The organism is Arthrobacter sp. efr-133-R2A-120, assembly GCF_030209835.1.
Lineage (GTDB): Bacteria > Actinomycetota > Actinomycetes > Actinomycetales > Micrococcaceae > Arthrobacter.
Window position 1 is genome coordinate 1 of record NZ_JARVRF010000010.1, and the last position, 84,026, is coordinate 84,026.

General features: G+C 63.6%; 74 protein-coding genes, 6 tRNA genes, 1 other RNA gene and 1 riboswitch. Of the genes, 24 read left to right on the forward strand and 57 right to left on the reverse strand.

Annotated features, from left to right (window positions below; genetic code table 11):
• From QRN52_RS06395 to QRN52_RS06460, 14 genes are all read right to left on the reverse strand, one after another.
• Positions 1 to 326 (reverse strand): DUF3417 domain-containing protein (locus QRN52_RS06395; protein ID WP_284751922.1); only part of this gene is annotated, 326 nt, incomplete at its 3' end.
• Positions 327 to 934: 608 nt separating this feature from the next.
• The gene (locus tag QRN52_RS06400; RefSeq protein ID WP_284751983.1) at positions 935 to 1,951 is read right to left on the reverse strand and encodes a LacI family DNA-binding transcriptional regulator; all 1,017 of its coding nucleotides are present in this window, start codon (positions 1,949 to 1,951) and stop codon (positions 935 to 937) included.
• 399 nt (positions 1,952 to 2,350) lie between these two features.
• Positions 2,351 to 2,426 (reverse strand) — tRNA-Ala (locus QRN52_RS06405).
• A 143-nt stretch (positions 2,427 to 2,569) separates the two neighbouring features.
• Positions 2,570 to 2,968 carry a ribosome silencing factor gene (rsfS, locus tag QRN52_RS06410; protein WP_059389355.1) on the reverse strand — a complete coding sequence of 133 codons (399 nt, stop codon included), beginning with the start codon at positions 2,966 to 2,968 and terminating at the stop codon, positions 2,570 to 2,572.
• Positions 2,969 to 3,031: 63 nt separating this feature from the next.
• The gene (locus QRN52_RS06415; RefSeq protein ID WP_284751923.1) at positions 3,032 to 4,276 is read right to left on the reverse strand and encodes a hypothetical protein; all 1,245 of its coding nucleotides are present in this window, start codon (positions 4,274 to 4,276) and stop codon (positions 3,032 to 3,034) included.
• A gap of 7 nt (positions 4,277 to 4,283) precedes the next feature.
• Positions 4,284 to 4,904, reverse strand: a complete 621-nt coding sequence (nadD, locus tag QRN52_RS06420; RefSeq protein ID WP_390277809.1) for a nicotinate-nucleotide adenylyltransferase — start codon at positions 4,902 to 4,904, stop codon at positions 4,284 to 4,286.
• Between the two features lie 55 nt (positions 4,905 to 4,959).
• A complete protein-coding gene (locus QRN52_RS06425; protein ID WP_284751925.1) occupies positions 4,960 to 5,193 on the reverse strand; it encodes a hypothetical protein in 234 nt (77 codons plus the stop codon).
• Positions 5,194 to 5,272: 79 nt separating this feature from the next.
• The gene (locus QRN52_RS06430; RefSeq protein WP_284751926.1) at positions 5,273 to 6,643 is read right to left on the reverse strand and encodes a glutamate-5-semialdehyde dehydrogenase; all 1,371 of its coding nucleotides are present in this window, start codon (positions 6,641 to 6,643) and stop codon (positions 5,273 to 5,275) included.
• Entirely contained in the window at positions 6,640 to 7,830 is a 1,191-nt protein-coding gene (gene proB, locus QRN52_RS06435; protein ID WP_284751927.1) for a glutamate 5-kinase, read from the reverse strand. The genes QRN52_RS06430 and proB overlap by 4 nt, the downstream gene beginning before the upstream one ends.
• On the reverse strand, positions 7,820 to 9,409 hold the full coding sequence (gene obgE, locus QRN52_RS06440) for a GTPase ObgE (protein ID WP_284751928.1): 1,590 nt from the start codon (positions 9,407 to 9,409) through the stop codon (positions 7,820 to 7,822). The genes proB and obgE overlap by 11 nt, the downstream gene beginning before the upstream one ends.
• 143 nt (positions 9,410 to 9,552) lie before the next feature.
• Positions 9,553 to 9,816, reverse strand: coding sequence for a 50S ribosomal protein L27 (gene rpmA, locus QRN52_RS06445; protein WP_003803426.1), 264 nt, complete (start codon positions 9,814 to 9,816; stop codon positions 9,553 to 9,555).
• Between the two features lie 60 nt (positions 9,817 to 9,876).
• Entirely contained in the window at positions 9,877 to 10,185 is a 309-nt protein-coding gene (rplU, locus tag QRN52_RS06450) for a 50S ribosomal protein L21 (protein WP_028267456.1), read from the reverse strand.
• Between the two features lie 420 nt (positions 10,186 to 10,605).
• Entirely contained in the window at positions 10,606 to 12,126 is a 1,521-nt protein-coding gene (thiD, locus tag QRN52_RS06455; protein WP_284751929.1) for a bifunctional hydroxymethylpyrimidine kinase/phosphomethylpyrimidine kinase, read from the reverse strand.
• Positions 12,118 to 12,214, reverse strand: a riboswitch (TPP riboswitch). (Overlaps the previous gene by 9 nt.)
• A 160-nt stretch (positions 12,215 to 12,374) precedes the next feature.
• The gene (locus QRN52_RS06460; protein WP_284751930.1) at positions 12,375 to 15,533 is read right to left on the reverse strand and encodes an Rne/Rng family ribonuclease; all 3,159 of its coding nucleotides are present in this window, start codon (positions 15,531 to 15,533) and stop codon (positions 12,375 to 12,377) included.
• A gap of 470 nt (positions 15,534 to 16,003) precedes the next feature.
• Here QRN52_RS06460 and QRN52_RS06465 point away from each other — a divergent pair, with 470 nt between their 5' ends.
• Positions 16,004 to 16,699 (forward strand): vitamin K epoxide reductase family protein, encoded by a 696-nt coding sequence (locus QRN52_RS06465; RefSeq protein ID WP_284751931.1) that lies wholly within the window; start codon positions 16,004 to 16,006, stop codon positions 16,697 to 16,699.
• Positions 16,700 to 16,789: 90 nt separating this feature from the next.
• Here the strand turns inward: QRN52_RS06465 and ndk are convergent, their stop codons facing one another.
• From ndk to QRN52_RS06500, 7 genes are all read right to left on the reverse strand, one after another.
• Entirely contained in the window at positions 16,790 to 17,209 is a 420-nt protein-coding gene (gene ndk, locus QRN52_RS06470; protein ID WP_184741677.1) for a nucleoside-diphosphate kinase, read from the reverse strand.
• Between the two features lie 53 nt (positions 17,210 to 17,262).
• Positions 17,263 to 17,715 (reverse strand): DUF4233 domain-containing protein, encoded by a 453-nt coding sequence (locus QRN52_RS06475; RefSeq protein ID WP_284751932.1) that lies wholly within the window; start codon positions 17,713 to 17,715, stop codon positions 17,263 to 17,265.
• 2 nt (positions 17,716 to 17,717) lie between these two features.
• Entirely contained in the window at positions 17,718 to 19,079 is a 1,362-nt protein-coding gene (locus tag QRN52_RS06480; protein WP_284751933.1) for a bifunctional folylpolyglutamate synthase/dihydrofolate synthase, read from the reverse strand.
• Positions 19,080 to 19,082: 3 nt separating this feature from the next.
• Positions 19,083 to 22,412: an isoleucine--tRNA ligase gene (ileS, locus tag QRN52_RS06485; protein ID WP_284751934.1), complete on the reverse strand. Its 3,330-nt coding sequence runs from the start codon at positions 22,410 to 22,412 to the stop codon at positions 19,083 to 19,085.
• A 330-nt stretch (positions 22,413 to 22,742) separates the two neighbouring features.
• Complete coding sequence (locus tag QRN52_RS06490; protein WP_284751935.1) at positions 22,743 to 23,501, reverse strand: SDR family oxidoreductase; 759 nt, start codon at positions 23,499 to 23,501, stop codon at positions 22,743 to 22,745.
• Between the two features lie 9 nt (positions 23,502 to 23,510).
• On the reverse strand, positions 23,511 to 24,149 hold the full coding sequence (locus tag QRN52_RS06495) for a class I SAM-dependent methyltransferase (RefSeq protein WP_284751936.1): 639 nt from the start codon (positions 24,147 to 24,149) through the stop codon (positions 23,511 to 23,513).
• Positions 24,146 to 24,523: a DUF488 domain-containing protein gene (locus QRN52_RS06500; RefSeq protein ID WP_284751937.1), complete on the reverse strand. Its 378-nt coding sequence runs from the start codon at positions 24,521 to 24,523 to the stop codon at positions 24,146 to 24,148. Before QRN52_RS06500 ends, QRN52_RS06495 begins: the two co-directional genes overlap by 4 nt.
• 63 nt (positions 24,524 to 24,586) lie before the next feature.
• Between QRN52_RS06500 and valS the strand changes: the two genes are divergently transcribed.
• The gene (valS, locus tag QRN52_RS06505; RefSeq protein ID WP_284751938.1) at positions 24,587 to 27,208 is read left to right on the forward strand and encodes a valine--tRNA ligase; all 2,622 of its coding nucleotides are present in this window, start codon (positions 24,587 to 24,589) and stop codon (positions 27,206 to 27,208) included.
• A gap of 380 nt (positions 27,209 to 27,588) precedes the next feature.
• Positions 27,589 to 28,464: a DNA-formamidopyrimidine glycosylase family protein gene (locus QRN52_RS06510; protein ID WP_284751939.1), complete on the forward strand. Its 876-nt coding sequence runs from the start codon at positions 27,589 to 27,591 to the stop codon at positions 28,462 to 28,464.
• Between the two features lie 52 nt (positions 28,465 to 28,516).
• Here QRN52_RS06510 and QRN52_RS06515 read toward each other — a convergent pair whose 3' ends face one another.
• The 6 genes from QRN52_RS06515 to QRN52_RS06540 all read right to left on the reverse strand — a co-directional run bounded on the left by QRN52_RS06515 (position 28,517) and on the right by QRN52_RS06540 (position 33,762).
• Positions 28,517 to 29,131, reverse strand: coding sequence for a mycothiol-dependent nitroreductase Rv2466c family protein (locus QRN52_RS06515; protein WP_284751940.1), 615 nt, complete (start codon positions 29,129 to 29,131; stop codon positions 28,517 to 28,519).
• A gap of 80 nt (positions 29,132 to 29,211) precedes the next feature.
• Positions 29,212 to 30,498: an ATP-dependent Clp protease ATP-binding subunit ClpX gene (gene clpX / locus QRN52_RS06520; RefSeq protein WP_284751941.1), complete on the reverse strand. Its 1,287-nt coding sequence runs from the start codon at positions 30,496 to 30,498 to the stop codon at positions 29,212 to 29,214.
• A gap of 184 nt (positions 30,499 to 30,682) precedes the next feature.
• Positions 30,683 to 31,342 carry an ATP-dependent Clp protease proteolytic subunit gene (locus QRN52_RS06525; RefSeq protein ID WP_078108671.1) on the reverse strand — a complete coding sequence of 220 codons (660 nt, stop codon included), beginning with the start codon at positions 31,340 to 31,342 and terminating at the stop codon, positions 30,683 to 30,685.
• Between the two features lie 37 nt (positions 31,343 to 31,379).
• Positions 31,380 to 32,009: an ATP-dependent Clp protease proteolytic subunit gene (locus QRN52_RS06530; RefSeq protein ID WP_284751984.1), complete on the reverse strand. Its 630-nt coding sequence runs from the start codon at positions 32,007 to 32,009 to the stop codon at positions 31,380 to 31,382.
• A gap of 242 nt (positions 32,010 to 32,251) precedes the next feature.
• A complete protein-coding gene (gene tig / locus QRN52_RS06535) occupies positions 32,252 to 33,619 on the reverse strand; it encodes a trigger factor (RefSeq protein ID WP_284751942.1) in 1,368 nt (455 codons plus the stop codon).
• A 68-nt stretch (positions 33,620 to 33,687) separates the two neighbouring features.
• Positions 33,688 to 33,762 (reverse strand) — tRNA-Pro (locus QRN52_RS06540).
• 154 nt (positions 33,763 to 33,916) lie between these two features.
• On the opposite strand from QRN52_RS06540, the gene QRN52_RS06545 reads away from it, so the two are divergent.
• Positions 33,917 to 33,990, forward strand: a tRNA-Gly gene (locus tag QRN52_RS06545).
• Positions 33,991 to 34,076: 86 nt separating this feature from the next.
• Here QRN52_RS06545 and QRN52_RS06550 read toward each other — a convergent pair.
• The 3 genes from QRN52_RS06550 to QRN52_RS06560 all read right to left on the reverse strand — a co-directional run bounded on the left by QRN52_RS06550 (position 34,077) and on the right by QRN52_RS06560 (position 36,599).
• Positions 34,077 to 34,979 (reverse strand): Fpg/Nei family DNA glycosylase, encoded by a 903-nt coding sequence (locus QRN52_RS06550; protein WP_284751943.1) that lies wholly within the window; start codon positions 34,977 to 34,979, stop codon positions 34,077 to 34,079.
• Positions 34,979 to 35,461 carry a ribose-5-phosphate isomerase gene (locus tag QRN52_RS06555; protein WP_284751944.1) on the reverse strand — a complete coding sequence of 161 codons (483 nt, stop codon included), beginning with the start codon at positions 35,459 to 35,461 and terminating at the stop codon, positions 34,979 to 34,981. Before QRN52_RS06555 ends, QRN52_RS06550 begins: the two co-directional genes overlap by 1 nt.
• A gap of 136 nt (positions 35,462 to 35,597) precedes the next feature.
• On the reverse strand, positions 35,598 to 36,599 hold the full coding sequence (locus QRN52_RS06560) for a hypothetical protein (RefSeq protein WP_284751945.1): 1,002 nt from the start codon (positions 36,597 to 36,599) through the stop codon (positions 35,598 to 35,600).
• A 136-nt stretch (positions 36,600 to 36,735) separates the two neighbouring features.
• On the opposite strand from QRN52_RS06560, the gene pepN reads away from it, so the two are divergent.
• The 4 genes from pepN (at position 36,736) to QRN52_RS06580 (ending at position 41,227) form a co-directional block, all read left to right on the forward strand.
• Positions 36,736 to 39,297: an aminopeptidase N gene (gene pepN, locus QRN52_RS06565; RefSeq protein ID WP_284751946.1), complete on the forward strand. Its 2,562-nt coding sequence runs from the start codon at positions 36,736 to 36,738 to the stop codon at positions 39,295 to 39,297.
• Between the two features lie 100 nt (positions 39,298 to 39,397).
• Positions 39,398 to 39,877, forward strand: coding sequence for an OsmC family protein (locus tag QRN52_RS06570; RefSeq protein WP_284751947.1), 480 nt, complete (start codon positions 39,398 to 39,400; stop codon positions 39,875 to 39,877).
• A 146-nt stretch (positions 39,878 to 40,023) separates the two neighbouring features.
• Complete coding sequence (locus QRN52_RS06575; protein WP_284751948.1) at positions 40,024 to 40,752, forward strand: mechanosensitive ion channel family protein; 729 nt, start codon at positions 40,024 to 40,026, stop codon at positions 40,750 to 40,752.
• Between the two features lies 1 nt (position 40,753).
• Positions 40,754 to 41,227: a globin gene (locus tag QRN52_RS06580; RefSeq protein WP_284751949.1), complete on the forward strand. Its 474-nt coding sequence runs from the start codon at positions 40,754 to 40,756 to the stop codon at positions 41,225 to 41,227.
• Between the two features lie 66 nt (positions 41,228 to 41,293).
• On the opposite strand, the gene QRN52_RS06585 is transcribed toward QRN52_RS06580, so the two are convergent.
• Entirely contained in the window at positions 41,294 to 41,968 is a 675-nt protein-coding gene (locus tag QRN52_RS06585; protein ID WP_284751950.1) for a DUF8185 domain-containing protein, read from the reverse strand.
• Positions 41,969 to 42,031: 63 nt separating this feature from the next.
• Between QRN52_RS06585 and tesB the strand changes: the two genes are divergently transcribed.
• Entirely contained in the window at positions 42,032 to 42,937 is a 906-nt protein-coding gene (gene tesB / locus QRN52_RS06590) for an acyl-CoA thioesterase II (RefSeq protein WP_284751951.1), read from the forward strand.
• 106 nt (positions 42,938 to 43,043) lie between these two features.
• Here tesB and ettA read toward each other — a convergent pair whose 3' ends face one another.
• The 3 genes from ettA to QRN52_RS06605 form a co-directional block, all read right to left on the reverse strand.
• Positions 43,044 to 44,726: an energy-dependent translational throttle protein EttA gene (gene ettA / locus QRN52_RS06595; RefSeq protein WP_284751952.1), complete on the reverse strand. Its 1,683-nt coding sequence runs from the start codon at positions 44,724 to 44,726 to the stop codon at positions 43,044 to 43,046.
• A 47-nt stretch (positions 44,727 to 44,773) separates the two neighbouring features.
• A complete protein-coding gene (locus tag QRN52_RS06600) occupies positions 44,774 to 45,232 on the reverse strand; it encodes a DUF6993 domain-containing protein (protein ID WP_284751953.1) in 459 nt (152 codons plus the stop codon).
• Positions 45,233 to 45,434: 202 nt separating this feature from the next.
• Complete coding sequence (locus tag QRN52_RS06605) at positions 45,435 to 46,001, reverse strand: single-stranded DNA-binding protein (protein ID WP_284751954.1); 567 nt, start codon at positions 45,999 to 46,001, stop codon at positions 45,435 to 45,437.
• A gap of 218 nt (positions 46,002 to 46,219) precedes the next feature.
• Here QRN52_RS06605 and QRN52_RS06610 point away from each other — a divergent pair.
• Both QRN52_RS06610 and QRN52_RS06615 read left to right on the forward strand, forming a co-directional pair.
• A tRNA-Arg gene (locus QRN52_RS06610) sits at positions 46,220 to 46,292 on the forward strand.
• Between the two features lie 758 nt (positions 46,293 to 47,050).
• Positions 47,051 to 47,641, forward strand: coding sequence for a GNAT family N-acetyltransferase (locus QRN52_RS06615; protein ID WP_284751955.1), 591 nt, complete (start codon positions 47,051 to 47,053; stop codon positions 47,639 to 47,641).
• A 32-nt stretch (positions 47,642 to 47,673) separates the two neighbouring features.
• On the opposite strand, the gene map is transcribed toward QRN52_RS06615, so the two are convergent.
• The gene (gene map, locus QRN52_RS06620; protein ID WP_284751956.1) at positions 47,674 to 48,441 is read right to left on the reverse strand and encodes a type I methionyl aminopeptidase; all 768 of its coding nucleotides are present in this window, start codon (positions 48,439 to 48,441) and stop codon (positions 47,674 to 47,676) included.
• 135 nt (positions 48,442 to 48,576) lie between these two features.
• Between map and QRN52_RS06625 the strand changes: the two genes are divergently transcribed.
• The gene (locus QRN52_RS06625; RefSeq protein ID WP_284751957.1) at positions 48,577 to 49,254 is read left to right on the forward strand and encodes a DNA alkylation repair protein; all 678 of its coding nucleotides are present in this window, start codon (positions 48,577 to 48,579) and stop codon (positions 49,252 to 49,254) included.
• An 8-nt stretch (positions 49,255 to 49,262) separates the two neighbouring features.
• Here the strand turns inward: QRN52_RS06625 and mptB (QRN52_RS06630) are convergent, their stop codons facing one another.
• The gene (mptB, locus tag QRN52_RS06630; protein WP_284751958.1) at positions 49,263 to 50,882 is read right to left on the reverse strand and encodes a polyprenol phosphomannose-dependent alpha 1,6 mannosyltransferase MptB; all 1,620 of its coding nucleotides are present in this window, start codon (positions 50,880 to 50,882) and stop codon (positions 49,263 to 49,265) included.
• Between the two features lie 295 nt (positions 50,883 to 51,177).
• Between mptB (QRN52_RS06630) and QRN52_RS06635 the strand changes: the two genes are divergently transcribed.
• Positions 51,178 to 52,491, forward strand: a complete 1,314-nt coding sequence (locus QRN52_RS06635; protein ID WP_284751985.1) for a glycosyltransferase 87 family protein — start codon at positions 51,178 to 51,180, stop codon at positions 52,489 to 52,491.
• Between the two features lie 34 nt (positions 52,492 to 52,525).
• On the forward strand, positions 52,526 to 53,779 hold the full coding sequence (locus tag QRN52_RS06640; RefSeq protein ID WP_284751959.1) for a glycosyltransferase 87 family protein: 1,254 nt from the start codon (positions 52,526 to 52,528) through the stop codon (positions 53,777 to 53,779).
• On the opposite strand, the gene mptB (QRN52_RS06645) is transcribed toward QRN52_RS06640, so the two are convergent.
• Positions 53,763 to 55,388, reverse strand: a complete 1,626-nt coding sequence (gene mptB / locus QRN52_RS06645) for a polyprenol phosphomannose-dependent alpha 1,6 mannosyltransferase MptB (protein WP_284751986.1) — start codon at positions 55,386 to 55,388, stop codon at positions 53,763 to 53,765. The two genes, QRN52_RS06640 and mptB (QRN52_RS06645), sit on opposite strands and share 17 nt — an antisense overlap.
• A gap of 151 nt (positions 55,389 to 55,539) precedes the next feature.
• On the opposite strand from mptB (QRN52_RS06645), the gene orn reads away from it, so the two are divergent.
• From orn to QRN52_RS06665, 4 genes are all read left to right on the forward strand, one after another.
• Entirely contained in the window at positions 55,540 to 56,166 is a 627-nt protein-coding gene (orn, locus tag QRN52_RS06650; protein ID WP_284751960.1) for an oligoribonuclease, read from the forward strand.
• A gap of 130 nt (positions 56,167 to 56,296) precedes the next feature.
• Positions 56,297 to 56,369, forward strand: a tRNA-His gene (locus QRN52_RS06655).
• A gap of 123 nt (positions 56,370 to 56,492) precedes the next feature.
• Positions 56,493 to 57,065: a peptide deformylase gene (def, locus tag QRN52_RS06660; RefSeq protein WP_284751961.1), complete on the forward strand. Its 573-nt coding sequence runs from the start codon at positions 56,493 to 56,495 to the stop codon at positions 57,063 to 57,065.
• A gap of 3 nt (positions 57,066 to 57,068) precedes the next feature.
• Positions 57,069 to 57,917 carry an acyltransferase domain-containing protein gene (locus tag QRN52_RS06665; protein ID WP_284751962.1) on the forward strand — a complete coding sequence of 283 codons (849 nt, stop codon included), beginning with the start codon at positions 57,069 to 57,071 and terminating at the stop codon, positions 57,915 to 57,917.
• Positions 57,918 to 57,943: 26 nt separating this feature from the next.
• Here QRN52_RS06665 and QRN52_RS06670 read toward each other — a convergent pair whose 3' ends face one another.
• The 4 genes from QRN52_RS06670 to rnpB form a co-directional block, all read right to left on the reverse strand.
• The gene (locus QRN52_RS06670) at positions 57,944 to 58,741 is read right to left on the reverse strand and encodes an HNH endonuclease family protein (protein ID WP_284751963.1); all 798 of its coding nucleotides are present in this window, start codon (positions 58,739 to 58,741) and stop codon (positions 57,944 to 57,946) included.
• Positions 58,742 to 58,896: 155 nt separating this feature from the next.
• Positions 58,897 to 59,106, reverse strand: a complete 210-nt coding sequence (locus tag QRN52_RS06675) for a hypothetical protein (RefSeq protein WP_284751964.1) — start codon at positions 59,104 to 59,106, stop codon at positions 58,897 to 58,899.
• Between the two features lie 86 nt (positions 59,107 to 59,192).
• Positions 59,193 to 60,689, reverse strand: coding sequence for a glyceraldehyde-3-phosphate dehydrogenase (locus QRN52_RS06680; protein ID WP_284751965.1), 1,497 nt, complete (start codon positions 60,687 to 60,689; stop codon positions 59,193 to 59,195).
• Positions 60,690 to 60,934: 245 nt separating this feature from the next.
• Positions 60,935 to 61,326, reverse strand: an RNA gene (gene rnpB / locus QRN52_RS06685) — RNase P RNA component class A.
• Between the two features lie 104 nt (positions 61,327 to 61,430).
• Between rnpB and QRN52_RS06690 the strand changes: the two genes are divergently transcribed.
• Positions 61,431 to 62,195: a YaaA family protein gene (locus tag QRN52_RS06690; RefSeq protein ID WP_284751966.1), complete on the forward strand. Its 765-nt coding sequence runs from the start codon at positions 61,431 to 61,433 to the stop codon at positions 62,193 to 62,195.
• A gap of 19 nt (positions 62,196 to 62,214) precedes the next feature.
• Here QRN52_RS06690 and QRN52_RS06695 read toward each other — a convergent pair whose 3' ends face one another.
• Together QRN52_RS06695 and QRN52_RS06700 are read right to left on the reverse strand one after the other, a co-directional pair.
• Positions 62,215 to 62,952 (reverse strand): zinc ribbon domain-containing protein, encoded by a 738-nt coding sequence (locus QRN52_RS06695; protein WP_284751967.1) that lies wholly within the window; start codon positions 62,950 to 62,952, stop codon positions 62,215 to 62,217.
• Positions 62,953 to 63,062: 110 nt separating this feature from the next.
• Positions 63,063 to 63,980: a Nif3-like dinuclear metal center hexameric protein gene (locus QRN52_RS06700; protein ID WP_284751968.1), complete on the reverse strand. Its 918-nt coding sequence runs from the start codon at positions 63,978 to 63,980 to the stop codon at positions 63,063 to 63,065.
• Positions 63,981 to 64,126: 146 nt separating this feature from the next.
• Here QRN52_RS06700 and msrA point away from each other — a divergent pair, with 146 nt between their 5' ends.
• The 3 genes from msrA to epsC all read left to right on the forward strand — a co-directional run bounded on the left by msrA (position 64,127) and on the right by epsC (position 66,297).
• On the forward strand, positions 64,127 to 64,651 hold the full coding sequence (gene msrA, locus QRN52_RS06705; RefSeq protein ID WP_284751969.1) for a peptide-methionine (S)-S-oxide reductase MsrA: 525 nt from the start codon (positions 64,127 to 64,129) through the stop codon (positions 64,649 to 64,651).
• Between the two features lie 75 nt (positions 64,652 to 64,726).
• The gene (gene cysK / locus QRN52_RS06710; RefSeq protein WP_059387764.1) at positions 64,727 to 65,662 is read left to right on the forward strand and encodes a cysteine synthase A; all 936 of its coding nucleotides are present in this window, start codon (positions 64,727 to 64,729) and stop codon (positions 65,660 to 65,662) included.
• Positions 65,663 to 65,712: 50 nt separating this feature from the next.
• On the forward strand, positions 65,713 to 66,297 hold the full coding sequence (gene epsC, locus QRN52_RS06715) for a serine O-acetyltransferase EpsC (RefSeq protein ID WP_284751970.1): 585 nt from the start codon (positions 65,713 to 65,715) through the stop codon (positions 66,295 to 66,297).
• Here epsC and QRN52_RS06720 read toward each other — a convergent pair.
• Complete coding sequence (locus QRN52_RS06720) at positions 66,294 to 67,127, reverse strand: oxidoreductase (protein ID WP_284751971.1); 834 nt, start codon at positions 67,125 to 67,127, stop codon at positions 66,294 to 66,296. The genes epsC and QRN52_RS06720 overlap by 4 nt on opposite strands.
• A gap of 200 nt (positions 67,128 to 67,327) precedes the next feature.
• Complete coding sequence (gene gnd, locus QRN52_RS06725; RefSeq protein WP_284751972.1) at positions 67,328 to 68,764, reverse strand: NADP-dependent phosphogluconate dehydrogenase; 1,437 nt, start codon at positions 68,762 to 68,764, stop codon at positions 67,328 to 67,330.
• 233 nt (positions 68,765 to 68,997) lie between these two features.
• Between gnd and QRN52_RS06730 the strand changes: the two genes are divergently transcribed.
• A complete protein-coding gene (locus tag QRN52_RS06730; RefSeq protein WP_284751973.1) occupies positions 68,998 to 69,726 on the forward strand; it encodes a FadR/GntR family transcriptional regulator in 729 nt (242 codons plus the stop codon).
• Positions 69,727 to 69,774: 48 nt separating this feature from the next.
• Here the strand turns inward: QRN52_RS06730 and QRN52_RS06735 are convergent, their stop codons facing one another.
• From QRN52_RS06735 to QRN52_RS06745, 3 genes are read right to left on the reverse strand one after another with little or no spacing between them, the layout of a single operon-like run.
• Positions 69,775 to 70,833, reverse strand: a complete 1,059-nt coding sequence (locus tag QRN52_RS06735) for an L-idonate 5-dehydrogenase (protein WP_284751974.1) — start codon at positions 70,831 to 70,833, stop codon at positions 69,775 to 69,777.
• The gene (locus tag QRN52_RS06740; protein WP_284751975.1) at positions 70,833 to 71,603 is read right to left on the reverse strand and encodes an SDR family oxidoreductase; all 771 of its coding nucleotides are present in this window, start codon (positions 71,601 to 71,603) and stop codon (positions 70,833 to 70,835) included. Before QRN52_RS06740 ends, QRN52_RS06735 begins: the two co-directional genes overlap by 1 nt.
• 14 nt (positions 71,604 to 71,617) lie before the next feature.
• Positions 71,618 to 72,529, reverse strand: a complete 912-nt coding sequence (locus QRN52_RS06745; protein WP_284751987.1) for an NAD(P)-dependent oxidoreductase — start codon at positions 72,527 to 72,529, stop codon at positions 71,618 to 71,620.
• 71 nt (positions 72,530 to 72,600) lie between these two features.
• Between QRN52_RS06745 and QRN52_RS06750 the strand changes: the two genes are divergently transcribed.
• Entirely contained in the window at positions 72,601 to 73,668 is a 1,068-nt protein-coding gene (locus tag QRN52_RS06750; RefSeq protein ID WP_284751976.1) for a D-2-hydroxyacid dehydrogenase, read from the forward strand.
• Between the two features lie 178 nt (positions 73,669 to 73,846).
• Here the strand turns inward: QRN52_RS06750 and QRN52_RS06755 are convergent, their stop codons facing one another.
• The 9 genes from QRN52_RS06755 to QRN52_RS06795 form a co-directional block, all read right to left on the reverse strand.
• Positions 73,847 to 75,202: an MFS transporter gene (locus QRN52_RS06755; protein ID WP_284751977.1), complete on the reverse strand. Its 1,356-nt coding sequence runs from the start codon at positions 75,200 to 75,202 to the stop codon at positions 73,847 to 73,849.
• Between the two features lie 177 nt (positions 75,203 to 75,379).
• Positions 75,380 to 76,177: an IclR family transcriptional regulator gene (locus tag QRN52_RS06760; protein WP_284751978.1), complete on the reverse strand. Its 798-nt coding sequence runs from the start codon at positions 76,175 to 76,177 to the stop codon at positions 75,380 to 75,382.
• A gap of 288 nt (positions 76,178 to 76,465) precedes the next feature.
• Positions 76,466 to 76,990: a methyltransferase family protein gene (locus QRN52_RS06765; RefSeq protein ID WP_284751979.1), complete on the reverse strand. Its 525-nt coding sequence runs from the start codon at positions 76,988 to 76,990 to the stop codon at positions 76,466 to 76,468.
• Between the two features lie 117 nt (positions 76,991 to 77,107).
• Positions 77,108 to 80,002 (reverse strand): GH92 family glycosyl hydrolase, encoded by a 2,895-nt coding sequence (locus tag QRN52_RS06770; RefSeq protein ID WP_284751980.1) that lies wholly within the window; start codon positions 80,000 to 80,002, stop codon positions 77,108 to 77,110.
• 293 nt (positions 80,003 to 80,295) lie between these two features.
• A complete protein-coding gene (locus tag QRN52_RS06775; RefSeq protein ID WP_284751981.1) occupies positions 80,296 to 81,369 on the reverse strand; it encodes a LacI family DNA-binding transcriptional regulator in 1,074 nt (357 codons plus the stop codon).
• A gap of 173 nt (positions 81,370 to 81,542) precedes the next feature.
• Positions 81,543 to 81,618, reverse strand: a tRNA-Val gene (locus QRN52_RS06780).
• 56 nt (positions 81,619 to 81,674) lie between these two features.
• The gene (locus tag QRN52_RS06785; RefSeq protein ID WP_284751982.1) at positions 81,675 to 82,631 is read right to left on the reverse strand and encodes an NAD-dependent protein deacetylase; all 957 of its coding nucleotides are present in this window, start codon (positions 82,629 to 82,631) and stop codon (positions 81,675 to 81,677) included.
• A 5-nt stretch (positions 82,632 to 82,636) separates the two neighbouring features.
• Entirely contained in the window at positions 82,637 to 83,140 is a 504-nt protein-coding gene (locus QRN52_RS06790; RefSeq protein ID WP_502869696.1) for a peroxiredoxin, read from the reverse strand.
• On the reverse strand, positions 83,137 to 83,559 hold the full coding sequence (locus tag QRN52_RS06795) for a DUF3052 domain-containing protein (protein WP_059387755.1): 423 nt from the start codon (positions 83,557 to 83,559) through the stop codon (positions 83,137 to 83,139). The genes QRN52_RS06790 and QRN52_RS06795 overlap by 4 nt, the downstream gene beginning before the upstream one ends.
• Positions 83,560 to 84,026: the final 467 nt, after the last annotated feature.

Sequence of the window (84,026 nt, forward strand, 5' to 3'; positions counted from 1 at the left end):
TACGCGATGCACGCCGGAGCGTCCGGACCCAGGCCCTGGTACCAGCGCGGCTCGCACAGGTACCGGTCCAGGTCCGCAGCCGCGTGCTGCACACGCTCTACGACTGCGGCGTCCGCTGCGAGCTCATGCAGTTCCTCGCGGCTGACCAAGCCCAGGAAGGTCATCGGGTCATATTTGCTTTGTTCCCAGGCCTCGGCGTTCAGCGCGGAGAACAATTCACGTGTCGGCAAATGCCACGACCAGCGCAGGTTCTTCGCCAATCGTGCCAACGGGGCGATTGCTTCCGGCAGAACCGTTCGTACAGTGAACCGTCGAATCGCTTTCACTTCCGGCCACCTTCGAACGCGGACAGAGCCGGTGTGGTCAACGTTTCCATGCGGGTACCTCCAAGAGGTTGTTGTGATGATTGGGGGATGTTGGCTAAGGGGTGGGCGCTCGGTGAGGAGGCTTCTACGGGCACCACCAGCGCAGGGCAAGCGCTTACATATTTAGAGCGGGCAACATTGGCCCCTCCGGCGCCCGGTCCTGAAACTCAGACGCAGATGGTGGTCGCCGACTTCCGTCCTCGCACTATTCCGGGCCTTGTCGGCCCTGTAATAAGGGGACGCGGTTGCTCGTGGACCCGTTGCGAAAGCTTAGGAATTCCCGTTCAGGGCGGGCTGACATCGACCGCATTTTCAACTCGGGGTATTGGTACCGAATGATTCCAAGCACGACTTACTTCCTTAGTCTCCGGGAACACTGATCGGTGACCATCCGCCATGTTGTATCAGGAGGAATCCCATCGCCGTTCGTCGACGCGCCTTGTCGACGCGGGTCGATGGCTCGACAGTAGTTGGCGGCGCAACGGTGTGTCAAATGTCACAATCACGTGTGATGGAACCGCGTAATGAATGCCTCGAATTCGCGGATTGCACCCGGCGGCGCGGTGATTCTATGGCTGGGTGGCGCGTGCCACGGCGGTGCTCCCGCGCAACGTCAGCACCGGTTCAGCGAGCCATTGCAGGGCATCTGCGCCCTCGCTCCTGAGGCGCCGGGTGAGGAATTGTGCTGCCTCGCGCCCCATGACGCCGGGTTCGGCGGACGCCGTCGTCAGGGCTGGCATGAAGCGCTCCGCTGAGCCGGCACTGGTGTTGATCGCGACAATGGAGAGAGACTCGGGGACTCGCCAACCGTGGGCCGCCGCCGCACCCAGAAGGCCTGCAGTAGCCGCTTCGTTGATCATCACGAGTCCGGTTGTTTCCGGGGACGCCTCAAGAATCCGTGCGAACACCTCGCGGCCGCCGGCAAGCGAGCTCGTTGCCGGGAACAGCCGTGCAGTGATCCCGTGCCGCGATGCGGCAGCTGCCACGGCATCCCAGGATCGGACCATCGGGCCGTATCCGCTCTCCAAGGACTCACGCGAATGCGTCACGAGGCCGATTTCCGTGTGCCCCAGGCTGGCGAGGTGCGACACTGCGAGCTCGCCCATGGCTTCAAAATCCGCGTCCACGAATGTCAAGCCCGCGGCATCCGCGGGCCGTCCGATCGTGACGAATGGAACCCCCGTTTCCAAAAGGACTGGAATCCGTTCGTCGAATGACCTGACTTCCATAAGGAGGATTCCATCCACCAGGCCTTGGGCCACGATCCGCTGCATCTCGCCCAGGTCGTCGGGGTCCATTGGCCACAGAAGAAGATGGTATCCGTCAACGCGCGCTTGTTCGGCAGCACCTTGGACGTATTCGAATTCCGTGGTGTTCATGCCTTGCTCCCCGACCGGGAAAATCAAGGAGACAATTCCGGTCCGTTTGCCGGCCAGACCCTGGGCGAGCAGGTTCGGCGTATAGCCAAGGTCGGACATGGCCTGCAGGATGCGCTCACGCGTTTCGGGCGCAATCGGCCGGACACCGCTGAGGGCATAGGACACGGTGCTCCTGGAAACGCCGGCTACCCGCGCAACATCGGCCATAGTTACCAAGGACTATCCCCCTGTATTGTCGGTGGCTGGTCAGCGATGGGCCCGCGAATCGCCGCAGTCCGCCAGGCGGCGATGCCCACCAATAGTAAACCGTAATCGGTTGGTAAAGTGACGCAGACATGCTGAACCCACTGTTGCATACACTCGGCGGCTACGCGAGGGTGCGCTCGGCCACTCTCGAGTACCGCGTGCTTAGAGCAACGCGGGGTCACTTACGGCCCATAAAGTCCGCTGGGACGGGCCGTAAGTGACCCCGCGTTGCGCTAGCCCCAGGCGCACCTCGCGGCCCGGCAACACACAAAAGGGAACCACCAGATCTGGTGGTTCCCTTTTGGTAAAAGCAGAGGCCCCGCCCGGAACTTTGAACCAAAGTCTCAGGCAGGGCCTCTATGGTGGAGCTGAGGGGACTCGAACCCCTGACCCCCTGCATGCCATGCAGGTGCGCTACCAGCTGCGCCACAGCCCCATATTTTCGCCGCTTCAGAGACCGTGAACTGGCTTGAAAACCTCATCCAGCTTTCGGATTCCTCCGAAGCAACTCAAATATCTTAGAACAGCATTTCCGAAAATTCCAAATCGGGCATATTCAGTTGGTTTGCGGCTTGGCGCCTAGGATTCCTCGACGGCAGGAGCCTTCGCCGAGGCGTCGTCACCGAGTTCCAGGTCCACAACCGGGCAGTCTTTCCACAGGCGTTCCAGCGCGTAGAAGACCCTGTCCTCGGAGTGCTGGACGTGCACCACGATGTCGGCGTAGTCCAACAGGACCCAGCGGCCTTCGGAACGCCCTTCGCGGCGTACCGGGCGGAGGTCCTGCTTGAGCAGTTCTTCCTCGATGCCGTCGACGATTGCGTTGACCTGGCGTTCGGTCGGGGCCGAGGCGATCAGGAAGACGTCAGTCAGGGCCAGACGTTCGCTGACGTCCAAGGCGATGATGTCCTCGGCCAGCTTGTCCGCTGCCGCCCGGGCGGCGTGGCGGGCCAAGAGGACGGATTGTTCATGTGCAGTCACGGGACTCCTTGTATGCGGCTTCGAGAATGAACGAAGCCTGTTCGGTGGCAAAAGCCGTTATGGTCAGCGGGAAAGTCCGCTGGTGATCATGATGATGCCCGCGATCAGGGCGATGGCTCCGATGCCAACGAGTCCAAGGACCAGAAGCCGGGTACGCTTGGCGCGCCCAAGTCCCGCCGTCGCGGCGTCGAGCGGTTCAAGTCCGTAAGCCGAACTTGCCGAAACGGGCGGATGTTCGGCCGCTTCCGCGAGTGCCCCACCGTCCGATGCGGAGCCCGACGCCGGGCGTCGACCAGCCGCTTTCGCAGCGGCCTCGGCGCGCGCCAGCACTCCTGCCCGGCCGCGCAGGCTCCGTGGCTTGCCCGACGCCGACTGCCCAGGCTTCAGTTTCGGAGCGGGGGACGTCACAAGGGGAACAAAGGTGGTGCCGGGCGGCTTCATGACGGGACGTTCGAGTCCCGGAACCTTGACGAATTCCAGGGGCGTCACCATGGCCAGGTTGCTGGCCACAGAAGGTTCAGCACGGACCGGACCAGCAGGACGGCTGTTCTGCTCAGCGAGCTTCTGCTTGGCCATCGCCCTCTTGTTGAGGATCGCCTCGCGTTCAGCCTGGGCGATTTGTTCAGCCAAAGCAACCGGATCGGCCGGCTCAGGGTCGGTTCCGGACACCTCGGATTCAGCCGCCGGGACTTTCTGCACGGCTGATTCCATTGCCGCGATGTGCTCAAGCTTGTTGGACTGATTGTTCGCCTGGGCAGCCAAGAGCTCGCGGGCCATCAAGGCCTGTTCCACCGTCATTTCCGGTGCACCGGGAGGGGGGCCTGCCGTAACGCGGACACCGCCGCCAGGCAACACGCCCGGGCGTTCAGGGCCGGGCTGCTGCTTGCCGGGAGTCTGCGCCAGGCTGCTGGATGTCCTCGGCCCGGATCCTGGTGCGGCCACCACGGGGATCGCCGAGGTGCCGGGGGCAACCTCCTCCTGCAATTGCTGCAGGCGCAACTGACGGCGCGTGGGTGGACCGCCGCGGGAAAGCTGCTGCTCCTTGTCCGCGAGTTCCTTGATGGCGCGGAGAGCTGCACGGTCGCGTGCACGCGCCTGGGAAGAACGTTCCGCGGAGGGTTTGGCGTCCAGCGGAGCATCGGCCACCCGGCGCACCCGATTGGCCGAAGCTCCACCGGACGCGTGGTTGGCGTCGTCGGTGGTAACGGCCTCGGCTACTCCGGGACTTGCGCCGGTTTCTTCCAGGCGTGCGTCCCGGGCTCGTCGAAGCTCGCGCCGGCTAGGGATGGGGGGCTGTTCCTGGCTCATTCAAAACTCACTCGGTACGGGCTTGGTGTTCTGATCCGGTCATAGCATGCAGGGGCTCCCCCATGCCGGGTTTGCCCGAGTACAGCTTGTATTTGGCGATGTACTGGACCACACCATCAGGAACGAGGTACCAGACCGGATTGCCTGCACCGACGCGGGCGCGGCAATCCGTCGAGGAGATCGCCATGGCGGGCACTTCCAGCAGGCTGACGTCCTCCCTGCCCATGCCATCAAGGACATGACCAGGCCGGGTGACACCGACAAAGTGCGCCAAGGACCAAAGCTCGTCGACGTCTTTCCAGGACAGGATCTGCGCCAGGGCGTCCGCGCCCGTGATGAAGAACAGGTCCGCATCCGGCCTCTGGGTCCGCAGATCCCTGAGGGTGTCGATGGTGAACGTGGGACCGGGGCGGTCCACGTCCACGCGGCTCACCGTGAAATTGGGGTTGGAAGCCGTGGCAATGACCGTCATCAAGTACCGGTGCTCAGCTTCGCTGACCTGCTTGTGCGACTTCTGCCAGGGCTGTCCGGTGGGCACGAAGACCACCTCGTCCAAGCGGAACTTGGCAGCAACCTCACTGGCAGCAACCAAGTGGCCGTGGTGGATGGGATCGAAGGTCCCACCCATCACGCCCAAGCGAAGTCGGCGCCCCGTTTCCTCGAAGGGTTTTGCGGCGGAAATGTTAGTGACCCAGCCCTGGGTGCTTGGCCGGGTGCTGCCGGTGCGGGTCTGAGTGCTCGTCGACTGCGTCGTGACGGTTGCCGAGGTTCGTGTAGGAGACTGCCACGAACATCAGGACCAGCAGGATGCAGAACATGGAGATGCCGAAGACGAAAGGAGGAACCCACAACGGCGCCGGCGCCTCGCTTTCGCCCCCTTGAGCGAGAATGGAAATGGCGATCTGCTGAAACTGCATTTTCTCCCCTAGCGGTTCAAAGGATTTCGACGGCGGATCCTCCCACCGTTCAGGACTTCTGTTCTATGTTACAGCGTCGCTAGCCCCGGACTTGGCCTTCACCTTGGACGATCCACTTCGTGGTGGTCAGCTCGGTGAGGCCCATGGGACCGCGTGCGTGCAGCTTCTGGGTAGAGATTCCCACCTCGGCACCGAGTCCGAGCTCGCCTCCGTCGGTGAAACGCGTGGAAGCGTTCACGATGACCGCCGCGGAGTCGATGTCCGCAATGAACTTCTCGGCGTTCGCCAGGTTGTTCGTCAGGATGGCTTCCGTGTGGCCGGTCGACCACTTGCGGATGTGCGCGACTGCCTCGTCGAGGTTGTCCACCATCGCAACCGCGAGGTCAAGGTCCATGTATTCCGTGGCCCAATCGACGTCGTCGGCCGGGACTGTTTCCACGGAACCGGACAGCGCCGCTTGAATCCGCGGATCGACATGCAAGGTGACCCCGGCGGCGCGCAAAGCGGTGGCAACGGCGGGCAGCACAGTGGATTTCGAGTGCACCAGGAGAGTCTCCACGGTGTTGCACACGCTTGGACGCTGGGTCTTGGCGTTAAGCAGGATATCGACGGCCATCTCTTCACTCGCGGATTCGTCGATGAAGATGTGCACATTGCCTTCGCCGGTCTCAATGACGGGCACGGAAGAGTTGTTCACCACAGTCTGAATCAGGTCCCGTCCACCACGGGGAATCAGCACGTCCACCCGGCCGCGGGCACGCATGAGGACGTTGGCGCCCTCGCGTCCGAATTGGTCCACGCTCTGGACGGCATCGGCCGGCAACCCAACGGATTCCAGCGCATCGCGGAGGATGGTCACAAGGGCTGCGTTGGTGTGCGCGGCAGCCGATCCGCCGCGCAGGATCACGGCATTGCCGCTCTTCAAGGCGAGCCCGGCGATGTCGACCGTGACGTTGGGGCGGGCCTCGTAGATCGCTGCGACTACTCCCATGGGCACGTTGATCTGGCGCAAGCGCAGTCCGTTGGGGAGGGTTTGGCCCCGGACGACGTTGCCGACAGGATCCGGCAAGCCTGCCAGGTTTTCAAGGGCAGCCACGAGGCCGTCGATGCGGGCAGGAGTCAAGGTCAGTCGGTCCAGCATGGCAGCGGAGGTGCCGTTGTTGCGGCCAGACTCAACATCCTTCGCGTTGGCGGCGAGGATTGACTCCTGCTGTTCCCCGAGGGCGGCGCAGATAGCGTGAAGGGCGCGGTCCTTCCAGGCACGGTTCGCCTGGGCCATACGACGCGCGGCCTGCCGCGAGCGGTCCGCGATCGAGTGCACGGCCGCCTCCACCTGCTCAGGGGTGAGCGGCGCGGTTCCCAGCTCCGGAGTTTCCGGCACCTGGGCGGCATTGCCGGAAGTCAGGGCGTCGGTCATCACAGGAGAATCAGGGGTAAGGGCCTCAGTCATTCTCCAAGTTTAGTGGAGCGGGAGGGCTGAACCAGTACGAGGTCGTCAACATGAACAACTACGCGGTCATATCCGCGGCCAAGGTCCTTGGCGAGTTCCTTGGTTGAACGGCCAAGCATGCGGGGAAGCTCTTCGGCGGAGTAGTTGACCAGCCCCCTGGCAATGACGGTGCCCTCGGCAGAAACCATCTCCACGGGATCGCCCGGCTCGAAGTCTCCCTGCACCGACGATATTCCGGCGGGCAGCAGCGATGTGTGGCGGTCGCGCACGGCTTTGACTGCGCCGTCGTCGAGCACTAAACGGCCCCGGACGGAAGCGAGGTGGGCCAGCCACAGCAGGCGCACGGGCTTGCGGTTGCCGTTGATGGCGAACCACGTGCCCACGTCCTCGCCGGCCAGTGCGGCGGCGGCATTGGCCGTGGACGTCACGAGGGCGTGGATGCCGGAGCCTGCGGCGATGGACGCCGCCTCCACTTTCGTGGTCATGCCGCCGGTGCCGACACCGGCTTTGCCGGCCTTGCCGATGGTCACGCCGACCAGGTCGGCGGGACCGGTGACGAGCGGAATGCGCTTGGCACCCAACGACGGCGGACCGTCATACAGGGCGTCTACGTCGGAAAGCAGGACCAACGCATCCGCCCGCACAAGGTGCGCCACCAAAGCGGCCAGGCGATCGTTGTCGCCAAAGCGGATTTCGTGCGTTGCCACGGTGTCGTTTTCGTTCACGACAGGCACGACGCCGAGGTTTAGCAGACGGTCAAGCGCCCGGTATGCGTTGCTGTGCTGGGTTCGCCGCATCAAGTCATCCGCAGTCAACAGGACCTGGCTGACCGTGACCCCGTGCGCCGCGAAAGCCTGCGAGTAGCGCGCCATCAAAAGCCCTTGGCCCACACTGGCTGCAGCCTGCTGCGTAGCGAGGTCCTTGGGACGCTTGGCGAGCCCGAGCGGTGCTAGACCCGCCGCGATCGCACCGGACGAGACCAGGATGATCTCCGTCCCGGAATTCCGCTTCTCGGCCAAGGCGTGGACGAGGGCAGTCAGCGCTTTTTCCGAGATGCCGCCTTTGATGCTGGTCAGCGAAGACGAACCTACTTTGACCACGATCCGCTTGGCGCCGGCCAGCGCCTGGCGTTCCGCGGCGTCGTCGCCTTCCGTGAATTCAGCGATACGGGCCGTGCTAGTCGTCATTTTCGGCTTCCAGGCCGCTTTCCTTCAGGGGCTGGGCTGCACGACGGCGGCTGACGGACTCCGTCCAGATGCCCGCCTTGCGCTCGGCCTCGAGCTCGGCCCGCGCGGCAGCCTTGGCCTCGCGTCGCTCGATCTGCTCATCGCGCTTCTGCGAACGTGTGGGACGGTCGCCGATGTCGGCAACACGGATGTCCGTGCCTCGAGGCGTCGCCAGGAGTTCGGCGCCCGCCATCATGGTGGGCTCCCAGTCGAACACGACGCCGTCCTCTTCACCGATCACCACGGTGTCGCCCGGAACGGCACCCATCTTGAACAATTCGTTTTCGATGCCGAGCTTGGCCAGGCGATCGGCCAGGTAGCCAATGGCTTCCTCATTGGTGAAGTCGGTCTGCTTGACCCAGCGGACCGGCTTCTCCCCCAGCACGCGGAAGAGCGGCTCGAGGTTCTTTTCTTCGCGGCGAATCTTGAAGCCGGACTCGTTGACGGCACGGGGGCGGAGGACGGGGGCTGCGACCTTGGGGGGCGCAATGGCCACGGCCCTGCGGGCGGCCATGACAATCTCGCCCATGGCGAAGCTCAGCTGGCGCAGGCCTTCATGGCTCGTGGCGGAAACTTCGAAGACGCGGTAGCCGCGCTGTTCCAGTTCGGGACGGACGAACTCTGCCATATCCCGGCCATCAGGCAGGTCCACCTTGTTCAGGACCACAAGCTTGGGGCGTTCGTTCAGGGGGACCACTTCGCCGTCGACACCGGCGTAGCTCATGTCCACGGCGTACTTGTCCAGCTCCTGCTCGATAATCGCAAGATCCGAGAGCGGGTCCCTGTCCGCTTCCAAGGTTCCGCAGTCCAGCACGTGCACCAGCGCGGCGCAACGCTCAACGTGGCGCAGGAAGTTGTGGCCCAGGCCCTTGCCCTCGCTCGCGCCTTCGATCAGCCCGGGAACGTCGGCAATGGTGAACCGGACGTCGCCGGCCTGGACCACGCCGAGGTTGGGGATCAAGGTAGTGAACGGGTAGTCGGCGATCTTGGGCCGCGCCGCTGACATCGCCGCGACAAGGCTGGACTTGCCTGCCGAGGGGAAGCCGACCAGCGCGATGTCTGCGATGGACTTCAGTTCCAGGACGATGTCGCTGGAGTCGCCTTCAATACCGAGGAGCGCGAAGCCGGGAGCCCGGCGCTTCTGCGAAGACAACGAAGAGTTGCCAAGGCCGCCCTGGCCGCCTGCAGCGGCGATGAACTCGGTGCCTTCACCGACAAGGTCAGCAAGGACAACGCCGTCCTTGGTCTTGACCACGGTGCCGTCCGGGACGGGAAGCACGAGGGTTTCGCCGTTCTTGCCGCCGCGCCAGTCGCCCATGCCCGGGCCACCGTTGGTTGCGTGGCGGTGCGGTGCGTGGTGGTAATCAAGCAAAGTAGTTGTCTGTGCATCGACGCGCAGGATGACGTCGCCGCCATTGCCGCCGTTGCCGCCGTCGGGTCCGCCGAGGGGCTTGAACTTCTCGCGCTTAACAGAGACACAGCCGTGGCCGCCTGTTCCGCCGGATACGTGAAGTACTACCCGGTCTACGAAGGTCGCCACGTGTTTCTCCTCTATGTGGAAATTACTGCTTGAAATGCGTTTGCCGGCTGATGCGCCGCCGCCCGCCCTAGTAAATTCTAGTGCGGTTTAAAAGACAGATGGAGCGGGCCATACGGCCCGCTCCACCCGTTCAGAACGTGTTATTACTCTGCAGCTGCAGCAGCAACGATGTTCACTACGCGACGGCCACGGCGAGTACCGAACTCAACCGCGCCTGCCTGCAGGGCGAACAGGGTGTCGTCGCCACCGCGGCCGACACCGGCGCCCGGGTGGAAGTGGGTGCCGCGCTGGCGGACGATGATCTCGCCTGCGGAAACGACCTGGCCACCGAAGCGCTTTACGCCGAGGTACTGGGCGTTGGAGTCACGACCGTTGCGAGTGGAGCTCGCGCCTTTTTTATGTGCCATTTGAAATGCCTGCCTTTAAATTCTGGGGAATCTGTTGAAAACCTGAACAGCAACCAGTGGTTACTTGATACCGGTGATCTTGATCTTGGTCAATTCTTGACGGTGACCCTGGCGCTTCTTGTAGCCGGTCTTGTTCTTGAACTTCTGGATGACGATCTTCGGACCACGGAGGTCTTCGAGGATCTCAGCCGTAACCTTGACCTTGGCCAGATCCGCAGCAGCGGAGGTGACCTTGTCACCGTCCACCAGGAGCAGTGCGGGCAGCTCAAGAGTGCTGCCGGCTCCACCGGGGACGCGGTTCAGGGTTACGTAGTCTCCAACGGAAACCTTTTCTTGGCGGCCGCCTGCGCGGACAATCGCGTACACCACTTGGGCACTCACTTCTCTCGACGTTTATTACTAAATTTGCGTGCGGAACCCCGATCCGAAAACGGGCCTGGTTCACGCTGTGCCTCAACGCCGTGGACTCCGGTACGGAATCCATGAGTCATCCCTTGAACAGTTCCAAATGAAACGTCAATTCCAAATGAAAGGTCTCTAGGGGCATAACCCAAGTGTTGGCGTAAGCACCGAAGATCTAGATTACGCTAGTTTCGCCTTCGGCTGCAAATGAGGCCAGGTCCGGAGGCTGCCACGTGATGGCTGCCACAGACTGGCTATGCCGCCATCCGGTACCGTGCCCGTCCACCTTACCCTGCCCGCCGGGAAAAGCTCGGATCCTCACCCCGACACGCTGCGGCGCCTGCCGAAACAGCCCTTCATCCCGTCCCTCCGCGACAGGAACCAAGGTCAGCTGTGCAGCCTTGGAGCATCGAAGAACGCAGTTTCATAGCGGCAGGATTGGGAGAAAGCCTCCATCATGGCCGCGCGCTCGGCCGGTGAGGCAGCCTGCGCGGCGGCATCCGTGAGGTCGATCGCCTTGCGGGTGGCCTCTGCGAACGCCTCGTCTGCGTAGGTGCGCAGCCAGTCGGCGTAAGGGTGCTCGTCCGACGCTCCTGCCTGGACATAGCCACGGTGGAGCTGCTGTCCGACCTCGGCGTACAACCAGTAGCAGGGCAGTACTGCAGCCAGCAGCACGGCATAGCTGCCCGACGCCGACGCCGCCAGCAAGTGGTCCACATAGGCCTTGGTGACGGGGCCCAGTTCTCGGCTTCCCTGGCGTCCGCTAAGCCAATTCCGATGCAGCTCGGACTCGACTTCGAGGCACATCTGCGAGCCGCGGGCCCAGAACAGCTGTTCGTTTTCGCTGGGGGCGAGCGCACTTGCACGCGCCAGGACCCGGGAATAGCCGTTGAGATAGATGGCATCCTGCGACAGGTAATAGCTGAACTGCGCTTCGCTGAGCCCACCGGTTTGCAAGTCCTGGATGAAGTCCAGGCCATAAATGGCCGCAAGCTCCGATTGGGCGGCGTCCCACATCCGGACCGCGAAGTCCCCCGGCTGAAGGGAGTGCTGGAGAGTGTGGAAATGATGGATGGGCCCGTTGCCCTTCCCCACTTCCAGCCTCTCGGATTGGGTCAGCGCCTCCTGAAGCCAGGGCTTGACTTCACGCAGGGCAGACTCCCAATCGCCGAGCCGCGCTTTTGCCGTCGCCATCGCAGACGACAGGGAACATCCCGTGCCATGGCTGTTGCGGGTCTCCACGCGTTGGCCGGCGAATTCCACCACGTCCTGGCTCAGGACTCCCCCGGTGTTGACCAGCGCATCGGGGCAGCCGGATCCTTGCAGATGGCCTCCCTTCACCAGGACGGTGTTTCCGCAGGCAGCGGCCAGACGTTTGCCTTGCTCCAACGCCGATGCCCAGTCGGTGGCAACAGGCTCGCCAAGCAGCATGGCCAATTCAGGAAGGTTGGGGGTCACCAAGTCGGCGAGGGGCAGAAGTTCCCGCAGTGCGGTTTCAGCGGACTCCGCGAGGAGCCGGTCGCCACTGGTCGCGATCATCACCGGATCCAGTACGACGACGGCGGGGCGCGCCTCGCCGAGCCAGCGGCGGACTTCGTGGATGACGGCCGCGTCCCCGAGCATGCCGATTTTGACGGCATCAACGGTGATGTCGTCGCTAATGGCATCCAATTGCTGCCGCAGGAACTCCACGGGAGGCACGTGAACGCCGGTGACTCCCTGCGTGTTTTGTACTGTGAGTGCCGTGATGACGGCCATGCCGTAACCGCCGTTGGCGGCAATGCTCTTCAGGTCAGCTTGGATCCCGGCACCGCCCGACGGATCCGAGCCGGCAATGCTGAGGACCCTGGGGATAGGGCGCTGGACGGCCTTGAGCGGGTAGACAGCCGAGTGTGCTGAAACAGTCATTCGAGACATCCCTTCGCCGGTGCTAACCGGACAGGTTCAACGGGTCTGGTCTCAGCCGGCTTGGTGCGCGGCACCCCGTGTCAGTCCCCTAGCTTAACCCGGATCACACCTCGCCCGCTGAAATCTCCCTTCGTAACCGCACTGTCGGGAGGTCCGGCAAATGGGCCGGCAAATGGGCCGGCAACGCCGAAGCCCCGGCGGTTTCCGCAAGAGCGGGAACGGCCGGGGCTTCGGACTGGGTACTGCGTTTAGAGTTCGGACTTGGGCACGCCGACTCCGAGAATGATCGGTTCTGCTGCCGCCGTCGACTTGGCCGGAGCGGCGTCGGGCGCCTTGGCCTCGTGCGCGGCCCCACCGGAGGCAGCGGCTGCAACCTCGTGGTGCTCCACGTTGGTGGCGTTGGCGGCACCCTGGGCACGGCTGGCACTACGGTTGCGGCGGCCCCGGCGTCCACGCGAAGCCGACTCCAGGGATTCCCCGCTTGCAACGGCCGCGGGAGCCTCTGCGGGCGCTTCCCGGGACTCCGTTGCGGCCGTCGCGGTGTCCGGAGCTTCTCCGAGGCCCGCGAATGCCTGCGCCAACAGATCCAGGCTCATGGCAGGAGCGCCACTCGCCGGCTCTTCTTCGTGGTGGACGAAAGGCAACGCCACTTCCTCGCCGCCGAATCGCAGCACAGGCTTCGAGCGTTCCTCGCTACCCGAAGCAGCGGCAGGAGCCGAGACCGGGGCCGCGGGTGCCTGCAGAGGGGTTGCTTCCGCTGCGTGCCCGTCGGCGAGCAATTCCGCCGCGTGGTGGAGTTCGTCGTCGTGCAGGTGGGCAGCGTGGGCCGCAGCCGCGATGGTCGCAAGGGCTGCGCGGGTGGCTGCCTGGCGGTTCGGATCAGTGGATTCCACGGAGTGGACCGGCACAGGAGGGGTGATCGGGAGCTCGGAAGTCCCTTGCCCTGTCCCCCTGCCGCGGCGGCGCTTGCGCTGCTCCGGGCGGACGGCCGGGAGTGACTCCGTGCGCGGGTGGTGGTGTTCAGCGGCCACCACGTTGGCCCGGCGATGCTCCACGGGCTCGTCATGCGTGACAATTCCGCGCCCTGCGCACGTTTCGCACTGCTCGCCGAAGACCTCAAGCAGGCCGGTGCCCATGCGCTTGCGGGTCATCTGGACCAATCCAAGCGACGTCACTTCCGCGACCTGGTGCTTGGTGCGGTCCCGGCCGAGGCACTCGACCAGGCGGCGCAACACGAGATCGCGGTTGGATTCCAGGACCATGTCGATGAAGTCGATGACGATGATTCCGCCGATGTCGCGCAAGCGCAGCTGGCGGACCACTTCCTCGGCGGCCTCAAGGTTGTTCTTGGTGACGGTTTCTTCGAGGTTGCCACCGCTGCCGGTGAACTTTCCGGTGTTGACGTCAACAACCGTCATGGCCTCGGTGCGGTCGATCACGAGCGAACCACCGGAGGGCAGGAAGACCTTGCGCTCCAATGCCTTGTGGATCTGTTCGTCCACGCGCCATGCCGAGAAGATGTCCTGATCCGACGTCCACTTTTCGAGACGTCCCACCAGATCCGGCGCCACATAGGTGACGTAGGCCTCGATGGTGTCCCAGGCTTCATCGCCGGAAACGATGAGCTTGGAGAAGTCCTCGTTGAAGACGTCGCGGACAACCTTGATGGTGAGGTCCGGTTCGCCGTACAGCAGTTCCGGGGCCAGGATCTTGGTGGATGTGGACTGGCTTTCGATGCCTTCCCACTGGGCCCGCAGGCGGTTGATATCGTGCGTCAGTTCTTCCTCGGAAGCACCCTCGGCGGCGGTGCGGACAATGACGCCCGCGTTCTCGGGGAGGCGGTCCTTGAGGATCTTCTTCAGACGGTTGCGCTCGACGTCGGGCAGCTTACGGGAGATGCCGGTCATGGAACCGCCGGGCACGTACACAAGGTAGCGGCCGGGAAGCGAAATCTGGCTCGTCAGGCGTGCGCCCTTGTGGCCCACGGGGTCCTTGGTGACCTGGACCAGCACGGAGTCGCCTGATTTCAGGGCGTTTTCGATGCGGCGCGGCTTGCCTTCCAGGGTGACGGCATCCCAGTTGACTTCACCGGCGTACAGCACGGCATTGCGGCCGCGTCCGATGTCGATGAATGCGGCTTCCATCGACGGCAGCACGTTCTGGACCTTGCCCAGGTAGACGTTGCCGATCAGGGAATCCTGCTGTGTCTTGGACACGAAGTGCTCCGCGAGCACGCCGTCTTCCAGGACACCGATCTGGATCCTGTCGTCGCGCTGGCGAACGATCATCTGGCGGTCGACGGACTCACGGCGAGCCAGGAATTCGGCCTCGGTGATGACCTGGCGGCGGCGGCCGGTCTCGCGGGACTCGCGGCGGCGCTGCTTCTTGGCTTCAAGGCGAGTAGAGCCCTTGACGCTCGTGACGCGGTCCGAGCTGCTGGTGGTCTCAACGTGTGCGCGGGGAGCGCGGACACGGGTGACAGTGTTGGGGGGATCGTCGTCTCCGCCGCCCGTCAGCTCCAGGTCCTGGTCACCACGACGCCGGCGCCGACGGCGACGGGAGGTCACGCCTTCTTCGAGCGCCTCCTCGGTACCGGCTTCTGCCTCGTCCTCGGATTCCGCAGAGGTTTCTTCTCCTGCTTCGTCACGCTCGGTGCCCCGGCGTCCGCGACGGCCACGGCTGCGACGCCGACGGCGGCTGCCGGCCTCGTCCAGTTCGTTGTCCTCGGAAACTTCCTCAGCTTCGGCCCGCGGTTCTTCTTCGACGACGGCCGGCCGGACAACTGCGCTCAGGTCCGGTGCCTGGAAGATCATGGACGTTACGGAGGCAGGCTCCAGGAACAGCGACGCGATCGGGCTCGCAGCTTCCGCCTCGGCGGCCGGCGCCTCGGTGGTTTCCTCGGGCGTAATCTCCGCAGCCGGAGCTTCTTCAGGCGCAGTCTCCGCAGCGGGCGCTTCCTCGGGCGCAATCTCCGGAGCGGGCGCTTCGACCGCTGCTTCTTCGGAAACGGGCTCGGCGCTCTTTGCCCTCGTCGTGCGACGGCGGCGGACCGGCTTTTCGGGGGCGGTTTCGGCCTCTGCTGCTACACCAGGCACGACGGCGGCGGCAGCCTCCGTCGCCTCACCAGCTTCCGTCGGAGCTTCCTCAGCGAAACCTGGCAACGGCTCCGGAGTTTCTACCTTCTTTCGAGCCCTGCTACGCCGGACAGGGGCCTTGGGGTCTTCGGTGTCCGCCGACTCGGCGAGCGGCTCAACGGTGGCTGCGGCAGCTCCGGCGTCGGGGGTTTCGTCCGCGGCGACCGTCTTCGGTGCCGCCTTGCGCCGGGTGCGGGTGACCTTCTTGGGTGCTTCAGTGGTCTCGGTGGACGCCGCATCTTCGGCGGCGGCTACAACTTGCTCGTTATCCATATGTGGCAACACTCCTGCCCTTGCGCAACCGCCACATCCGGTGCCCAGAGGGGCAATATTGTCAAAACCCGCAGGCGTTGACAGAAGTCAGTAGTAGTCTTTCCGGTTCGCACCAGCATGGGGGTGCGGCATCCACGGAAAGCCGGCTTCGCTCCAAACCCGTTGTTCTAATGCCACAACCAGGTGCCGTCCATTGTCACTGCGGGCCTACCGGGGATCATTGGATCCTGGGCATGCCCTGCATATGACTGGCGGTCTTGGGAACAAGATACCGGACCGGATTCCGCATGTGGATCGGCTTCCGGCCATGTTCATTCTCTCACACGCCCGCACTCCCGGCAGGAAGCACACCCTGAAAGCTTCCGTGCCGCCGCCCTCCCTGGGCAGAAGCTTTCAGCCGCCGCGGCTAGAATCCTCCCAAGAGCAGTCCCCGGCCGTGCGCCGGGCCTTCCAGAAAAGGACAGCCAACCATGCCGAGCCCCGCCAGCCCGAACCTGGCCAACAACGATGCCCGCTCCCGGCAGGAGAAAACCGGGAAAACCCCCGACGGGAAGGACGCCGCCGACGCAGCCTTGCCGCGCATGGTCCGCGACCGTCCCTTTGCGTGGCTCCTCCTCGCCACCGGCGCCATCGCATGGCTTGCATCCGGGTCGCTCGTGCTGGAAAAGCTGCAGGTTCTGATCGATCCCAACCATGTAACGGCCTGCGACCTCAATCCCTGGGTATCCTGCGGCAGCGTCATGAAGACACCGCAGAGTTCAGTTTTCGGCTTCCCCAACATGTTCATCGGCATCGTCGCCTTCGCCGTGATCATCACCACCGCCATGGCGATCTTTGCCGGGGCCAAGTTCGCGCGTTGGTACTGGATCGGACTGCAAACCGGCATCACACTGGGCTTCATCTTCATCGTCTGGCTATGGTCCCAGGCACTGTATGTCATTCACATCCTGTGCCCGTTCTGCATGGTGGTGTGGGCCTGCATGATCCCGCTCTTCGTCTTCGTGACCATCAGGAACGTAGCGCACGGCGTCATTCCAGCGCCCGCACGCCTGGCCAAGATCCTCAGCGAGTCCGGTTGGATCATCTCCGCGCTGCTCTACGTTGGCGTGATCGCGAGCATTTTCTTCGCCTTCATCAATGTCTTCATCGGTACCTCGGGATACTGAGCACGTATCCCTCATTTGAGCCATTAACAGCCGAAGGGGCCCATGTTCGCGTGAACATGGGCCCCTTCGGCTGTTTGGCGTGGCTGGAAGCTACGCGCCGAACCAGATCTTGATCTCGCGCTCGGCGGAATCCACCGAATCGGAACCGTGGACCAGGTTCTGCTGCACGGCCAGGCCCCAGTCACGGCCGAAGTCGCCGCGGATGGTGCCGGGCGCCGCCGTCGTCGGGTCCGTGGTTCCCGCAAGGGAACGGAAGCCTTCGATTACGCGGTGGCCCTCGAAGATAGCAGCGACAACCGGGCCGCTGAGCATGAACTCGACGAGCGGCTCGTAGAACGGCTTGCCCAGGTGCTCTTCGTAGTGCTGCTCCAGCAGTTCGCGGGTGGCGTTGACCTTCTTCAATTCGGCCAAGGAATAGCCCTTGGACTCGATGCGGGCGAGGATGCTGCCGCTCAAGTTGCGGGCGACGCCGTCGGGCTTGATCAGTACAAGGGTGCGCTCAATGCTCACGGTTGCTCCAATGTTGAGTGTGTGGGTTTCCCAGCCAGTTTACGGGGTTTCGCTCAGGCGGACTGCCCGGCAGAGTCTTCCCCATGGGTGGCGTTCCATTCGGCTTGCTCACGATCACGCTGGGCGTTCTCGCGGTCGATCCGCATGCCGGCACGGATGCCGTACCACCAGCAGGCCGCGAACAGGACGCCCACCACGAACATCGTGGGCTCGACGAAGCCCGAAAGAACCAAGACCAGCTGCAATACCCAGCCGACACCGATGCCCCACGGCTTGCTGAGCACGGCACAGGCCAGGATCAGCACAACGCTCAGCGTAATGCCGAATGTCAGGATCAGGGCTGGCTGCACCTCTCCACGCTTCAGTCCGAATACAGCCAAGGTGGCGAAGAACGCGACGAAGGCCTCCAGGAGCAGCACGGTCGAAGCGAACATCACCTTGGTGGAGCGGCGCTTCTTGGGCATCCCGGGCCGCCATTCGCGCTGGGCTTTGGTGAGTTTGGCCACGCTCAGGAACCAACCTTCCCGAGGAGCATGCGGGCTTCGGCCACCACAGTGATGGAGCCCGTGACGAGGACGCCGCCAGCCAGGTCATCGTTTGCTTCGGCACGCTCCACGGCCCACTCGATCGCGTCATCCAGCTTCTCGGCAATGTGGACGTTATCCGCACCGAAGCCAAGGTCGACGGCGAGATCTGCCAGTTGCGCGGCCGGGATGGCCCGCGGCGAGCTGGACTGCGTGAAACAGAACTCCTCTGCCAATCCACCCAGGGATTCCTTGAGCTGCCTCAGGATTTCTTCCGCGTCCTTTTCCTTCAGGATTCCGAGGACAACCACCAGCTTGCTGAAGCTGAAAGCCTCTTCAATTGCCTCTGCCGAGACGCGGATGCCATCCGGGTTGTGGGCGGCATCCACGATGATCGTGGGAGCGGTGCGCACCACCTCGAGACGGCCCGGCGAGCTGACGTTGCCGAAAGCTTCCCGCAGCACGTCGCCGTCGAGTTCCTTCTCGCCTCCACCAAGGAATGCCTCCAGGGCAGCGACGGCGACTGCGGCGTTCTCGGCCTGGTGTGCGCCGTGCAAAGGAAGCAACAGGTCCTCATAGCGGCCTGCGAGCCCCTGGATGCTCAGCACTTGGCCCCCGACGGCAACGCTGCGGGACTCGACGCCGAATTCGACACCCTCGAAGCGGAATGGCACGCCGGCCTCGCGCGCCTTCTCAAGCAGCACTTGCGCGGCGTCCACGGGCTGGGCAGCGCTGATCAGGAAGCCGCCCGGCTTGATGATTCCGGCCTTCTCGCGGGCGATATCCTCGGTGGTGTCGCCGAGGAGATCAGTGTGGTCGAGGGAAATCGGAGTCACAACGGAAACCTGTCCGTCACCCACATTCGTGGCATCGGTGATGCCGCCCAGTCCCACTTCAATCACGGCGACATTGACGGGTTGGTCCGCGAAGATCGCGAAGCCCAGAATGGTGAGGCACTCGAAGTACGTGAGCCTGGGCTGGCCATCGGCTTCGAGTTCCTTGTCCACGATCTCGAGGTACGGACGGATCTCGTCCCAGATCCGGACAAAGGTCTCATCGGAAACCGGCTCGCCGTCGATGCTGATGCGCTCGGTAACCTTCGACAGGTGCGGACTCGTGTAACGGCCCGTGCTCAAGCCGTGGGCACGAAGCCCCGCCTCGATCATGCGGGCGGTGGATGTCTTGCCGTTGGTGCCCGTGATGTGGATGATCGGGAACGCCTTGTTGGGCTCCCCCAGCACGTCCATGGCCCGGTAAAGGGGCGCCAGCCGCGGCTCCATTTTGTTTTCCGGGGCGCGGCCCAGGAGTTCGGCGTAGACGCTTTCTACGGAGAATTCGTCGCTCATGTTCTAGGCCTCGATCTTGGTAACGGTGATCTGCGGCTCGACGGCGTCGCCGGAGACGACGGGGTCGAGCTTGAGGGACAGGGTTTCGGTCTTGACCAGCTCTTCGTTGGCGCGCAAGGCGTCAACAACGTCGTGGACTGCCAGGACTGTGGTGTGGATGCGGTCGCTGACGTTGAGTCCTGCGTCCTTGCGGGCCTGCTGGATGGCACGGACCATGTCCCGCGCCAGGCCTTCGGCAGCCAGTTCCGGAGTGACTTCGGTGTTCAGGACCACGAAGCCACCGCCCGGAAGGACAGCGACGGCCGCGGACGAACCGTCAGCAGATTCCGCGACGACGGTCTCAAGCGTGTACTCCTGCGGTTCCAGCTCAAGGCCGCCTGCCGTGACAACCCCTGCATCGGAAACAGACCAGTCGCCGGACTTGGAACCCTTGATGGCCTGCTGGACGTTCTTGCCCAAGCGCGGACCTGCCGCGCGGGCATTGACCACAAGCTTCTGCTCGATGCCGAATTCCTCCGGCGACGCCGTGGCGGCGTCGAGGAGGCGGACGGAACGCAGGTTCAGCTCATCCGCGACGACGGCGGCGAAGCCTTCCAGCGCATCAGCACCGGGTGCCACCACCGTGAGCTCCTGCAGCGGCAGGCGGACGCGAAGGTTGGCGGCCTTGCGCAGGCTGGAACCCGTGGAGCAGATCTGCTGGACACGGTCCATCGCCTCGACGAGTCCGGGGTTTGCCGGGAACAGCGAGGCCTCGGGCCAGTCAGCCAAGTGCACGGAGCGCCCGCCGGTCAGGCCGCGCCAGATCTCCTCGGAAACGAGGGGAAGCAGTGATGCCGAGACACGGCAGACGGCCTCGAGTGCCGTGTAGAGGGCGTCGAAGGCGTCGGTGTTCTCGTCGAAGAAACGCTGACGGCTGCGGCGAACGTACCAGTTGGTAAGCATGTCCAGGTAGCTGCGCAATTCATCGCAGGCTCCTGAAATGTCGTACTCGTCCAAGCTGGAAGTGATGTTGCGGACGAGGTCGCCGGTATTTGCCAGCAAGTACTGGTCCAGCGTGTCCGTGTAGCCGTCGTAGCGCAGTTTGGCGTCATAGCCGGCGCCTCCATTGGAGGCGTTCGTGTACAGCGTGAAGAAGCTGTAGACATTCCACAGCGGCAGGATGACCTGGCGGACGCCGTCGCGGATTCCCTGTTCGGTGACTACGAGGTTGCCGCCACGCAGGATGGGGCTGGACATCAGGAACCAGCGCATGGCGTCGGAACCGTCGCGGTCCAGGACCTCGGAGACATCCGGGTAGTTGCGCAGGCTCTTGGACATCTTCTGCCCGTCGGAGCCCAGGACGATGCCATGGCTGATCACATTGCGGAAGGCCGGCCGGTCGAAGAGTGCCGTGGACAGGATGTGCAGCATGTAGAACCAGCCGCGGGTCTGCCCGATGTACTCGACGATGAAGTCTGCCGGGTTGTGGGTGTCGAACCATTCCTCGTTCTGGAACGGATAGTGCACCTGGCCGTAGGGCATGGAGCCCGAGTCGAACCAGACGTCCAGGACGTCCTCGACCCGGCGCATGGTGGACTGGCCCTCTTCCGGCGAGCGCGGGTCGTCCGGGTTGGGCCGGGTGAGTTCGTCGATGAACGGGCGGTGCAGGTCAACTTGGCCGTCGTTGTTCATCGGAAGGCGGCCAAAATCGGCTTCCATCTCGGCGAGCGAGCCGTAGACGTCGGTGCGCGGATATTCGGGGTCGTCGGACTGCCACACCGGGATGGGCGAGCCCCAGTAACGGTTGCGGCTGATGGACCAGTCGCGGGCGTTGGCCAGCCATTTGCCGAACTGTCCGTCCTTGACGTTGCCCGGGATCCAGTTGATCTCCTGGTTCAGTTCGGACATGCGGTCCTTGAACTTGGTGACCTCCACGTACCAGGAGGACACTGCGCGGTAGATCAGGGGGTTGCGGCAGCGCCAGCAGTGCGGGTAGCTGTGCTCGTAGCTGGCCTGTCGGACCAGGCGGCCGCCGGAACGCAGTGCCTGTGTGATCGGCTTGTTGGCATCGAATACCTGCAGCCCGGAGATTTCGGCGAGCGGTCCGTGTGCGAACAGGTGGAGGAACTTGGCGCCTTCGTCGACGGAGAGCACCACGGGGATACCCGCGTCCTCACAGACTTTCTGGTCGTCTTCACCGTAGGCCGGGGCCTGGTGAACGATGCCCGTACCGTCGGTGGTAGTGACGTAGTCCGCCACGAGGAAGCGCCAGCCGTTCTGCGTGCCGTATTTCTCGGTGTCGGAGAAGTAGTCCCAGAGCGGCTCGTATTCCAGTCCGGCCAACTCGGTGCCCGCGTAGCTTGCCGTGACGGCGGCGGTGGCGGCAGCACCGCCATCGGCACCATCACCGTACCCCAGATCCTTGGCGTAGGTGCCGAGAAGATCGGCGGCCAGCAGGAAGCTGCCCGTCACCGGAGCCTCCGCGGAGGCGGCCTTGATCCCGTTGGGACCGGCCGGAACCACGGCGTAAGAGATGTCGGGCCCGACGGCGAGCGCCAGGTTGGTGGGCAGCGTCCAGGGGGTCGTGGTCCACGCGAGCGCCTGCACGCCTTCAAGGGACTTGGAGAGTTCCGACTCCCCTGCCTTGATGGGGAAGGTCACGGTGACGGTCTGGTCCTGGCGGTTCTTGTAGACATCGTCATCCATGCGCAACTCATGGTTGGACAGCGGCGTCTCGTCCTTCCAGCAGTACGGCAGGACGCGGTACCCGTTGTAGGTGAGGCCCTTCTCGTGGAGCTGCTTGAAGGCCCAAAGGACAGACTCCATGTACTCGACGTTGAGGGTCTTGTAGTCGTTGTCGAAGTCCACCCAGCGTGCCTGGCGCGTGACGTAGCTCTTCCATTCGTCTGCGTACTTCATGACGGAGGCACGGCAGGCGTCGTTGAACTTGTCGATGCCCATCGCCTCGATCTGCGTCTTGTCCGTCATGCCCAGTTGCTTCATGGCTTCGAGTTCAGCGGGCAGGCCGTGGGTATCCCAGCCGAAGCGCCGTTCGACGCGCTTGCCGCGCTGGGTCTGGTAACGGCCTACCAGGTCCTTGGCGTAGCCGGTCAGGAGGTGGCCGTAGTGGGGCAGTCCGTTGGCGAAGGGAGGACCGTCGTAGAAGACGAACTCGTTGCTGCCGGGGTGCCCGCCGGGCAGATCAGCGCTGCGGTTGTCGATGCTGGCCTGGAAGGTGCCGTCTTCATCCCAGTACTTGAGGATGCGCTCTTCGATCTCCGGGAACTTCACGGAGGCGGACACGCCTGTTGAGGTGCCGGACGGAGTTGTGGAGGCCTTGGGGTAATACGTCATCTCTTCATCCTGGGTTGAGCCGGTGAACACAAAGTTTCATTCAGGATGCGAGGACGGCGCCAGCTGCGTTGTTTCCAACAGCGCCGGTACCGCGGTACCACCTCACTTACCGGCGCCAACTCTGCTCCTTTTGGAAAGGAGCTGATCCGGCGTCGGCCGCTCATTGCTGCTGTGACGGGCTTACCCGTCCGGTTCTACTGACTCCCGTAGTGGCGGGGGCGTTCTTCCGGAAGCTCACCGGTGATGTCCGGGTCAAAGCTTGTGCCACAAGTCTAGCGGCAGCGGCGCCGCGAGCTCCACTTGGGGGATGGGGCGCGCGACGCCGGGACCTTAGCCTTTGCGGATCAACTTGTGGGTGGCGGCCTGCGCCACCGGGCGGACGATAATCTCGTCCAGGTTGATGTGGTGCGGCAATGAGACGGCGTACTTGACGACGTCGGCGACGTCTTCCGGCGTGAGCGGCTTCTCGACGCCGGCGTACACCTTGGCTGCCGCTGTGGCATCGCCGAGACGGTTGAGCGCGAATTCCTCCGTGCGGACGAGCCCGGGTGCCACCTCGATGACGCGGATGTTGTTCTCGGCTTCCTCCAGGCGCAGGGCGCCGGTCATGGCGTGCTGGGCGAACTTGGCCGCGTTGTACCCGCCGCCGCCCTCGTAGGCAGTGAATCCCGCCGTCGACGTCAGGTTCAAAACGGTGCCCTCGCCGTTGGCCCGCAGCATCGGCAGGAAGGCCCGGGTCAGCTTCAAGGTGCCGAGCACGTTGACTTGGTACATCCAGTCCCAGTCTTCGGTCTGCGCATTGGCCAGGGTGTCTGCGCCCCGTGCGCCGCCGGCAATGTTGATGAGCGTGTCTGCTCCGCCTGCCTCGGTGACGGCCGAGAGCAAGGCCGCGACGTCGTCGTCATTGGTGATATCCGCGGCGAACGGCACAGCGCCGCTCTCGGCGCCGAGTGCCTCGAGCCGTTCCGCACGGCGGGCGACGGCGAATACCTTCCATCCATCTGCGGCGAGGGCCCGCACTGTGGCTTCGCCGATTCCCGTGCTGGCGCCGGTCACTACTGCGGTCTTCGTCTGTACTTCCTCAGTCATGGCACCACCCTAACGTGGTTCACCGGGAGAAACCGCACGGCCAAGAATGTGGGCGATCGGCGGGGACAGTGGTCCGGCAGAGAAGCCGAAACGCTCGCTCTGCAGCACCTGGAAGCCGGCGTCGCCGATCGCCTGAAGGGTATTGCGGTTGGGATGGCAGCCTCCGGCCACGTGCTGCCAGACCGGAGTGAGCAGATCCTCGACGGCTGCGAGAAGCCTCTTGTCCGAGCGGACATGCTCGTAGAACGCCAAGGTTCCGCCGGGCCGAAGCACGCGGCGGATTTCCGCCAACGCGGCCGCTTGGTCCGCGACGCTGCAGAGGACAAGACTGACCACGACGGCGTCCGCCTCACCGTCGGCCGCCGGAATGTTCTCGGCGGTTCCTGGAACAACCGTGACCGGTACAGCCGCGAGCCGGGCCTTAGCTCGAGCAAGCCCCCTGAGGTAGTCATCGGGCTCAACCGCGAGGACGCTTTCCACGGTGGCCGGGTACAGGCCGAACGACGAGCCCTCGCCGGCGCCGACCTCGACGACGCGGCCCCGGAGGTCGGACAGCAAGCTGCGCCGGTGCTCGTTGCCGCCGCGCATGTTTATCGCGGGAACCGCCCGGGCGTAGGCCCGCGCAAAGCGCGGATGCTGCGGCGTCATGTGTCCGCCGCCCCGGTACGCAGCAGGAACTCCCGCAGCACGCGGGCGTGGTTGACTTCAGGATCCCTGGCGCCGTAGAGCAGCGTCACACGCTTTTCCGCGGCGGCCAGCTCCAGCACCTGCTCCACGGCAGGATTCTGTTCCAGCTCGGCCAGGTAAGCGCGGCGGAAGTCCTCGAATCGCTCCTGCATATGGGCAAACTCGGTGCGCAGCGGCGGCGAGGGAGCGATCTCCTTGAGCCACAGATCCAAACGGGCGCGTTCTTTGGATACCCCTCGCGGCCAGAGCCGGTCCACCAGAACCCGGTAGCCGTCGTAGTCGGCTGCTTCGTCATAGATGCGCTTTATCACCAGAACGTCCTTGAGTTCCGCCATGAGCCGCATGCTACTGCACGTCCGCGTGCCACGGAACAAAGGGCGCCATGAAACAATTGGCCCATGGCTGAATCAACGCAGGGTACAGACACGCCCGCCACCGCCCCCATCAACGTTCCCGACAAGCCGGCCCTTGAAGGCCTTGAGGCTGCCTTGACGCAGCGCTGGCTGGACGAAGGAACCTACAAGTTCAACCCGGACACCACCCGGGAGCAGGTCTACTCGATCGACACTCCCCCGCCCACCGCATCCGGTTCGCTCCACGTGGGCCACATGTTCTCGTTCACGCAGACGGATGTCCAGGCCCGCTACATGCGCATGACCGGCAAGAACGTCTTCTACCCGATGGGCTGGGACGATAACGGGCTGCCCACCGAGCGCCGCGTCCAGAACTACTACGGTGTCCGCTGCGATCCCGCCATTCCCTACAACGCGGAGTACCGCCCACCGGCGCAGCCGGCGAAGAACCAGCGCGACTTCGACGTCGTCTCGCGCCAGAACTTCATCGAACTCTGTGAGGAACTCGCCGTCGAGGACGAGAAGGTCTTCGAGAACCTGTTCCAGACACTCGGCCTGTCCGTTGACTGGGACCTGACGTACCGCACCATCGACGACACCTCCCGTGCGGTGTCCCAGCGTGCCTTCCTCGCCAACCTGAACGCCGGTGACGCCTACATGGCCGAGGCCCCCACCCTATGGGATGTGACGTTCCGTACCGCCGTCGCGCAGGCCGAGCTGGAGGACCGCGAGGTTGCCGGCGCGTACTACCGCTACCCCTTCTTCACCGCTGACGGCGAGAAGATCTATATCGAGACAACGCGTCCGGAACTCCTCGCCGCGTGCGCCGCGTTGGTGGCGAACCCCGACGACGAGCGCTACCAGCCGTTGTTCGGCAAGACCGTCACGTCCCCCCTGTTCGACGTCGAACTCGAGGTCAAGGCCCACCCGCTTGCCAAGGCGGACAAGGGCTCCGGCATCGCGATGGTCTGTACCTTCGGCGACCTGACTGACGTCACCTGGTGGCGCGAACTGCAGCTGCCCACACGCGCCATCATGGGCCGCGACGGCCGCATCATCGCCGAGACACCCGAGTGGATCACCACCGACGCCGGCAAGGAAGCCTACGCGGCGATTGCCGGCAAGACGGCGTTCTCTGCCAAGGAGAGGGTTGTTGAGCTTCTCGTTGCCGCCGATCTGCTGGATGGCGAGCCCAAGAAGATCACCCACCCCGTGAACTTCTTCGAGAAGGGCGACAAGCCCCTTGAAGTTGTCACGTCGCGCCAGTGGTACATCCGCAATGGCGGCCGCGACGAGGACCGCCGCGAACGGTTGATCGCGCGCGGACACGAGATCGACTTCCACCCGTCCTTCATGCGTTCCCGCTACGAGAACTGGATCTCCGGGCTGAATGGCGACTGGCTCGTTTCACGCCAGCGCTTCTTCGGCGTGCCGATCCCCGTCTGGTACCCGCTGGATGCCCAGGGCAACCCGGACTACGAGAACCCGATCCTGCCGTCCGACGAGTCCCTTCCCGTGGACCCCGCGGCCGACGCGGCCCCAGGTTTCGACGAGTCCCAGCGCGAGCAGCCCAACGGTTTCATCGGAGACGCCGACGTCCTGGACACCTGGGCCACGTCTTCGCTGACTCCTCAGATCGTGGGCGGCTGGAGCCGTGACGAGGAACTGTTCGGCAAGGTCTACCCCTTCGACCTCCGCCCGCAGGGCCACGACATCATCCGCACCTGGCTTTTCTCCTCGGCTGTCCGGGCGGATTCCCTGCAGAACAGCGCTCCGTGGAAGCACGCAGCCATCTCGGGCTGGATCCTGGACCCGGACCGCAAGAAGATGTCCAAGTCCAAGGGCAACGTGGTTGTCCCCACCGACGTCCTGAACGAATTCGGCTCCGACGCCGTCCGTTACTGGGCCGCGTCCGCCAAGCTCGGTGCTGACACCGCCTACGAGATCGCCCAGATGAAGATCGGCCGCCGCCTGGCCATCAAGCTGCTCAACGCCTCCAAGTTCGTGTTGAACCTGGGCGCTACGGAGAACTCGGTTGTCGGCGCGGACCTCTCCGTTCTGAGCAACGCCCTGGACCGGGCACTTTTGGCACAGTTGGCCGACGTCGTGGCGCAGTCCACCAAGTCGTTCGACAACTACGACTACGCCCGCGCCCTGCAGATCACGGAATCGTTCTTCTGGCAGTTCACGGACGACTACGTGGAGCTCATCAAGGACCGCGCCTACGGTGCGGCCGGCGAGACTGAGCAGGCATCCGTGCTTGCCGCCCTTGCCACCACGCTGGACTCGCTGTTGCGCCTGTTCGCGCCGTTCCTGCCCTTCGCCACCGAAGAGGTCTGGAGCTGGTGGCGCACGGGTTCAGTCCACCGCGCGGCGTGGCCGGCAGCCGTGGAAATCGTCGACGGCGACACCACCATGCTGGGCACCGTCGGCATCGCGCTGAGCGGCATCCGCAAGGCCAAGTCCGAGGCCAAGGTCAAACAGCGCACAGAGGTCCTCTCCGCCACAATCACCGCTACTGAGTCGTTTGTTGCACAGCTGGAAGCCGGACTGGGAGACCTGAAGGCCGCGGCCAACGCGCAGGAGATCTCACTGGTAGCCGCGGAGGGCGAACTCACGGTGAGCGACGTGGTCCTCGCGCCTGCCGAGGAGCCCGCCCAGGCGTAGTTTCGAAGAATCCGGGAAGTTTCCGGGCACCTGGGATTTCCGGGCAAAGGGGAAGCCCCATCAGCGTTTAGCCGTTGGTGGGGCTTCGACTTTTCGGCTGCCTGGTGACGTCTTGACAGTCTGGCGGAATCCTCGGACTTTCAGGTCTTCCTACCTCGTCACTGGTAGCTTGCATCCAACTTTGCCGAAGGCTGCGTCAGATGCATATCACTGAATCTCTGGTTTCCGTGTCCCTCTTCTTTCGAAGTGGGTAAGTTCTATTCTTGACCCGCTCACCGGCCAGCACAAGCCCCCTCCGGGAACTACTGGCATGTAATTCGGGGGCGTCGCTGCGGGCCTCCGGGGTTCTGGGGGTGGGCGCTTTGTGGCACAGTGTTGCTATGCCAGAACTTCCCGAAGTGGCCGGGCTGACTGCCTTCCTGGGCAGGAATCTTCTCGGTGCCGAACTGACGAAGATCCAGATCGCTTCTTTTGCCGTGTTGAAGACAGCCGATCCGCCCTACTCGGCCCTGGAGGGCCGCAAAATCGTCGGGGTGGAACGCTTCGGCAAGTTCGTCAGTCTAGACGCCGAGGGAATCCATTTCATCTTCCACCTCGCCAAGGCCGGGTGGCTCCGCTACACGGAGCAGCCGTCGCAGAGCCAGCTCCGGATGGGCGGCAGTAATATTGCCGCGAGGCTCGGCTTCACCAAGGGCGACGGCTCAACGCACGTCGGCGTGGACCTGACGGAGGCCGGAACAAAGAAAAGCCTGGCCATATACGTGGTGCTCAGCCCCTTGGACGTTCCCGGGATCGCGACACTCGGCCCGGACCCGCTGAGCCCTGCCTTCACGGAGGAAACCCTGGCCGGAATCCTTGCCACAAGCGCGCGCCAGATCAAGGGACTCCTACGGAGCCAAAGCGTCATCGCGGGCATCGGCAACGCCTACAGCGACGAGATCCTTCACGCCGCCAGGATTTCACCGTTCGCGATCGCCAAGTCGTTGGACAAGGACACAACCCGTGTCCTCTACGAGTCCATCGAAAGTGTCCTGGGTGCGGCCGTAGCCGTCGCCGTCGGGAAAGCCTCAAGCGAACTCAAGGACACCAAGCGGAACACCATGCGGGTCCACGGCCGGGCGGGACAGCCCTGCCCCGTGTGCGGGACCACCATCCGCGAGGTGTCCTTTGCCGACACCGCGCTGCAGTATTGCCCCGGCTGCCAGACAAACGGAAAGATCCTGGCGGACCGTAGAACCTCGCGATTCCTGAAATAGCCGGGCCTGCGGCCCTAACGGCCGCGACGGCCCAGGCTATTTGAATTCAAGGCTAGTTGAATTCCGGGCTTTCCGTGCGGCTGCGCTTGAGCTCGAAGAAATGCGGGTAGCCGGCCAAGGTGACAGTGGCGTCCCAGATCCGCCCGGCTTCTTCCCCTCGGGGGATACGGGTGAGGACCGGGCCGAAGAAGGCCGTGCCGTTGACGGCGACTACCGGGGTGCCCACGTCCTGGCCTACCAGGGAGATCCCCGATTCGTGGCTGGCACGCAGCTGGACATCGTATTCCTCGGAATCAGCGAAGCGGGCCAACTCGGCCGGCAGTCCGGTTTCCGCCAGTGCCTTGGAGATGACCTCGGCGAAATCCTTGATGCCTTCGTGGTGGATGAGGGAACCCATCGCGTCGTATAGCGGCTTGATGTACTCGTTTCCGTGCAGCTCGCTGGCGGCGATGATGACACGGACAGGTCCCCAGCCCTGCTTCATCTTCTCGGTGTATTCGGCAGGCAGTTCGCGGCCTTCGTTGAGGACCGAGAGACTCATGACGTTCCAGTTGGTCTCGATGCCGCGGACGTCTTCCACTTCACCGATCCAGCGGGATGTCACCCAGGCAAATGGGCACATGGGATCGAACCAGAAATCGACCTTGTTGGCGGTCTGCTCGGGCACAGGGAACTCCTTCGATAGGCGTAAGGGGCGCGGGTAGGCGGACGAAAACGGTGTCCGGCACCAATCATGCCAACCTCTGGCTAGGCGGACTTATTCCGACGCTTCGCAATGACCTCGTGCGCGATCATGGTGGGCTGGCCCTTCTTGTTCACGGCATCGGCAGTGATGACGACGCTGGCGATGTCATCCCTGCTGGGCAGGTCGAACATGACCGGCAGCAGCACTTCCTCCATGATGGCACGCAGGCCGCGGGCTCCGGTGCCACGTTCAAGGGCTTGGTCCGCGATCGAGTCCAGGGCGTCGTCGTCGAACAAAAGCTCCACGCCGTCCAGCTGGAACATCTTCTGGTACTGCTTGATCAGGGCGTTCTTGGGCTTGGAGAGAATCTGGATGAGCGCGGAACGGTCAAGGTTGGACACAGTGGTGATCACTGGCAGGCGCCCGATGAATTCGGGAATCAGCCCGAACTTGAGCAGATCCTCCGGCATCACCTCGCCGTAGCTGTCCGCGTTGTCCTTGACCTCGTTGAGCGGGGACCCGAAGCCAATGCCCTTCCGTCCGGACCGCGATCCAATGATGTCCTCGAGCCCGGCGAAAGCACCGGCCACAATGAACAGCACGTTAGTGGTGTCGATCTGGATGAATTCCTGATGCGGGTGTTTACGTCCGCCCTGCGGCGGAACCGAGGCCACTGTGCCCTCAAGGATCTTCAGGAGCGCCTGCTGCACGCCTTCGCCGGACACGTCGCGCGTGATGGACGGGTTCTCGCTCTTGCGCGAAATCTTGTCGATCTCGTCGATGTAGATGATGCCTTGTTCGGCCTTCTTGACGTCGTAGTCTGCGGCCTGGATGAGCTTCAACAGGATGTTTTCGACATCTTCGCCGACGTACCCGGCCTCAGTCAGGGCCGTGGCGTCAGCGACGGCGAAGGGTACGTTCAAGCGGCGGGCCAGGGTTTGAGCCAGGTAGGTCTTACCGCAGCCGGTGGGGCCAATCAGCAGGATGTTGGATTTGGCGATCTCCACGTCTTCGTGGTGTCCGCCTTCGCCAAGGCCGGTCTTCGGTGCGTGGCCGGCCTGGATGCGCTTGTAGTGGTTGTACACCGCGACGGCGAGGGAGCGTTTCGCGGGCTCCTGGCCAATGACGTACTCCTGGAGGAAATCGAAGATCTCCCGCGGCTTGGGCAACTCGAAGCTGCCAAGATCCGATACTTCCGCGAGCTCCTCTTCGATGATCTCGTTGCAGAGCTCGATGCACTCGTCGCAGATGTACACGCCGGGCCCGGCAATCAGCTTCCGAACCTGCTTCTGGCTCTTTCCGCAGAAAGAACACTTCAGCAGATCCGTGCTCTCGCCAATCCGAGCCATGTGGGAATCCCTTCGTTTCATGCGGGTGGTGCAGCCCCGTACCTATCTGCCAAGATCGGAAGATCGCAGCGGGGGCGCCACCATGACAACTTCCACTGTAGGACACAATGGGCTGCTTGGGTTGAAACAGAACGCCGATGCGGTCCATATTTCCTGAACCGCACCGGCGTCGAGTTTTGGCCAGTTACCTTGCGATCGCCTGGGGCTTGATCTTGCGGGAATCGAGCACCTGGTCGATCAATCCATAGTCCATCGCCTCGGCGGCGGTGAGGATCTTGTCGCGCTCGATGTCATTGTTGACCTGCTCCGAGGTACGGCCCGAGTGGTGGGCAAGCGTGTCCTCGAGCCACGTGCGCATGCGCATGACTTCAGCAGCCTGGATCTCAAGGTCCGAGGCCTGTCCGCCCTGGCCGCCGGAGAGCGCCGGCTGGTGGATCAGGACGCGGGCGTTCGGCAATGCGAGGCGCTTGCCGGGAGTGCCGGCGGCGAGCAGCACGGCTGCGGCGCTTGCGGCCTGGCCCAGGCAAACGGTCTGGATCTCAGGGCGGATGTACTGCATGGTGTCGTAAATAGCCGTCATGGCCGTGAACGAACCGCCCGGGGAGTTGATGTACAACGTGATGTCGCGGTCCGGGTCCGTGGACTCGAGCACCAGCAGCTGGGCCATGATGTCGTCTGCGGAAGCGTCGTCAACCTGCACACCGAGGAAGATGATGCGGTCCTCGAAGAGCTTCGTGTACGGGTCCTGGCGCTTGAAGCCGTAGGGCGTGCGCTCCTCGAATTGCGGGAGTACGTAGCGGCTGGACGGGAGATTACCGGCAGACCATCCAAAGTTGTAGTTCATTTTATTGCTCCTGATCTGAATGTTTCTTGGTGCCGGTTTACTTCTCGGAGTTCGAGGAGGCCTCGGAATTCGAGGAATTGGCCGTACCGCCGCCGCCGGCGACCGATCCCGCGTGGGCAGAGATCTTGTCGAAGAAGCCGTAGGCGAGGGCCTCGGTGGCCGTGAACCACTTGTCGCGGTCGTTGTCCTTGAGGATGGTCTCCACGGTCTGTCCGGTCTGTTCGGCTGTCAGCTCGGCCATGACCTTCTTCATGTGAAGGATCAGCTCCGCCTGGATCTTGATATCCGACGCCGTGCCACCGATGCCGCCGGAGGGCTGGTGCATCAGGATGCGGGCGTTGGGCGTGGCGTAGCGCTTGCCCTTGGTGCCCGAGGAAAGGAGGAACTGACCCATGGAGGCCGCCAGCCCGGTGGCAACGGTCACGACGTCGTTCGGGATGAACTGCATCGTGTCGTAAATGGCCATGCCGGCGGTCACGGAGCCGCCAGGAGAGTTGATGTACAGGTAGATGTCCTTCTCCGGGTCTTCAGCGGAGAGGAGGAGGAGCTGGGAGCAGATCGCATTGGCGTTTTCATCACGGACTTCGGATCCGAGCCAGATGATGCGCTCTTTCAGCAGGCGGTTGTAGATGTAGTTGTCCTGGGCCGCTGGATCGACGGTTGCCATCCTGGGCGCCTCTGCGTGCTGTGACATTAGTACTTACCTCTCGCTGGTGACAGGGCCATTGCTGAACTTGCCATCCCTGATCTTCACTACTTGGACACTAACCGTTTTCCACGGCGATTTGTTCTCCCAAATCGCACTGTTCGCTGACGGCGCACGATTGCGGAAGGGGTCGCTTTCCGCGCTCCCCGGGCTTAAACCAAGCCGCCCCCGGATCAAGGATCCGGGGGCGGCGAGAGTTGAAACTAGAACTTCACTGCAGCGGGGTCGTCGCTCGGAACAACAGCTGCTTCTTCGGCTTCCTCGACGGAGGCCTCTTCACCAGCGGGGCGCACGAAGTCGCTGAGGTCCACCTTGTTGCCTTCGGAGTCGACAACCTCGGCCTGGCCGAGGACAACTGCGAGGGCCTTACGGCGACGCACCTCGGAAACCATCATGGGAACCTGGCCGCTCTGATCGATGATCTGGGCGAACTGGTTCGGGTCCATGCCGTACTGGCTTGCCGTGCTGACGATGTAGTCGATCAGCTCGTTCTGGCTGACGCTCACTTCTTCCTTGTCGGCAATGGCGTCAAGGATGATTTCGTTCTGGAAGGCGCGGGCCGTGTTGGCCTTGACCTCGGCGCGGTGCTCCTCGGTGTCGTGCTCGCCTTCACCGTGGGCGTTCTCCGGGTTGAAGTGTGCTTCGAGCTGCTCTTCAACGACAGAGTCCGGAACCGGAACCTCGATGAGCTCGACGAGCTTGTCCAGGACCTTGTCGCGGGCTTCGACACCCTGGCCGACGACCTTGGACTCGGCGGCCTGCTTGGCAAGGTCTTCACGCAGTTCGGCAAGGGTGTCGAACTCCGATGCCAACTGGGCGAAGTCGTCGTTGGCCTCGGGAAGCTCGCGCTCCTTGACGGTCTTGACGACAACCTTGACCTGGGCTGCCTCGCCGGCGTGCTCGCCGCCAACCAGAGTCGTGTCGAAGATTGCTTCTTCTTCGGCCGAAAGGCCGGTGACTGCCTCGTCGAGGCCCTCAAGCATGGTGCCTGCGCCAACCTGGTAGGACAGGCCCGTGGCGGAGTCGATCTCGGCACCGTCGATGGTGGCGGTGATGTCGATGGTCAGGAAGTCACCATCGGCGGCCGGGCGGTCAACGGACTTCAGCGTGCCGAAGCGGCCGCGGAGCTCATCCAGGGCCTTGTCGACGTCGGCGTCGGAGGAATCCGCTGCGGCAACCTCGACCTTGATGCCGGCGTAGTCGGGCAGCTCAACCTCGGGACGGACGTCGATCTCGACCTGGAACTTCAGTTCACCGTCGGTCGAGGACGGGTCCGGAACCTCGGTGATCTCAACTTCGGGGCGGCTCAGCGGGCGGAGGCCGGCTTCCTGGACGGCAGCCTGGTACCAGCCGTTGAGGCCATCGTTGATGGCGGTCTCCAAGACGTAGCCACGGCCAACGCGCTGGTCAACCAGCTTGGAGGGAACCTTGCCCTTGCGGAACCCGGGAACCTGGATCTGCGAAGCAACGGTCTTGTAAGCGGCATCGATGCTCGGCTTCAGTTCCTCAAAGGGAACCTCAACGTTGAGCTTGACCCGCGTGGCGGTGAGGTTCTCGACAGCGCTCTTCACAGTCTAAGTACTCCTGGTTTTGTGGGATGGGGTTCTGCCGCGTCCCGGATCGGGACAGGCACACAGAGTCGGGGTGACAGGATTTGAACCTGCGACTTCCTGCTCCCAAAGCAGGCGCTCTAGCCAAGCTGAGCTACACCCCGTGAATGCACAGGACAGTCTACGGGCATCTCGGCGGAGAATGCACATTTGACACTTGGCCCCTGAATTAGGTTTAGTTATATCCGGCTTCAACAGCCACCGGAAAGATGTGCGGAACACTTTGTGATGTCCATAGAGATCCATGCAGTCTTGCCCGGGGACGTAGCTTAATGGTAAAGCCTCAGTCTTCCAAACTGATTACGCGGGTTCGATTCCCGTCGTCCCCTCCAGGAACGAAGGGCCCCTCGGCGAGGGGCCCTTCGTTCTTTCCTGGTGTTTGCGCCCGCCCGCGCCTGGTGTTTGCGCGCGCCTGGCGTCAGTTCTGGCAGCCGGGGCACCAATAGAGTTTGCGCGCACCAATCTCTGCCATCCCCACCGCCTCTCCGCATCGCCGGCACGGCTGTCCCTGCCGCTTGTAGACAAAGTGCGCGTCGCCGTCGAGCGCTTCCGCGTTCCCGCCGCTCCACAAAGCCGAAGGGGTCGTAACAATCCGCCCGTCACGGACACCGTCGGACATAGCCGCCACTGTGTCATCCCACAGACGTCCGCCGGTTTCGGCGTTCAGCGAGCTGCCGGGAGTCCAAGGATCAACGCCCTGGCGGAAGAGCACCTCCGCACGGTAAATGTTGCCGATACCGGCCACGATCGACTGGTCCATGAGGAGGAGCCCGACGGCGGTCTTGCGGCGCAGCAAGCGGCGGATGAACTCCTCGCGGTCGCCAGGGCGATTGTGCAGCGGATCGGGACCTAAGCGTGCCAGGACAGCCGCGGCCTCTGCCTCGGTGATTGCCGCGCACGTCGTGGCGCCCCTCAGGTCCGCCCAGCCGTTCTCAGAAACGAGTCGCACTCGGACGGCGCCCACCGGCTCGGGCGGACCCGCATAGCTGCTTCCGGGGCTCCCTGCGCCCGCATCATGTGAGAAGGTCTCGCGTTCGCCGATCCGCCGCGGCGCCCCGATGCTCGAGGCCCCGCGGAAGGATTCATCGCCACCGAAATTCCACGCACCGTAGAGACCCAGATGGACATGCAGGAGCATCCCGTGGTCAAAACGGAGGAAGAGCTGCTTGCCGTGCGCCGTCGCTTCAAGCAGCTCGTGGCGGTTCAATAGCGCCGCACCTGCGGTGAAACGGCCTTGGGGGCTGGAGAGCTCCAGCATTCGGCCGGCAAAAACATCCTGGAACTGGCGTGCCAGGCGATGGATGGAATGCCCTTCAGGCATTAGGCAACGATTTCGCCGGTGTTCTCGTAAGTGGCGATTTTTCCGATGCGGCGCACGTGGCGTTCGTCGTTGCTGAACGGTTCTTCCAGGAAAGCCTCGATCAGTTCTGTGGCTTCCTCAACGGTGTGCTGGCGGCCGCCGACGGCGACCACGTTGGCGTCGTTGTGCTCTCGGGCCAGTTTCGCAGTGGAGAGGTTCCAGGCGAGCGCGGCCCGGACACCCTTGACCTTGTTCGCGGCAATTTGTTCGCCGTTGCCCGATCCGCCCAGGACGATGCCCAATGCGTGAACGCCGGCCTCTTGGTCGGCGACCACGGCAGCGGCAGCATTGATGCAGAACGACGGGTAGTCATCAAGGGCGTCGTACTCCTTGGGGCCGTGGTCAACGACGTCGTAGCCCTTGGCCGTGAGGTGGCTTACGAGGTGGGCGCTGAGCTCCATGCCGGCGTGGTCCGTGGCAATGTGGACGCGGGGTGTGGTCACAGGAAGTCCATTCAGTCTGGCGCGCGAACGCGGCAAAGCCGGGCGCGGCGGTGAGGGATGCGGTTCCTAGGTTACTAGGACCGGACCCTGGCTCACCTCTTAAGACGAAGCCCCCGCGCCGGATACCTTCCGGCGCTCAACTGGCCGGAGGCTGTTCACCTCGCTGGGCACGCGCCGCGACGCGGTTCAGGATTCCCGCGAGCCGGTCCGCCGTGGCCGAGGTCCCGGCGCTGAACGCCACCCTGCGGCCGCTGACCTGACGGACGACGACGGCGGGACCGCTGCTCACGAGCATGGCCGTGGCTCCTCCGTGGTGCCGGAGTCCCCAGCCGCCAAAGTCGGCCGCCCTGACTTCCTGCGCGGCCGCGCCTGCGATATCAACGGCCGGCACCCTGAGGACCCGCAGAACGCCCGCGACAAAGACCTGCACCCCTCCCCTGTCCGCCCGGACGCGGACGAACAGGAAACACGCTCCGATGACGGCGACCATTGCCAACAATGCGCCCAACCACGGGAGCGCAATCGCGATCAACATGGCGGGGAACAAAGTGGCCACGCAAATCATCACGAACACCGAACTCCGCGCATGGACCCACAGCAACATGGAATCCTCCGCCAGGCCGGGGTCTTCCGTCCGGATTCGTTCGGCCTCGAGGGCGGCGTCGTCCTCAGGTGTCCAATGCGGGTCAGGCTTGAAAGCCATCATCATGACGACGCCCAGGGGCAACGCCGCACCCGCTCCCAACGCGAGGACCGTGGCATCAACGTGCGAGCTGCGGGCGTCGGCGAGGCCCGTTTGCCCCACGAGCCCGGCGGCAAGTACAGCGGTGATGAAGAGGGTCACCATGAGGCCCATGCCCATCATGACCCTGCGCATAATCACGGGCCGGGCAAGGGGAACCGCCTGGATGAACACCAGCCAGCCAGCCACGATCAGAAACCCTCCTCCGCCGAGAACGTAGGCGAGGAACGGCGCAAAGCTGACTCCGCCGTCGGCGTTCCAAGCGATGGCGACAGGATCCGGAAGGTTTTTGCGCAACATGAGTGCGCATACGCCAAATGCGCCAGCCAGCAGCAGCGGAAATGCCACCGCAAAGCGGAGTGCCCGGAGGTCCAACGAGTCGCGCATCTTTCCCATATTCCAACGCTACCCCGCGCCGACGACACTGTGATCGAGCTTCCTTGCCAAGCCGGGATCAAGTGAAAGAATGACTTCACAGCGCCGGCGCTGGCTGAAACCAACCGGCTTCTCGAAACCCTCTTGGAGGCAAACCTTGCCAGGCCTGAACCTGACGCGCGCCGAAGCCGGACAGCGCGCAGAATTGCTCACCGTGACCTCGTACGACGTCACCCTCGACTTGACGAAGGGCGCCACCGTCTTCGGCTCCACCACGGTGGTGAAGTTTTCCGCCGTCGAGGGCTCCTCGAGCTTTATCGACGCCATCACGGAGACCGTGCACAGCGTGACGCTCAACGGCACCGAACTCGATCCGGCAGCGGTGTCCGACGGCGTCCGCATCCAACTGGCCGGGCTCGCCGCCGAGAACGAACTCAGAGTAGTCGCCGATGCCCCCTACATGAACACCGGTGAGGGCCTCCACCGTTTCGTGGACCCCGTGGACAACGAGGTCTACCTGTACACACAGTTCGAGGTGCCCGATTCCCGCCGCATGTTCGCCGTGTTCGAACAGCCGGACCTCAAGGCCGCATTCACGTTCACGGTCACGGCGCCCTCGCACTGGGACCTGATCTCCAACTCGCCTACTCCGGTACCGGTGGAAACCACTCCCGGGGACGACGGCGGTGCCCGCTCCGTCTGGCATTTCGCCCCCACTCCCCGCATCTCTTCCTACGTCACTGCCTTGGTCGCAGGGCCGTACCAAACGGTCCGCAGCAAGGTCACCAGCTCCGATGGCCGCGTCATCCCGCTCGGGGTGTTCGCCCGCAAGTCCCTCATGCAGTACTTGGACGCCGACAACATCTTCGAACTGACCCGCCAGGGTTTTGAGTTCTTCGAGGCCCAGTTCGGATTCCCGTATCCCTTCGAGAAGTACGACCAACTGTTCGTTCCCGAGTTCAATGCCGGCGCGATGGAAAACGCCGGCGCGGTGACCATCCTCGAGGGCTACGTCTTCCGCGGCAAGGTCACTGACGCCCAGGTTGAACGCCGCGCCATCACCGTGCTGCACGAGTTGGCCCACATGTGGTTCGGAGACCTCGTCACGATGCGCTGGTGGAACGACCTCTGGCTCAACGAGTCGTTTGCCGAGTACATGTCCCACCTGGCCGCCGTCGAAAACACCGAATTCGACCGGGCCTGGACCACCTTTGCCTCGGTGGAGAAGTCCTGGGCGTACCGGCAGGACCAATTGCCCACGACGCACCCGATTTTTGCCGAGATCAACGATCTCCAGGACGTCGAGGTCAACTTCGACGGCATCACCTATGCCAAGGGAGCTTCCGTCCTGCGGCAGTTGGTTGCCTGGGTTGGGCCGGAACAGTTCATGGCCGGCGTCCGCGAATATTTCCAGAAGCATGCCTGGCAGAACACCGAGCTCGTGGACCTGATGAAGGAACTCGAAGCTGCCAGCGGCCGCGACCTGGACCAGTGGGGAAAGCTCTGGCTCGAGACCGCCGGCGTCAACACCCTCTCCCCCGAGCTCGAGGTCGACGCGGACGGAACCATCAGGTCTTTTGCGATCGTGCAGACGGCTATCGACGAGCAGCCCACGCTGCGACCGCACCGCCTCGCCGTCGGATTCTACGATCTCTCGGGCGAAGGCAAACTTGAGAGGACCCACCGGGAGGAGCTCGACGTCGACGGGCCCCGGACCGACGTCCCGGCCCTTGCCGGAATGGCGCGCCCGGGCCTTGTCCTGCTCAACGACGACGACCTCGCCTACGCGAAGGTGCGCCTCGACCCCGCATCCTTGGCCACCGCGAAGGCCCACCTGAAGGACTTCGCCGGCAGCCTGCCCCGCACCCTGGTGTGGGGCTCGGCCTGGGACGCGGCCCGCGACGGCGAAACCCCCGCCCGGGGCTACGCCGAGCTGATCCTGGCGAACATCGCATCCGAGACCGACTCCTCGGTGATCCAGACCCAGCTCCGCCAACTGGCCACCACCCTGACCTACTACGTCGCAGCGGAGCACAAGGATGCCGCCACGGTGGCCGCGGCGGACACACTGTTGGAACTCTCGAGGACCGCAGCTGCCGGATCGGACGCCCAGCTCCAATTCGTGAAGTCGTTTGCCTTGCTCGCCGCGAGCAGCTCCCAACTGGACACAATCCAGGCGGTCCTGGACGGCAGCACCGTCCTGGATGGCCTGACGGTTGACCAGGACTTGCGCTGGGAACTCCTCACGTCGCTGGTGGTTGGCGGGCGCGAGGGCCAGGACCGGATCGACGCCGAACTCGAGCGCGACCACACGGCCAATGGCCAGAACGCAGCCGCCTTGGCCACGGCGGCCCTTCCCACTCCCGAGGCCAAGGCCGCCGCATGGAAGAAGATCGTCGTCACGGGCGAGCTTTCCAACGCCATTCAAAGCTCCGCCGTCACCGGCTTCACGCGGGTGCTGGACACCTCCCTGTTGGAGCCATACGCCGAAGGGTACTTCGAGGCGGTCCCGGAGATTGTTGCCAACCGCACCCATGCGCTGGCCCAGCAAATCGTCGTCGGGCTCTACCCGGCGCAGCTGACCACGCAGGCCACGGTTGACCGCACGGACAAGTTCCTCGCCGAACTGCCGGCGGACAGCAGCGCCCTGCGGCGCATGATGCTCGAAAACCGCGACGGCGTTGCCCGTGCCCTCAAGGCCCGGGCGGCAGACGTCTAAAAACCTTCAGGTAAATCACCGTCAGGCCCCGGTTCCGATTCAATGGAGCCGGGGCCTGTTCGTGTGCCGCCCGCGAAAGCACCGCCGATAGACTTTCCGCATGAGCCTGGACGAACACCACTACTCCCTGACCGTGCGCTGGACCGGAAATCTGGGCACCGGGACTTCCACCTACCGCGGCTACACCAGGGATCACGACGTCGAAATCCCCGGACTGCCCGTCCTGAGGGGATCCTCGGACCCCACCTTCCATGGCGACCGTAGCCGGTACAACCCGGAACAACTGCTCCTCACCGCCCTTTCCCAGTGCCACATGCTGTCTTTCCTGCATGTCGCGGTCAAACACGGAGTGGTGGTGACCGACTACGTGGACCACGCCGAGGGCATGATGCGGCTCAATCGCGATGGCAGCGGCCAGTTCGAGAACGTCACCTTGAAGCCCCAGGTCACGGTTGCCGACCCGGCGCATATTTCCCTCATGGACGAATTGCACCATGAGGCCAACCAGGTGTGCTTTATTGCCCGCAGCGTCAATTTTCCCGTTCTGCATGAGCCAAGCACGACGGTCGCCGCCAGCTAGCCAGATGACAGGAAGGCTGTTCCGCCAAGAACGACGATGCGCATGCGGCCGCGTTACGGCGATAGGGTTGAGCGTGGACAGAGTGTTCAGCGCCCGGCAATAAAGGGCCCGGCGAACAATTGGATCCGTGAGGAGCATTCCCGCACATGAACGTCGCCTCGTCGACCGACAACATCGTGGCCGATGCAGCCAAGATCGATTTCGCGTCCATCTTCGTGACGCTGGGCATTGGGTTGGTGGTCTGGGTTGTGGCCCGGTTCATCATTCTGCGTATTACCCGCCGAGTGGCAGAGGGCACCAGCTTCTTCAAGAAACCGCATTTCAGGTGGGTCCAGCCGGCCTTCCGGGCGCTCGACCATGAACGGCGCGCCCAGCGCGCCCACACCATCGGATCACTGCTAACAAGCGTGCTGAGCGTCGTGGTGGTGGTCATCGTCATCATCTATGTCCTCAAATACCTGAATGTGGATATTGCCCCGCTGCTCACGAGCGTCGGTATTTTGGGTGTGGCCATTGGCTTCGGCGCCCAACAGCTCATCCGCGATTTCCTGTCCGGCATCTTCATCACCATCGAGGACCAGTTCGGGATCGGCGATGTGATCGTGACCACTGAAGTGATTGGCACGGTTGAATCCGTGGGCCTCCGAATCACACGGCTCCGGGCCGAAGACGGCGCCATCTGGTATCTGCGCAATGGAGAAATCCTGAGGGTGGGCAACCGCTCGCAAGGCGATTACGTGCCGGAGGACTCAGCCGTCCCGGAGGACGTTCCGCCTGCACCCCCGGGTACCGCCCCTGCCGAAACCGCTGCATCCGGTGCGCCCCAGACTTCAAAGGAATCCCTCAAGATTCGCGAGCAGAAAGCAGGTGAGTGAGATGAGCAGCCAGCCGGAATCCGCACCACCGCAGCCGGCCGAACGGCGGCAGTTGATGCAAAACGATCCGTTCAGCCAGCCTGCCTACACCGACAGCTTCTATGACGCCATCGGCGGCCACGAGACTTTCGTGAGACTCATCGATGTCTTCTACGACGGCGTCGCCGGAGATCCGTTGCTCCGGCCCATGTACCCGGAACAAGACCTCGCCCCGGCAAAGCGGCGGTTCCTCATGTTCCTTGAGCAGTATTGGGGCGGCCCGGGCACGTACAGCGAGGAACGCGGGCACCCCCGCTTGAGAATGCGGCACATGCCGTTCCAGGTGACACCCGAAGCCAAGGACCGCTGGCTCTTCCACATGCGCGCGGCAGTGGATTCCCTCGAATTGTCGCCGCTTCATGAAGGCACGCTGTGGGACTACATGGAACGGGCTGCGCTCACGATGGTCAACAGCCCGTCGGTCCAGCAGCCCTGAGGCTTGTAGGCGAGCGGCTGCGTAGCCATGGGACTGGCCCGGGATTGGGCCAGTCCTGGCTCAGGTTCAGCGGGCTTGGAAGGCCAGGCCTGATCCGGATCGTGCCAGGATGTGGCCCCGGCTCCCGCTGAGCCGGAACCAACGTCCGTTGCGGAAGAGCCGGTGTTCGCCGTCACCAAGGAAGCCGAGCGCCAAGGCCGCGAACGCCGCCCCTGCGGGCACGCCGTCGAGTCCCGGAATCTCCCGGCCCCACACCGCGGCCCTGGCATTGTTGACGATCAAGGCGCCAGGCTGTTCCGGAACAATCCCGGCCACCTCGGCAATGCCGGCATTCGCGACGGCCTTGAGTTCGGCGTCGGGCACTGAACCCAGCGGCTCCCAGCCGCTGCGGGGCGCCCCGACTCCAGCCCAGGATTCGGAAACGGTCGACGGCGGGATCGGAAGTTCGGCGTCGTCGGCACCGGAACGCGCCAAGCGGTCCAGGACCGAGGACAGGGTCACGGTGACGTCCGCATGCGCGTCATCGGCGAGGGCGGTGGTCCGTAGCCCGAGAATGGTCGGCGTCGCTTCGCCCAGGAGGCGGGGCCTCAGGACGCACACATATGCAGCCAGGACGCGGCCGGAGGCTTGCAGCCGGATGGCGCCATCGTCGATGCTCTTGGCACGCGTGACATAAGTGCGGAGATCCGCCAGATCACGGGGATCGACGAAATGGAAGGACTGGGTCAATACATCGGACACATCATCGACTCTACCGGCATGTCCGCGGTTGAGAGGGGTCAGGGTGGCGTCTAGAGTCGAACCATGACTGACGCGCACGCCGGCCTGGAACATCAGGTTGCCCTGGAGGGCCCCACATCCACCCTCATCGAGTTGCTGTCCCTGGCCGACTTCGACGGCGCGAGGACAGCCGAGGACATCTTCCTTGGGCCGTCCCAGAAACAGCCGCGCCACCGGGTATTCGGCGGGCAGGTGCTCGCCCAGTCGCTCGTAGCCGGTATGCGCACCGTAGAGGAAGACCGGACCGTCCATTCAATGCACGGCTATTTCCTTCGTCCGGGGGACGCCAACCAGCCGATCACTTTCAGTGTTGAACGGCTTCGTGATGGACGCTCATTCTCCGCGCGTCGGGTGCACGCTTATCAAGAAGGCCAACCGATCCTGTCGATGATCGCTTCCTTCCAGACCGAAGCGGAAGGCGTGGAACACCAATCCTCCATGCCGGCCGGAATCCCGGACCCCGAAACACTGCCGAGCACCGCCGAACTCCTCCAGAAGTACGACCATCCACTCGCCCGCCACATGTCGTTCGAGCGGCCCTTCGATGTCCGCCACGTAGACCCCGCGCTCTACGTCGAAGCGCCCAAGGACCGGGTAGCCAGCAATGCCGTGTGGATGAAGACCTTTGGCCCGATGCCGGACGATCCCAACCTCCATCTGGCCGCCCTGGCCTACGCGAGCGACTACACCATCCTGGAATCGGTGCTGCGCAAGAACGGATTGAGCTGGATGACGCCCGGCATGAGCGTGGCGAGCCTTGACCATGCCATGTGGTGGCATCGTCCCGTCCGCGTGGACGAGTGGTTGCTCTACGTGCAGGAGTCCCCCAGCGCCCAAGGCGCCCGCGGACTGGCCACCGGCAAGATCTTCAGCCGTGATGGCCAACATGTCGCCACGGTGGCGCAAGAGGGCATGCTCCGGATCCCGTAGTCGCTACTCGAGTAGCTACCACAACTCGGCCGAGATTCTGCGCAGCAAAGAAGGCCGGCGCCACGGGAGAATATCCAGGGCGCCGGCCCTCTTTGGAGCAATCCGCTTAGTCGCGGGTCAGCTTGCGGTGCGTGACACGGTGCGGCTTGGCAGCGTCTGGACCGAGGCGCTCCACCTTGTTCTCCTCGTAGGACTCGAAGTTACCCTCGAACCAGTACCACTTCGACGGGTTCTCCTCGTCGCCTTCGTAGGCCAGGATGTGGGTGGCAACCCGGTCGAGGAACCACCGGTCGTGCGAGACCACGACGGCGCAGCCGGGGAACTCGAGCAAGGCGTTCTCAAGACTGCTGAGGGTTTCGACGTCGAGGTCGTTGGTGGGCTCGTCAAGAAGCAGGAGGTTTCCGCCCTGCTTGAGGGTCAGTGCCAGGTTCAGGCGGTTACGCTCACCACCGGAGAGCACGCCGGCCTTCTTCTGCTGGTCCGGTCCCTTGAAGCCGAAGGCCGCGACATAGGCGCGGGACGGCATTTCAACATGGCCGACCTGGATGAAGTCCAGGCCGTCTGAAACGACCTCCCACAGGGTCTTGTTGGGGTCGATGCCGCCACGGCTCTGGTCGGCGTAGGAGATCTTGACCGAGTCACCGATCTTGAGGTCGCCACCGTCGAGCGGTTCCAGCCCGACGATGGTCTTGAACAGCGTGGTCTTGCCGACACCGTTAGGACCGATGACGCCGACTATGCCGTTGCGGGGCAGCGTGAACGAAAGCCCGTCGATCAGGGTCCGGTCTTCGAAGCCCTTCTGCAGGTTCTTGGCTTCCAGGACCAGGCCACCCAGGCGCGGTCCCGGCGGAATCTGGATTTCCTCGAAGTCGAGCTTCCTGGTGCGGTCAGCCTCGGCTGCCATTTCCTCGTACCGGGCCAGACGGGCCTTCGACTTGGTCTGGCGGCCCTTGGCGTTGGAGCGGACCCATTCGAGTTCCTCGGTGAGGCGCTTGGCCTGCTTGGCGTCTTTCTTGCCCTGGATTTCGAGGCGGGCGCGCTTCTTCTCCAAGTACGTGGAGTAGTTGCCTTCATAGGGGTAAAGACGGCCGCGGTCCACTTCACAGATCCACTCGGCGACGTGGTCGAGGAAGTAGCGGTCGTGGGTGATGGCGAGGACGGCACCGGGGTAGGAAGAGAGGTGCTGCTCGAGCCACAGAACGCTTTCGGCGTCCAAGTGGTTGGTGGGCTCGTCAAGGAGCAGGAGGTCAGGCTTCTGCAGCAGGAGCTTGCAGAGCGCCACGCGGCGGCGCTCACCACCTGACAGGACCGTCACGTCGGAGTCGCCCGGCGGGCAGCGGAGTGCGTCCATGGCCTGCTCGAGCTGGGAATCGATGTCCCATGCATCTGCCGCGTCGATGGCTTCCTGGAGGTGGCCCATTTCCTCCAGCAGCGTGTCGTAGTCGGCGTCCGGGTTGGCCATTTCCTCGGAGATCTCGTTAAAGCGCTGGATCTTCGAGTAGATCTCGCCCACGCCTTCCTGGACGTTGCCCAGGACGGTCTTTTCCTCGTTCAGGGGCGGCTCCTGCAGGAGGATGCCCACGGAGTAGCCGGGGCTGAGGCGGGCTTCGCCGTTCGACGGTGTGTCGATGCCAGCCATGATCTTCAGGATCGTGGATTTGCCGGCTCCGTTCGGGCCAACGACGCCGATCTTCGCGCCAGGGAAGAACGACATGCTGACATCGTCCAGGATTAGTTTTTCGCCAACGGCCTTGCGAGCCTTGGTCATCGTGTAAATGAATTCCGCCATGCCGTTAAATCTAATGGGTGGCAAGGCATAACTCACATTCGGCCCTGCTAGCGGGAATCCCCGACGAAGCATTTGCCGCTGGCCAAGACGGGCAGGACCGACACTGAAACCTGGCCGTCCCTGATCTCGCCCATGACACAGTCCTTGTCCAGTTTGGCCGCGGCCTCGATGGCGTCGACATCCAGTCCGGTCGGCGTCTTGCTCGCGGATACTTCCACAGCGGAGGCTGGGATGCCGGCCGAAACGAGCTGCGATCGCAGTGCATCTTGTGCCGGTTTGGGGGTTGCCGCGGCAATGGTTTTGAGTACGGTCTCCATGGTCTGCTTCAGGGCGGCAGTGCCCGGGCTGAGCGAAGCCGATGCCGATGGGTTCCCGGCACTGGGTGGAACAGCGGCAGTGGCGCTGGCTGTACCCGATGGGGCAGGCGATGAAACCGGCGCGCTTCCTGACACCACGGGAGCAGGCGCCGTGCAGCCGGCCATCATTCCGGCCAGGAGTAACGGCACTGCAAGCAGCAAACCTGGGCTTCCGGCCGCGTGGCGGCGTCCTGATGGTTTTCGCGGCGTTCCCCTGCTCATCACCCGGCCATTCTGCCATGCGGCGCGCCCCCTGCTGCGCCGCACGGCGTCCGCGGATGCCCGCGACGTTCCCTGTTTGGGGCGCCGGCGTCATTTCAGGCCTCGCGTCCTTTCAGGCCGTGGCGTCATTTCAAACCTTGGCGTCCACAAGTTCTCCCGTCTCAGTATCAACGAGAACCGACTCATCACCTTCTCCGGCCGAAACAATGACTCCCCGCTCGGCTGCGGTACTGCCATCCTCGTCGTCATCGGGTCCGTCCTCCCCATCGTCCTCCGCAGAAGGCCACGGGTTCTCCGGCTCCACCTCAGGGGCCGCAGGCATGCCCTGCGGGCTGGTGTTACCGGTGGTCCGGATGAAGTTCGCCGAGCCCCACATGAGGTCGTGACCCACCGACTCGGCGACGATTTCGGCGACGTGGTAGATCTTGCCGTCGTGTTCCCATTGCCTCAACTTCAGTTTCCCGACGACGATGACCCGCTGGCCCTTCTTGACGCTGCATCCTATGTTTCCCGCGAGATGCCTGAACGCCTGGACGCTGAACCAATTGGTGTTGCCATCCACCCAGACATCGTTGGCGCGGTCGAACCTGCGCTCCGTGGAACCCAACCGGAACGAGGCCGTTCCCGTTCCGCCCGGAGTCGTCGAACTTTTGGGTTCCGTGGCGACGAATCCCCGGACAGTGATGATGTCGTTCATGGTGTAGTCCTAACGTGAGTTGAGTTGTCTGTCTGGCTCTTTCAGCTTCACGGGCCGCGCAGATCCGCGGCAGTATGGACTTCGCGTATGTGGATAGCCAGCCCGAATGGCCGCCTGTGGGGGAAGAGTCACGGGTTGAGGGTGGGCTGACTGCACAGGCAGCCGCCGCAATGTAAACTCTTTGTGGCGCCTCAGCCACGACCGTGCGTGCGTCGCATGCCTCGGTAGCTCAGAGGATAGAGCAGGAGCCTTCTAATCTCTTGGTCGGGGGTTCGATTCCCTCCCGGGGCACACAGAGAGCGGCTCTGACCTGCGGAAACGTAGTTCAGGGCCGCTCTTCTCGGGTTATAGGACAAAACGTGTGTAAATCCCGGGCGCGTCATGTCCGTCCGGGAATCCTCTTTCGCTCGGATGTCGGATTCTGCTCAATAATTCGAATAGACAAATTCCGGGCCCACGGAATCACAGGAGCGGCAACTTCGGCGAAGAGAATGATCCAGCAGAATCCGACGGCGGCCATGTTCGTTCGCCAAGATATACCGCCTCTTGAGCTCGTCCAGCATCGGCTGCTTGGTTAACGTCAGCTGCGCAAGAGCCCCGAAAGTCGAGTAAGGACCACTCGCGACGGTGTTTACGAGCCAATCTAGTGTTTCGCTGAGGATCCATGCCGAGCCGCATAGACCGGACTTCAACGACCGAACGCAGACAACCGACGACCTGAGACTGGTGAAGAACATGGACGGAGAACAATGGATCTGGGTCATTGCGGTGCTGGCGGGCGCGGCGTTGGTCGCTCTAATTCCGGTCTTTGGGCGATCCGCGGCGCCCAAAAATCAGAAGCCACTTGCCAAACACCGCGAACACCACGCCGGAATCAGGCGGGCGGCTAGACCGACGGCGGGATCGCGCAGCCGGCCAAATGAGCCCGGACCAGTCGATCCGGACGGGGTTAACTTTGTCACCGACCCCACGCAGCACTAGGTGACGTCAGGGATAGCCGGCGGCGCCGCAACCCAGGCCTTGGCACTCGCTGGTTCTAGGCTGTTCCCATGGTCCTGAACTTCGTTTCCGCAGCCATCACCACGGGCCCCGCAACCTGGCCCGATGTCGAAAAGCTCTTCGGCGTCCGTGGCGAACCTTCCCGCTGTTGGTGCCGATGGTTCGCCCTCACCGGTCAGGATTGGAAGGCCACTCCCCCAAAGACGCGGAAGGAACAGCTCAAGGACAAATTCGACGGCGGCCCCGAACCTGGAGTCCTCGCGTTCCGAGGCGGCGAAGCAGTGGGCTGGTGCGCGGTCGAACCGCGCCAGTCTTATCCGCGCATCGAACAATCCCAAGTTCTCAAGGCCGAAGGAGGGGGCGCCCCGGAAGGCACGGGAGTTTGGTCGGTGAGTTGTTTCGTGGTTTCTCCCGGCCACCGCCGGAGCGGGGTGGCTGCGGCATTGCTGGACGCCGCCGTCGGGCATGCCTTCGCGCATGGCGCCGAGATCGTGGAAGGCTACCCCGTCGATCCCTCGCTGCGGCCCAAGGCCGGTTCCGCCGATCTCTACCAGGGAACTGTGAAGTTGTTCGGGGCGGCTGGCTTCTTCACGCTTTCCACAGCAGTGCCCGGAAGGGCGGTCATGCACCTGCGGCGCTGATTTTCCGGGCCCCGCAGGCCGAAACAACCCAGCTAAGGCAGTGTCAGCACAACCGGGCCGTCTGCGGTGATCGCCACGGTGTGTTCGCTGTGCGCCGCACGGCGGCCGTTGGCCGAGCGCAGGGTCCACTGGTCGTCGTCGTGGTAGTAGTCGTCGCTGCCGCCCAGGATCAACATCGGCTCGATAGCGATCACCAGGCCCTCCACAAGCTTCACGCCACGGCCTGGCCGCCCGATGTTCGGCACGTTCGGCTCTGCATGCATGGTCCGGCCAATCCCGTGCCCGCCGTGATCGGCAAGGATCCCGTAGCCGCTGCGCTTGGCTTCCCCGCCGATGGCGTACGCAAGATCGCCCATCTTGTTTCCGATCCGGGCAGCCTCGATTCCGCGGGCGAGGGCGGCGTCCGTGGCGTCGATCAATTCCTGGTCCACCGGATCCGCAGTGCCCACAATGAAGCTGACTGCTGCGTCCCCGCACCATCCCTCCACGAATGCCCCGCAATCGACGCTCAACAGATCGCCGTCCTGCAAAACATATCCGTCCGGGATGCCGTGCACCACGGCGTCGTTGACGCTCGTGCAAATGACGCCTGAAAAGGGCGTGGACGCCCACCGCGGACGGTAATTCAGGAACGCCGGCTTGGCTCCGGCGGCCTCCATGAAAGCGGCAGCAACGTCGTCCAGCTCCTTGAGCGACACCCCGACTCCGGCATGCGAACGAACCGCCGAAAGCGTATTGGCAACCACTCTTCCGGCTTCGCGCATGAGCGCAATCTCTTCCGGCGTCTTCACCGTGGACATGAGGGCCTCCAAGCATGAGGAACAAGGGGCCGGATCGGCCACCGGACTAACTCTTCCATCCACTCTATGGGCGTCATCATCCCAGTCAACCGGGTGGCGCGTCCGAGCCGCCTTCGGGTGTCCTAGAGTCGCGGTATGGAACACCGAAGAATCGCCATCATCCGGAAACGCCTGCAGGCAGAGGCGGACTCGGACCGTGCGAAGGCGGCGCAGGCGTACATGAAATCATCCATGCCTTCGCTCGGCGTCAGGGTCCCTGCAGTCCGTCGCGTAGTCCTCGCGACCGCGAAGGAACTCCCCTTCGGGTCCGCTGCCGAACTTCGGGACGATGTCCGGCTGCTGTGGCGGGAAGCTGCATGGCGGGAAGAGCGCTATGCGGCCATCGACCTGACCTCCACCAAGTCCGTGGCCAAGGATCTGGAGATGTTGCCTCTGTACGAAGAAATCATCCGGACAGGCGCATGGTGGGACTTCGTTGACGGTGTCTCCGACCGTATTTGCGTCCTTCTGCAACACCATCGGAGCACGCTGACCCCGCTCTTGCGGACATGGGCGCGCGACGAGGACCTCTGGATCCGTCGCGCCGCCATCACCTCCCAGCTCAAGGCAAAGTCGGCCACCGACCAGGAACTTCTGGCCGCTGCACTCGACGCCAACCTGGCCGACAAGGAGTTCTTCATCAGGAAAGCAATCGGCTGGACGCTGCGGGAGTATGCCAAGACCGATCCTCAATGGGTACGGAGCTACGTGGAAACCCGACGGGCCAGGCTGAGCCCTTTGTCCCTACGTGAAGCGACGAAACACCTCGGCTGAATCCGGGTTCAGGACTTCGGTTTGAGCTTGAGCTTCAAAATCCCGCGACGCGGGCGGAACAGCACATGCGTCTTCTTGTCAAAGAACACGAGGTAGGCGATGAAGGAGACCGCGATGGCGATGGCCACTCCGCGCACCACCTCAATGGGGATCCACTGGAAGACACTCAATTGGTCTGTGAGCGCAATGAGGGTGAAGAACGCTGTCAGATAGAAGACCGTCCGGAGCTGGGGGCCGTCTGCGATGCCTGTCACCGTAAAGAACACCAGTAGCCACACCATGTACCAAGGCTGGATCACCGGCGCCAAGACGACGACGGCTGCGAAGGCCCAGGCCATCCGGCGAAGCACGGTCTTGTTGAACTCCGATTCGTCCTCGAGGGGCGCGGGCAGTCCGAATCCGCGGCCAGGCGTCCGTACGGCAAGCCAGACGATGGCAAGCGCCGAAACCGCCGTTCCGGCGGTCTGGATGACGTCCGTTACGGGAACGCCGGGGCCACCGAAGAGTCCGACGGCGAGCCCCACCGTGTGGGCCAGCAAGCCCACCGGCGCGTACCAGATCCAGACGGCGCCGGGAGTCTGCAGGGCGCCAAGCCAACCGAATCCCAGGCCGTTCACCAATCCGGCGGCCGCCAGGAGCCCCAGGGACAAGCCCAACGTGGCCGCCCAACAGATCATCCTGCGGCCCCAGCCGGCACGGGCACCAGCCCACAGCAGTCCGGCAAAAGGCAAGGCAATCAAAGTAATCGGCTTGATGGCGATCGAGGCCGTGATCAGCACGATTCCCAGCACGGGTCGTTTGACCGAGGCGAAGTACAGCCCGGCAACAACCAGTCCCAACATCAAGGAGTCGTTGTGCGCGCTGGCGATGAAGTTGATCAGGAGAACCGGGTTGAGGACCCCAAGCCACAGCGCCCGCTCCGGATTGACGCCGTGGAGCGCAGCGAGGCGGGGAACGTAGACAGCGAGCAGTACGACCCCGGCGAGGGCAGCCAGACGGAAGGGAATCAGCGCAAGCTCGGGGACGCTTGCGCTCACCCATACGGCACCCTGTTCAATCCAAAGCCACAGCGGACCGTAAGGCGTCGGTGCTTCCGTCCACAATTTGTCGGGTCCGAGCGAAAAGTAGTTGCTCAGGGCCGAGATGCCGTTGGTATATGGGTTCAGGCCCTGCTCCATGAGCCGGCCCTGGCCGATGTAGGCGTAAGCATCCCTGCTGAACAACGGCAAGCTGAACATCATCGGGACTGCCCACATCCACAATGCCCGCCGAAGGACAGGCCGCGAGGAAGGGTTCCATCCGCCGATCCGCTGGGCAATGCGCAGCCACGAGCGCAGGAGCAGGAGTGCGCCAAGGCAGAGCATCACGGTGCACAGGATCACACCAACCGGCGATGTCCTGGCCATGATGAAGAGGGGCGTCCGGATCAAGGCACTGCTGCTGGCCAGCCAGCCGACGCCGACCGATCCTGCCACCATGAGCAACGACCCGACGAACCCTTGGAGGACCGCTGTCCTTGCCGCTTTGGCTATGACAGTGCCGTGTGGCGGGACGGTGGAATCGCCAAGCGCCTCTGGATGAGCCAACGAACTCCCCACCTCACGCTCACGAAACTTCGACGTCACCATCAAACAAAATCCTGTCCGGTTTCCTGCCGCATCCGGGCCAAAGTGGCACTGCCGGTTGCCATGGATTATTGCAACTGTAGCATCGCCACCCCTGGCTTCCCGGGGCCAGCCGGACCATCGGTCGGCCCGCGAAAGTGGCCTGAGATAGGATGGATGGGGCTCTGGTTTGATGCCGCAGACCCACAGCCACGCTGGTTCCGCTCGAAATTCAATGGAACCGATGTTGTCTGGAGCGGCTCCGGCCGCTGCGCCTTACGGCACCCTGTGACGATAACTACCTGACAAGGATCCTCCCATTTCCACGGACTCATTCTTCAGCGCGCTCACACGGTTCCGTCATCGCGTTCTTCCCCCTTCGCTGGAGGCAAGGCTCAATTCTCCCAAGGGCCTGCTTGCAGGCTTCTGCGTCGTGCACTTGGTCTTCCTTGTGTTCGCGCTGATCCTTTCCCTGCGCGGCGAAGCCTTCAGCGACACCTTCATCTACCGGGACTGGACCTCTGCCGGGTTCCGGGATGAGAACCTCAGCGGCGGGCCCAGCCCGTGGGTCTACCCCGTCCTCGCCTTGGTACCGATGGCCATCGCAGGCTTGGCCGGACCCGGTCCGTTCTTCTTTCTCTGGGTGCTCATGATCACCCTGCTCAACGGCGTCGCCCTCGCCAAGCTCACGGGACGGGGCCGCCGTCGCGAGGCCATCCCGGCGGGATGGTGGTGGCTGGTCTTCGTCTTCATCATGGGTTGGCTGGGATTCGCCCGGGTGGACGGATTGACTGCCCCCATCGTCCTGATCGCCTTGGCGTACGGGGTGTCGCACCCGTTCATTGCCTCCACCCTCCTGAGCGTTGCCACCTGGATGAAGGTTTGGCCGGCCGCCGTCATGCTTTCGTTGTTCACCGTGGTCAAGCAGAGAACCAAAGTGGTGGCTGCCGGTATTCTGACCAGCGTCTTAGTGATCGCCCTGACGGCTGCCGTAGGTCAACTGCCGAAGCTCCTTAACTTCCTGACCCAGCAAGGCGATCGTGGCATGCAGTTGGAAGCGACCTTCACCACTCCTTGGTTGTGGCTCTCGGTCCTCCATGTGGGTGACTCGAGAATGTACATGAACACGGACATCAACTCGATGCAGGTGGATGGGCCGGGCACGGCCTTCATGTCATTCCTCATGCAGCCCCTCCTTGCCCTCGCCGCGATTCTGGTGGCTGCCCTGACCTTCTGGGCACTCCACAACGGCAAGCGAAGTGGCGGAGCGGACCGCACCGAACTATTACTGGCTGGATCCCTGACCATGGCCACGGCCTTCGTCGTGTTCAACAAGGTCGGGTCACCCCAGTTCATGGTGTGGCTGGCGCCTGCCGTCGCCGTCGGGCTTGCCCACAGCTGGAAGGAATGGCGGGTGCCCGCGGCGATGCTCATCGCCATTGGGGTGGCCACATACTTCATCTACCCCCTCTTCTATGACGCACTCAGCCATAACAACCCTTTGATGGCCTTGGTCCTGACGGTGCGCAACGTCCTGCTGGTGGTCCTGTTCTGCTGGTCCGTACGCCGCCTGTACCTTTTGGGCAAGAAGATCCCGGCCAACGAACCGGCCGCCGCTGCCAAGGAGTCCTGAGATTTCCGTTCGATTCTTCGACGGGCTGGCCCGCGTGCGCGACGCCGCCCTGCCGCCTGCCGCCGTCGACTGGTTCAGCCGTCCCTCCAGCGTTTGGTGGGGTTTCGCCGCCATCCATGTGTACTTCCTCGGCTGGATGGCAAGTTTCTTCCTGTCCGGAAACACGTTCAGCGACACCGAGCAGTACCGTCAGTGGGCGATGGCCGGCTACAACCCCGCGGATCTCCACGGAGCCATCAGCCCTTGGGTTTACCCGGTGCTCGCCCAGATTCCGATCTTCCTGGCCAACATCGCGGGCCCTGGTCCATACCTGCTGGTGTGGACGTTGATCATCACTGCGCTCAATGCGGCCGGTTTATTCATCTTGACCCGCGGCCCGCGCAAGGCAAGCGGTATTGCCCCTGCTTGGTGGTGGCTGTTCTTTACCGCGTTCATGGGCTACCTCAGCTTCGCCCGGGTGGAGGGCATCACGGCACCCATCGTGCTGGTCGCCCTGCTGTATGCCGCCACGCGGCCCGTGGCGGCGGGCATCCTCCTCAGCATCGCCACGTGGATCAAAGTCTGGCCAGCCGCCGTCCTGGTACCCATCGTCATCGCGAGCCACCGCAGGCTGAGAATCATCGCGTGCGGCGCGGCCGTCACCGCAGCCGTCGCACTGGGCACCTACCTTTCAGGCGGCCTCCCGCATATCCTGGACTTTTTGACCAACCAGGGTGAACGCGGCATGCAACTGGAAGCCACGTTCTCAACGCCCTGGGTCTGGTTGAGCGTGTTCAACATCGGCGGCTCCAAAATCGCCGACAACGTCGCCATCAATTCCACCGAGGTGTACGGGCCGGGAGCCAATGTGGCGGCGTTCATGATGCAGCCGCTCTTGGTGCTTGCCGCCGTCGCGGGCTCTGCCCTCTTGCTTTGGGCGCTTCGGCGGGGCGCCGAACCTGAAGAGCTGTTTCTCGAGGGCGCCCTCATGATGACCACCGCGTTCATCGTGTTCAACAAGGTGGGGTCGCCGCAATTCATCATCTGGCTTGCGCCGGTGGTTATCGCCGGGCTGACCCACGACTGGAACCGTTGGCGGGTTCCTGCCGCCCTCCTGATGGGGATCGCCATGACGACTTTTGTGATCTACCCGCTGTTCTACACGCCGCTGATCCACGCCAACCCCGTGATGGCAGCGGTGCTCACTGCACGAAACGTGCTTTTGGTTGTCCTGCTCTGGTGGTCCGTGCAGCGGACCGTGGAACTGGGACGCAAGTCCAGCGCAAGAACTGCTATTCGGAGCGCCTGAGCCGCTGCTCAAGCCTGCGGAGCAGTTGCGCAGGGGTGGAACGGATCAGCAGCCTTCGCGTGTGAACGTCCAACACCATCAGGTAGACAGTGAATCCCGCGGCCACCAAGAAGGACAGGGAGGACACTTTGACGTTCAGTTCCACGAAGGACAGCACCGAAATCTGATCCTGTGCGCCGAAGGCCACGAAGAACGTCACGGCGACATAGAGGGACTTGATCTGCCAGTCGTCCCTGATGCCTGTGACCGCGAGCAGCGGGATGAACCACAGGATGTACCACGGCTGGATAATCGGAGAAAGCATGACGACGGCGGCAAACGCCAGGGCCGCGCGTCTCACCAGCCGTGAATAGTCGCCGCGGAACATCAGGACAACCACCAACCCGATTCCGGCCCACTTCATGAGGGTGCGCAGCCCCGTGGCCACAGTGGACCCAGGCAGTCCCAGGAGGTTAGCGATCACCTCGACCTGCTGGCCCAGGAAGCCCGAAGGCGAGTATCCCGTGTAGCCGGGTGTCGGATCGAGGATGGCCCAGACCCATCCGAAGCCAAGGTTGTAAGGAATCCCGCTCACTGCCAGGACTGCAAAGCTGATGCCCGCCGTCGCGCCCCAGAACAGGAACTTGCGGGCCCAACTGGCAGCAGGACCTGCCCACATGAGGCCTATGAAAGGCAAGAGAAGTACCGTGATCGGCTTGATGCCTATGGACGCCGTGACCAGCAGAAGCCCGGTGATATGGCGCCCTGTGGCTGCAAAATACATCCCGGCCACCGCCAGGCCCACCATGAGGGCATCGTTGTGGGCGCTCGCGACGAAGCTGATGAGAAAGAGCGGGTTGGCCACCGCGATCCACAGCGCACGGCCGGGATTGATCCCGTGCAGTTCAGCGAGCCTGGGAACATACACCACGCAGAGCAGCACTCCGACAGTCGCCACAACGCGAAAGAGCAAAACGGAAAAATCGGGCTGGGCGTCGGTGATGCCCACAACCCACCTGGCAAGCCACAGGAAGTAGGGTCCGTACGGTGTCTTGGCTTCAGCCCAGGCAGGGTCGGCGCCCAGGGAAAACCAGTTGCTGAGCGAAGAAATCCCTGCCGTGTATGGGTTCTGGCCTTCCAGCACCAGCCTGCCTTGGCCGGTATAGGCGTACACGTCGCGTGAATAGATGGGCACGGCAAACATCAGGGGCGCTGCCCACGCCGCTACGGCGACAACCACGGATCTGAGCGAGCCTGGCCCCCAGTCCTTGAGCCTTTGCCCGAGCCTCAACCATGACCTGACCAAAAGCATGGCCCCCGCCGTCAGCAGGATGGTGGAGGTCGTGACGCCCCAGCCCTCAGTGCGCAGGGCGATGACAAGGGGGTGCCTGAACATGGGCGAGCCGTTGGCGATCCAGCCGGCGCCGATCGAACCGGCGAAGGTCATCAGGGACCCAAAAAATCCTTGCCAGATGGCCACAAAGGCCTTGATCTGGTCGGGAGTGGCGGCCCCGATGAGCGTGTTATCCGGGGAATCGAGACGGGCGACGGCCTTCTCCGACGGCGCCGAGGGTTCCTTTGCCTCGTCCCGGCTATTTGAGGTGCCCACGCCCGTTCCGCCTGCCGTCATGATATTCCAGTCCCTACCTACATTGGTCCAGCTCATCGATGCAGGCAACAACCGCTCGACAACGGCCCAGTTTACCAGCCGCAGTATGCCGCGGGCGCGGAACGGAGCGCCCCGACACCCTTCCCGCGCGCCCGAAAGGTAGGCTTGACGAGTGCCTATTACTAATGAACGCATCGTCTGGATCGACTGTGAGATGACCGGTCTCGACCTGGAAAACGACGCCCTGATCGAGGTCGCGGCCTTGGTCACCGATTCGGAGCTGAACATCCTGGGTGATGGCGTAGACGTCGTCATCAAGCCTGAAGACGCTGCGCTTGAACAGATGAACGACTTCGTCCGCGACATGCACACCCGTTCGAAACTCCTGGACGAGCTCCCGCACGGCAAGACCATGGCCGAGGCCGAAGCGATCGTCCTGGAGTACATCGAGAAATGGGTACCCGATCCGAAGAAGGCACCGCTGGGTGGCAACTCAGTCGGCACAGACCGGATGTTCCTCGCGCGGGACATGCCCAACATCGTCGAACACCTCCACTACCGGGTCATCGATGTCAGCACTATCAAGGAGCTCTCCCGCCGATGGTTCCCCCGCGCCTATTTCCAGTCGCCCGCCAAACATGGCGGCCACCGCGCGCTCGGAGACATCAGGGACTCCATCGACGAGCTGCGCTACTATCGCGAGGCCGTGTTCGTCCCGGCTCCTGGACCCGATACAGCAACGGCCCAGAAGATTTCCAAGCAGATTGCACCTGGCCCGGAGGCCCCGGCAAGCACGTGATCTGAGGCACCTTTTCGGGAAATTTCAGCCAAACGGTCAAAAGTGGCAAAACCACCCCTCAAGACGGGGTATAGTTTTTGTCGTTGCCTTCGCAGCGAACGGGTCATTCCGAAAGCGTAAAAGGCGCATGGTGGGCGTAGCTCAGTTGGCAGAGCGCCTGGTTGTGGTCCAGGAGGTCGCGGGTTCAACCCCCGTCGCTCACCCTCATGAGGTCGGTAGCAATTATCGATCGCAGCCAAAGGCCGTACTGGTTATCCAGTGCGGCCTTTGCTTTGTCCCGGCCGATTTTGGCCATTCCAGACCCGAGAACCAGAGGAACACCTGACATGACCGTCCTGCCAGTCACCATCTGGGGCGAGCCCGTGCTTCACCGCCGGGCGAGCGAGGTAGATGAGTTCGATGACGAACTGCGCACCTTGATTGCGGACATGTTCGAGACCAACGAAGCCGCCAACGGCGTCGGGCTGGCGGCACCCCAGGTGGGCGTCGGTAAACGGATCTTCATCTTCAAATACGCGAACGACGACGACGCACCCGACGAAGGCGTCCTGGTCAACCCGGTTCTCACCCTCTCCAAGATCCCCGGAGCACTTCCGGATCCCGAAGAAGACGTCGAAGGCTGCCTGTCATTCCCCGGGGAACACTACCCGCTGCAGCGGGCCGAATGGGCTCGCGTCCAGGGCTTCGACGGCTACGGCAAGCCAGTGGATTTCGTTGCGACAGGCTGGTTCGCGAGGGTCATGCAGCACGAATTCGACCACCTTGACGGCAAGCTCTACGTGAACCGCCTGGTTGACCGCTACGCCAAGAAGGCCATGAAGCAGGCCAAGAAGAACGGCTGGGGAGTACCCGGCTTGACCTGGATGCCGGGCGTCGATCCGGATCCCTTCGGGCACTGACTGATGGGCGACATCGCGCAGGACGAATTGTTCAGCCTCCTCGACATCCACGGCGAGGACGCCTTGGCGTGTGCCGCGTTGCTGGGGTCACCGCCCGGAGACGGAACGCGACGGGCCCTTGCCGTGCTTCACGCCCGATTGGGCGCCTTTCCAAGCAAATCTGCCCCCGCCGATGGCTGCACGGAGACGGACTGGATTGAGGCGCTCCTGCGCTTCGCTCCTGTGGTCCACCGCCATCATCTTGCCCTTGGTATCCCGCCGGAATCTTCCGCCGCGATCCTGGCCGATGTGGGACTGAACCTTCGCATCAATCGACGGGTTCATGGGCGCTTCGGTTTGGACACGTGGGCGTGGCTGACGCTTCACATGGCCGGAAACATCTTCCGGATCGGCCGCTTGCAATTCCACCTTGTCCGCGGCGACGCGGAAGGGTCCGCCGCAAGCGACTCCTGGGTGCTGGGGATACACATCCCGGAAGATGGTGGTCTCTCCCCCGCCCTCGTAGACACGAGCCTCAGCCAGGCCAGGGAGTTCTTTGACCTACACTTCCCGGACAAAGCGGTCTCCGCGGCGAGCTGCGACTCCTGGATGCTGGATCCCTATCTGGCACAGAAACTACCGGACAGCAACATCGCAGCTTTTGCCCGCCGATTCACCCTCGACCGCTGCTCCGACGCCCCGGGCGACGCTGTCTACTTCACCTTCCGGCACCGGGGCATGGAAAACCTTGACCAGCTCCCCCGCGAAACCTCGCTTCAGCGAGTGGTGCTGGAGAGGATCGACGAAGGCGGAGTCTGGCAACTCGGACACGGCCACTTGGTAATTCCTCCAGCCCAGGCCAAGCGCGCCTGACGCGGCAGCCCCGCGCTTCCGGGTGGCTACATCGCCCTGATGGTCCGCTGGCCGGGGCACGAGTCCAGGACGCGCCTCATGGCGTCTTTCTCTGCCTGGGTGACCCAGAGCCTGTAGGCGGCTTTGACGGACACCTGCCGGGCTACGTAATGGCAGCGAAAGCATTTGTTGGCAGGGAGCCAACTCGCGGCGTCGCTCGCGCCCTTCTTCACGTTGGCAGGACCGTCGACGGCAATCAGGTTGAGGGGATCATTGGCGAGGCTTTGGCGCTGCTTGGCCGTGAGCTGCTGGGCACCCTTCTGCCAGGCGTCCCCGAGAGCCACCACATGGTCGATCTGTACGGCCGAGCTGCTTTCGGAGCCCCGGCGGAAATGGATGTCCTGGCCGATGTATGGCTCACGTAGCTCCCCGGAAGCGATCCTGCATTTGGAGCCTGCCGTGAACTCCGCCGCTGCAAGATCCCGCCTAAGGATGTCGTTCCTGGTATCGCAGCCGTTCCGGTCGACGTCGAGCCATGCCTGGCCGAATTCGTTGCGGTCATAGTTGTCCTTGGCGGCGCGCCCCTTCACGGGAAGCGCTTCCAGTGCATCAACGGCTGAACCGGCAGGTACCGGCTGAACAGCTTCCACCGGCTTCATCCAACTCGGGTCGAAGACGGGAGCTTCCGTCGCTCCATTGCCCGGGTCCTGGGCCACTGCGAACTGGCCGTTGCTGAAGAACCACCCTATGCCGGCAAGTCCACCGGCGATGATAAGGATCACCAGCACCCAGGCCTGCCGGGACTGACGGCGGGCGCGTCGATAGGCGGCCCAAGTGGTGCTCAAGGGATTGTGTCCTTTCGGGGAGAAATACGTCCCTTGAGACTAGATCAGGGCACTGACAACCGACGTCGATATCCACAGTGTGGAGGACAAGTCACAGTGTCGGAACAATCACAACTGCCCGTACAAGCCAGCGTGCGGCCCGTTGCAGCGGCGGCTTACTGCTCCTTGGTGACGCGTTTCAGGTCTTCGGCCGCCAACTCCAGAAGCGACCTCAATTGGATGACTCGGTCCTCAGCGATATCACCGGCGGCGTGTGCGGCCTTGGCTTCGTCGAGCAGGCGCTGGGCTTCCTTGAGGTTGGCGCGCGCTACGTCCAGTGCGTGTTCCAGGGTTGTTTCATGTTCCAGAATCTTTTCGCTTTCCATGCGTCCATTCTGGTCAGGTTTCCCGGCTGATACCAGCGAATCAGCCGGGAATCCCCTGTGTCTTTCCTGGTCCTGACCAGAGCCGGCTAGACGCCGGCGGGCTCCAACGTTGCCTTGGACTCAAGGTCAACAGCAACACTGCGTGCCGGGAACGACGGCGGGTTCACCCCGGCCATTTCCTCCATGACACGCACTACCTGGCAGGAGTAACCGAATTCGTTGTCGTACCAGACGTAGACCACGAGGTTCTTGTCGTTGGCGATGGTGGCCAGGCCGTCCACGATGCCTGCACGGCGGGAGCCCACGAAGTCCGTGGAGACGACCTCGGGTGAGTCGATGAAGTCGATCTGCTTGCGCAGCTCCGAGTGCAGGGACATCTCGCGAAGGTAGTTGTTGACTTCCTCCTTCGTGGTTCCCTTTTCAAGGTTCAGGTTCAGGATGGCCATCGACACGTCCGGGGTGGGGACGCGGATCGCGTTGCCGGTCAGCTTGCCCTGCAGTTCCGGAAGGGCCTTCGCCACTGCCTTGGCCGCACCCGTTTCGGTGATGACCATGTTCAGGGCGGCCGAGCGGCCGCGGCGGTCGCCCTTGTGGAAGTTGTCGATCAGGTTCTGGTCGTTCGTGAACGAGTGCACGGTTTCCACGTGGCCGTGGACGACGCCGAACTTGTCGTTGAGTGCCTTGAGCACCGGGGTGATGGCGTTCGTGGTGCACGAGGCCGCGGTGACGATCGTGTCCGTGTCCTCGATGGAGGAGTGGTTGATGCCGTGGACGATGTTCTTCAGCTCGCCCTTGCCCGGAGCCGTGAGCAGCACGCGCGCGACACCCTTGCTCTGCAGGTGCTGGGACAGGCCCTCGGCGTCGCGCCAGCGGCCCGTGTTGTCGACCACGAGCGCATCCTTGATGCCGTAGGCCGTGTAGTCAACGGTGGAGGGGTTGTCCGAGTAGATGACCTGGATCTGGACACCGTTGGCCGTGATCGTGTTGCATTCCTCGTCCACGCGGATGGTGCCTTCGAAGGAGCCGTGCACCGAGTCGCGCCGCAGCAGGCTGGCGCGCTTGACGAGGTCGTTCTCGGCACCCTTGCGGACCACGATCGCGCGCAGCCGCAGGCCGTGCCCGCCGCCGGCCTTTTCGATGAGGAGGCGCGCCAGCAGGCGGCCGATACGACCGAAACCGTAGAGCACGACGTCGGTGCTGGTCCGGTCATCCGCGCCGCGGCGCCCGACAACCTCGGCAAGTTCGGCGCGCAGGAAGTCTTCCAGGGGCGTTCCCGGGGCCTCGGCCTTGTACTTCTCGTTCAGGCGGGCGATGTCGATCGCAGCAGCCCCGAGTTCAAGCTCGGCCAAGATGTTCAGCAGCGGCGCGGTTTCCTCGAGCCGGAGTTCGTCCTTGCTCATCCGGCGCGCGAAGCGGTGGGCTTTCAAGATGTTCATCGACGACTTGTTGATGAGGCTGCGCCCGTGGATGCTCGTCACCACGTTGTTTTCACGGTACAGCCGGCCGATCACCGGAATCATGGCCTCGGCCAGCGCTTCGCGGCCCATCCACGTATCAAGACAAGAATCTGATGACTGGCTCACAGAACTACCTTCCTAGGGTCAGCTACATACGTCCTCGTACGTAGATGGTGGCCGCCCGGAGTAATCCAACGGCACTGGCATCGGCGGGACTTCGGTCTGCCCGGACACCTCGAACGTTGCAAAGAAAAACCGCCGGCTGCGAACGCAGAACCGGCGGTGGAACTTCTACGTTCACTGTCCATTCTAAGGTCTGGCACGGGAGGCTTTGGCCGCCGGAATGCGTGAAATCACTCACACAAGGCTGAGGGATGGGTTGACCGATACGCCGGGTTCTGTCCTCCCGCGCCATTGCAGGCGAAGGAGTGGCGACCATCCATCTACGGACGCCGTTGCCGACGCCCTCCAGCGGCCTACCCGGACACTCGGGCGAGCAGCCCTCGATCGTGTCCTGTCTGGCCTTGCTCCGGGTGGGGTTTACCTAGCCTCCTTGGTCACCCAAGGAGCTGGTGGTCTCTTACACCACCGTTTCACCCTTACCTGCTGCCTGCCTGTGCTGGCACACGCAGACGCAGGCGGTCTGTTCTCTGTGGCACTGGCCTGCGGGTTACCCCGAGTGGGCGTTACCCACCACCCTGCTCTATGGAGCCCGGACGTTCCTCGAGCCACTCACGTGGCGCGCGGCCGCCTAGTCAACCCATCCGCCTTACAGTCTACCGGCGTCGGGCCCTCCACATTTTCCAGACGGCGCCGCCGGACTGTGCGCCCGACGGGTGGAGCCTGTATTGCGGCTAATATCGACTGGTGCTGATTCTGTTGCCGCCTTCCGAAGGCAAGACCCCCGCCGAGAAGGGCTCCGCCGTCGAATGGGAGTCCCTGAGCTTTCCGGACCTCAACAGCTACCGGGCCAAAGTGCTCGACGCGTTGGGCCTGGTCAGCGCACATGAGGACGCCCTCGCATTGTTGGGGGTGGGCGCATCGTTGAAGGACGACGTCGAACGCAATACCCGGCTCAACGCCGAACCCGCGGCCCCTGCCCACCAGGTGTATTCCGGTGTTCTCTACGACGCGCTCGGCTACAAGACCCTGACACCGGCACAGCGCCGCAAGGCGGTGGAGTCGATCCTTGTGGTGTCCGCCCTGTGGGGCGCCATTGGCTTCGGCGACCGCGTGCCCGCCTACCGCTTGTCCATGGGAACGGCACTGCCCGACGTCGGGCGCCTCGCCTCGTTCTGGAAGCCGCAGCTCACGCAGGCCCTCGCCTCGCGGGTGGAGGGCGAGCTGCTGGTGGATTGCCGCTCCAGCACCTACGCCGCGGCTTGGGCCCCGCCAGCGGCGCAGACTGTCTCCGTCAACGTCTTTTCCGAGTCCAATGGCAAACGTACCGTCGTCAGCCACTTCGCCAAGCACACCCGTGGCGAACTGGTCCGGCATTTGTTGAGCCGTCGAGGCAAGGCCCCGGAGACGCCCGAACAGCTGCTCAAGGCCGCTTCGGAAATGTGGACGGCGGAGTTAACGGAAGGCACGGCACGCAAGCCGCACACCCTCAGCATCATCCTCCCCAACTAATGGGGTGGGGAACAGGCGGCTAGTTCCACTCGGCGGAGCGCACCAGGATGCAGCCGGAATCGGGGCAGAACACGATCTCGTCCTCGGCAGCGGCCTTGACCTCGGCAAGGTCGCCGGGGCTGAGTGTCATTCCCGAGCCTTCGGACTTGCCGTGGAACAGCCTCGCGGCGCCCACCCCGCGCTTGGCAAGGGTTTTTTCGTAGATAGCCAGCATCGCGGCGTCGAGCCCTTCGGCGAAACCGGTCCGCTGGGCTCGCACATCCGTCTCTTCGGCAACAATCTCGGCGATCGCGGCGTCAAGTTCGGCACGGATCCCGGAGAACGAACCCTGGATGTCATCGACGATCTGCTGTTGCGCGGCTTGGCGCTCCCGGAGTCCGTCCAGGCGTTCGAGGATTTCCAGCTCGACATCCTCAAGGTCCGAACGACGCTTGTTCAGTGAGGCGATATCGCTTTGCAGCGCGACGAGGTCCTTGGAAAGTCCGGTACCGCTGTTCAACCTGGCTTCGTCGCGCGCAATGCGCCCAGCCACTTGTTCGACGTCGGCCTCTGACCTGCGAAGCTCGGCTTCGGCGTCGTGGACGGCAAGTTTCGCGGCCCCGAGCGCCCCGTTGGCCACGCTGAGGGCATCCTGAAGATCGGTGATGCGGGGATCGGTCTCCAAAGCGCGACGGCGGTTCGCCAAGGATTTGAGCTTCGCATCCAACCCCTGCAGTTCGAGCAATTTCAACTGTTCCGCCGGTGCTGCCTTGGCCACGCTTACCTCCGCTTGATCGTGCCGGGACTGATATTCAGCCCCTGCCAGGCCTTGGGCCTGCTTGTCTCGACTCTAGCGCCTAGCGCGCTCCCCTGCCTCGCGCCCCAGCCTTAGCCGGGAGTGAGAATGAAGTCCCACGGATCGCTGTTGGTGGAAGCCACCCGGATCTCGACGTCGTGACCCTGGTCCGCGAGCACGTTGCCGAGCGCTTCGGCCGCGGCGGGCAACCAGAGCCATTCGCTCGCGAAATGCGATACGTCGACGAGGTACGGCCTGCCGTCAACGGCAGCTTCGCGCGCTTCGGAGGCCGGGTGGTGCCGCATGTCCGCGGTGACGTAGATGTCCGCCTGGCTGGCGCGGACGGCGTCGAAGAGGCTGTCACCGGCACCTCCGCAAACGGCGACGCGGCGCACGAGCCCGTCCTTGTCCCCGGCAACCCGCACGCCGCCGGCCACTGAGGGCAGGATCTCGAACACCCGGGCGGCGAAATCTCCGAGAGTCATGAGTTCGGGCAGGTCGCCGACCCGGCCGATCCCCTCTTCCGGCAGGCCGTGGGCCGCAGGAGCCAGCGGGACAACGTTGTCCAGCCCGAACGCGTCGGCGAGGACATCGGAAACGCCTCCGACGGCGGAGTCCCCGTTGGTGTGCACGGTCAGCAGCCCGGTGCCTGACTCAATGAGCCGATGGACAGCAAGGCCCTTGGCACTCGTGGCAGCAACGGAGGTGACGCCCTTGAGCAACAAAGGGTGGTGCGTGACGAGGAGTTCGGCGCCCCATTCAATGGCTTCCTCAATGGCGGCGAGGGTCGGATCCACGGCGAACATGACCTTGGTGACGGTGGCTGTCGGCCGTCCGACCACGAGCCCTACCTCGTCCCATTCCTCGGCGAGCGATTCCGGCCAGAGCTCCTCCGCTGCCAATAAGACCTGACCGAGCGTAGGGGTGCTGGCTCTTGGAGTTCCGGCTGTACCGTTTTCCGGTTCTTCCCCGGATCCTGTATCTGCAACCGCGGTGTTCACAGCTTCCATGCATTACATTCTTGCGCATCCGGCGGCCAAGACGCGCTTGCGGCAACCGGACTGTTTGAGATTGTTGCCAGTGGCCAGGTCTGCGCCGTCACAGTCCCGTAAGGTTGTGCGGGAATCATCCAGGACTCCCAGCCATTGAAGAGATCATGAAAACTTTTGTACTTGGTGGAGGCTGCTTCTGGTGCCTTGACGCTGTCTATCAGAAGACCAAGGGCGTCAGTTCCGTGGTTTCCGGCTACACCGGCGGGCACATCCGCAACCCTGACTATTACGACGTCTGCTCCGGAATGACGGGCCACGCGGAGGTCGTCGCCGTGACTTTCGACGAGGACATCATTCCGGCGGACATCATCCTGGACATGTTCTTCGCCCTGCACGATCCCACCACCCTCAACCGCCAGGGCTACGACGTCGGGACCCAGTACCGGTCCTCGATGTTCTACACCACCACCGAAGAAAAGATCCTCTTCGAAGAAGCCATCCTCCGGAACCAGAAACTGTGGTCCAAGCCGATTGTGACCGAGGTGAGCAGGTTGCCGGACTTCTACGAAGCCGAGTCCATCCACCAGAACTATTACGCCAAGTTCCCGGAGCAGGGCTATTGCCAGGTCATCATCAACCCCAAGCTCGCCAAGGCCCGGAAATATTACTCTTCGTGGCTCCGCGCGTAGCAGCGTGTAGCACCGCTCGTTAGGCTGACCTCAGCAGTAGCTATTTCAGCGAATTCAGAGAATAGGCATGATTACATGGCACGGATCTACGACGACGTCACCCAGCTGATCGGCGGAACCCCCCTGGTCCGCTTGAACAGGCTCACCGAAGGCTTGGACGCCACGGTTGCGGTGAAGCTGGAGTTCTACAACCCCGCCAATAGCGTCAAGGACCGTATCGGCGTCGCCATCGTCGACGCCGCCGAGAAGTCCGGTGCGCTGAAGCCGGGCGGCACCATCGTCGAGGGAACGTCGGGCAACACCGGCATCGCGCTGGCCCTGGTCGGCGCGGCGCGCGGTTACAAGGTCATCCTCACGATGCCGGAAACCATGTCCACCGAGCGCCGGGTCATGCTGCGCGCCTACGGTGCCGAGATTGTCCTGACTCCGGGCTCTGAAGGCATGCGTGGCGCCGTCGAGAAGGCACAGGAGATCGTCGCCAACACGGAGAACTCCATTTGGGCCCAGCAGTTCGCCAACGAGGCAAACCCGGCAATCCACCGCGCCACCACGGCCGAGGAAATCTGGGCGGACACCGAAGGCGGAGTGGACATCTTCGTCGGCGGCGTCGGCACTGGCGGCACCATCACCGGCGTCGGGCAGGTCCTGAAGGAGCGCAAGCCCGAAATCCAGATCGTGGCCGTTGAGCCCAAGGACTCCCCCATCCTGAACGGCGGCGCCCCGGGCCCGCACAAGATCCAGGGTCTCGGCGCGAACTTCATTCCGGAAATCCTCGACACCAACGTCTACGACGAGGTTCTCGACGCAACCCTCGAGGACTCCGTGGCCACCGCACGTGCCCTCGGCACCAAGGAAGGCATCCTGGGCGGCATCTCGGCCGGTGCGGCCGTTTGGGGTGCGCTGGAGCTCGCAAAGCGTCCGGAGAACAAGGACAAGCTCATCGTGGCAATCGTTCCCGACTTCGGCGAACGTTACATCTCCACGGTGCTTTTTGACGACATTCGCGGCTGATTGCGGACCCCGCGCAACCGCTTTCTTTCATTTCCTGTAGAAAGGTCTTTGTGAGCTTCTTCGCAAGACTTATGGAAGACCTCGAGGCCGCCCGGTCACATGACCCGGCGGCCCGAGGCTCCTTTGAGAACTTCTTTGCCTACTCCGGCCTGCATGCCATCTGGGCGCACCGCCTGACCCACAAATTGTGGCAAAAGCCTGAGTTGCGCTTCCCGGCCCGGATCATCTCGCAACTCACCCGGTTCCTGACCGGCATCGAGATCCACCCCGGCGCTACCATCGGCCGCAGGTTCTTCATTGACCATGGCATGGGTGTGGTGATCGGCGAGACTGCCGAGATCGGCGAAGACGTCATGATCTACCACGGCGTGACGTTGGGTGGCCGCTCGTTGGCCAAGGTCAAGCGGCACCCCACCATCGGAGATCGGGTCACCATCGGAGCGGGGGCCAAGGTCCTTGGTCCCATCACCATAGGCGCCGACAGTGCCATCGGCGCCAACGCCGTGGTGGTCAAGGACGCACCGCCTGAGTCGATTATCACCGGCGTCCCGGCGACGTGGCGCCACCGTGATGCCAAGAGCGAAACCAAACCCGCGGTCGACCCCGCCGAGTACTACATCGAATACCGGATCTAATCGGAAAAGCGTTTGTAGGCGTTCCAAAAAACGGTGTCGAACGCCCGGTCGGGAAGTACCCTCCGCAAGGCGAGAATGGTCCAGGCCCCCCTACCCACCGGGTATCGGGTCCTGGGCCTTCGTGACGTTGCCGCATGCACAATGGCGCCCGCCACGGTGCGCGGGTGCGTCGACAGCGCAGTTCCCGACGTCGATGCGAGAGCGGCTGCCACGATCCCGGCCTGCTCGCGATATGGTCCATGTCCTGAGACCGTCAGCAGGCTCTCCCCCGCGATGGTTCCCCATTCCGTGTCCGTGCCGGCGGGCTCGATGATAGCCACGTCGATGCCATGGGGCTTTAGTTCCAGGCGCAGGGAGTCGCTGAGGCCCTCGACAGCGAATTTGGTTGCGTGGTACCAGGCTCCCAGGGGTTCATACATTTTGCCGCCGATCGAGGAGACGTTGATGATCCTGCCGGAGGCCGCAGCACGCATCACGGGAATCACCAGCTGGGACATCCGGGCGAGGCCGAAGACATTGACCTCGAACTGGCGCCGGCCCTCATCCAACGGAACCTCTTCCAAGGAACCGTAGGATCCGTATCCGGCGTTGTTCACCAGTACGTCGATCCGCCCCTGCTCGGCCAGGACGAGGTCCACGGCGGCCTTCATCGAGTCATCCTCATTGACGTCCAAGGACAACACCTTGATTCCGTGGGCCTTGAGCGGCTCCATCTTTTCGACGCGCCGAGCCCCCGCGTACACCACCATTCCTGCCTTGCTGAGCTTGATGGCGGCTTCGAAGCCGATTCCTGTAGACGCACCTGTGACAAATGCGACGCGTTGCGGCATGGACTGCTCCTCGGGTGGCGTGTGGAGTTTCCTTCGGGACGTACCTACGGCAAAGGCCGGCGCCTCCACAGTAACGCGGAAGCACCGGCCTTTGTCTTGAACCGAATCGAGCCTGCCCCTAGAGTGGGGCAGCAGGGTCCCTACGTGGCGACGGAGTCGACACGAAAGGGCCTGCCCCAATCTGCGGGACAGTGGGGTTTTTAGTGGGTGTCGACTGCCGAGATCTCGGACTTGTCTTCGCCCCACAGGGTGTGGAAGGTACCCTCGGCGTCAACGCGGCCGTAGGTGTGCGCTCCGAAGAGGTCGCGCTGTCCCTGGATGACCGCTGCAGCGAGGCGCTTGCGGCGAAGTCCGTCGTAGTAGGCCAGCGAGGAGGAGAACACCGGAACCGGGATGCCCAGCTGGACAGCCGTGGCCACCACGCGGCGCCATGCCGGCAGCGCGCCGGCAATGGCCTTGGTGAAGGCCGGAGCGAACAGCAGGTTGGCCGGCTTCTCAACGGCAGCGTAGGCGTTGGTGATTTCCTTGAGCAGCTCGGCGCGGATGATGCAGCCGCCGCGCCACAGCGAAGCGATTTCATCGAGCTTGAGGTCCCAGCCGTATTCCTTCGCGGCGGAGGTCAGCATGTCCAGGCCCTGGGCGTAGGAAACCAGCTTGGAGGCGTAAAGCGCCTGGCGGACGTCCTCGACGAAGTTCTCCGGGACCTCGACGGCGATTTCCTCGCCGGCGAGCAGCTCCTGGCCAAGCTTGCGCTGTTCTGCCTGGGAAGAGAGGGCCCGCGCGAAGACGGACTCCGCGATGCCCGATACAGGGGAGCCGAGCTCAAGGGCGGAGATGACCGTCCAGCGGCCGGTGCCCTTCTGGCCGGCAGCATCCACGACGACGTCGACGAACGGCTTGCCCGTCTTGGCGTCCACGTGGCCGAGGACCTCCGCGGAGATTTCGATCAGGAAGGAAGCGAGTTCGCCCTTGTTCCATTCGGCGAAGATCTTGGACTGCTCGGCCGGCTCGATGCCGGCGCCGGAGCGCAGGAGATCAAAGGCTTCGCCGATGACCTGCATGTCGGCGTATTCGATGCCGTTGTGGACCATCTTGACGAAGTGGCCGGCGCCGTCGGTGCCGATCCAGGCGCAGCAGGGCTGGCCGTCAACCTTGGCCGAGATCTTTTCGAGCAGCGGGCCCAAAGCCTCGTAGGACTCCTTGGAACCACCGGGCATGATGGAGGGGCCGTTGAGGGCGCCCTCTTCGCCGCCGGAAACACCGACGCCCACGAAGTGCAGGTCCTTCTCGGCCAGCGCGGCTTCGCGGCGGCGGGTGTCCTCGTAGTGCGAGTTGCCGGCGTCGATCACGATGTCGCCGGGCTCCAGCAAGGGAACGAGCTGGTCGATGACAGCGTCAACCGGCTTGCCGGCCTTCACCATGATCAGGACGCGGCGGGGCTTCTCGAGGGAGTCCACGAGTTCCTGGAGGGTTTCCGTGCGGATGAAGTCGCCGTCCGTGCCGTGCTTGGCCAGCAGGGCGTCGGTCTTTTCGACGGAGCGGTTGTGGAGGGCAACGGTGAAGCCGTTGCGGGCCAGGTTGCGGGCCAGATTGGCGCCCATCACCGCGAGGCCGGTGACACCGATGTGTGCTGACATCAAAACTCCAATTCATTCTTGTGCATCGAGTCCTGCTAGAAGCGAGGAAACGCTTTCTAGAGCAGTAGCTGGAATAAACCATACGTATTCGGACCACGTCTGGGAAAGTTGCGCCCACGTTTTGGAAACGTCCGCGTCACAAAAGAGTCTATGTTGCGAGCCAGCACCGTGGGGAGTTCCCCGGCGCTCGGGCTTCCGGTAGCAGAGTGGTCAACGCCACTATGCTTACGACTATGTCAACCAGTCTCCACTACCGCGCTGTCGAGCACCTGGGTACCCGGATCGTCGGCGGTAAGCTCCCCACCGGTCACGTCATGTTGGCCGAGCACCTTGAGGAGGAGCTCAAGGTGTCACGGTCGGTGGTACGTGAGGCCGTCAGGGTACTGCAGTCATTGGGACTGGTGGAAACCATCAAGCGTGTTGGCATCCGGGTCCTCCCCGCGCACCGCTGGAATCCCTTCGATCCGCTTGTCATCCGTTGGCGGCTGGCCGGAGAAGGCCGCGGCGCTCAGTTGCGCTCCCTCGCCGAACTCCGTTCCGCCGTCGAGCCCGTAGCTGCGGAGCTGGCTGCGGAAAACGCTCCGGAGTCGCTGCGCAGCGAGTTGTTGGAGATCTCCCTGGCCATGCGTGAAGCGGGCCGCGCGGGCGACATGCCCACGTTCCTGGACCTTGACATCCGCTTTCACGCCTTGGTGCTCTCCGGTTCCGGCAATGAAATGTTCGCGAACTTGATCGGGCAGGTCACGGAGACGCTCACCGGCCGGACGGTTCACGGGCTCATGCCCGAACATCCGAAGGAAGCGGCCTTGCAGTGGCACCTGGATGTAGCCCAGGGCATCAGCGACGGGGATGGTGACAAAGCCCGCGAGGCCTCGTCCAACATCATGCGGGAGACCATCGCAGACCTGTCACCCAGTTGGGAAGGCCAGCCACGGGTGTTCGTTCCAGTCGAGCGGCGCTGACGGCTGACCGCCAGTGCCGCTCGGCTCATCGCCTCACCGCCTGAGAGCTTAGGCCACAGGCTGGAAGTTCAGCAGGACCTTCCCCGATTCGGCCGAGTTCCTGGCCACCTCGAAGGCCTCCAGTCCACGGTCCAGCGTGAATTCGTGCGTCACTACCGGGTCCACGTAGAGCGAACCGTCCGCGAGCGCCGCAATGACCTCGTCGATCTCGTTGTTGAATCGGAAGGACCCGAGCAGTTCGAGCTCGCGGGTGATGGCCAACGAAATGAAGACCGGCTGCGGTCCTGAGGGCAGCAGCCCGACCATGACCACCTTCCCACCGCGGACGGCGCCCTTGATGGCCGATGCGAGTCCGAAGTGGCTGCCGGAGGACTCGATGACGACGTCGGCCTCCACGGCGGCGATCGCCTCCGCGTCATCGCCCTTGAGGACCTCGTCGGCGCCCACTGCACGCGCGATCTCAAGAGGCTTGTCGTGCATGTCGACGGCCACGATCCGGGATGCCCCCGCGCGCTTGAGGACAGCAACAGCCAGCGCACCGATCGGACCGCTTCCGATCACCAGCGCCGTCTTTCCGGCCACGTCCCCCGCGCGGGCGACGGCGTGCCAGGCAACGCTGGCAGGCTCCACAAGCGCCGCGGTGCGCAAGTCCAGCGTGGCCGGAAGGGCCCGAAGCATGCGGGACGGCAGGGTGGCGTAACGGCTGAAGGCGCCGTCCGTGTGCGGGTACCGTGCTGCGCTGCCGAGGTAGGTGCAGCCCGGGGAGAGGTTGGGCCGGTCTTCCGGATACTTGGCGGCACCCGGGGCGGGGGTCGCGGGGTGGACGGCGACGGCGGTTCCGGCGGCCGGACCGCTGCCGTCCGCGGCCTGCTGGACAACTGTGCCGACGATTTCGTGACCGAGCACCATCGGGGCCTTGAGGATCGATTCCCCCGCCGCGCCATGGAGCCAGTAGTGCAGGTCCGAGCCACAGATGCCACCGTAGGCGATCTCGACGACGGCCTGGTCTGGGGTGGGAACAACGAGGGCTATGTCCTCGATGCGAAGGTCACCGGCGGCGTGCGCCACAACCGCGGGTGAAGACTGGGGAAGCTGGAAATCGCTCATTAGACGACCACCGTCATTCCGCCGTCGACGAAGATCGTCTGGCCGTTGACGAAGTTCGAAGCCTCGGAGGCAAGCCAGACTGCCGGACCAGCGAGATCCGCCACGGTGCCCCACCGGTGGGCAGGCGTCCGGCCCAGGATCCAGGAGTTGAAGTCGGGATCGTCCACGAGGTTCTGGGTCATCTCGGTGTGGATGTAACCCGGAGCGATCCCGTTGATCTGAAGGCCGGAGGCCGCCCATTCGGCGGTCATGGCGCGTGTCAGGTTCCGCAGTCCACCCTTGGCGGCGACATAGGGGGCGATCGTGGGGCGGGCCAGGTCAGTCTGCACGGAGCAGATGTTGATGATCTTGCCGTGGCCCCTAGGGATCATGTGGCGGGCGGCTTCACGTCCCACGAGGAAAGCGCTCGTCAGGTCGGTGGTGATGACCCGCTCCCAGTCCTTCACATCCAGGTCCAGCATCGGGACGCGGTGCTGGATTCCCGCGTTGTTGACGAGGATATCGAGGGGGCCGACGTTCTCCTCGACCCAGGCAATTCCGCGGGCCGCTTCCGTGTCGCTGGTGACGTCGAACGCGCAGCTGTGGATGCGGCCGGGCCCGAAGTCCGCTGCCATGGCGGCTTCCGCGTCCTTGAGGCGTTCCGTGTTGATGCCGTTGAGGACAACGGTGGCACCGGCGTCGGCCAGCCCGCGGGCTAGCGCGTTGCCGATGCCGCGGCTGGATCCGGTCACGAGCGCAACGCGCCCGGTGAGATCAAAGAGTCCACTCATGGTTGTTTCCTAACTTAGTTCGAAGGGCTGACGGAAGAGTCGCTGAGGTTGGCGATGGCCTGGCGGACAACTGCGAGGTCCTGGTCGCCCAGGCCCTGATCAATCAGTTCGCGGTAGAGTTCGACGCCGGCAGTCGCCATCGGAACAGCGGCACCGGCCGCTTCGGCGCTTTCGAGGACGAATTTGAGGTCCTTGTGCATGAACTTCGCGGGACCTGTGGGCGCGTAATCCTTGGCTGCCAGGCGTGGGCCGACAATCTCCAGGACCCGGCTTCCGGCGAGCCCGCCGGCCAGGACATCGAAAAGGGCAGAAGCATCCATGCCCGAGCGCTCGGCGAGTTCTGCGGCTTCCGCGAGCGCCGCCGTCGTGGTCCCGACGATCAACTGGTTGCAGGCCTTCGCCAGCGATCCGGCACCCAGGTTGCCCATGCGGCGGACGGTGGTGCCCATGGATTGGAGCGCGGGAAGTGATCGTTGGAAGTCTTCCTCGGCGGCCCCCACCATGATGGCCAGCGTGCCGTCCTGCGCACCTTTGGTGCCTCCACTGACCGGGGCATCGACGACGACGGCGTTCCCGCCGCTTGCGCTACGGACAGTCCGGCCGAATTCCTGCACGGCGGTCGGGGACACGCTGCTCATGATGATGATCGTGGTTCCCGGAAGCGGCACCTCCGAGCGCCAGGACTCGAGCAGTGGCGCGGCGGCATCCTGGATGTAGGAGAGATCCGGAAGCATGAAAATGATGATGGGTTGATCCCGGAGCCCGGCAACCGACTCCGAGCGTTTTCCGCCGAGCTTCTCCAATTCGGCGAGCGCCTCGGCGGAACGGTTCCACGCAGTCACCTCCCAGCCGTTGCCGAGCAGATTGGCTGCCATGGGGAAGCCCATCAGCCCGAGTCCCACAAAACCTGCGGTCTTGGCGGTCATCTTTCGCATACACCTCACTTCTTTGTGGTTCATCTTTCAAAAACTGTTCAATATCCTAGCCTCAATTCAGTATGATGAACACCATGACGACTGATGAACTCACCATCGCGATCGCAGTCCCGCTCGAAGCTGAGCATGTGGAGCGTATCCGCGCAGTAGATCCGAGCATCACGGTGCTCTACGAACCCGAGCTCCTTCCCCCGGAACGCTTCCCGGCCGACCACTCGGGCGATCCGGATTTCAAGCGGACTCCCGAGCAAGAGGAACGCTACTGGTCCATGCTGAACAAGGCCCAGATCCTCTACGGTTTCCCCAACGAGAATCCGGCCGGACTGGCCCGCATCGCCCAGAGCAACCCGCACCTGCAGTGGATCCACGCCATGGCCGCAGGTGCCGGTGGCGCCGTGAAGGCCTCCGGGCTCGACAGTGAGACCCTGCAGAAGTTCAAGGTCACCACGTCGGCAGGCGTCCACGCCCTTCCGCTGGCCGAGTTCGCAGCCTTGGGCATCCTCAACGGCTTCAAGCGCAGCGCGGAACTTGCCCAGGACCAGGCTGCAAAGGTCTGGCCCGAGTTGCGCACCCCCACCAAACTTGTGAACGGCTCCAAGCTGGTCATCACGGGTCTCGGCGAAATCGGCCTTGAGACCGCCCGGATCGCCCGCGCACTCGGCATGAAGGTGAGCGGAACCAAGCGGAACGTCGAAGCGATCGAAGGGATCGACGAGGTCGCGGACAACGATGGCTTGGCGGGACTCCTGGCTACGGCAGACGCCGTCGTCAACACCCTCCCCGGGACTCCCTACACGGAGAAACTCTTCAACCACGAGGTCTTCTCGGCAATGAAGCCCGGCTCGGTCTTTGTCAACGTTGGCCGCGGAACCGTGGTTGATGAAGAGGCGCTGCTCGAAGCACTGGAAAACGGCCAGGTGTCCTACGCCTGCCTGGACGTCTTCGCCGTCGAGCCGCTCCCCCAGGACAGCCCGCTGTGGAACCACCCGAAGGTCATGGTCTCGCCGCACACCTCGGCACTCAGTGCCGCGGAGAACCGCCTCATCGCCGAGCGCTTCGCCAGCAACCTGCGTACGTTCCTCGACGGCGGGGAACTCCCCCACCTCGTGGACACGGTGCACTTCTACTAAACCGCCAACAACCCAGCGCCATCCTGGCGGCCTCTCCGGTTTCCGGAGGGGCCGCTTTGCTGTGTGGGGCTTGCCCGTGGCACGCCAAATGGCGGGGCGGGGGCGCAACACAGCGACGGTCCCCTCCGAAGTTCGGAGGGGACCGTCGCTGCTTGCGTACTTCGTGGTACGGGATTCCCTACTTCGCGTCCTCCAGGGAAAGGAGGTCGCGGCCGGCTGTTTCCGGCGTGAAGAACGTCGTGATGTATGAAATCAGCGCCAGGACCAGCGAGTAGACAGCCAGGACCACCCACGAGTTCCCCGTGGCCGCAAGGAGCGCGACGCCAACGAGGGGCACGAGTCCGCCGGCCAGGACAGCGGACAGTTCGCGGCTCAATGCCACACCAGTGAAACGGTACTGCGAGCCGAAGAGCTCGGGCAGGAGCGGGCACTGCGGGCCGAGCATGGACTGCACGCCAAGGGCGATGCCGACCACCATGACGGCCCACACGAGGGTGACGTTGCCGAGAGTTACCAAGTAGAAGGCGGGAATAGCGAAGATTGCCTGGAACAGGGCGCCGTAGCGGTACACCTTCACTCGACCGATACGGTCAGACAGGGCCCCGAAGGTCACCACCATGACGGCGGCGAATCCCGCGGCGATCAGCAGACCGACCGGGCCGATGAACTTGTCGCCGGGAAAGACGCCTTCCTTGACGGACATGAACGAGATGAGCAGCGCCGAGTAGATCGAGGAGTTGCCGTTCTCGCCCATGCGGAGGCCGATGCCCACCAGCACATTCTTCTTGGAGTGCTTCCAAAGTTCGCCAACGGGGTTCTTCACCACGTTCTTGTGCTTCTCCAGTTCCTGGAACACCGGGGTTTCCTTCAGCCTGAGACGGATGAAGATCGCCACGACGATCAGGATGAAGCTGGCGAGGAACGGCACACGCCACAGCCAGCCTTCAAGCACGCTTTTGTTTGCCATGCCAATGAGCGCAAAAGTGCCGGCGCCGAGGAGGGTTCCAAGCTGGATGCCCACGAACGGCAGCGAAGCGAAGTAGCCGCGGCGCTTGGGCGGAGCGACCTCGGAGATCAGTGTTGTTGCACCTGCCTGTTCAGCTCCGGCGCCGAGGCCCTGGACGATGCGAAGCACCACAAGCAGGACCGCGCCGAGCATGCCCGCCTGTTCGAACGTCGGCAGCAAGCCGATGGCGAAACTGGCGAGGCCCATCATTCCGATGGTCAGCAGGAGGACCACCTTGCGGCCGAATCGGTCTCCGATGAATCCGAAGAAGATACCGCCGAAGGGCCGCGCCGCGAATCCAACGCCATAGGTGGCGAACGACGCAATCAGTGCGCCGCTTTCACCCAAGGGCTTGAAGAACAGCGGTCCGAAAATCAGGGCCGAAGCCAGGCCGTAAATGTAGAAGTCGTAGTACTCCAGAGCGGATCCTACGGAGCTGGCAAGAGTTGCCCTTCGCAGCTGTTCCGGCTCAACTACTGCGCCGTCCATATCAGCAAGCTTTGTCTTAGTACGAGTTGTCACAAGCACTCCCTCAAGAACACTCCAGACCCCCGTTGGCCTGGCGAGATAGCGTCAGCCGCCATGGCGTGAATCACTATATTGAACAGAGTACAGCACGTTGGACAACTTTCAAGTGGTGTAATCAGATTTATTTATGACCCCCGTCGGGCGGCGGGTTTTGACCCCGTCGGGCGGCGGAATCAATCAGCCCATCGGGTTGCCCAGCGAGTGGGCGAGCTCCTTGAGCTCCTTCACCATCAGGGCAGCCTGCTCCTCGGAAAAAGTGGCCTTGAGTGCCGTCACCGAGAGGCCGAGGCTGGGGCCATGTGCCCCATGGGTGGGGACGGGCACGGCAAGGCAAACCACGCCGAGCGTGGACTCCTCGTCCTCCAGTGCATAGCCCTGCTTGCGGATCGCGGCCACCTGGGCCTTGAGCTCAGCGGCACTCCGGAGGGACTTCGGGGTCATGACAGGGAGCTCCACGTCGTCGGGGAACATCGCCTCAATGTCATGGTCGTGAAGCTGGGCCAGGAGAACCTTTCCGACTGCGCTCAAGGAAAGCGGCATTTTGTCGCCAATGTTCGATGTGAGCCGGACGGCCGGGTGCCCTTCGTAGCGGGCCAGGTAAATGATGTGATCGCCGTCGATCATCGCAATCCGCACGGTTTCGCCGGAGAGCGTTGGTGCCTGCTCGCAGAACTTGTAGAACTCTTGTACTTCATCGAGCCGGCTGAGATAGGCGGCACCAAGTTCAACCAGCTTCCGGCCAAGTGAAAAGTCCGCACCTTCGCGGGTAATCAGCCGGGCTTCCTCAAGAGCGAGCAGCAGATTTGACGTGGAAGACTTCGGAATCCCGAGCTCCCTCGATAGATCGCTGAGTGTCAGCCTGCCCGAAGGGGCCTCCGCCAAGGCATCCAGGACCGCGGCAGCGCGGGTCACGGCAGGCGCCGGCGAGGAGCTTCCCAATCCTTCGGCGGAACGGGGGGTGCGGGAATCGGCCATGATTCTCCTTCGCGGGTCGTGCGTCTGGCGCAGAGTGGGCGTGTGCCAGGCAGAAACGCTACCCGGGGGCAGCGGAACTCCGGCCTGAGGCACAACGCTTGTTCAATCCACTGAACAACCACCATCATAGTGGCTTGCTGCTGGGATGAGACTCGCCGGACGGAGAATAGCTTCCTTTCCATATCCAAAAATTCTCTGTATATTCATCTATGAGCTCTCCACCGCGGCATCCCCCAATAGTCGCGGTGGAGAGCTCTTCCAATTCCCCGTAACGGATCAGGTACGACGCTAGCCCTGCCGCCAAGGCGTGAGGCGAGGTAGCCAGCGCGGTACGTTGGCGCGGTAAGACTCATATTCGGCACCAAACTTGCGTGCGAGCGTCGGCTCCTCATACAACCTGACGAAAGCCACCACGGGAACTGCGCCCAGCGCCGCCAGGCCGAACAGCTTCGGCTGGCCCAGCAGGAGGCCCTGCCCGGTGATCGCGGCACCGATGCCCACGTAGATGGGGTTCCGCACGAAGCTGTAAAAGCCGCTGACCACGAGGTTCTTTGGTGGCGCAAAAGGTGCCGGCGTGCCTACTCCCTCAAGGGCGAACCGCGCAAAGGAATTGGTGATCACCGCTGCGCCGGCGCCGATCAGGAGAACACCTGCGCATTGGGCCGCCAGTCCGCCGGGCACGGGCCGCCGCACTTTCCAGCGGGTCAGCACCCAAGGCAACAGGCCAGCGACGGTGGCCGGGGCCGCGGCGAACACCGCCGTACCTATCTCCGCCAGCCTTTTGTCGCGCGCTGCATCTCCGGACGCTGTCATGCTGCCATTCTGAACCGCCAAACGATGGGCCACAACCATCGGGGCCTCAACGCACTGGATTAAAAGCAAGAGCCCCTGAGCCGCGTGTCCGCAGCTCAGGGGCTCTTGCTCGGTCTCCTAGCCGTTTGCCCGCTTGCGGCGAATCACGAAGGCCGAGCCAAGTGCAATGGCGGCGAGAGCCGCGAACAGCACGGAGAACACGGTTGGGGCCATGCCGGTGTCGGCCAGTCCGCTCATTGCCTTAACGGTGGTGCCGGCGCTTCCGGTGGTTGGAGGAACCACGGCAACTCCTGGGTCGACGGGCGGATCGACCGGCGGATCGACCGGCGGATCGACGGGTGCGGCAGTGACCACGACCGTGAGGTTGGCCGAGCTCGGCTCGAACAGTGCAGGCGCGAAACTCGGCGCGTTCGCCGCGCTGGCAATGGTCACCACACCGCTCACGGCTCCGGCCGCTGCGAACGTCGACGTGGAACTGATCACCCAGACGCCGTTCTCCTCCGTGACTGTTGCCGCGACCGGGGCTCCCCCTGCCCACGACACCGTTGCCGTGATCGGTTCGACGGCGCCGCCGAACGTGACCCTCGCGACCTCGATGGTTTTCTCCCTGCCGGCGATCGCGGTCAAGTCCGCACCCGGCACGATCACCGGAGTGGCCTTGCGCGGAGCGGAGACACTCGGGATCCAATCCTTCCGGGCCGTGGCCCAGTCGAGGCCTGCCTTAGTGCCGGACAGTGCGAAATCGAGCCGAGCGCCGTTCCGGAGATCGTCCACATCGACCCAGGCAGCCGTGTGCTCTTTGTCGTTCACGGTCACACCAGCAATGTAGCTCGGCAGCTTTTCGTTCGCGCCTGCAGCGGTGATCCGTAGTTTTTCACCGCTCTCGAGGGTAATCGTGGCGGCCTGAACCTTGGGAGCGTTGAGCGCCATGATCCCCGAGCCGGGCATCACCGGCTGGATGCCGAGCGAGGCCATCACATACCACGCGGCGAGGGTGCCGAGGTCATCATTGCCGACTCCGCCGCCGGGGGTGTTCGGGAAGCGGTTGAGGTTTGCCGCGAGCACGTCGTTGGTCTTGGCCGGCTCACCGACGAAGCCGTACAGCCAGGGGTTCATCATCATCGGTTCGTTGCCCGGGTTGTACCCTATGCTCGTGTAGTACGTGCTTCCACCCGCCGCCCAGCTGCTCGGAGAGACCCCCGGTGCAGACTGGAGGGCCGGCTGGTTGAAGTAATAGTCGAGTCGCTTGACGAACTCCTCGCGACCGCCCATCTTCTCCTGCAGGCCGACCACATCCTGCGTCGCCATCCACTGGTAGTGCCAGGGGGTTCCCTCGTGGAAACCGGACCTGGTCACATCCGTGCGCTCCGGAACCGGGACGAATTGGCCCTCGGGAGTGACGGCGTTGACGATACCCTTGAAACCGCCGCTGAGTGTGACATCCGGGTTCCAGAGCTTCGTCCAGTTGGTGCCGCGGGCCAGGAACTCTGCCGCTTGGCCGGTCTTCCCAAGCCGTTGAGCAGCGGCGCCGATGCTGGCGTCCGCCGCGGCAAACTCCATCGTCGCCGAGCCGCCGTGACGGTACTCTTCGTACTGGCCGCCGAGGCCACCGCCCCACTCCGGATAAAACGGGATGTGGCCCTTGGCCAGGTAGAACGCGGCGCTCTGCCGGCCGACGGATGCGACGCCGGCGGGGGGCGCCGTGGTGGCGTTCTCGACGAGGTAGTCCCACATGCGGTCGGCGATGTCGGCTGGCACCGTGCCGAGCGTGAAGTTCTCGGCGATCCAGGGCGAGACCGGATCGCCGGCCATAATGTTCGTCTCGACCGAGCCGAGCGACCAGCGCGGGAGCCAGCCGCCCTCGACACGGGCTTGGTACATCGAGCGCACGATGTCGGCGGCGCGATTCTTCGCGAACAGCGCATGGAAAGTCGCCTGAGTGCGGTAGGTGTCCCACAGCGAGAACGTCTGGTAGTAGTTCCAGCCATTGGCGGTGTGCGTCTTGGCGTCCATTCCCGCATACCGGCCGTCGACGTCGCTTCCGATAGTCGGCGACAGAAGCGTCTTATACAGCTGGGTGTAGAAGATCTTGCGCTGCTCGGCGGACGCCGTGATGCCGAACCGGCCGAGCTCGGCGTTCCAGGCGTCGCGGGCCTTCGCCCGGATCTGATCAAACGCCAACCGCGTGCCGTCGGCGGTCGCCTCGGCGATCCGGTTACCGCGGGCGCCTTCGACGCTCACGTACGAGACCCCGACGCTCACCTCGACATCGCGGTCGGCCGTGGTATCGAACGTGGCGACGAAACCGTTGTTGCCGTCGGTGACCTCACTGGAGTTCCGGCCGACGGCGAACTGGGCGTTGTTGCCCCAGGTGCCGGTCGACAGCGGAGCGCGGTCGAAGGTCGCGCTGAAGAAGTAGCGGGACTTTTTCTCGTTTCCGCTGCAGAACCCACCGTTGTCGATCCAGCCCTCGAGAGTGGTCCCATCGACCCAGGAGACCGAACTAGCGCCGGCGGTGCGCAGCGTCTGCCCCGTGTTGAAGGAAAGATTGGAGGTAGTGCCGGCCGGGAAGGTGTACCTGTGCGCACCCACTCTGGTGGTGGCCGAGAGATCGACCTTGACAGAGTTGTCGAGAGTGACACCGTAGTAACCGGCTGTGGCGGACTCGCTTCCGGGCTGGATGCCAGTGAACTTTCGCGAGGTGGTGGGCGTGGCGGTGGTGCTGGGCGAGACCAGGAGTTCACCGGCGGCCGGGCAACCCGCACTGTTGACGTGCCGGTGGCTGAATCCCCACACGCGACCGGCGTCGTTGCTGTACGACGTGGAACCGTAGCTGTTGGTGTTGTCAGGGCTGAGCTGCACCATTCCGAACGGGAGCGTCGCCCCCGGATAGGCGTTGCCCTCGTTCTCGGTGCCAACGAACGGGTTGACTTCGTTGGAAAGGTCGGTAACGGTCGGAGAAGCGGATGCCTCGACCGGGGTTCCGATCGCAAGCGCGGCCGCAACCGCCATCGCCGGCGCGAGCCGCGATCGACGTGGCCTTCTCCGGCTCCGTGGGCGTACAGCCGGGCTGTCGTGTGGGCTTGACATCGTGGGGCGTCCTCCTTGACCTGGCTCACGGGTATCGAGCATCAGCGCTCATCACCGCTGTCCGCCGCCGAGCGGTGACGGGGCAACGATTCGTGGAAACGTTTCCACGCGGCCGAGTTTACGCATCACACCAAGACCGCGTCAACGCTGGAGAGGTAAATGGCGACCGCGCTAAGTGTCAGTCAAGGGGATTTATTGGGGCGTGCGAACTGGTGTCAGCGCGCGGCGAGCACCGCGTCGCGACTCAGCTCTCCCGAGCCACGCACGATGAGACGAGTGTTCAGCGTGACGGTCTGTGAGGACGAGACATCGCCATCCAGACGCTTGTAGAGCATCCCCATCGCGATCTGCCCCATCGCTTTTGGGTCCTGCGCCACTACCGTGATCCCGGGCACGACGACGTCGGCAAGTTCGAAATCGTCGAAACCGACGATCGCCAGGGAGGTGTTGTGAATGCGCAGCGCGCCGATCACGTTGATGCTCGTGCGGTTGTTGCCGGCGAAAACTGCGGTCGGCGGGTCAGCCGACGCCAACATCCGCCCGAGGGGCTCGTCCACCGGCTCGCGGGTGGTCGAGCTGGAGTAGACGAGTTCGGGGTCGAACGGGATGCCAGCTTCCTTGAGTGCGGCCCGGTAGCCGGCGATCCGCTCGCTTGCGGTATAGAGGTCCGGCCGATCGGTGAAGCACGCGATCCGCCTATGCCCGTAGCCGATCAGGTGCGCGACGCCGGTGCGCGCACCGCCGCGGTTGTCCACGATCACGGCGTCGACATCCAGCTCCCGGGGCGGGCGGTCGACGAAGACCATGCTCGTACCGGCGTCGAGCTCCGCACGCAGGTATTCCTCGTCGCCGCCTTCGGGGAGAGTGATCACAAGGCCGTCGACCCGGCGGGCGCAGAAGGTGAGGATCATCTTGCGCGCGCGCTCCGGATCCTTGTCCGAGGAGGCGGTCAGGAGCACGGAATCGCGGCGCAGCACCTCCTCCTCCACTGAGCGGTTAAGCAGGGAGAAGAACGGGTCTGCGACATCCTCGACCAGCAGCCCGATGCTGGCAGTCGCTCCGGTTCTGAGCATCCTGGCGCTGTCGTTGCGACGGAATCCGAGCGTGTCAATCGCAGCGTTGACCGCGGCGATGCTCTCCTCGCTCACGTTCGACTTGCCGTTGACGACACGGGAGACTGTGCCCACACCGACTCCGGCGACCCGCGCAACGTCTTTCATTGTGGCACGGGCGTTCGGACGCTCGGTAGCCACCCTCACCCCGTCACCTGCGTCCATTTCCGAAACCATCCCGCGACGCATTTTAGCATCGCGGTGCGCTTCATCGCGGTGCTATGTTTCCATACCCCACGTGCTCGGGCTCGATCTGGTGCGAACAAGACCCCAGGGAGTCCGGGACGTCCGCGCGTAGAAAGAAAAGAGCCCCTGAGCTGCGTTTTCACAGCTCAGGGGCTCTCCTTGCTTGGTGGGTCCTACCGGGATCGAACCGATGACATCCACGGTGTAAACGTGGCGCTCTACCAGCTGAGCTAAAGACCCAAACACTGATTTCAGCGCCCTCGGCGCTTCAACCAACGAACATGTACTCTACCGGATCATTCGCCCGGAACACTAATCGGCGAATCCGCGGGCAGTAGGTCGGGAAGCTCCGCAGCGAGCCAGGCCAGCGCGCCGCTGACCCCCGCTTCCACTTTGAGGCTCGCGAACCCGTCGCCGCGGGTCGGTCCACGGTTGATGATCACTACCGGCTTGCCGAGTTTGGCTGCGTGCCGGACGAACCTCAGCCCGCTCATGACCGTCAACGAGGAACCTGCCACCAGCAGCGCCCCGGCTTCGTCCACCATGGAATACGCGCGTTGCACCCGATCCCTGGGCACATTTTCACCGAAGTACACGAAGTCGGGCTTGAGCGTTCCGCCGCAAACGGGGCAAACAGCGACGACGAACGATCGGATGAGTTCGGGATCCTCAACGGATGCATCCGCGTCGGGTGCCATTTCCACGACGCCGGAAGCCTGGGCGGCTTCGAGGAAGCCGGGGTTGATTTCCTCAAGAATGGACGCGACGAGCTGCCGCGTAAAGACGTGTCCTTCCTCAAGGCAGATCACGCGATCGTAGCGGCCATGCAGGTCCACCACATTGACGCTGCCGGCGTCCTCGTGCAGGCGGTCCACGTTCTGCGTGATAAGCCCGGTGATCAGTCCGCGCCGTTCAAGGAGGGCGACGGCGGCATGCCCCGCATTCGGGTCCGCGTGCCGGAGGTGCGACCAACCAAGGTGGTTCCTCGCCCAGTACCGGCGCCGGTTGGCAGGACTTCCAATGAATTCCTGGTAGGTCATGGGGTTCCGCGGTGCGGCCCCCGGGCCGCGGTAGTCAGGGATTCCGGAGTCGGTGCTCAGGCCTGCTCCGGTCAGAACAGCAAGCCGCTTGCCGCCGAGAATTCCGTCGGCTCGGCGGAGAACGTCCACCTCGCCTGTATCCAGTTCAACTGCTGGGGCCGGCGGAAGGATGGCGAAGCCAGTCATTCCGACGCCGGGCCGTTGGGCGCTCATCGCCGCTAGGCCTGGCCAAGTGCGGACAATGCCTCGCGGTATTCCGCCAGGTCGCGTGCCTGCCCGCGCGGATTGACGACGACGTAACGGATGATGCCTGCGGCATCGATGATGAAAGTGCCCCGCAAGGACATGCCGGTAGCTGGATCAAACACGCCATACTTCTCGGCTACTTCGCCGTGCGGCCAGAAGTCGGCCAAGAGATCGAACTCGTAGCCTTCCTTGTCCGCGTATGCCCGCAAAGCGAACTTGCTGTCCACGGACACCCCGAGGACTGTGGCGTTGGCGTGTTCGAAAATACCTAGATTGTCACGGATCTCGCACAGCTCCCCCGTGCAGATTCCGGAGAAGGCGAAGGGATAAAAGACCACCACGACGTTGCGGCCGCGGAGATCGGACAAGCGGACCGGCTCGCCAAACTGGTTTACGAGCTCAAAATTCGGGGCTTCCTGGCCCACAACGGGAACTCCCGGACGCAGCCCGGGAGGGTTCAACCTGGAGTGGGTCACTTGTTCTTCTTGCGCGCTACAAGCCGAGTGGCGCTCCAGTCCTTGGAGACGCCTGCGGAGGTAGTGCAATGCAAGCCGGCGGTGGGAGCAGCGTCCTGAATATCCGAGGGCGAGACGTAGTTGTCGCGGCCGGACTTGGGGGTCAGCACCCAGACCACGCCGCCTTCACCCAAGGTGGTCAGTGAATCCACGAGGGCGTCGACAAGGTCTCCATCACCATCACGCCACCAGAAAATGACCGCATCCACTACCTCGTGATCGTCTTCGTCAAGCAGCTCGGAACCCGTGAGTTCCTCAATGTCATCACGCAAATCGAAATCGACATCATCGTCGTAACCGAGTTCCTGAATTAGATCCCCATCTTTGAAACCCAATCTTTCCGCCACATTTACCGATGTGGCGGCGTCGGCCTCGCTCACGTTTCCTCCTCTTGAAGTGATTTCGATTACTACAAGCCAACACCCTTTGGGCGTGTGCTTCAAGCCATTGTCCCGCGTTCCACCATAATCCGCGCCCCAGCCACGGCTAAAGCCATGGCCGCAGACGGGGCCATGGCCCTACTGCAGCTACAACTGCCTACGATGTAACAGCTTGAGTGTGACATACAACGCCTTCACGACAGCGCGGCTACGCATCGCGGCTCGTACAAAGCTACAGTGGCCAGTGAAGACTTTGGCTGCAGGGCAACCGCCCGCCGCGAATAGCGCAGCTTGAGCTCAAGAGAACCTGCCCGGCGCACATGACCGGGCTGTTGTAACCGATATGTCGCACACGCCGCGTTCATGACGGGCAGTTACCCTGCCGGACCTGAGGCGACGATGAATGCGCCAAAAGAGAGGTTGGACGTGGCTGCAGGAGAAGAGACCTCACACATCCTTAGCGGGTT

What these genes read in the sequence shown, in the direction of transcription:
- QRN52_RS06510 (WP_284751939.1), top strand. Translation starts at nt 27,589, where the DNA reads ATGCCAGAACTTCCCGAAGTGGCCGGGCTGACTGCCTTCCTGGGCAGG.
- nadD (WP_390277809.1), bottom strand. Translation starts at nt 4,904, where the DNA reads ATGGGTGGGACCTTCGATCCCATCCACCACGGCCACTTGGTTGCTGCC.
- QRN52_RS06575 (WP_284751948.1), top strand. Translation starts at nt 40,024, where the DNA reads ATGAACGTCGCCTCGTCGACCGACAACATCGTGGCCGATGCAGCCAAG.
- msrA (WP_284751969.1), top strand. Translation starts at nt 64,127, where the DNA reads ATGAAAACTTTTGTACTTGGTGGAGGCTGCTTCTGGTGCCTTGACGCT.
- ettA (WP_284751952.1), bottom strand. Translation starts at nt 44,726, where the DNA reads ATGGCGGAATTCATTTACACGATGACCAAGGCTCGCAAGGCCGTTGGC.
- QRN52_RS06580 (WP_284751949.1), top strand. Translation starts at nt 40,754, where the DNA reads ATGAGCAGCCAGCCGGAATCCGCACCACCGCAGCCGGCCGAACGGCGG.
- tesB (WP_284751951.1), top strand. Translation starts at nt 42,032, where the DNA reads ATGACTGACGCGCACGCCGGCCTGGAACATCAGGTTGCCCTGGAGGGC.
- QRN52_RS06750 (WP_284751976.1), top strand. Translation starts at nt 72,601, where the DNA reads ATGATGAACACCATGACGACTGATGAACTCACCATCGCGATCGCAGTC.
- gnd (WP_284751972.1), bottom strand. Translation starts at nt 68,764, where the DNA reads ATGTCAGCACACATCGGTGTCACCGGCCTCGCGGTGATGGGCGCCAAT.
- map (WP_284751956.1), bottom strand. Translation starts at nt 48,441, where the DNA reads ATGTCCACGGTGAAGACGCCGGAAGAGATTGCGCTCATGCGCGAAGCC.
- QRN52_RS06430 (WP_284751926.1), bottom strand. Translation starts at nt 6,643, where the DNA reads ATGACTGAGGCCCTTACCCCTGATTCTCCTGTGATGACCGACGCCCTG.
- QRN52_RS06770 (WP_284751980.1), bottom strand. Translation starts at nt 80,002, where the DNA reads ATGGCGGTTGCGGCCGCGCTTGCGATCGGAACCCCGGTCGAGGCATCC.
- QRN52_RS06530 (WP_284751984.1), bottom strand. Translation starts at nt 32,009, where the DNA reads ATGGCAACCGTCGATCCAGCGGCCCAGGACAACTACATCTACAACCGC.
- cysK (WP_059387764.1), top strand. Translation starts at nt 64,727, where the DNA reads ATGGCACGGATCTACGACGACGTCACCCAGCTGATCGGCGGAACCCCC.
- QRN52_RS06495 (WP_284751936.1), bottom strand. Translation starts at nt 24,149, where the DNA reads ATGACGCCGCAGCATCCGCGCTTTGCGCGGGCCTACGCCCGGGCGGTT.
- QRN52_RS06605 (WP_284751954.1), bottom strand. Translation starts at nt 46,001, where the DNA reads ATGAACGACATCATCACTGTCCGGGGATTCGTCGCCACGGAACCCAAA.
- QRN52_RS06490 (WP_284751935.1), bottom strand. Translation starts at nt 23,501, where the DNA reads ATGACTGAGGAAGTACAGACGAAGACCGCAGTAGTGACCGGCGCCAGC.
- mptB (WP_284751986.1), bottom strand. Translation starts at nt 55,388, where the DNA reads ATGACGGCAGGCGGAACGGGCGTGGGCACCTCAAATAGCCGGGACGAG.
- def (WP_284751961.1), top strand. Translation starts at nt 56,493, where the DNA reads ATGACCGTCCTGCCAGTCACCATCTGGGGCGAGCCCGTGCTTCACCGC.
- QRN52_RS06460 (WP_284751930.1), bottom strand. Translation starts at nt 15,533, where the DNA reads ATGGATAACGAGCAAGTTGTAGCCGCCGCCGAAGATGCGGCGTCCACC.
- QRN52_RS06665 (WP_284751962.1), top strand. Translation starts at nt 57,069, where the DNA reads ATGGGCGACATCGCGCAGGACGAATTGTTCAGCCTCCTCGACATCCAC.
- QRN52_RS06500 (WP_284751937.1), bottom strand. Translation starts at nt 24,523, where the DNA reads ATGGCGGAACTCAAGGACGTTCTGGTGATAAAGCGCATCTATGACGAA.
- QRN52_RS06735 (WP_284751974.1), bottom strand. Translation starts at nt 70,833, where the DNA reads ATGAGCGATTTCCAGCTTCCCCAGTCTTCACCCGCGGTTGTGGCGCAC.
- mptB (WP_284751958.1), bottom strand. Translation starts at nt 50,882, where the DNA reads ATGGTGACGTCGAAGTTTCGTGAGCGTGAGGTGGGGAGTTCGTTGGCT.
- QRN52_RS06745 (WP_284751987.1), bottom strand. Translation starts at nt 72,529, where the DNA reads ATGACCGCCAAGACCGCAGGTTTTGTGGGACTCGGGCTGATGGGCTTC.
- QRN52_RS06400 (WP_284751983.1), bottom strand. Translation starts at nt 1,951, where the DNA reads ATGGCCGATGTTGCGCGGGTAGCCGGCGTTTCCAGGAGCACCGTGTCC.
- QRN52_RS06775 (WP_284751981.1), bottom strand. Translation starts at nt 81,369, where the DNA reads ATGGTTTCGGAAATGGACGCAGGTGACGGGGTGAGGGTGGCTACCGAG.
- proB (WP_284751927.1), bottom strand. Translation starts at nt 7,830, where the DNA reads ATGACGACTAGCACGGCCCGTATCGCTGAATTCACGGAAGGCGACGAC.
- QRN52_RS06765 (WP_284751979.1), bottom strand. Translation starts at nt 76,990, where the DNA reads ATGACAGCGTCCGGAGATGCAGCGCGCGACAAAAGGCTGGCGGAGATA.
- clpX (WP_284751941.1), bottom strand. Translation starts at nt 30,498, where the DNA reads ATGGCTCGGATTGGCGAGAGCACGGATCTGCTGAAGTGTTCTTTCTGC.
- thiD (WP_284751929.1), bottom strand. Translation starts at nt 12,126, where the DNA reads ATGACTGTTTCAGCACACTCGGCTGTCTACCCGCTCAAGGCCGTCCAG.
- QRN52_RS06465 (WP_284751931.1), top strand. Translation starts at nt 16,004, where the DNA reads ATGCCGAGCCCCGCCAGCCCGAACCTGGCCAACAACGATGCCCGCTCC.
- QRN52_RS06730 (WP_284751973.1), top strand. Translation starts at nt 68,998, where the DNA reads ATGTCAACCAGTCTCCACTACCGCGCTGTCGAGCACCTGGGTACCCGG.
- QRN52_RS06480 (WP_284751933.1), bottom strand. Translation starts at nt 19,079, where the DNA reads ATGAGCGACGAATTCTCCGTAGAAAGCGTCTACGCCGAACTCCTGGGC.
- QRN52_RS06720 (WP_284751971.1), bottom strand. Translation starts at nt 67,127, where the DNA reads ATGCCGCAACGCGTCGCATTTGTCACAGGTGCGTCTACAGGAATCGGC.
- QRN52_RS06560 (WP_284751945.1), bottom strand. Translation starts at nt 36,599, where the DNA reads ATGGGAAAGATGCGCGACTCGTTGGACCTCCGGGCACTCCGCTTTGCG.
- QRN52_RS06550 (WP_284751943.1), bottom strand. Translation starts at nt 34,979, where the DNA reads ATGCCTGAAGGGCATTCCATCCATCGCCTGGCACGCCAGTTCCAGGAT.
- QRN52_RS06675 (WP_284751964.1), bottom strand. Translation starts at nt 59,106, where the DNA reads ATGGAAAGCGAAAAGATTCTGGAACATGAAACAACCCTGGAACACGCA.
- QRN52_RS06525 (WP_078108671.1), bottom strand. Translation starts at nt 31,342, where the DNA reads ATGAACTACAACTTTGGATGGTCTGCCGGTAATCTCCCGTCCAGCCGC.
- QRN52_RS06740 (WP_284751975.1), bottom strand. Translation starts at nt 71,603, where the DNA reads ATGAGTGGACTCTTTGATCTCACCGGGCGCGTTGCGCTCGTGACCGGA.
- QRN52_RS06700 (WP_284751968.1), bottom strand. Translation starts at nt 63,980, where the DNA reads ATGGAAGCTGTGAACACCGCGGTTGCAGATACAGGATCCGGGGAAGAA.
- QRN52_RS06625 (WP_284751957.1), top strand. Translation starts at nt 48,577, where the DNA reads ATGGAACACCGAAGAATCGCCATCATCCGGAAACGCCTGCAGGCAGAG.
- valS (WP_284751938.1), top strand. Translation starts at nt 24,587, where the DNA reads ATGGCTGAATCAACGCAGGGTACAGACACGCCCGCCACCGCCCCCATC.
- ileS (WP_284751934.1), bottom strand. Translation starts at nt 22,412, where the DNA reads ATGACGTATTACCCCAAGGCCTCCACAACTCCGTCCGGCACCTCAACA.
- QRN52_RS06760 (WP_284751978.1), bottom strand. Translation starts at nt 76,177, where the DNA reads ATGGCCGATTCCCGCACCCCCCGTTCCGCCGAAGGATTGGGAAGCTCC.
- QRN52_RS06785 (WP_284751982.1), bottom strand. Translation starts at nt 82,631, where the DNA reads ATGAGCGCCCAACGGCCCGGCGTCGGAATGACTGGCTTCGCCATCCTT.
- QRN52_RS06615 (WP_284751955.1), top strand. Translation starts at nt 47,051, where the DNA reads ATGGTCCTGAACTTCGTTTCCGCAGCCATCACCACGGGCCCCGCAACC.
- rpmA (WP_003803426.1), bottom strand. Translation starts at nt 9,816, where the DNA reads ATGGCACATAAAAAAGGCGCGAGCTCCACTCGCAACGGTCGTGACTCC.
- QRN52_RS06415 (WP_284751923.1), bottom strand. Translation starts at nt 4,276, where the DNA reads ATGAGCCAGGAACAGCCCCCCATCCCTAGCCGGCGCGAGCTTCGACGA.
- QRN52_RS06425 (WP_284751925.1), bottom strand. Translation starts at nt 5,193, where the DNA reads ATGCAGTTTCAGCAGATCGCCATTTCCATTCTCGCTCAAGGGGGCGAA.
- QRN52_RS06570 (WP_284751947.1), top strand. Translation starts at nt 39,398, where the DNA reads ATGAGCCTGGACGAACACCACTACTCCCTGACCGTGCGCTGGACCGGA.